This is a genomic window from Actinomycetospora succinea, from assembly GCF_004363095.1.
Classification (GTDB): domain Bacteria; phylum Actinomycetota; class Actinomycetes; order Mycobacteriales; family Pseudonocardiaceae; genus Actinomycetospora; species Actinomycetospora succinea.
The window spans coordinates 112,223-225,520 of record NZ_SNYO01000001.1 but is presented as its reverse complement, the minus strand read 5'-3'; the positions used below and the strand labels follow the sequence as shown (position 1 = coordinate 225,520).

Genomic DNA, 113,298 nt, shown 5'->3' with positions numbered 1-113,298 from the left:
GTTCCTCCACACACGATGGCGTTGCGGGCCCAGGATACTCGGACGTCCTACCGTCGGGGGACCTCGCGATCCCCCGACGGCGTGTGGTCCCCGCTACCCACGGTCGGCGGTGACCGGTTCGGGTGCGCGGCGCGCGAAGGCGGGCGCCCGCTCGGGGCGCAGGCCGACGCCGATGAGGTAGGCCGGGATGATCGTCGCCGGCGGGAACGCGGCCATGAGGCGCCGGATCGGCGCGGGCGGGCCCCCGCGGCGCCCCTTCCCCCGGGTCGAGCTCCGCTTCGCTGCGTCTCCGGCGAGGACGGGCCGCACGATCCCGCGGTGCATGACGCGCTGCAGCGCCTGCACGGCGACCGTCGGCCAGAGCCGGCGGCGGCGCACGCGGTCCAGGTCGGCCGCGGTGAGCGTGCCGTCACGCAACGGCTCCGCGAGCAGCGTCGCGGCCGCCACCGCGTCCTGCACGGCGAGGTTGATGCCCACCCCGCCGATCGGCGACATCGCGTGCGCGGCGTCGCCGAGGCAGAGCAGGCCGGGGACGTGCCAGCGGCGCAGGCGGTCGAGGCGGACGGACAGGAAGCGGACGTCGTCCATGCTCTCCAGGGCGTCGACCCGGTCGGCGAGGTCGGGCGCGATCGCGGCGACGTCGGCCCGGAAGGCCTCGATCCCGCGCGCCCGCAGCGCGGCCTCCTCGCCCTTGCGCGTCATGTACGCGACCTGGAAGTAGCCCTCGCGCGGGATGACGACGGCCATGCGGCCCTCGCCGATGCGCGGGGTCAGCGCGGGGGCGTCCTCGTCGGCCCGGCGCGGCAGCCGGAACCACCACGCGTCCATCGGGCACGGGAAGTCGACGACCTCGAGGCCCGCCTCGGCCCGCGCGGTGGAGCCCCGCCCGTCGCAGGCCACCACGAGGTCCGCGGCGAGCTCACCGGCGGCGCCGTCGGCGGTGCGCCAGGTGACGCCGGTGACGGCACCGTCGGCGTCGCGCCGCAGCCCCGTCACCTCGGTGCTCATCCGGAGCGTGAACGTCGGCTCGGCCGCGCCGGCGTCGGCGAGCAGGTCGAGGAGGTCCCACTGCGGGACCATCGCGATGTACGGGTGCCCGACGCGGCCCTCGAGACGGCGCAGGTCGCCGACCACGAGGGTCTCGCCGTGCTCGCCGACCGGGAACCCGATCCGGTCCAGGCGACTCTGCGGCAGCGCCGCGAAGCGCTCGCCGAGGCCCAGCTCGTCGAGCAGGTCGAGCGTCGTCGGGTGCACGGTGTCGCCGCGGAAGTCGCGCAGGAAGTCGGCGTGCTTCTCCAGCACGGTGACCTCGACACCGGCCCGGGCGAGCAGCAGCCCGAGCACCATCCCCGCCGGCCCGCCCCCGGCCACACACACCGTCGTGCGCTCCACGGTCCCCACCTCCACTGATCTCAACGTGTGTTGAATCCGAGTGTGGACCCGTCGGACACGGAAATCAACCAACGTTGAATAACGCTAGGATGCGGCGGTGCCCCGGACCGAGAGCCCCCGCCGCGGTCGCCGTCCCGGCGACTCCGGCACGCGGGAGGCGATCCTCGACGCGGCGCGGGCCCGCTTCAGTTCCGCGGGCTTCCGCGCCGCGACGGTCCGCGCGATCGCGGGCGACGCCGGGGTCGACCCGGCGCTGGTCATGCACTACTTCGGGTCGAAGCAGGGCCTGTTCGTCGCGGCGATGGAGTTCCCGCTCGACCCGGCCGAGGTCGTGCCCCGGCTCGTCGCCCCGGGCGTCGACGGGCTGGGCGAGCGGCTGGTCCGGTTCCTGCTGTCGGTCATCGACGAGCTCGGGGACGCCAACCCGATGCTGGGGCTGGTGCGCTCGGCGGTCGGGCACCCCGACGCGGCGCGGATGATGCGCGAGTTCCTCGGCGAGGCGATCCTCGACCGGGTCGCCGCCGCCGTCAGCGACATCGTGGGGGCCGACCGCCCGCGCCTGCGCGCCGACCTGTGCGCGTCACAGATCGTCGGGATCCTCGTGGCGCGCCAGATCCTCGAGCTGCCGGAGCTGGCGGCCGCCGACCGGGAGACGCTGATCGGGGTCTACGGCCGCACGATCCAGGGCTACCTGACGGGGCCGCTCGACTCGTCATGAGCCCGCGCCGCGAGCGCCTCGTCCTTCGCGGCGACGGTCTCGGCGAGCCCCGTCTGGAAGCGCTCCATCGCCCGGGCCAGCGACGGGTCCGACGCGCCCAGCATCCGCACGGCCAGCAGGCCGGCGTTGCGCGCCCCGCCGATCGACACCGTGGCGACCGGCACGCCCGCGGGCATCTGCACGATCGAGAGCAGCGAGTCCATGCCGTCGAGGTGCTGGAGGGGCACAGGGACGCCGATCACCGGCAGCACCGTCGCCGACGCGACCATGCCCGGCAGGTGGGCCGCGCCGCCCGCGCCCGCGATCACGGCGCGCAGCCCGCGCCCGGCGGCCGCGGCGGCCCAGTCCAGCATCACGCGCGGCGTGCGGTGGGCCGAGAGCACCCGGGCCTCCCACGGCACGTCGAACTCGTCGAGGGCCTCGGCGGCCGCGCGCATCGTCGGCCAGTCGGAGTCGCTGCCCATGACGATGCCGACGACGGGGGCCTTGGACTCGGTCACTGGTGGGGGTCCCATCCGTCGCTCCACACGCCGGTGGAGAGGTGGTCGGCGGCCAGCCGGGCGCGGGTCCGCACGTCGTCGAGCTCGTCGCCGCGCACGGTGACGTGGCCGACCTTGCGCCCGGGCCGCTCGGCTTTGCCGTAGAGGTGCACGCGCGCCTCGGGGAAGCGGGCGAGGGTGTGGTGCAGGCGCTCGTCGACGCCGGTGGCGGGGACCGGGTCACCGCCGAGGACGTTCGCCATCACCGTGACGGGCGCGGTGGTCGCCGTGGCGCCGAGGGGGTAGTCGAGCACGGCGCGCAGGTGCTGCTCGAACTGCGAGGTCACCGAGCCCTCGATCGTCCAGTGCGCCGAGTTGTGGGGCCGCATGGCGAGCTCGTTGACGACGAGGCCGTCCGCGGTCTCGAAGAGCTCCACCGCGAGCAGCCCGACGACGCCGAGCGCCGCGGCGACGCGCAGCGCGAGCTCCTCGGCCTCCTCGGCGCGCTCGGGATCGAGGCCGGGCGCGGGGGCGAGGACCTCGGTGCAGATGCCCTGCTCCTGGACGGTCTCGACCACCGGCCACACCGCCGCCTGCCCGAACGGGGAGCGCGCGAGGACCGCGGCGAGCTCGCGGCGCAGCGCCACCCGCTGCTCGACCATGAGCGGCGTGCCGGCGGCGAGGAGCTCGGTGACCGTGGTCTTCGCGGCGTCGGCGTCGTCGAGCACCCACACCCCGCGCCCGTCGTAACCCCCGCGGACGGCCTTGAGCACCACCGGCCAGGAGTGCTCGGCGGCGAACGCGGTGACGTCCTCGACGGAGCTCACCGGGGCGAACGGGGGCACCGGCTCGCCGAGGTCGCGCAGCCGGGTGCGCATCACGAGCTTGTCCTGGGCGTGGAGCAGGGCGTCCGGGCCCGGGTGGACGGCGACGCCCTCGGCGACGAGGGCGCGCAGGTGCTCGCCGGGCACGTGCTCGTGGTCGAAGGTCAGGGCCTCGGCGCCGGCGGCCGCGCGGCGCAGGGCGTCGAGGTCGGTGTGCTCGCCCAGCACGACGTCGGGCGCCACCAGCGCCGCGGGCTCGCCCGGGCCCGTCGCGAGGACCCGCAGCGACTGGCCCAGCGCGATCGCGGCCTGGTGGGTCATACGCGCGAGCTGGCCGCCGCCGATCATCGTCACCACGGGCAGGCCGGTGCGCTCGTCCACGGTCGGAGGACGATACGGGCTGGTCAGGTGTGATCCGGGTCCGGCTCCTGCCCCCGCAGCCGCTCGAGGAGCGCGCACGCCCCCTCGTGGGTGGCGGGCAGGCGCGCGATCCGCACCGACGGCGAGCCGACCATCCCCTCCGCGGCCGCGAGCCGCCGGGTCAGCAGGCGGCGGAGCACCGCCGCGCGCTCGGCCAGGCCCTCGCGCGGGGCCAGCACGACGACGGTGCCGCGCCCGACGACCGCGAGCGACTCGCCGGCGTCGAACACCACGCCGGCGGCCTCGCCGGCGATCGAGAGCGGGGCGACGCGGCGCCAGTCGCGGACGTCGAGCGCGAGGACCACCAGCGCGAGCTCGTCGCCGGCGGAGCGGCCGTGGGCCCGCGCGGCGCGGTAGACCTCGGCGAGGCGCGTGCGCAGGTAGCGGACGCTCGCGAGCCCCGAGAGCGGGTCGACGGCCGCGGTCTCGGCGATGTCGCCGCACGCCACGTCGGTCCAGGCCAGCGAGACGGCGCGCAGGAGGCGCACGCCGTCCGGACCGCGTCCCTCCGTCCGGCCCTCCGACCGGGCGTCCACGACCGCCGCACCGTCGACGTCCCCCGCCCCCGAGACGGCGGTGCTCAGGGCGGCGAGGTCGGTGAGCGTCTCGGCGAGGCCGACGCCGGCACCCGCGCGGGCACCGGCCCAGCGGGCGAGCGCGCGCTCGACGGCGTGGTCGCGGGCGGCGCGGCTGTCGTGGCGGGCGGTCGCGACCGCGCAGACCGCGTCCACCGCGGCGTCCGGCCACTCCGCCGCGGCCGCCCACCCGAGGGCGCTGCTGCACGCGAACCAGCGTTCCCGCAGCGCAGCGGCCCGCTCGGGACGCGGGACCGCGCTGTCGACCGCGCCGGTGTCGATCTCGTCGCGCGCCTGCGTCGCCCCGTCGATGCTGCTGACGTCCATCCCCCGGCCGGCCTCCTGTCGTGGGTTCCCGGCAGGAGAGACGCGCGGGGCCGTCGCCCATGACGGTGACGGTCACCGATTCGGCCGTAGGGAGCACGCAACACTCGACCGGACGGGTGAGGGGGTGAGGACTCGTGTCCGTGGACGATGCCGACGACGGGCGCGGTGCCGACGGGGATCCCCGCAGCGACGCCGAGCTCATCGCCCGCCTGCGCGGCCGCGGCGCGGACCAGGACTCGACCGCCGCCTTCGCGACGCTCTACGCGCGCCACCAGCACGCGGCCCGGTGGCTGGCGCGCCAGCTCGCGCGCTCCTCCGCCGACGCCGACGACCTCGTCGCGGGCGCCTTCACCCGCCTGCTCGAGGTCCTGCGTGCCGGCCGGGGCCCGACCGAGGCGTTCCGCGCCTACCTGCTGACCTCGGTGCGCCACCTCGCCTACGACCGCAGCCGCGCGGAACGGCGCCTCGACCTCACCGACGACATCACCGACGTCCACGGCATCGACCCCGACGGCACCGTCGTCCCCTTCACCGACCCCGCCCTCGCGGGCCTCGAGCGCACGATGGCGGCGCGGGCGTTCGCGACGCTGCCCGAGCGCTGGCAGGCCGTGCTCTGGCACCTCGAGGTCGAGGGCGACAGCCCCGCCGACATCGCGCCGCTCTTCGGGCTCACCGCGAACGCCGTCTCCGCGCTCGGCTACCGCGCCCGCGAGGGGCTGCGCCAGGCGTACCTGCAGGAGCACCTCGAGTCCGGCACCGGGCGCTGGGACCGGCGCCACCGCGAGACCGGTCAGAAGCTCGGCGCCTACACCCGCGGCGGGCTGGCGCGCCGGGAGGCCGAGCGCGTCGAGTCCCACCTCGCCGAGTGCGCCGAGTGCCGCGCGCTCGCCGACGAGCTGCGCGACGTCAACGCCGGCATGGTCCGCTCGGTGGTGGCGCCGCTCGTGCTCGGCGCGGGCCTCGTCGGCTACCTGGCCTCGCGCGGCACGACCGGCCCGTGGACGTTCCAGGCGTCGACGGGCGAGCTCGCCGTCGCGGGCGGCGGCGCGCTGGGCGTGCTCGGCGCCCTGTCCGGCCTGACCGGGATCACCCCGCGCCCCGCCGTCCCGACGCCGATGCGCACGGCCGGCGTCGTGACCCTCGCCGGCGCGGTGGGCGTGGCGGCGTTCGTGCTCGGTGACGCCGTCGCGCCGCCGGCGCCGCCACCGGTGCAGGCCGGGCCCCTGCTCCGGCCGCCCGCGGCACTGCCCGCGGTCCCCCCGATCCTGCCGCCGGGGACGCTCCCACCGGCCGCGCCGCCCGCCGGCGCGTCGGCTGCTCCCCGGTCCCCGGCGGCTCCCGCGCCCGGACGCACCGCGGACTCCGAGCGGGCGTCCCCGGACGCGGCGCTGGCGCTGCCGGGGCTGTTCGAGGACGAGCCCTCCTCGCGGTCGCGCACGGCCCGTCCCCGGACGTCCCGTCCGACGGCGGCTCCCGCACCCACGGCGACACGGACGCCCGCCCCGGACCGCGGCGACCTCGCCCTGCTCGCCCGGCGCGCGGACGTGGCCCGGTCCGGCGGCGACTGCCTCGTCACCGCACGGCTGCCCGTGCTCGACACGGAGGGCGTGATCTGCCGGACCGGCACCGCGTCGCGGGAGGCGTCACTAGACTCGCCGCGATGACCGAGGTCCGCTACCTGCCGGGATGGGCCGCGCGGCTCGTCGGTCGGCACGGCGAGCTGGTCAAGTTCGCGACGGTCGGGGCGATCACCTTCGTGGTCGACACCGCCGTGTTCGTCACCGCCAAGTCCACGGTGCTCGAGCCCAAGCCCGTCACCGCGAAGATCGTGGCGGTGCTCGTCGCGACGATCGTCGGCTACGTGCTCAACCGCGAGTGGTCGTTCCGCCTGCGCGGGGGCCGCGGACGCCCCCGCGAGGCGCTGCTCTACTTCGCCGTGTCGGGCGTCGCGCTGGCGATCAACGCCGCGCCGCTGGGCGTCTCCCGCTACGTCCTCGACCTCGCCCAGCCCGCCGTGTCGTCGCTGACCGAGCACGTCGCGGACCTCGTGAGCGCCCAGATCATCGGGACCCTCCTCGCGATGGTCTTCCGCTGGTGGGCGTTCCGCCGCTGGGTGTTCCCGGACGAGGTCGGTCCCCTGCGCTGAGGGTCCCGGCCCCGCGGGCGAGCACCACGACCGCGCCGCACGCCGCCACGGCCGCCACCACGACCGGCGGCCCGGTCCCGGCGAGCGCCTCGCCGAGCACCACCACCCCCAGCACCGCGGCGACCACCGGCTCGCCCGCCGCCACCACGGGCAGCGAGGCCGGGAGCGGCCCGGCGCGGTAGGCAAGCTGCTGCGCGGCGGTGCCCGCGAGCAGCACCACCGCGGCCGTCGCCGTCTCCCACGCCCCGAGCACCGCCGCCCAGCCCAGCGGGACGAGCGCCACGACCGTCGTCGTCAGCGCCGCCCCGAGCCCGTAGGCGAGCGCGGCGGGGACGCCGAACAGCACCGCGCGGACGGGCCCAGGCCGCGCGCGGCGGGCGGCGACGAGCGCGGCGGCCCCGAGCCCCACCAGGACCAGCGCCGGCGCCCACGTCGTGAGCGGGACCCGGTCGGCCCCGCGCACCGGCCGGCCGAGCGCGACGAGCACCGCCAGCGCCACGGTGAGCACCACCCCGGCCACCACCTCCCCGTGCCGCGGCCGGCGCCCCGCCGCCCGGGCACCGCCGAGGAGCGCGACGAGCACCGACACCGCCATCAGCGGCTGGACGAGGAGCAGGGGACCGAACGCCCGGGCGGCGAGGAGCACGAGGAACCCGCCCGTGTCCGCCGCCGCCCCCGCGAGCCACCGGCGCCGCTGCACCAGGGCCGCGAAGAATCCGGCGCCGCGGTCCGGCGTCGTCGCGGCCGCGGTCTGCTGCAGCACCGCCGACGCCCCGACCAGCAGCGCCGCGACCAGCGCCAGCGCGGTGGCGAGGAGGGTCACGCCGCCATGATCCGCAGCTCGGCGTACGCCGGGACGAGGACCCGCCGGGCCGCGCGGCGAGACGTGACCCGCCACGGCCGTCCGGACGCCAGCAGCGCGTGCAGGAGGGCGGCGAGCTCGGCCTTCGCGAGCGCCGACCCGAGGCACTGGTGGCGCCCGGCGCCGAACCAGAGCTGCCGGGTGGCGGGGTCGTAGGGGCGGTCGAGGTCGAAGCCGCCCGCGGCGTTGTCGACGGTGTGGGTCAGGACGAGCAGGCGGTCGCCGGCGCATAGACGAGCGGACCCGAGGGAGGTGTCGCCCGTGACGTGCCGGCCGACGACCGGCGCGGGCGTGCTGACGCGCAGGCCCTCGCGCACCGCGTCGGGCACGAGGCCGGGCTCGGCGAGCAGGCGCGGCGCGGTGCCGGTGTCCGCGACGAGGGCGACGGTGCGCGCCATGGCGCTCGCGGCCGTGCCGGTGCCCGCGACGGCCATGAGGACCGCCAGCCCCTCGGTCTCGCGCAGGCCCAGGCCGACGGCGCGGCAGCGGCCGAGCAGCCGGTCCTCGCCGGCGTGCGCCCACCCGTCGGCCACCCCGGCGGTGAGCTTGCCGACCAGCGCGCGGGCCGTCGCGAGGGTCGCGGGGTCGAGGTGGGTGGAGGCGCCGGTGCCCAGCGCCAGCGCGGCGAGGCGCTCGGCGGTGGCGAAGCGCTCCCGGGCGGTGTCGTCGGTCGGGTCGTCCGTGGTGTCGGGCAGGCCCAGGAGGTCGGCGACGAGGCAGCCGGTGAGCACGCGGGCGAGGTCGGCGACGTCGAGCTCCGCGCCCGCGGCGAGGGTCGCGGTGGCCTCGGCGAGGCGCGGCGCGAGGACCCGGTCGACGTGCGCGCGGCCCGACGTCTCGGTGAACACGTCGCGCACCCGGGCCCGCAGCGCCGCGTGGCCGGGGCCGTCGAAGAGCTCGGTGACCCAGTCGCCGAGGACCTGCGCCCACAGGTGCCCGACCCCGCCCTCGCCGAGCTCGCTGGTGTGCGCGTGGTCGTTCAGCGCCCGCCGCGCGAGCACCGGGTCGGCGACCAGCCACCCCACCCGCGGCACGCGACGGACCGGCCCGGTCCACCGCCCGGCCCGCAGCAGGGCCCACAGCGCCGGGCGTGATCGGAACAGCAGCCATGATTCGTGACGCTGTGCGGTGGTCATGTCAGTATTTCTCCCCTGCCGGGGAGGGCCCGGGGAAGGGTGAGATCACTCGGTATGACCGCCCTTCCCCCCGGTGCCGCATGATCGCGCTCTCGCCGCCGTGAGCCTGTGGGTGATCGTCCCCGCGTACGACGAGGCCCGCGGGATCACGGCCACGCTCGACGCCCTGGCCGCCCAGCACGACCGGGCCTTCACCGTCCTCGTCGTCGACAACGGCAGCCGCGACGGGACCGCCGCCGTCGTGCGGGCCCACGACCGCGGGCTCGACCTGCGGGTGATCGAGGAGCCGGTGAAGGGCACCGGCGCCGCCGCCGACACCGGGATGCGGCACGCGATCGACGCCGGCGCGACGCTGCTCGCCCGCACCGACGCCGACTGCCTGCCCGCGCCCGGCTGGACCGCGGCGCTGCGGGCCGGGTTCGCCGACGGCCTCCAGATGGTCGGCGGGCGCCTGGTGCCGCGCACCGACGAGGTGCGGCTGCGGTTCTGGGAGCGCCGGGGGCTGCCGGCCGTCGTGGCCGTCGCCGCGGCGTTCGGGCGGCTGCGGCCGTCGAACCGCGGTCCGGGGCTGCAGGGTCCCTACGTCATGTGCGCGGGCTGCAACCTCGCGATCACCGCCGATCTCTACCTCCGCAGCGGCGGCTTCCCGCGCACCGCGATCGAGGACGTCCACGAGGACCGGGCGCTGGTCAACGCCGTGCGCCGGGTCGGCGGGCGGATCGGGCGGCGGCGCGACGCCGTCGTCGCCGGGTCGGTGCGCCGGGTGCGCGCGTACGGGCTGGTGGGGACGCTCGGCTGGTACGCCGACCACCGGCACCGGCCCGACGTGGTGGACGTCCGATGAGCGGGCCGGGAGACGAAGCGCAGCGGAGCTCGACCCTGGAGAGAGCCGACCGGCGGTTGATCGACGCCGCGCACCCCGTCGCGGCTCCCCTGGCCCGGCTGGCCGCGCGGCGCCCCGTGGTGCGGGTGCCCGGGGTCGGCGCGGTGGTCAGCGACGCCGCGCTGGCCCGGGAGGTGCTCACCGACACCGAGCGCTTCCGCAAGGACGGCCCCGGCGGGCCCGGCGCGCTCTGGACGCCGGTGCTGGGCGAGGCGGTCCTGCTCGGGATGGAGGGCGAGCGGCACCGGGCGATGCGCCGGGCGCTGGGCGACCTGTTCACGGCGCGGGCGTCGGTGGGGCTGCTCTCCCGTGCCGTGGACCCGCGCCTGGCGTCGCTGACCGACCGGCTGCGCGACGGGCTCGCCGTCGACCTCGTCGACGAGATGCGGGTGGTCGCGGGCGCGGTGATCGCCGCGCTCGTGGGTCTCGACGGCGGACCCGCCGAGCACCGCGCGATGAGCCTGCGGGCCTCGCGGGTCGCGGCGAGCGTGCGCCCGACCACCCGCACCCTCTCGCCCCGGCGCGCGGCGCGGGCGCGCGCCGAGCTGGCGCCCGTGGTCGACGCGGCCTCGGCGTCGTGGCACGCCCGGCGCGCCGGCACCGTGATGGCCCGGCTGCGGGAGGCGGGCGTCGACCACGACGCGGCGTGCGGGGCGGCGGCGGCCCTGTTCCTCACGGGCACCGAGACCGTCGTCGCGCTGCTGCCCCGCCTGGTCGCGCTGCTGATCGACACCGACCAGCAGGACGACGACCTCGACGACGCCGTCGACGAGGCCCTGCGCTTCACCGCGCCCTCGCCGGCGATGCTGCGCCGGGTGGCGGCCCCCGCGGTGGTCGGCGGGTGCGCGCTGCGCGCGGGCGACCGCGTCCTCGTGCTCACCCACGCCGCCGTCGGGGCGGGCGACGACTTCCGGGTCGGCGCGCCCGTCGACCCGGCGGCGCGCTCGCTGTGGTTCGGCGCCGGCCCGCACCACTGCCTGGGCGCGGCGCTGGCGCGCGTCGAGGTGCGCGCGACGGCCGCGGCCGCGCTGGCGGCCGGCCGCCTGCGGGTGGTGCGCCGGCGCCCGTCGCGGCGCGTGCTGGTCCCGGCGTGGCGCGAACTGGTGGTGGCGCGTGCCCTCTGACCTGGCCCGGACCGTCCTCGAGGCCTGCGAGGAGCACCGCGAGCGCGTCGCCCTGCTGGACGCGCTCGCTCGCCCCGTGCGCTTCTCCGCGCTGCGCTCGCGGGTGCTGGCCGTGGCCGCGGGTCTGCGCGCCCGGGGTCTCGAGCCCGGCGACCGGGTGCTGTTCGCGGTCTCGCCCTCGCCGACGTCGCTGACCCTCGCGCTCGGCGTCGTGACCGCCGGCGGCACGCTCGCCTTCGCCGACCCGCGCGCCGGCGAGGCCGTGCTCCGCGCCCGGGCGGCGGCGCTGGCGCCGCGCTGGGCGATCGCCGCCTCGCCGGTCCACACGCTGGCGGGCCGCCCCTGGCGCGCCCTGCCCGGCGTCACCCACGTCCACGTCGGCCCCCGGCTCCCCGGCGTCCCCCGCGGCAGCGTGTCCTGGAGGCGCCTGTGTCAGCGTGGCGGCCACGCTGACGTCAGGTGTCAGGAAAGCCCCCACGATCACCGGCCCGTCGGCGACCCCGCGGCACCGGCGCTGGTGATCCCGACGTCCGGGACGACCGCCGAGCCCCGGCTCGTCGTGCACTCCCGCGCCGGGCTCGGGACGGGGCTGGCGGCGTTCGCGGCGCGTGTGCCGTTCGCCCCCGGCGACGTCGTGCACACCGACCAGCTCATGATCGGCCTGCCCGCGCTCGCCGCCGGCGCGACGTGGTCGCTGCCCGGCCTCGGGGCGCGCGCCACGCGGCTCGGGCGGGTGCTGCGGCGCCGGGGCGCGACGCACACGTTCTGCGTGCCCGCCGACGTCGAGGACGTCGTGCGCGGCGGGCTGCCGCCGGGGCTGCGCGGGGTGCTGCTCGGCGCGGCGCCGGTGCTCCCGGGGCCGCTGCGGCGGCTGCGCGCGGCGGCCCCGGACGCCGAGCTGCTCGCGATCTACGGGATGACCGAGCTCGCGCCCGCCGCGATCGCCACCGCCGAGGAGAAGATCGAGCACACCGAGAGCGGCGCGCCGGGCGACCTCCTCGGCACGCCGCTGCGGGGCGTCGAGGTGCGCGTGGTCGACGACGAGCTGCGCCTCACCGCCCCGCACCAGGCCCTGGGCTACCTGGGCGCCGACGTCCAGGAGATCCCCACCGGGGACCTCGGCCACGTGCTCGACGACGGCCGGGTCGTGCTCACCGGCCGCCGCAAGGACATGATCATCCGGGGTGACCGCAACATCTACCCCGGGCTCTACGAGGCCGCGGTCGCCGACCTGCCCGGCGTCCGCGAGGCCCTGCTCGTCGGCGTGCCGACGCCGGCGGGCGACGAGCACGTCGTCCTCGCCGTCGCGGGGACCGCGCCGGGTCCCGCCACCGTGAGGCGGCTCTTCGGCGTCGACGCGCCCGACGAGGTCGTCGTCCTCGACGAGCTGCCGCGCGGCGGGCGGTCCCGCAAGCCCGACCGCGCCGCCCTGCGCGCGCAGCTGGCGGCGCGGTGAAGATCGCCGTCACGGGCGCGTCCGGGTTCGTCGGCGGGGCGGTGTGCCGCGGGGCGGTCGCCGCCGGGCACGACGTCCTCGCCCTCGGCCGGCGCGCCCACCTCGACCCGGAGCACGTCGCCGGCGCCCCCTACCGCGCGCACGACCTGACCGACGCGCCCGCCCTGCACCACGACCTCGCCGGCATCGACGTCGTCGTGCACGCCGCCGGCCCGGCCTCCGACACGCTCCCGGCGCAGTCGCACTGGGACGCCCACGTCGGCGGCACGCGCACCGTGCTCGCCGCGCTGGCCCGCGACACCCGGCTCGTGCACCTGTCGACCGCGAGCGTCTACGACCCGCGCCGCCCCACCGTCCGCGCCCGCGAGGACGCCGCCCCGGTCCCCGCGCACCCCGACGCGTACGGCGCCGCGAAGGCCGCCGCCGAACGTCTGGTGCGCGGCAGCCGACCGGACGCGGTGATCCTCCGGCCGCACGCCGTCTACGGCCCGGGCGAGACCACCCTGCTCCCCCGGCTCCTCGCCGCCGTGCGTGCAGGACGCGTCCCGGTGCCCGGTCGCGGGCCCCGCGCGGTGAGCCTCACGCGCATCGACACCCTGGTCGCAGCGGTCCTCGCCGTCCTCGACGGGCCCGCCGGGGTATACAACGTGGCCGACGCCGAACCCGTCGAGCTGCTCGCCATGATCGAGTCCGTGCTGGCCGCGCGGGGTGTCCGGGCGCGCCCGCTGGGCCTGCCGGTGCCGCTGGCGCGCGCAACGGCGCTGGTCGCGGGGGTGTGCGCCCGCGTCCGGGGCACCGCGCCCGTCCTCACCCGGTACGCGGTGCGCCACCTCGCCGCCGAGCGAACGCTCGACGTGACCGCCCTGCGGGCCCGATCGGGGTATGCCCCTCCACCGACGGATGTCCTCGACGCCGCCGACTGGTGATCAGGACGACCGCCGGTCTACGACGACGAGCCGGTCGTCGCCCGAACGCGCTGAGTGTTCCAAGGTTCTTGATACCTTCGGTACCGCCCGTCCGCCGGGGCCTGCGCGGACCGGGCCCGAAGGACGCGGAGGAGGACCAGCTGTGCCGAAGCTGCCGTGCCCGCACCGGACCATCGGCCGGGACGTCCCCGCCGACCCGCTGCTCGAGCCCGACGAGCTCGAACAGTGCGACGGGCTGATGGTCCTCGTCCTCGACCCCGTCACCGGCGCCGCCGACACCTACGGCCCCTACCCGGCCGGGCGCGCCCGCGAGGAGGCCCACGGCCGCCGGCAGGAGCTCGACGCCGAGGACCTGACCGAGGTCACCGTGGCGCTGGTGCGCCACCACCGTCCGCGCTGAGACCCACCAGGAACGTCCTCGCTCTGACGGAAACGCTTCGGAAACCGAAGCATCCTCACCGAAGAGCCGCCGCCCCGAGCCGTCGGGCCCGACCTAGCGGGGCCCCGTCGTCGGCAGCGGGCGGGGCGCGGCGACCGCCCGGTCGGTGCGGGGCACGGGCAGGAACACCGAGAACGTCGCGGGCCGGGTGCGGGCGAGCTCGAGGCGCCCGCCGTCGGCCTCGATCAGCGCGCGGGCCAGCGCCAGCCCGACGCCGGTGGACGCCGCGCCGGACACCCCGCGGTCGAAGACGTGCGGGGCGAGCTCGGGCGGCACGCCGTCACCGTGGTCGCCGACCTCGATGACGATCGTGTCGTTGTCCGAGAGCCGGGCGGTGAGGGTGACGGTGCCCTTGCCGTGGCGCATCGCGTTGTCGACGAGCACGCCGAGCGCCTCGCGCAGGCGGCCCGAGGTGGCGCGGGCGACGAGCCCCTCGGGGGTCCGGACCCGGACCGTGCGCCCCTCGGAGCGCAGCGGGTCGCGCCACTCGTCGGCAACGGCGTCGAGCTCGCCCGCCACCTCGATCGGCGCCGCCCCGGCCGCCCGGGCCTCGCGGGCCGAGGCCAGGAGCTCGTCGAGGACCTCGGCGAGGCGCTCCGCCTGCTCGAGCGCCGCCGAGCCCTCCGCGGAGACGTGCTCGTCGGGGTGGGCGGAGAGCTCGTCGAGGCGCAGCTGCAGGGCGGTGAGGCGGCTGCGCAGCTGGTGGGACACGTCGCCGACCAGCTCGCGCTCGCGCTGGACCAGCTCGGCGAGCGCGGTGGCCGAGGAGTCGAGCACGTCGGAGACGCGGTCGAGCTCGGGGATGCCGTGGCGGTGCGGGGCGGGCCGGAAGTCGCCGGCGCCGAGCCGGGCGGCGCGCCCGGCGACCTGTTGCAGCGGGTCGGCCAGCCGCCGGGCGGTCAAGGTCGCCACCACCGCCCCGACGGCCACCGACAGGAGCACCGCGGCGAGCACCAGGGCGGTCGCCTGCAGCTGGCGGGCGCGCATCTCGGTGATCGGCTCCGAGAGCACCGCGGAGCCGCTGAGCCCGAACGGCAGGGTCTCGCTGACCGTCGGCCCCGGGTCGAGCTGGCCCAGGGTGCTGACCCCCCGCGGCGTGCGGACCACCAGCGACCCGCCCGGCGGCACCGCGATGCCGACCGCGCTGAGGTCGACGGGGCGGTCGGCCGAGCCCTGCGCGTCGAGCGTGGCGACGACCTGGCGCAGTCGGGAGTTGATGTCCGCGCGCGTGAAGTCCTCCACCAGGCGCCACGTGGTGAGCGCCAGCGGCCCGCCCAGCACCGCCACGGTGATCGTGACGACGATGAGCGTGGAGACGAGGATCCGGCGTCGCACCTGCCCCGACCTAGGTGTTGAAGCGGAACCCGACCCCGCGCACCGTGCTGATGCGCCGGCCGCCGCTCGCGCCGCCCGCGTCGTCGGCGAGCTTGCGGCGCAGCCAGGACATGTGCATGTCGAGGGTCTTGGAGGTCTTCATCTCGGGGTCGTTCCAGACCTCGCGGAGGATCTCCTCGCGGGACACGACCTGGCCGGCGTGGGCCATGAGCACCCGGAGCAGCTCGAACTCCTTGTTCGCCAGCCCGACCTCGACCCCGTCCACCGTCACCCGCCGCGCCGACGGCTCCAGGCGCACCCCGCCGGCGTCGAGCACCTCGGGCGCGCGGCGGCGCAGCAGCGCCCGCACCCGCGCCAGGAGCTCGGCGAGCCGGAACGGCTTGCCCACGTAGTCGTCCGCGCCGGCGTCCAGCCCGACCACGAAGTCGACCTCGTCGGTGCGGGCGGTGAGCATGAGCACGGGCAGGTCCGGCTGGTCGGCGCGCACGCGCCGGCAGACCTCGAGCCCGTCCATCCCGGGCAGTCCGAGGTCCAGCACCATGAGGTCCGGCCCGGCGGCGCCCGCGTGGTGGAGCGCGGCCTGACCGTCGCCGACGACGTCGACCTCGTAGCCCTCGCGCTGGAGCGCGCGGGAGAGGGGTCCGGCGATCGCCGCGTCGTCCTCGACGAGCAGCACGGTGGTCACCTCGCCACACTAGCCCCGCTGCGGAACCGAACTGGCACCATCGCCCGCCATGTGCTCCGCCGGTCCGACCAGCGCATCCGCCGACCTCGACCTCGCCCTCTCCCTCGCCGACGCCGCCGACGCGGTGACCCTCCCCCGCTTCCGCGCCGTGGATCTGCGCATCGAGCGCAAACCCGACCGCACCCCGGTGACCGACGCCGACACGGCCTGCGAGGACCGCCTGCGCGCCGAGCTCGCCACCCACCGCCCCGGCGACGCCGTGCTCGGCGAGGAGCGCGGCGGCAGCCTCGGCGAGGAGCGGGTCTGGGTGATCGACCCGATCGACGGCACCAAGAACTTCTCCCGCGGCGTGCCGGTGTGGGCCACGCTCGTCGCCCTGGTCGAGCGCGGGCGCCCCGTCGTCGGCATGGTCAGCGCCCCCGCGCTGGGCCGGCGCTGGTGGGCCGCGGCGGGCGAGGGCGCCCACACCCGCGACCCCGCCCGCGGGATCGAGGCGGGGCGCATCCAGGTCTCGGGGATCGGCGCGCTCGAGGACGCCTACGGATCCACCACCGACCTCGACCACTGGCGCACCCTGGGCCGCCAGGACCACTGGCTCGCCCTGGCCCACGCCTGCTGGGAGACCCGCGCGTTCGGCGACTTCTGGCACCACTGCCTCGTCGCCGAGGGCGTGCTCGACGTCGCCGTGGAGCCCGAGGCCAACACCTGGGACCTCGCCGCCGCGCAGATCCTCGTCGAGGAGGCCGGGGGCCGGCTCACCGACCTCACCGGCGCCGCGCGCCCCGACGGCGGCGACTCCCTGACCACCAACGGCCACCTGCACGACGCGGCCCTGGAGATCGTCCGCCGCTAGACGGTCCGCCGGTGGCCGGGCGACCCCGCCAGCCACGCCCACACCAGCCGCCCGAACAGCGAGAAGCAGGCGGCCGACTCGTCGTCGAACCGCGTCCACTCGAAGCGCCCACCACGCTCGCACCAGAACACCTCCCACCCCTCGTCCTCGCCCGGCACGGGCCGCACGCACCACGCCCGTTCGACCTCGTCGGCGACGCTGACGGCCGCGCCGGTCACCCCGGCGGCGGCCAGCCAGCCCGCCAGCTCACCGGCTCGCACATCGGGTTCGACGCAGCCGTGCATCGTCTGGTTCCACCGACCAGTGGCACGATCACCGCCGTGACCGCCCCCGAGGTCTGGTTCGAGGATCTGCCCGCCGGCCGGCGCATCGCGCTCGGCACCGTGGTCGTCGACCGCGACGAGATGCTCGCGTTCAACCGCCGCTTCGACCCGCAGCCCTTCCACGTCGACGACGAGGCGGCGCGCGCGTCGCTCTTCGGCGGCCTGTGCGCGTCGGGGTGGTTCACCGCGTCGCTCTGGATGCGCTGCTACGTCGACAGCGTCCTGTCACGCTCGGCGTCGATGGGCTCCCCCGGCGGCGACGAGATCGCCTGGCCGGCGCCGGTGTTCCCGGGCGACCGGCTCGAGGCGGGCATGGAGGTCGTCGCCGCGCGGGTCTCGGCCAGCCGCCCCCAGCTCGGGCTGATCACGCTCACGGGCTCGCTGACCCGCGACGGCGCGACCGAGGTGTTCCGGGCCCGCTTCACCGGGATGTTCGGGCGGCGCGAGCACGCGCCCGACGCCGCCACCGGCTGACCGCAGGCGGCTCCGGGGCCTCGTCGGGCTCCTCGTCGTCGAGATCGTCCGGCTCGTCCGGCTCCGGGTCCTCGTCCGACTCCTCCGACCACGCCCCCCACCCCGCGGCGAGCTCCAGCCCGCCGCGGTCGTCGGCCACGCCCTCGACCTGCGAGGCCAGGCGCTCGACGTCACCCAGCCCGGAGAACTCCCACGGCTCCTCGGTGCCCGCCGTCGACACGACGAGCGTGCCGGCCCCGAGCAGGCGGTCGACGCCGCTGCTGCGCGTGCGCACGCCGGTGATCGTCGCTCCGGCGACGTCGATGCTCTCGCGGGTCAGGACGCCCTCGCGCACGAGCAGGCGGCGGTCGGTGACGACGAGGTGGGTGAAGCGCCAGCGCACGAGCGGCAGGACCGCGAACCAGACGACCGCGAGCACCGCCAGCAGCACGACGGCGAGCCGCACGGCCGTGCGCGTCGAGCCCTCGCCGATGCCGCCCGCCAGCCCCGCGACCAGCGCGGCGAGGAACACGGCGACCGGCGGCACGAGCGCCGGGACCACGAGCATGCGCCAGTGCGGGCGCCGGTGGGCGAGGACGTGCTCGCCGCGGCGCAGGACGCCGTCGGGGTAGGCCACGCGCACCCCCTCCCCGGATCGACCCCGAGGTTAGCGAGCCGCGGGCCGCACGTGGACGACGTCGCCCGCCGACACGACGGTCGTGTCCCCGTCCGGGGCACGCACGGCGAGGCGGCCGTCCCGGTCGACGTCCACCGCGCGGCCCTCCAGTCGGCGGTCGCCGGGCAGCGTCACCGCCACCTCGCGCCCGAGCGTGGCGCAGCGCGCGCGGTAGTCGTCGACGATCCCGGCGGCCACGACGTCGCCGTGCGCGTCGCGCCAGCGCCGGTCGAGGTCGGCCAGCGCCCGCAGGACGGCGACGAGCACGACGTCGCGCCCGGGGTCGACCCCCTCGGCGACGAGCGACGTGGCGCCCGCGGGCAGGTCGGCGGCCGGCGTCGCGACGTTGACACCCATGCCGATCACGAGCGCGCGGTCGCCGCCGTCGCCGCCCCCCACCTCGGCGAGGATCCCCGCGCCCTTGGCCGCGGGCTCGGCGCCCAGGAGCAGGTCGTTGGGCCACTTCAGGGCGGCCGGCACGCTGCTGACCTCGCCGACGGCCCCGACGAGGGCCAGCCCCGCGAGCAGCGGCGCCCACCCCCAGCGCTCGGGCGCGATCTCGCGCGGTCGCAGCAGCACCGAGAACGTGAGGCCCTCGCCGGCGCGGTCCTCCCACACGCGGTCGCGGCGCCCGCGCCCGGCGTCCTGGTGCTCGGCGACGAGCACCGTGCGGTCCGGGGCCGCGTCGGGGCCGGTCGCCCGGGCCAGCAGGTCGGCGTTGGTCGAGCCGGTGCTCGTGACGACGTCGATCGACGCCCACGGGCCCGACGGCGGTCCGAGGGTGCGTCGCAGCGCGTCGGCGTCCAGGGGTGCGGCCACGAGCGCGCACGGTAGTGCCGCTGGTCACCCTCCCGGCGCAGACCCGGGCCGTGTCGGGGTCGATCGCTACAGTGCCGGGCCATGACCGCCGCGACGGAGCCGTTGCCGGAGCCCGGGGACGCCTCGGACGAGCCCGACGTCCACACCTCGGCGGGCAAGCTCGCCGACTGGCACCGCCGCCAGGAGGACGTGGTGCACGCCGGCAGCGAGCGGGCCGTCGAGCGCCAGCACGCCAAGGGCCGCAAGACCGCCCGCGAGCGCATCGACCTGCTGCTCGACGAGGGCAGCTTCCTCGAGTTCGACGCCATGGCGCGCCACCGCTCCACCAACTTCGGCCTCGAGGCCAACCGCCCGTACGGCGACGGCGTCGTCACCGGGCAGGGCACGGTCGACGGCCGCCCCGTCTGCGTGTTCTCCCAGGACGCGACGGTGTTCGGCGGGGCGCTCGGCGAGGTCTACGGCGAGAAGATCGTCAAGGTCATGGACGTGGCCATGAAGATCGGCTGCCCCGTCGTCGGCATCAACGACGGCGGCGGCGCCCGCATCCAGGAGGGCGTCGTCGCCCTCGGGCTCTACGGCGAGATCTTCAAGCGCAACGTGCACGCCTCCGGCGTCGTCCCGCAGATCTCGCTGGTCATGGGGCCGGCCGCCGGCGGCGCCGTGTACTCACCCGCGCTCACCGACTTCACGGTCATGGTCGACGAGACGTCGTTCATGTTCATCACGGGCCCGGACGTGATCAAGACCGTGACCGGCGAGGACGTCGGGTTCGAGGAGCTGGGCGGCGCGCGCACCCACAACGCGACCTCCGGCAACGCCCACTACCTGGCCTCCGACGAGGACGACGCGATCTCCTACGTGCAGGAGCTGCTGGGCTACCTGCCGTCGAACAACCTCACCGACCCGCCGCGCATCCCGGGCGAGGAGGAGACCGGCTCGGTCCCCGACGGCATCGGGGAGGTCGACCTCGAGCTCGACACCCTCGTGCCCGACTCGCCGAACCAGCCCTACGACATCCGCGAGGCGATCACGCGGGTCGTCGACGACGGCGACTTCCTCGAGGTCCAGGCGCTGTACGCAGCCAACATCGTCACCGGCTACGGGCGTGTCGAGGGCCGGCCGGTCGGCATCGTGGCCAACCAGCCGACCCAGCTCGCCGGCTGCCTCGACATCGGGGCCAGCGAGAAGGCCGCGCGGTTCGTGCGCACGTGCGACACCTTCAACATCCCGGTGCTGACCTTCGTCGACGTGCCGGGATTCCTGCCCGGCACCGACCAGGAGTACAACGGCATCATCCGGCGCGGCGCGAAGCTGATCTACGCGTACGCGGAGGCCACGGTCCCGCTGGTCACGGTCATCTGCCGCAAGGCCTACGGCGGCGCCTACGACGTCATGGGCTCCAAGCACCTCGGCGCCGACGTCAACATCGCCTGGCCCACCGCCCAGATCGCCGTCACCGGCGCCTCGGGTGCCGTGAGCATCCTGTACCGCAAGGAGCTGGCGAAGGTCGAGGAGTCCGGCGGCGACGTCGAGGCCCGACGCGCGGAGCTGCAGCAGGAGTACGAGGACACCCTCGCCAACCCCTACATCGCCGCCGAGCGCGGCTACGTCGACGCCGTCGTCCCGCCGTCGCACACCCGCGGCTACGTCGCCCGGGCGCTGCGGATGCTGGAGACGAAGCGGGAGACGCTGCCGCCGCGCAAGCACGGGAACGTGCCGCTGTGAGCGAGGAGGGGCCCGAGGCGCCCGCCCGACCGACCCTGCGCATCGTGCGCGGCGAGCCCGACGCCGCGGAGATCGCGGCGCTGACGGCCGTGCTGGCCACGGCGGGCGGCGGGGGCAGTGCTGACGGGGATGCTCCCGACGCGACGCCGCGGTCGGGCTGGGCGCGTCACGTCGACCTCGTGCGGGCCCCGGTGCAGCCGGGCCCCGGTGGCTGGCGGGCCTCCGCCCGACCCCGCTGACCCACCCCCGATCCCCCTGGTGACCTCCTGATGGCCCTGCTGCGCCGACGCCGTCGCACGCCGATCGGCGGCGAGACCTACCGCGACGCCGACCACGCCCTGATGCCGATCCCGCCCACCGGCGGGCTCGTCAGCGCGCAGCTGCGCAACGTCGAGGGGCGCCCGCTGCCCGGCGTCACGGTGGCCGTGATCGAGACCGGGGGCCTGCGCCGGGTGGTCACCGAGGCGGTCACCGACCCGTTCGGCTTCTACACCGCGGCCGTGCCCAGCGGGACGTACACGCTGCGTGCGGCCCTCGGCGGCTACAGCACGCTGACCCGCGACATCATCGTCGGGCGCGGGGACCACGCGGCGCTCGGCGCGCTGACGATGGCCGCCGACCAGGGCAGCACCCGCCCGTCCCCGGGCGAGTGGGTGATCGACGACGCCCACAGCAGGCTGGGGTTCGTGGCGCGCCACATCGCCCTGTCCCGCGTCTACGGCCAGTTCACCCGGTTCCGCGGCTCGATCCAGATCGCCGAGGACATCGAGGACTCGAGCATCGACGTCGTCATCGACGCCGCGAGCATCGAGACCCACAACGCCCAGCGCGACGCCCACCTGCGCTCCCAGGACTTCCTGGCCGTCGACGACCACCCGCAGCTGCAGTTCTCCAGCACGCGCTTCGCGGTGCGCTCGGGCAACTCGTGGACGATCGACGGCGAGCTCTCGATCCGCGGGCGCACCAACGACGTCCGCCTCGACACCACCTACCTGGGCACGCAGTCGTGGAACGGCACGCGCATCGGCGCCACCGCGACGACGTCGCTGCACCGCGAGCACTTCACGCTCAACTGGCAGCAGATGGTCGCCCGCGGCATCCCCGTCGTCGGCTCGACGATCCAGATCCACCTCGACGTGCAGGCGGTCCTGCAGCTCTGACGGTCATGACCTGGCGTGGCCGGGCCGGCGCGGCGCGGGGACGGAGCCGTCATGGGCCGGAGGGCCGCCGGCAGCCATCGGTGCGGGCTCCTCGGGGGTGACGCGACGCCACTCGAGGGCCAGCACCAGGAGAATCACGATCCCGACGGTGTTGATCACGGTCACGGACACGTTCGCCATCGGCTGGGTGTAGGCGAAGACGGTCACGACGATGGCGCCGGTGATGCTGCGCTGCGCCGTCGTGATCACGGACGCGTGCCGCGCCGCCCGGTCCCGGAGGGTGATGAAGGCGCCGAACGCGATCCCCAGGACCGGGACCGCGATCGCCGCGGCGTAGGCCTGCCACCACACGGCCACGAAGAGGTCCGAGAACGCGAAGATGAAGAGGTTCACGTACAGGACCAGGGAGGCGAGCTGCACGATCAGCAGTGGACGGGCCCACCCGGCCACGGCCTCGTCGTAGCGCAGGCGCAGGAGGCACCCGAGGAGCAGGGGCACGACCACGAACGTGAGCAGGGGCCAGGCGAGCCCCCAGACCCCGGGGTGCGCCGCGCCGGGCACCAGGGCGGCGGCGACGACCGGCAGCACGAGCGGCACCACGACGACCGTCACCGCCACCATCACCAGGAACAGCGCCGTGGACAGTCCGGCGTCGCCCCGGGCCAGCCGGGTGAGCGCCGGCGCGAACGGCGCCCCCGCGGCGAGGGCGACGATGCAGTAGCCGATCTTGATGTCGGCGTTCATCGGCGCGAGGGCCGCGAAGCCGATGACGAGCACCGGCAGGACCACGAAGTTGACCACGAGCACCCGGACGGCCAGCTGCCACTGCCGGAAGAACTGCGCCAGCTCGCGCCCGACCCTCAGCCGCAGACCGAGCGTGAACGAGTTCAGGATCGCGAACAGCAGGCCGAACGCGTTGACCACGGTCAGGAGCACGTCGCGTGGCATCGAGGTTCCTCCCTGCACTCGTCAGGACAGCGACCGTCCCGGGGAGCGCGGGGTCGAGGCATCACCCGCCCGGGGTGAGGGCGCGCCGAGCGCCGGCCCACACCGACTCGGCGCGCCGCCTGCGACGCTGAGGCGCGTGAGCAGTGACGGGGGCGAGGTCGTGGCCCGGCTACGGTGGCGCCGTGTGCGGGGGCCTACGGTGACCGAGGGGTTCGACAGCGACGTGCCGTCGCCGGCCCGGATGTACGACTACTACCTCGGCGGGCAGGACAACTTCGCCGCCGACCGCGAGGCCGCCGAGGCGGTGATCGCGAGCCACCCCGACCAGCGCCAGCTCGCGCGCAACAACCGCGCGTTCCTCGTCCGCGCCGTCGAGCACCTCGCCGCCGCCGGGATCACGCAGTTCGTCGACATCGGCACCGGGATCCCGACCGCGCCGACCGTGCACGAGGTGGCGCGCCGGACCCACCCCGACGCCCGCGTGGTCTACGTCGACGACGACCCCGTGGTGCTCGCCCACGCCCGGGCGCTGCTCGCCGAGGACCGCGCGGTCGCCGTGGTCGAGGCGGACATGCACGATCCCGAGGCGATCACCGCGCACCCCGACGTCGAGCGGCTGATCGACTTCAGCCGGCCGGTCGGCGTGCTGCTCGTCGCCGTCCTGCACTTCTCCCCCGACGACGAGCCGCAGCGCATCCTCGGGCACTTCCGGCGCCGGATGGTCCCGGGCTCGTTCCTCGTGCTCTCGGCGGGCAGCTCCGAGGGCCTCTCCGAGACCGAGCTCGCCGGCATCCACGAGGCGTACGCCGCGACCCCGCGGGGCGGGCACCTGCGATCCCGCGAGGAGATCACGGCGCTCTTCGACGGGTTCGAGCTCGCCGAGCCGGGTGTCGTCGACGTCAGCCGGTGGCGGGGCTTCGAGCGGCCGACGCACATCTCGATCCTCGCGGGGGTCGCCCGTCGGGTCGGATCGGAGCCGCCGACGTAGGGTGCCGCCCCGTGCGTCTGGTGCTCGCGTCCGCGTCCCCCGCCCGGCTGGCCATCCTGCGCGGCGCCGGGGTCGAACCCCTCGTCGAGGTCTCCGACGTCGACGAGGACGCCCTCCTCGCCGAGCTCGGCGACGAGGCCTCCCCGACCGACCGGGTGCAGGCCCTGGCGCTGGCCAAGGCCCGGACGGTCGCCGCCCGGGTCGCCGGGGCCGTGCCGGACTGCGTCGTCGTCGGCGCCGACTCGATGCTGCACCTCGAGGGCGAGATGGTCGGCAAGCCCGGCACCACCGACGCCGCGCGCGGGCGCTGGGACCAGATGGCCGGGCGCACGGCGGAGCTGTTCACGGGGCACGCGCTGGTGCAGGTCACCGGCGGTGTCCCGGGGCGCGAGGTCGCCGGGCACGCCACGACGGCGGTCGCGTTCGGCAACCCCACGACCGCGGAGCTCGAGGCCTACCTCGCGAGCGGTGAGCCGCTGGCCGTCGCCGGCGCGTTCACCCTCGACGGCCGCGGCGGCTGGTTCGTCGAAGGCATCGAGGGCGACCCCTCGAACGTCGTCGGCCTCAGCCTCCCGCTGACCCGCCGCCTGCTCGCCGAGATCGGCGTCGGCGTCGACGCGCTCTGGGCCGGCTGAGGTTCTCGGGGGGTGAGTCAGCGTGGCGGCCACGCTGACGTTGAACGCCAGGATCGCCACATCCTCGATGTCGCGACATGCCGCGCGGCGGGGCCGCCAGGGTCATGATCGCCGTCTCGGTGACGAACGCCGTCAGATTCGACCGGGATCGTCACCGGGACGGCGATCACGGCGCTCAGGCCGGGTCGACGCGCAGCGAGCGCACCACCGCGTCGGCGGCGTCGCCGTCCTCGCCGACCGTCGGCGACGGGCGGGCCACGGCGAGCACCGCGAGCGTCCGGCCGGGCGCGGCGATCGTGCTGACGCGCACCAGCGCCCCGTCCAGCGGGCCGCCCTCGACCCGGCGCACCGAGGTGCGGGTGGGCAGCGCGGCGACGGGCTCGGCGTTGTCGGTGAGGGCGGCGGTGTCCGCGCCGGGGGCGAGCTGCTCGACGTAGGCGTCGACCAGGCGCCGGGCCTCCGCGTCGAGCGCCGCGTCCTGGCGCGGGTCGACCCGGCCGGCCCGGGGCGGCACGCGGGCGGGGTCCGCGACCCCGACCAGGACAACCGTGTTCGCGCCGCGCCGCAGGATCGTCGCGTCCTCGAAGCGGCCCGCCGGCACCTCGATGACGTCCTGGTCCGGCGCGACCCGCCAGCCCGGCAGCACGGCCAGGGTCGTGGCGGTGACCGCGTCGGGCACCCGCTGGCCCCGCTCCGGCGCGGGACGCGGGCGCTCCGGGGCCGGCGCGGGGGACGACTCCCGCGGCGGAGGGGCGGGTGCCGCCGCCGGGACCTCCTCACCGGCCAGGCGCACGGCCGTCGCCCGGTCGGCCCCGACCGCGCCCGCGATCACCGCGACGAGGCCGGAGAGCACCAGCACGCACGCGCACGCGGCCACCGACCGCCACCACCAAGGCTGCATCGGTCGCCGACGGTAGCCGCGCCCGGAGTGTGATCCGCAGCCGGGCGAGCGGTCACGGTGCGTGGGACCCTCGGACCCGTATGTGGTCATGACCACGCCCACGCCCGCGACGTTCCGGCGTCGAGTACGAGAGAGTGACCCGACCGGGCACCCGTCCGGCCGCCCCTACACTGCCCCGACCGACCCCGGCTCAGCGTCGTCCCCAGGAGGTCAACCGATGGCCGCGTCCGCCCCCACGGGGTTCGACCCGCTGCACACCGTCCTGGTGGCGAACCGCGGCGAGATCGCGGTCCGCGTGGTGCGCGCGTGCGCCGACGCCGGGCTCGCGAGCGTCGCCGTCTACGCCGACCCCGACCGCGACGCCCCGCACGTGCGCCTCGCCGACCAGGCCTTCGCGCTGGGCGGCGAGACCGCCGCCGAGTCGTACCTGGACATCGAGAAGCTGCTCCAGGCCGCGCGGGACTCCGGCGCCAACGCCGTGCACCCCGGCTACGGCTTCCTCTCGGAGAACGCCGACTTCGCCCAGGCCGTCATCGACGCCGGGCTGATCTGGATCGGCCCGTCACCGCAGGCCATCAACGACCTCGGCGACAAGGTCACCGCCCGCAAGATCGCGGAGCGCTCCGGGGCGCCGCTGGTGCCCGGCACGAAGGACCCGGTCGCCGACGCCGACGAGGTCATCGCCTTCGCCGACGAGCACGGGCTGCCCGTCGCCATCAAGGCGGCGTTCGGCGGCGGCGGTCGCGGCATGCGCGTCGCCCGCGAGCGCGACGAGATCGCCGAGATGTTCGACGCCGCGGTGCGCGAGGCCGTCTCGGCGTTCGGGCGCGGCGAGTCGTTCGTCGAGCGCTACCTGGACCGTCCCCGCCACGTCGAGGCCCAGGTCCTGGCCGACCAGCACGGCAACTGCATCGTCGTCGGCACCCGCGACTGCTCGCTGCAGCGCCGCCACCAGAAGCTGGTCGAGGAGGCGCCCGCGCCGTTCCTCACCGACGAGCAGCGCAAGCGCATCCACACCTCCGCCCGCGACATCTGCGTCGAGGCCGGCTACTCCGGCGCCGGCACGGTGGAGTTCCTCGTCGGCGAGGACGGCACGATCTCGTTCCTCGAGGTCAACACCCGCCTGCAGGTCGAGCACCCCGTCTCCGAGGAGACCAGCGGGATCGACCTCGTGCTCGAGCAGTTCCGCATCGCCGCGGGCCAGCACCTGCGCTTCACCGCCGACCCCGAGCCGCGCGGCCACGCGATCGAGTACCGGATCAACGGCGAGGACGCGGGCCGCGGTTTCCTGCCCGCGCCCGGCACCGTCACCCGCTTCGTCGCCCCCGACGGCCCGGGCGTGCGCGTCGATTCCGGCGTCGAGACCGGGACGGTCATCGGCGGGCAGTTCGACTCGATGGTCGGCAAGCTGATCGTCACCGGCGAGGACCGCGAGCAGGCCATCGCGCGCTCGAAGCGCGCACTGGAGGAGCTGGTCGTCGAGGGCCTGCCCACCGTCATCCCGTTCCACAAGGCCGTGCTGCGCGACCCCGCGTTCGTCGCCCCCGACGGGGCCGAGTCGTTCCTCGTGCACACCCGCTGGATCGAGACCGAGTTCGACAACCAGATCCCGCCGTTCGAGGCCACGCCTGCCGAGGACGACGAGGAGGCGGCCCCGCGCCAGACCGTCGTCGTCGAGGTCGGCGGCAAGCGCCTCGAGGTCTCGCTGCCCGGCGACCTCGCCCTCGGTGGCGGGGGCGGCGGGGCCCGGGCGGCGACGCCGAAGAAGAAGCGGTCGCGCTCCGGCGGCGGCGCTAAGGTCTCCGGCGACGCGATCACCGCGCCCATGCAGGGCACCGTGGTCAAGGTCGCGGTCTCCGAGGGCGACACCGTGTCGGCGGGCGACCTCGTCGTGGTCGTCGAGGCCATGAAGATGGAGAACCCGGTCACCGCCCACAAGGACGGCGTCGTCACCGGCCTCACCCTCGAGGCCGGCGCGAGCGTCAACCAGGGCGCCGTGATCTGCGAGATCCCCGACGCGAGCTGACCCGCCGGGTCCGGCTCCGCTCCGCTGCGCGTCCCGCACGCGCATACTTGGCCCCATGGACGTCGGGGCGCACGAGCGGGAGCTCGCCATGGAGGCGCTCGACGCGCACCGCCGCGCCGGGCGCCTCGAGCGCGGCGAGCACGCCAGCCGCTGCTCCGCCGCGTCGCGGGCGACGTCGCGCGCCCAGCTCGAGGCGCTGTTCGCCGACCTCCCCGATCCGCACCCCGCCTATCCGACGACCTCGCAGGCCCCGCAGGCCCCTCCGACGGAGCGCCGGGGCGCCGGCCCGGTGCCCGAGCTCCCGGAGCTGCCCGAGCTCGTCGCGCCCGCCGGCGCGACGATCGCGCGGCACGCCGGGCTGATCTCCCTGCTGACGCCGGCGGTGGCGGCGCTGCTGTTCGCGGTCAGCGGGGGCCGCTTCCCGTGGATCTTCATCCTCGTGCCGATCGTGATCGCCGGGGTGGCCGTCATCTCCCACCGCCACGAGCGCTGAGGATTTCGCGCTCGGCGCAATCCGTCACGATCGGGAACACGGGTCCGCGACCAGGCGTTGCGCACCTCGTCGGCCGGTCGCTCGCTGTCGTGGGGTCGGTCGCCCCCGGGCGAAACCCGTTCGCCTGTCAGGGGGGCGTGTGATGCTCTGGAGACCGGCCCGTGACCGCCACGGCCGCCGCCGCGAGGGGGAACGATGACCGGCCCGTCCGGAACCCGCCAGGAGACGCCGACGCGTCCCATGGTGATCATCATGACGCTGGTCGTCTCGGCCTTCGTCATGATCCTCAACGAGACCATCCTCAGCGTGGCCCTGCCGCACCTCACGGGCGACCTGGGGGTCTCGGCCACCACGGTGCAGTGGCTGACCAGCGGGTTCCTGCTGACCATGGGCGTGGTCATCCCGACCACGGGCTACATCCTCAACCGGTTCACGCCGCGCCAGGTGTTCCTGGCCGCGATGACGCTGTTCAGCCTCGGCACGCTGATCTGCGCGCTCTCGCCGGGCTTCCCGCTGCTGTTCGCCGGCCGCATCGTGCAGGCGTCGGGCACCGCGGTGATGATCCCGCTGCTCATGACGTCGGTGATGCGGCTCATCCCGGCCGACCGGCGCGGCGCCACCATGGGCACGATCTCGATCGTCATCGCCGTGGCCCCGGCCATCGGTCCCACGATCGGCGGGCTGATCCTCGCCTCGCTCGACTGGCGCTGGATGTTCTGGAGCGTCCTGCCGCTGTCGGTGGCCGCGTTGGCCGTCGGCTTCGTGCTCTTCCGCCTCTCCAGCGAGACGCGCCGCACGCCGCTCGACCTGCTGTCGGTGGTCCTGTCGTTCTTCGCCTTCGGCGGCATCGTCTACGGGCTCTCGACGCTGGGCCACGGTGGCGGCAACGGCCTGGTCCCGCCGTGGGCCGCGCTGGTCGTCGGCGCCGTCGCGCTGACGACGTTCGTGCTGCGCCAGAGGCAGCTCCAGCGCACCGAGTCCGCGCTGCTCGACCTGCGCCCGTTCGGCCACAAGCCGTTCGTGGTCGCGATCGTGCTCTCGGCGCTGCTGTTCATGTCGCTGCTCGGCGCCGGGGCGATCCTGCTGCCGATCTACCTGCAGACCGTGCTGGGCGTGAGCGCGGCGGTGACAGGTCTCGCGGTGCTGCCCGGCGGCCTCGTGCTCGGGTTCATGGGGCGCCCGGTGGGCCGGTTGTTCGACCGCGTCGGCGCCCGCCCGCTCGTCATCCCGGGCGCCATCGGGCTCGCGACGTCGATGTGGCTGCTCGCCGCGCTCGGCGCCGGGGCGGCCCTGTGGATGGTCATCGGCGTGCACATCCTGCTGATGGTGTCGCTCGGCCTCATGATGACGCCGCTGCTCACCGAGGGCCTCGCGGTGCTGCCCAAGAACCTCTACTCGCACGGCAGCGCGATCCTGACCACCCTGCAGCAGGTCGCGGGCGCCGCCGGTACGGCGGGCTTCGTGACGATCGCGGCGCTCGGGTCGGCCACCGGCGCGCCCGACGCGTCCGGTCTGCGGCTCGCCTTCATGGCGGCCGGGGTCATCGGACTGATCGCCGTCGGGGTGTCGTTCATGGTGCGGCCGAAGTCCGCCCACGCCCCGGCGGGCGGGCCGTCCGACGACGTCGACACCAGCACCCCGTCGACGCCGGTCGCCGGCGGCTGACCCGTCACAGCAGCGGCGCGGCCAGGAGAGCGACGGCCCCCAAGGTGGTCGCCGCGGTGCGCACCCCGTGCGCCCGCCCCCACGGCCGCTCGAACGCCTCGCGGGCCCGGGCGACGTCACCGACGTCGTCCGGGTCGGCGCGGTCGAGGGCGTTGTTCAGCGGGATGTTGACCGCGCCCGTGATGGCCACGGATGCGACCTGCAGGAGCGTTCCGACCAGGACGTCGAGCACCGGCGCGCCCGCCACCAGGGCCAGCACGAGCGCCACCACGGCGACCAGCGGGGCGCCGGCGAACACCACCGCGAACGCCGGGCGCACGATCACGCGGTTGATCGTCTGCATCACCGACACCAGCGTGGCGTCGGGCAGCCGGGCCAGCGCCGGCATGATCGACAGCGAGAACGCGAGGTAGAGCCCCGCGAGCAGGGCAGAGAGCACGCCGGCGAGGAGCGTCACCGCCGGGACCAGGGTCGTCGTCATGCGACCACTCCAGCGCCCGGCACCGGACGCGACCAGTGCCGCGCGTCCGGCGTCCCTGCTCGCCCGTCCGCGCGCCCCGACGAGGAGCGAGGGACTCCCTCGCTGCGTCCCACGCAGCCGGGGAGTCCCTCGCTCCTCGCGGGAGGGTTCGGCGGGAGGAGCGGTCAGCCGGTGCCGAGCGCCGCGAGGCGCGGGGCCCGCGGGTCGGGCGCCGCGACGCGCAGCTTGTCGGCCTCGATGTCGGTGTCGACCGACTGCGAGTCGCGCTCGGCCTGGACCCGCTCGATGTACGAGCGGACCTCGAGGTCGCGCTGCTCGTCGGTCCACCCCAGCAGCGGCGCCATCTGCGCGCCGACCGCCTCGGCCGAGTCGACGCCGCGGTGGGCGTACTCGATCGAGATGCGGGTGCGCCGGGTGAGGACGTCGTCGAGGTGGATCGCGCCCTCGTAGGCGACCGCGTAGGCGATCTCCACGCGCAGGTAGTCCGGCGAGGCCGGCACCGGCTCGAGCAGCGACGGGTCGTCGTCGGCCATGGCGAGCAGGCCGTGCAGCTGCGAGCCGTAGCGGTCGAGCAGGTGGCGCACGCGGTGCGGGTGCAGCCCGTGGCGCACGCCCAGCTGCTCGGCCTGGTTGACCAGCGCGAAGTAGCCGTCGGCCCCGACGAGCGGCACCCGGTCGGTGACCGACGGGGCGACGCGGGTCGGGATGTCCTCGGACGCGGCGTCGATCGCGTCGGCGGCCATCACGCGGTAGGTCGTGTACTTGCCGCCCGCGATCGCCACGAGGCCCGGCATGACCCGCGACACGGCGTGCTCGCGGGAGAGCTTCGAGGTCTCCTCGCTCTCGCCGGCGAGCAGCGGGCGCAGGCCCGCGTACACGCCCTCGATGTCGTCGTGGGTCAGCGGCGTGACCAGCACCGAGTTGACGTGCTCGAGCAGGTAGTCGAGGTCCTTGCGCGTGGCCGCGGGGTGGGCCAGGTCGAGGTTCCAGTCGGTGTCGGTGGTGCCGACGATCCAGTGGTTGCGCCACGGGATGACGAACAGGACCGACTTCTCGGTGCGCAGGATCATGCCGGTGTCCGACGGGATCTTGTCGCGCGCCACGAGGAAGTGGACGCCCTTCGAGGCCTTGACCCGGAAGCGCCCGCGGGTGCCCGCGGCGTGCTGCATCTGGTCGGTCCACACGCCCGTGCAGTTGACGACGACCGACGCGCGGACCTCGGTCTCGCGCCCGGTCTCGACGTCGCGGACGCGCACGCCGGCGACCCGGTCGACCTCGTGGAGGAAGTCGACGACCTGGGTCGAGGTGCGCACCACGGCGCCGTACTGGGCCGCGGTGCGCCCGACCGTCATGGTGTGGCGGGCGTCGTCGGCCTGGGCGTCGTAGTAGCGGATGGCCCCGACCAGGGCGCTGCGCTTGAGCGCCGGCGCCATGCGCAGCGCGCCCGAGCGGGTGAGCTGCTTCTGGTGGGGCAGCGAGCTCTTGCCGCCCATCGTGTCGTAGAGCGTCACGCCGGCGGTGACGTACGGACGCTCCCAGTGCTTGGTCAGCGGGTAGAGGAAGCTGACCGGCTTGATCAGGTGCGGGGCGAGGCGCGTCAGGTTGAGCTCGCGCTCCCGCAGCGCCTCGCGGACCAGCCCGAAGTCGAGCTGCTCGAGGTAGCGCAGCCCGCCGTGGAAGAGCTTCGACGACCGGCTCGACGTCCCCGAGCCCAGGTCGCGCGCCTCGACGAGGGCGACCTTCAGGCCCCGGGTCGCCGCGTCCAGCGCCGCGCCCGTGCCGACCACGCCGCCGCCGACCACGACGACGTCGAACTTCTCCGACGCGAGCCGATCCCACGCGCGCTCCCGCGACGCCGGTCCCAGACGGGCGGGCTCCGCCGCCGCGTCGAGCGCCTCGGCCTGCGCCTCCCCCGCCGTGCCGGCCCCGGTCGTTCCCCCGTCTTGCGCGCCCACGTCCGACCCCTCTCGTTCGTTGTCGTCACCACAGCGTGCCGGTCGTGCCGTCATCGGCGACCCGAGGGCGCTCCCACTCACGCTAACGCGGTAACGCGGCCCTCGGCACCGAGCACGCGGGGCAGCCGTCTGCTCCGTCCTGGTGGTCGGATGCCCGCCGAATCACCTCGTCACCCCCGAGATCCGCGCGGAACATGGACACACGGTGAACCGCGCCACTAGCGTTCGCGATCAACGCGCGCCCAGGACCCGCGGGGGGAGCACCGGACGAGCGTGTCGCAGAGGCCGGGTCGCCGTCGACAGGGAGTCCTCGTGGGTGCCGGAAGCATCATTCTCTCGGAGTTCCTCGGCACCATGGTGCTGCTCCTCTTCGGCTGTGGGGTCGTGGCCAACGTGCTGCTGACCCGCACGAACGCCGACGGGGACACGGCATCGTGGGTGCTGATCACCTTTGGCTGGGGCTTCGGCGTGTTCGCCGGCGCGAGCATCGCGGACGCCTCGGGCGGCGCGATCAACCCCGCCGTCACCCTGGCCAGCGCCATCAACGGCGGGACGCCCTGGGGCCAGGTGCCGTTCTACCTGATCGGCCAGTTCCTGGGTGCCTTCGTCGGTGCCGTCCTCGCCTGGCTGGTCTACAAGCTGCAGTTCGACGCCAACGAGGACAACTCGGGGACGCTGAACATCTTCTCGACCAACCCGCCGATCAAGAAGCCGGCGTGGAACTTCGTCACCGAGATGATCGCGACGTTCGCCCTGGTGCTGTTCCTGCTGGTCAACCCCTACGGCAGCAGCCCGGCGATCTACGGTGCCGCGGCCGCGGTCGTCATGGGCATCGGCCAGGCCCTCGGTGGGTCGACCGGCTACGCGATCAACCCGGCCCGTGACCTCGGGCCGCGCATCGCCTACGCGGTGCTGCCGATCCGCGGCAAGGGCAAGCCCGACTGGGGCTACTCGTGGGTGCCGGTCGTCGCGCCGCTCGTCGGCGCGGTGCTCGCGGCGCTCGTCGCGCTGATCGCGCCCGTCAAGACGGGCTGACCGGACCGTCGCCGACGGGCGACGGCCCTCCCTCCACGACATCGATCCTCCCGACATCGCCAGGAGACCAGGCATGACGCAGTACGTCGCCGCGATCGACCAGGGCACGACGTCGACCCGGTGCATGATCTTCGATCACTCCGGCCACGTGGTCGCGGTCGACCAGCTCGAGCACCAGCAGATCTTCCCGAAGGCAGGGTGGGTCGAGCACGACGCCGCGGAGATCTGGGGCAACACGCGCCAGGTCTGCGGCGGTGCGCTGGCCCGCGCCGACATCAACGCCGACCAGATCGCCGCCGTCGGCATCACCAACCAGCGCGAGACCACGGTCATCTGGGACAAGGCGACCGGCGAGCCGATCCACAACGCGATCGTCTGGCAGGACACCCGCACCCAGGCGATCTGCGACGAGCTCGGCGCGCTCGGCGGCGGCGCCGAGCGCTACCGCGCGAAGACCGGCCTGCCCCTGGCCACGTACTTCGCCGGCCCCAAGGCCCGCTGGATCCTCGACAACGTCGACGGCGCCCGCGAGCGGGCCGAGCGCGGCGAGCTCGCGTTCGGGACGATGGACACCTGGGTGCTCTGGAACGCCACCGGCGGCAACGAGGGCGGCCTGCACGTCACCGACCCGACCAACGCGTCGCGCACGCTGCTGATGAACATCGACACCCTCGAGTGGGACCCGCAGCTCTGCGAGGAGATCGGTGTCCCGATGGCGATGCTGCCGGAGATCCGGTCGTCGTCCGAGACCTACGGCCCCATCCGCGCCCGCGGCACGTTCGCCGACGTGCCGGTGGCCGGCATCCTCGGCGACCAGCAGGCGGCCACCTTCGGCCAGGCCTGCCTGAGCCCCGGCGAGGCCAAGAACACCTACGGCACCGGCAACTTCGTGCTGCTCAACACGGGCACGGAGAAGGTCGAGTCGAAGAACGGCCTGCTCACCACCGTCTGCTACAAGATCGGTGACGCGCCGCAGGTGTACGCGCTCGAGGGCTCGATCGCGGTCACCGGCTCGCTGGTGCAGTGGCTGCGCGACAACCTCGGCATGATCTCGTCGGCCCCGGAGATCGAGGAGCTCGCCAAGTCGGTCGACGACAACGGCGGCGCCTACGTGGTGCCGGCGTTCTCCGGCCTGTTCGCGCCGTACTGGCGCGCCGACGCCCGCGGCGTGATCGTCGGGCTGACCCGCTACGTCAACAAGGGCCACATCGCCCGCGCGGTCCTGGAGGCCACGGCCTTCCAGACCCGCGAGGTCATCGACGCCATGAACGCCGACTCCGGCGTGCCGCTGACCGCGCTCAAGGTCGACGGCGGCATGGTCGGCAACGAGGTCCTCATGCAGTTCCAGGCCGACCTGCTCGGCGTCGACGTCATCCGGCCCGTGGTCGCCGAGACCACGGCCCTCGGTGCCGCCTACGCCGCGGGCCTCGCGGTGGGCTTCTGGGGCTCCGAGCAGGACATCCGCGACAACTGGGCCCAGGACAAGGTCTGGTCGCCGAGCATGGACGACAAGCTGCGCGACGAGCTCTACGCCGAGTGGAAGAAGGCGGTCACCCGCACGTTCGACTGGGCGTAGGAATCAGGGAGTAGAGCTGCCCTCGTTCCTCGAGGTGGTGCAGCTGCTTCAGCGAGCGTCGGAGAACGGCCTCGTCGGGATGGCGGAGATACACCGTCCCGGCGGGGCCGTTCCCGTGCACGGGGTCGCCGACCTCGAGCAGGTCCTCGGCGCGGTGGAAACCCGGGAGCGCACGGAGCGCGGTGAGCCCGGGCCGGGCCGCGACGACGCCGGTGGCCGGCACGAACAGCGGCACGGTCGCGACCGAGGCGTCGGGCCGGTAGGGGTCGGTGAACCGCAGCGCGAACGCGGCCGGGTCGGCGAAGCGCTCGGCGGCGAGGTCGGCGTGGCTGTAGCCGAGCGCCGGGCGGTGCAGTGACGGGTCCTGCGACGCCGGCGTGAGCGTCGGCGCGAAGCCCACCAGGCGCGGCCCGTCCGCGGTCATCCGGACGGCGGTGTGCGCGGGACCCTCCCGCACGCCGAGCGCGTCCAGGCAGTGGCTGACGTGGGCGACGACGGCGACGTGCACCTCGCTCGCCCGGCGGATCAGCACCGTGTGCCGCTCGACCGGCCCGCCGGCGACGCGGTCCACGCGCACCGCCTGCAGGTCGCCGAGCACGTGGCGCCCGCCCGCGCTGACCGTGTTGACGACGAACAGCGGGCCCCGGGTCCGGCCCTCGGCGACCGGGAGGCCGGCGGCGCGCAGCGCCTCGGTCCGCGCCTGCCCGTCGAGGCGCGCGGCGGCGGTCGCGGCGTCGTGGTGGGGCAGGCCGAGCGCGTGGGACAGCCCGTCGGCCGCGTCGACCGCTCCGTGGCTGCCCGCGACGATCGCGGTGACCCCGCGGGCCGCGAGGTCGCCCAGCGCCTCGCGCGGGTCGTCGACGAGCAGAGTGTGCGGGTGGGTGTCGGCCTCGAAGGCCGGCGCGCAGCGGCGCTGGTAGAGGTGCAGCGGCAGGACCCCGCGCTCGACGAACGACGCGGAGAGCTCACGGCCGGTCGAGACCGGGTCAACGATGGTGATCATGGGCACTCCCGGGTCCGCGGGGGTGTCGCCCGGACGACGGCTACGCGGCACCGAGGGGGCGCGCCGCGCCGGGTGGCGACGGACGTCGGGGGGAGTCCGTCACCGCCTGCTCCCCCGCCGTCCGGGCGACGAGATCCAGCGTCGGCGCGGGGACGCCCGCGTGCCCCAGGCAGATCCCCTAGTTCTCGGGGCCATGACAGGCGACGATCGCCGGGTGGGGGGAACGCGTGCTGCCGTGGGGCGGGTCGGGGAGCTCGCGCGCCTCGACGCGCTGGCCGAGCAGGTGCGCGGCGGCATCGCGGCGGTCGTGCTGCTCGACGGCGCCCCGGGGGTCGGCAAGTCCGACCTCGTCGACCGCCTCGCCGCCGGCCTCGCCGACTTCACCCTCGTCCGCACCCGGGCCCCGAGCAGCGGCGCGGCGCCGCCCGGCGCGGTGCTGGCGCGCTGCGTGGGGGCCGCCGGCGGGACGGGCACCGCGGACGTCCCGCTCCTCCTCGGCACCGCGCTGCTCGCCGCGCTGGAGGACCTGGACCGTCGCGGGCCGGTGCTGTTCGTCGTCGACGACCTCGACCGCGCCGACCCGGAGTCGCTCGGCGTGCTGCGGCTGCTCCTGCGCCGGCTGACCCCGCTGCGCGTGCTCGCCGTGCTGACCGGCCGCGACCGCCCCGACGGCTGGCTCGACCTCACCGGGGCCGGCGGCGGGTGGGGTGACGACGCCGTCCGTCTGCACCTCGACGGCCTCACCGTCGCCGACGTCGACGACCTCACCCGGGCCGCCGGGCGCCACGGGACGGCGTGGTCGGTGCAGCGCCTGCACGAGGAGACCGCGGGCAACCCGCTGCACGTCGGGGCGGTGCTCGCGGAGTCGGACCTGCCCGACCGCTACCGGCTCGGACGCCCCCGCCCGCCCGGCACCATGACCGCCGCGCTGCGCGCCCGGCTCGACGCCCTCCCCGACGGCCCCCGCCGGGTGCTCGAGGCGATGGCGGCGTTCGGCGACCCGGCCCCGCTCACCGCGCTGACCGAGCTGGCCGGCCCCGAGGCCCCAACGTGCGCCGCCCAGCTCGTCGACGCGGGGCTCGCGGTGCGCCAGGCCGACGAGACCGGCGAGCACCTGACGTTCCCGTCACCGCTGCTGCGGGACACGGTCTACGCCGGCACGCCCGCGGACCGCCGGCGCGCCCTGCACCGCGCGGCTGCCGACCTCACCGGCGGGAGCGTGCGCTGGCGCCACCTCGTCGGCGCCACCGACGGCCCGGACCCCGACCTCGCCGACGCCCTCGACGCGGCGGCGACCGAGGCGATCGATCGGGGCGACCTGGTGCCCGCCGCCGAGTACCTGGAGTGGGCCTGCGAGTGCAGCGACGACGACGGCCTCGCCGGGCGGCGGCTGATCGACGCGGTCCGCCTGCTCGTCTACGCCGCGCGGGAGGGCGACGCGCTCCAGCACACCGAGGCGGTCGAGCGCCTGCCCGACTCGGCGGCGCGCTCGGAGATCCGCGGGCTGCTCGCGTTCTGCCGCGACGAGGTGGCCGGGGCGCGCGACCTGCTGCTCGTGGCGCGCGACGAGGCGCCGGCGGGCTCGGAGCTGCGGGCCCGCATCGACGTCGAGCTCGCCTACGTGCACTCCCACCTCGGCAACGGCGAGGCCGCGACGGCCGCCGCCGAGCAGGCGCTGCGCGACCAGCCCGGCCTGCCGCGGCTGTGCGCGGTCGCGCGCGCCTTCGTGGCCGCCGGGACGGCGCTCACCGCGGGGGCGCCCGCCGGTCTGGACACGCTCGGCTTCCTCCCCGAGCGCCCCGTCGACGCGGCGCCGCCCCAGCTCCCGGCGCTCACCCAGCGCGGCATCCTCTCGGGGCTGGTCGGCCGCCTCGACCCCGCCGTCGCCGACCTCACCGTCGCCGCGCGCCGCCGCACCCCGTTCACCCGGTTCCTCGGGATGGCCGCCGACCTGCACCTCGTGTGGTGCCACTACCTGCTCGGCGAGTGGGACGCGGCGCGCCGCGCGCTGGAGATCGCGATGGCGGGCGCCGACCAGCACGGCCGCAGCTTCGACCACGCCGCCCTGCGCTCCCTGTCGGCGATCCTGCACGCCGGGCGCGGCGAGGAGGCCGCCGCGCGGGCGGACCTCGCGGTGGCCACCGAGCGCGCCGAGGCCGCCGACTTCCTCGGCCCGCGCGTCCACCTCGCCCTCGCCCACGGCGCCATCGCCCAGGCCGCGGGCCGCCCCGGGGAGGTCCTCGACGCGCTGACCGCGCTGACCCCCGGCGCGATCGAGGCCGACCGGGTCCGCCTGCTGTCGGGCTGGTGGCTCCCGGCGATCGCCGACAGCCAGATCGACCTCGGCTGGTGGGAGGAGGCGGAGCGCTCGATCGACGAGCTCGCGCGCGTGCCGGTGCGGGGCAGCTGCCTGCCCGTGGCGCGCGCCTGGGTGGGCGGGCGGCTCGCCGCGGCGCGCGGGGACATCGCGCTGGCGTGCCGGCTCTTCGAGGACGGGCTGGCGATCCCGTCCGAGGGCGGCGAGCCCGCGTGGTACCGCGCGCGGCTGCGCCACGCCTACGGCGTCCTGTTGCTGCGCGTCGGCGAGCCCGCCGTCGGGCGCGTGGTGCTCGCCCAGGCCTGCCGGACCTTCGCCCGCCTCGGCGCCCGGCCGTTCCTGGACCGCGCCCGCGCCGACGGCGACGTCGCCGCCGACGGGGCCGCCGACCCCGCCGACGAGCCCGGCCGCTGGACCGACGGGCTGTCGGACCGCGAGCGTGAGATCGCCGGCCTCGTCGGGCGCGGGTGGACCAACCCCGAGATCGCCGCCGAGCTGTTCGTGTCGGCGAAGACCGTCGAGTACCACCTGCGCAACGTCTACGGGAAGCTGCGGATCACCGGCCGCCGCGCGCTGCGGGACCGGGTACAGCAGGTCTAGTCGAGATCGTCGTGCTGCATCAGCCGCCGCCCGGCCTCGGTCACCGACCCCGACAGCGAGGGGTAGATCGAGAACGTGTGGGCGAGGTCGCCGACGGTGAGGTTGTTCTGAACCGCCATGGCCAGCGGGAGGATCAGCTCGCTGGCCACCGGCGCCACGACCACGCCGCCGATGACGACACCCGTCGCCGGCCGGCAGAAGATCTTGACGAAGCCCTCGCGGAGCCCCGACATCTTGGCGCGCGGGTTGGTGCCCAGCGGCATGATCACCTCGCGGGCCGAGAACTCGCCGCTCTCGACCTGGGCGTGGCTGATGCCGACCGTCGCCACCTCGGGGCGCGTGAACACCGCCGACGCGACCGTCTTGAGACGCAGCGGCGCGACGCCCTCGCCCAGCGCGTGCCACATGGCGATGCGGCCCTGCATCGCCGCGACCGACGCCAGCGGGAGCAGCCCCGTGCAGTCGCCGGCCGCGTACACGCCGGGCACGTCGGTGCGCGAGACCCGGTCGACCGTGATGTGACCGCTGTCGGTGAGGGACAGCCCGATGTTGGCGGCGCCGATGTCGTCGGTGTTGGGCACCGAGCCGACGGTCATCAGGGCGTGCGAGCCCTCGACCTCGCGGCCGTCGGTGAGCGTGACGCGCACCCCCTCGGCCGTGGCGACGACCTTCTCGGCCCGCGAGCGCGGCTCGATCCGCACGCCGCGCTCGGTGAAGACCTCCTCGAGCGTGCCCGCGGCGTCGGGGTCCTCGTGCGGCAGCACCCGGTCGCGGCTGGAGATCAGCGTCACGGCCACGCCCATCTCGGCGTACGCCGACACGAACTCGGCGCCGGTGACGCCGGACCCGACGACCACGAGGTGCTCGGGCAGCGTGTCGAGGTCGTAGATCTGGCGCCACGTGAGGATGCGCCTGCCGTCCGGCGCGGCGTCGGGCAGCACCCGCGGCGAGGCGCCGGTGGCGATGAGGGCGACGTCGGCGGTGATCGTCTCGGTGGTGCCGTCGGGGTGGGCGATGCAGACGTCGTGGGTGGCGCTGGTGCGGTCGCTCTCCTCGAACCACGCGCGGGCCTTGACCACGCGCACGCCGGCGGCCTGCAGCGTCGAGTGGACGTCCGCCGACTGGGCGAGGGCCAGGCCGTGGACCCGGCTGTTGACGCGCGGCAGGTCGACCCGCGGGTCGTCGACGTCGACACCCATCTCGGCGGTGTGCCGGAAGCCGGCGCGCACGCCGGCGGAGGCGATGAAGGTCTTGGACGGGACGCAGTCGTACGCGACGCAGTTGCCGCCGAGGCTGTCCTGCTCGACGACCGTGACGTCGGCCTCGTGCTGGGCGGCGACCAGCGCCGCCTCGTATCCCGCCGGTCCCCCGCCGAGGATGACGATGCGGGTCATGGTGGTGGTTCCCTCCTGTTCCGTCACGCTCCATCGTCCACGACGGGGATGACGCACGCGCACCGATCGTGTTCCCGGCACCGTCGCGGGGCCGGGCCCGGGCCCGGGCGCGCCCCTCCTGGCTACCCTGTCCGCCGTGCCGCTCTACGCCGCGTACGGATCCAACATGGACCCCGAGCAGATGATGCAACGGGCGCCCCACTCGCCCATGTCGGGCACGGGGTGGCTCGAGGGGTGGCGCCTGACCTTCGGCGGCGAGGACTACGGGCTCGAGGGTGCCCTCTCCACCGTCGTCGAGGACCCGTCGTCGCGGGTGTTCGTCGTGCTCTACGACGTCAGCCCGCTCGACGTCGACCAGCTCGACCGCTGGGAGGGCGGCGAGCTGGGCATGCACAAGAAGCTCCGCCTGCGCATCCAGACGATGGACGGGCCGCAGCTGGCGTGGGTGTACGTGCTCGACGCCTACGAGGGCGGCCTGCCCTCCGCGCGCTACATCGGCGTGCTCTCCGACGCCGCCGAGGCGGCCGGCGCGCCCGACGACTACGTCCAGGCGCTGCGCGAGCGGCCCTGCCGCTCCGTCGGCCCCGGGCCGGGCTCGGAGCTCTGAACGCCCCGGCGACGACCCGTGTCCTCAGGACACGGGTCGCCATCCGGAGAGCTCAGCTCTTGTAGCCCGCGCGGCGCAGCGCCTCGGCCATGGCGTCGTTGGTGGGCGCGGGACGCCGGTCGCGGTTGCCCTGCGGGCGTCCGCCCTGGCCGCCGCCCTGGCCCCCGCGCTTGTCCTGGCCCCGCTTGTCCTGGCCACGGCCGCCGCCCTGGCGCTCGCCGCCGTCCTGGGGCCGTCCGCCACGACCGCCGCCGCGACCCTGGCCCTCGCCGCGCGGACCCTGGCCGCGCTGACCCTGGCCGCGCTGACCCCCGCGCTCGCCCTGACCGGAGCCCTGGCCCTCGCCGGGACGACCGCGACCGCGACCGCCGCGGCTCCCGCGACCCTGGCCGCCGCCCTGGCGCTCGCCGGTCTCGGCCGGCGCCTCGGTGCCTGTCTCCGTGGGGGCCTCGGCCGGCGCCTCCGTGGCCACCGCCGCCGGCGCCTGCTCCGCGGCACCCTGCGGCCTGGGGCCACGACCCCGGCCGCCGCGCCCGCGACCGCCGCGCCCGCCGCCCCGGCCACCCTCGGCCGGGCGCGCCCCGCCCTCGGGGCCCGCGGCCGTGTCCTCCTCGTCGAGCCGCAGCGTCAGCGAGATCCGCTTGCGCTCGACGTCCACGTCGAGGACGCGCACCCGCACGACGTCGCCCGGCCCGACGACCGCGCGGGGGTCGGAGACGAAGTCCTTGGACATCGCCGAGATGTGCACGAGGCCGTCCTGGTGCACGCCGACGTCGACGAACGCGCCGAACGCCGCGACGTTGGTGACCTGGCCCTCGAGCACCATGCCCGGCGTCAGGTCGGTGATCTGCTCGACGCCCTCGGCGAACTCGGCGGTGGTGAACTCGGGGCGCGGGTCGCGGCCCGGCTTGTCGAGCTCGGCGATGATGTCGATCACCGTCGGGCGCCCGAAGCGCTCGTCGGTGAAGTCGTCGGCGTTGAGCGACGCGAGCACCGCGCTGTTGCCCACGAGCGCGTCGACGTCGTCGCCCGTCGCCTCCACGATCCGGTGCACCACCGGGTAGGACTCGGGGTGCACCGCCGAGCGGTCGAGCGGGTCGGCGGCGCCGGGGATGCGCAGGAAGCCCGCGCTCTGCTCGAACGCCTTGGCGCCCAGGCGCGGCACCTCGCGCAGCGCCGTGCGCGACGCGAACGGTCCGTGCTCGTCGCGGTAGCCGACGATCGTGGTGGCCAGGCCCGCGCTGATGCCCGACACGCGGCGCAGCAGCGGCGCCGACGCGGTGTTGACGTCGACGCCGACCGCGTTCACGCAGTCCTCGACGACCGCGTCCAGCGAGCGCGACAGGGCCGTGCCGGCGATGTCGTGCTGGTACTGGCCGACGCCGATCGACTTGGGGTCGATCTTCACGAGCTCGGCCAGCGGGTCCTGCAGGCGGCGGGCGATCGACACCGCGCCGCGCAGGGACACGTCGAGCTCGGGCAGCTCGGCCGACGCCTGCTCGGACGCGGAGTACACCGACGCGCCCGCCTCCGAGACGACCGCCGCGGTGAGCCCGAGCTCGGGCTCGCGGGCGATGAGGTCGCGGACCAGGGCGTGGGTCTCGCGCGAGGCCGTGCCGTTGCCGATGGCGACGAGCTCGACGCCGTGCTCGCGCGCCAGCTCGCCGATCCGGGTGCGCGAGGCCTCCCACTGCCGGCGCGGCACGTGCGGGTGGATGGTGTCGGTGGCGACGACCTTGCCGGTGCCGTCGATCACCGCGACCTTCACGCCGGTGCGCAGGCCCGGGTCGAGCCCCATCGTCGGGCGCGCGCCCGCGGGGGCGGCGAGCAGGAGGTCGCGCAGGTTGCCGGCGAACACCAGCACCGCGCCCTCCTCGGCGACCTCGCGCAGGCGCACCCGCAGGTCGACGATCAGGCGGCTCAGGATGCGCGTGCGCCAGGCCCAGCGCACGGCCTCGCCCAGCCACCGGTCGGCGGGACGGCCGCGGTCGGCGACGCCCACCGCGTTCGCGATGCGCGCGAGGTAGACGTCGTTGATCGCGGTCTCGTCGTCGTCGGCGGCCAGCGGGTCGAGCGTCAGCGCGAGGACCTCCTCGGTCTCGCCGCGCAGGACGGCGAGGATCCGGTGGGAGGGCAGACGGGTGAACTTCTCGTCGAAGGCGCCGTAGTCGGAGAACTTCGCCGCCGCGGTGTCGCCCTCGCCGCCCCGGCCGTCGCGGTAGGTCGCGGTGAGCCGGCCGCGGCGCCACATCTGCTCGCGCAGCTCACCGACGAGGTCGGCGTCCTCGGCCCAGCGCTCGACGAGGATCGCGCGGGCGCCCTCGAGGGCGGCGTCGCGGTCGGGCACGCCCTTGTCCGGGTCGACGTACGAGCCGGCGGCGGTGCGCGGGATGTGGGTCGGGTCGGTGACCAGCATGTCGGCCAGCGGCTCGAGACCCGCCTCGCGGGCGATCGCGGCCTTGGTGCGCCGCTTGGGCTTGTAGGGAAGGTAGACGTCCTCGAGGCGGCTCTTGGTCTCCGCGCCGAGGATGCGCGCCTCGAGCTCGGCGTCGAGCTTGTCCTGCGCGCGCACCGACTCGAGCACCGCGGCGCGCCGCTCCTCGAGCTCACGCAGGTAGGTCAGGCGCTCCTCGAGCGTGCGCAGCTGGGCGTCGTCGAGCCCGCCCGTCGCCTCCTTGCGGTAGCGCGCGACGAACGGGACGGTCGCCCCGCCGTCGAGCAGCTCGACCGCCGCCGACACCCGGCCCTCCGCCACGGCCAGCTCGTCGGCGATGCGGCGCGTGACGGGTGGGAGGACCGGGGTGGACACAGCGGTCGACGCGGGAGATCCACCGCCCTCGCCCGCGGTCGGGAGTTCGGTGGCGGTCACCGTCGCATCGCTCACGGCGCCATCGTGCCCGACGGCCCCGACGGCGTGCGATCCGGTTCAGCCCCCGAGCGACGCCAGGGCGGCGTGCACGAGGGTCCGCACACCGACGGGCAGGGCACGCTCGTCGAGGTCGAACGTGGGCTGGTGGATGTCGGACATCTCGCCGACGCCCGACCAGACACCCAGCCGACCCATCGCGCCGGGCACGTGCTCGAGGTACCAGCCGAAGTCCTCGCCGCCGCTGGACTGCTCGGTGCCGACCGCCGCGGCCGGCCCGCCCGCGCGCTCAGCGGCGCAGGCCAGCAGGTCGGCCGAGACGGCGTCGTTGACCACCGGCGGCACGCCGCGGCGGTGCTCGAGCACGTAGCCGACGCCGGTGGGCGCGAGCAGCGCGGTGACCAGCGAGCGCACCAGCGGCTCGAGCTCGTTCCACGTCGCGTGCTCGGCGGTGCGCAGCGTGCCGGCGAGCATCCCCTGCTGGGGCACCGCGTTCGCCGCGTGACCGGCCTGCACCGTGCCCCAGACCAGGACGGTGCCCGAGCGCGGGTCGACGCGGCGCGAGAGCAGGTCGGGCAGGCCGGTGATCACGGTGCCGAGCGCGTGCACGAGGTCGGCGGTGAGGTGCGGGCGCGAGGTGTGCCCGCCGGGCGAGGTCAGGCGCAGCTCGAGCATGTCGCACGCCGAGGTGATCGCCCCGGTGCGCGTGCCGACCTTGCCGACCTCGAGGCGCGGGTCGCAGTGCAGCGCGAAGATGCGGTCGACGCCGTCGAGCCCGTCGGCGGCGATGACGTCGAGCGCGCCACCGGGCTGCACCTCCTCGGCGGGCTGGAACACCAGCCGCACCCGGCCGGGCAGCGACGGCGCGGACGCCAGCGCGAGGCCGGCCCCGAGGAGCATCGCCGTGTGGGCGTCGTGGCCGCACATGTGCGCGACGCCGGGCACGCGCGAGGAGTACGAGGCGTCGGTGTGCTCGGTCAGCGGCAGGGCGTCGAGGTCGGCGCGCAGCGCCACCGTGCGGGGGCCCTCGCCGATGTCGCAGATCAGCCCGGTGCCGGGCAGCAGCCGGGGCTTCAGGCCCGCGGCGGTGAGGGTCTCGGCGCAGAGCCGGGTGGTCTCGAACTCACGTCGCGCCAGCTCCGGCCGGGCGTGCAGCGCCCGGCGCCAGCCCACCACGTCGTCGGCGTGCGCGGCGAGCCACCGGTCGATCCACTCCGGGCCGTTGCCTGCGCCGAGGTCGACCACGGGGGCCGACGCAGGGCGGGGCTCCGCCAGAGTCATCGAACACACCTCCCGTGCCGGGCCCGTGGCAGGTCCGACTGTCCGGCCCAGCATGCCTGCGCCGGACGGCGGTTGTGGACGATCGAGGCCCCGCGGCGCCGAGGGGTCGCGATCGCGCTGTCGGCGGCGACCTGCATCACCACCCGAACCGACGAACGGGCGATTCGCGCAGGTCACCGGCGTGCCGGGCCGCTGCTCGGTGCTCGCTGGCCGCCTGGCGCACTTGATACGACACCGGGTACCCCGGGGGCGACCCGTCCAACGGTCGACGTTGCCATGATGGTCGGGTGAGCCCCGCACCCACCGACGCGCCCGGCCCCCGCCGGATCGTCGGTCGCTACCGCCTCGAGCACGAGCTCGGTCGCGGCGCCATGGGCACGGTGTGGTCGGCGTACGACGAGGTCCTGCACCGCCCGGTCGCGGTGAAGGAGGTGCGGCTCTCGTCGGTGCCGGTGAACGAGCGCGCCATCGTCCGTGAGCGCACGCTGCGCGAGGCGCGGGCGACGGCGATGCTCAGCCACCCCAACGTCGTCACCCTCTACGACGTCGTCGAGGTCGCCTCCGAGCCCTACGTCGTCATGGAGCTCCTGCCCTCGCGCAGCCTCGCGAGCTACATCGGCGAGCGCGGGCGACTGACCCAGCCCGAGGCCGCGGAGATCGGGTCCGCGGTCGCCTCGGCGCTGACCACGGCGCACCGCGCCGGCATCACCCACCGCGACGTCAAGCCCGGCAACGTCCTCATCGGCGAGAACGGGCAGATCAAGCTCACCGACTTCGGCATCGCCCGCAACGCCGCCGAGCAGTCGATGACGCAGACCGGCACGGTCCTCGGCTCGCCGCCCTACATCGCGCCCGAGGTGGCCATGGGGCGCGCCGTCGGGCCGGCCGCCGACCTGTGGGGCCTCGGCGCCACCCTCTTCGCCTGCCTCGAGGGCCGGCCGCCCTACGACGCGGGCGACCCGGTCGGCACGGTCACCGAGGTCGTGCACGGCGACGTGCCGGTGCCCGCGGGACGCGGCCCGGTCGTCGACGTCATCCGCGGGCTCATGGTCAAGGACCCGGCGCTGCGCATGCCCCTGGCCGCCGTGCGCCGCCGCCTGCGCCCGCTGCTCTCCGACCCCGAGGGCCCGGTCCTCGCGGTGTCCTCCGCGCCGCGCACCGCGGCGTTCCGCGTGCCCCGCCCCGGTCCGGCGAGCGATGCGGCGGGCCTGATCCCGTCGTCCTCCTCCCCCTCGTCCTCCCGGGGTCCGACGGGCACGCTCGCCGACGGCACGCCCGCGCCGGCCACCCCGCCGGCCACCCCGCCGCCGGCCGAGCAGCCGCCCCGCCCCCGTCCCTCGCCCGCGCCCCGGACGGGCCCGGAGGTGCCGGCCGCCGAGGCCCCGGCGGCCCCCGAGAAGGACGCGCCGCCGAAGGAGGCTCCGGAGGAGGCCGAGGAGCCGGCCGTCGAGGACGCCGGGGTCTCCGAGCAGGCAGCCCCGGAGAAGGCTGCCGCGGAGACGACGGCACCGGAGACCGACGAGGCGTCGTCGGGCGAGGTCGCGGGGGCCGCGGTCGCCGCGGCGGCCGCGGTGGGTGCCGCGGGTGCGGCAGGTGCCGCGGCGGCGACGGACGACGAGGCGGACGAGAAGCCCGCCACCGGCGAGTCCGCGACGTCGGATGACGAGACCGAGAAGCCCGGGGAGTCCGACGAAGCCGAGGCGCCGGCCGACTCCCCCACCGGGGAGGCCGCCGACGACGCCACTGACGACGAGGCCGACGACGAGGCCGATGCGAAGCCCGCGACCGGTGAATCCGCGGTGGCCGACGGCGAGGACGCCGTCGAGTCCGCATCCGAGGCGTCCGACGACGCGGCCGACGCGAAGCCCGCGACCGGCGCGTCCGCGGTGGCCGCCGCCGAGGAGCCTGCCGCCGAGGAGCCCGGCGAGGAGCCGGCTGCCGAGGACGAGGCGGACGAGAAGGCCGACGAGAAGGCCGAGGAGAAGGCCGACGACGAGGCCGAGGCGGACGCGCCCGCCGCCGACGAGCCGGACGAGGCGGCCTCCGACGAGAAGCCCGAGCCCGACGCCGCCGCGAACGGGACGAGCAACGGCACGGGCAACGGCCGGGGGCCCACGTCGCCGCCGAAGAACCCGCCCACGCCGCCGAAGCCCGTCCCGCCGCCGGCGGACGCGGAGACGACGATGGTCGGCCCGCGGGTGTCGACGTCCGAGGACGTGACGCGCACGGTCCGGCGCCCGCCGCTGCCACCGCGCGCGGCGCCGCCGGCGGCCGCGCGCTGGACCCCGCCCGGCGGCGCGCCCGCTCCCGGCTGGCGGCCCGCGCCCCCGCGTCCCGCGACGTCCGGCCTGGGCGCCGCGGGGACCCAGGGCCAGCTGGCGTCCGACCCCGGCCCCCTGCCCTTCACCCCGACGCCGCGGCCCCCGGCGCCGCGCCGGTCGCCGTGGGTCGTCGCCGCGGTGGTGGCCCTGCTCGTGCTGATGGCGGCGATCGGAGCGGTCGGCGCCTACGCGCTGACGCGCTCGCTGGCCGGCCAGGGCGCCACGTCGACGGTGCTCACGCCGTCCGGGCCGGAGGTCGCGGGCACCGTCCTCATCGCCCACGCCGACACCGACGAGCGCTACAGCGGCACCGGGCTCGGCTTCAGCGCGCTCGTACCGGCCGGCTGGCAGCAGTTCCGGCTCGAGCAGGCCGGCGGGGACATCACCGTGCGCTTCGTGTCGCCCGACGCCACCCGTGAGCTGCGGATCGACCGCGTCGCCGGCTTCTACCCGGCGCAGAAGGCCGCCGACTACCTCGCGCTCCTCTCCCGGCCGGCGAGCCTGGGCGTCGACGGCAGCTCGGTCGGGCCGGTCGAGAACGTCGGCTCCGCCGCGCCGGGCGCGGAGCCCTCGCAGCAGACCGTGTACCGCACGACGTCGGGCCCCGACGACCGCACGACGTGGGCGCGCCTGGTGCCGTCGGGCAACGACCTGTGGGTCGTGCGCCTGACCGCCCCGAGCGCCGACCCGGTCGGCGCCCCCGACCAGTTCCGCGCCGTCGCCGACAGCTTCGCCGTCCCGCCGCCCGAGGCGCCGCCGCGGTGACCGCCGTCGAACCCCCCGCACCGCTCCCGCCGTCGCCCGACGAGGCGGCCGCCGAGCTGGCCAAGCGCACCGGGGCGCTGACCCACGACGTCGCCGTCGTCCTGGGCTCGGGCTGGCGGCCCGCCGCCGACGCGTTCGGCCCGCCGGTCGCCGAGCTGCCGTTCACCGAGCTGCCCGGATTCGCCCCGCCCGGCGCCCCCGACCACGCGGGCGTGGCGCGCTCGGTGGACGTCGACGGGCACCGCGTGCTCGTGCTGCTCGGGCGCACCCACCTCTACGAGGGCCACGGCCCGGCGCAGGTCGTGCACCCGGTGCGCACCGCGTGCGCCGCCGGCGCCCGGACCGTCGTGCTGACCAACGCGGCCGGGGGCATCGACCCGTCCTACGCGGTCGGGCAGGCGGTGCTCGTCGCCGACCACCTCAACCTCACCGCGACGTCGCCGCTGGTCGGGCCGCAGTTCGTCGACCTCACCGACGCCTACGACCCGGGGCTGCGCGCCATGGCCCGCGCGATCGACCCGGACCTCGCCGAGGGCGTCTACGCCGGGCTGCGCGGCCCGCACTTCGAGACGCCCGCCGAGATCCGGATGCTGCGCACGCTGGGCGCGGACCTGGTCGGGATGTCGACCGTGCTCGAGACCATCGCCGCCCGGGCCGTGGGGGCGCGGGTGGCCGGGGTGGCGCTCGTCAGCAACCCGGCCGCGGGCACCACCGACGACGCGATCGACCACCTCTCGGTCATCGACGCCGTCCACGCGGCCGCGGCGCGCACCGGCGACCTGCTGCACCGGCTCGTCCGCGCCGTTCTGGAGGAGTCGCCCTCCCCGTGACCCGGCTGCTGGTGGTGCACCACACGCCGTCGCCGACGCTGCACGAGCTGCTCGGCGCCGTGCTCGAGGGCGCGGGCACCGACGAGATCGAGGGCGACGTCGAGGTGGTCAGCCGCCCGGCGCTCACCGCCGGCGCCGCCGACGCGCTGGCCTGCGACGCGATCGTGCTCGGGACCCCGGCGAACATCGGCACGATGTCCGGGGCGCTCAAGCACTTCTTCGACCAGGTCTACTACCCGTGCCTCGACCAGACCGCCGGGCGACCCTTCGGGCTCTACGTGCACGGCGGCTCCGACACCGCGGGCGCCGTCCGCGACGTCCTGAAGATCACCGGCGCGCTGGGCTGGGAGCAGGCGGCGGAGATCTGCGAGGTCACCGGCACCGTCGGATCCGCCGAGCGCGAGGCGGCGTGGGAGCTCGGCGCGACGGTGGCGCTGCGCGCGGTGGAGCGAACGGGGACTTCCGGCGCATAGAGGCAGCCAACCGCCCGTTCGCTGCGGAAGGGGACGGTGCCGGGGGCATGCGCGGCCGACCCGGGGCGTTGCGCGGGACATGACATCGCGAGCCGTGCAGTACCGCCGCTTCGGAGGGCCCGAGGTCCTCGAGGTCGTCGAGCGAGAGGACCCGGTCCCGGGCGAGGGCCAGGTGCGCCTCGCCGTCCGCGCCGCGGCGGTGAACCCCCTGGACTGGAAGCTGCGCACCGGCGCCATGGCGGGCACCGACGCCCCACCGGAGCCCAAGGTGCCGGGCTACGACGTCGCCGGCGTCGTCGACGCGGTCGGCGCGGGCGTCACCGAGCTGGCCGTGGGCGACGAGGTGCTCGGCAAGACGACGTCCGGGTCGTACGCCGAGAAGGCCGTCGCGAACACGAACGCGCTGGTCCGCAAGCCCGAGGCGATCAGCTGGGAGGTGGCGGCGTCGCTCTCGGTCGGTGTGACGACGGCCTACCGCGCGCTCGCCCAGCTCGGCCTCGGCGAGGGCGACCACACCGGCACCACGCTGATCGTCGACGGCGCGTCCGGCAGCGTCGGCGTGTACGCCGTGCAGCTGGCCGTCGCGCGCGGGGCGACCGTGATCGGCACCGCGAGCGCGACGCACCAGGACGACGTCCGCGCGCTCGGGGCCACGCCGGTCGTCTACGGCGAGGGGCTCGTCGAGCGGGTCCGCGAGGTGGCCCCGCAGGGCGTCGACCTGGCGTTCGAGACGGCGGGCAAAGGCGCGCTGCGCGACCTCGTCACGCTGGTGGGCTCGCCGGACAAGGCCATCACGATCGCCGACTACACCGGCGCGCAGGAGCTCGGCGTCGTGTTCACCTCGGGCGGCGACCCCGACGACGAGCGCCGCTGGCTCGCCGACGCCCTGCCCCGCATCGCCGACGGCCGCTTCCGCACCACCGCCGTCGTCACCTACCCGCTCGCCGAGGCCGGGAAGGCGCAGGACGACAACCAGCACGGGCGCGTGTCCGGGAAGCTCGTCCTACTTCCTTAGCTCGAGCGCCGCGTCGTAGAGCGCCTTCGTGGAGACGCCGTGGGCCTCGCCCACCTCGCGGGCGGCGTCGCGCGGCTTGCGTCCCTCCGCGATGAGCCCGAGGACCTCCTGCGCGAGGTCCTCGGGCTCCGGCGTCGCGACGACCGCCGGGCCCAGCACGACGGTGATCTCCCCGAGGGGATCGCGGCCCTGCGCCCAGGCGAGCAGCTCGGCGAGCGACCCGCGCACGACCTCCTCGTGCGTCTTGGTCAGCTCGCGGCAGATGGCTCCGCGGCGCTCGCCCCCGAGCTGGGGCACCGCGTCCTCGAGCAGGGACTTCAGCCGCCGCGGGGACTCGAAGAACACCGTGGTCCGCCGCTCGCTCGCGAGCTCGCGCAACCACGTCCGGCGCTCGCCGTCCTTGCGCGGCGCGAACCCCTCGAAGCAGAACCTGTCGGTGGGCAGCCCCGACACGGCCAGCGCCGTCAGCACCGCGGACGGGCCCGGCAGGCACCGGATCGTCAGCCCGGCGTCGAGGCACGCGGCGACCGCCCGGTAGCCGGGGTCGGACACGCTCGGCATCCCCCCGTCGGTGACCAGCAGGACGGTCGCGCCGCCCCGCACGTCCTCGACGAGCCCGGGCGTGCGCGCCACCTCGTTGTCCTCGCGGAACGTGACGACCCGGCCGCCGACCTTCACGCCCAGGTCGGACGCGAGCCGCTTCAGCCGGCGCGTGTCCTCGGTGGCCACGACGTCCGCGGTGGCCAGGGCCTCGCGCAGCCGCGACGAGGCGTCCGCGGGGTTGCCGAGCGGGACACCACCCAGCAGGAGCACCCCGTCCGACAGCTCTGGCACGACCGAGACCATACGATCGGTCCCCGTGACGGCCACCATCGCGCGCCCCGCGCCGGACGCGGCCGGTGTGCTGTCCGCGCCGCAGGACGCGCCGGCCGTCGCGCAGCTGCTCGGGCGCCCGATGCCCACCGACCGCCTCCGCGGCTGGGTGGTGGCCCTCGTCCTCACGGTCGTCGGCGGGGTCGTCCGGTTCTGGGACCTCGGCTGGCCCACCGACCAGGGCACGCCGATCTTCGACGAGAAGCACTACGTGCCCCAGGCGTGGCAGGTGCTGCGCAACGGCGGGTACGAGGACAACCCCGGCTACGAGCTCGTCGTCCACCCGCCGCTGTCCAAGCAGCTCATGGCCGTCGGGCAGTGGGTGTTCGGCTACGACCCGGTCGGCTGGCGCGCGGCGTCCGCGCTCGCCGGCACGCTCTGCATCCTCGCGATCATCCGCGTAGCGCGGCGCCTGACCCGGTCCACGCTGCTCGGTGGGCTGGCCGGCGTGCTGCTCATCGCCGACGGCGTCAGCCACGTGTCCGCCCGCGTCGGCATGATCGACATCTTCCCGGCGCTGTTCGTGCTGCTCGCGTTCGCGGCCCTGCTCGTCGACCGGGACGACGTGCGGTCGCGCCTCGCGGTCGTCGTCGCCGAGGGCCGGATCGCCGAGACCGTCTACGGGCCCCGGCTCGGCGTGCGCTGGTGGCGCCTCGCGGCCGGCGCGTGCCTGGGGCTGTCGCTGGCGGCGAAGTGGTCGGGGCTCTACTACATCGTCTTCTTCGGCCTGCTGCTCGTCGGCTTCGACGCCGCGGCGCGGCGCGCGGCCGGCGTCGCGCGCCCGTTCGTCGGGACGCTGGTGCGCGACGTGGCGCCCGCCGTGTGGGCGTTCCTGGCGGTCCCGATCCTGTGCTACGTGGCCAGCTGGCTGCCGTGGATCGCGAGCGAGACGGGCACCGATCGCCACGCCGTCGGCCAGCAGCTGCCGGTCGGCGGGCCCTTCGGCTTCCTGCCCGACTGGCTGCGCGGGCTCGCCTACTACAGCACCAAGGTCCTCGAGTTCCACGCCACGCTCGACACCCCCCGCGGGTCGCCGCACCCCTGGGAGTCGAAGCCCTGGACGTGGCCGATGGGCCTGCGCCCGATGCTCTACTACTACGAGTCGGGCACCGCCGAGCTGGGCTGCGGGTCGCCGTCGTGCGTGTCGGCGGTGATGCTCATCGGCACGCCGGCCCTGTGGTGGGTCTCGCTGCCGGTGCTCGGCTGGTCGATCTGGCGGGTCGTGACGACGTTCGACTGGCGCCACGTCGCGGTGCTCGTCGGCTACGGCGCCGGCTTCCTGCCGTGGTTCACGAACATCGACCGGCAGATGTACTTCTTCTACATGACGCCGGTGGCGCCGTTCCTGGTGCTGGCGGTGGTCCTCGCGCTCGGCGAGTTCCTGGGACGACGGGAACAGGGGCTCGAACGCCGGCGCACGGGCACGCTCGTCGTCGGCATGTACACCGGCCTCGTCGTGGCCAACTTCGCGTGGCTGTGGCCGATCCTCGTCGGCACGTGGATCACCGCCGACCGCTGGAATGCGGAGCTCTGGCTGCCGTCCTGGCGGTGACCAGCGCGACGGCGACCGCGATCAGCCACACGCACCAGACGACGTAGCCGGCGAAGTTCGTGAGGCGCGCGAGCTCCACCCCGAGCGGCACGAGCACGCCGGTGGCGACGAGCACGGCCGCGACGACGCCCGAGAGCGCGAGCCACCGCCCGAACCGCCGCGCCACGAGCAGCGTGAACACCGCGGTCAGCGCGTAGCCGAGCGTCTCGCCGATCATCTGACCGAGCCAGAAGTGCAGCGTCTCGAAGGTGCGCTGCGCATCCTCCGACCCGTCGCGGGCCAGGAAGGGCACCACCAGCACCCACCGCGACAGGCCGATCACCTGCACGACCGCGGCGGCGACGCCCACCACCGCGATCGCAGTGCTGCCGTAGAGACGCCCCAGCGCGACCGCGGCCGGCGCGAGCAGCGCCGCGCCGACGACGAGCACACCGAACCAGCCGCTCACCGCGACCGGCGCCGACCGGTAGAGCGCCAGGATGTGTCCCGTCGGCTCCTGCAGGATCGCCGGGTAGTCGAACCCCGACCCGAGGGCGGTGAAGCCGGCGGCAGCGAGGAGCGCGGCGAGGGTGAGGCAGGCCGCGGCGACCCGGTTCACGACATCTCCGCGCGACGGCCGAGCACCAGCGGCAGCACCAGTGTCAGCACGGCGACGAGCAGTGCCCCGCTCGACCCGAACACCGTGTACCCGCGCTCCACGTCCACCCCGACGAGCGTCGTCACCGTCCACCCGAGCGCCCACGCCACCGCGAGGACGGGCGGCCAGGCGGCGGCGAGGGCACCGAGGCGCCGCCACAGGATCGCCGCCTGGGCCAGCCCGACGACCGCGCCGCACACCGCGACCTGGATCGCCAGGGCGGGCAGGCCGACCCCGTACCCGACGGCCCCGGCGCCCAGCAGGAGGCCGACGGCGAGCCCGGCGCCCGTGGCGACGACCCAGGCGAGCACGGGGACGGGAGCGCGCCCCACCCGCAGCCCCAGCGCCTGGACCGCGCCGAGGACCGCGCCGGTCACCAGCCCGCCCAGCAGCGCCGGGACCGGGCCGTCGACGGGGCCCGCGAGCTCGGCCACGAGGCCGCCCAGCGGGAAGCCGAGGAAGGTGGCGAGCCAGGCCACGCCGCGGCGCAGGGCGCTCGTTCGTGGCGCAGCGTGCTCGGCCGTGTGCAGATCGGACATCGGGGGCTCCCAGGGCTCGGTGGATCGGCGCCGAGCGTCCGGGAAAGCGCTGACGGAGCACTGACGGAGCACCATCGGGGCAGGTCAGCGGCCTACGCTGCGAGACGTGCTCGCCGTCGCCCTGCTCGGACCCGTGGAGGTCCGCCGCGACGGCGAGCTGCTGGCGCTGCCCGCCGGGCGCACCACCGAGGTGCTGGTGCGCCTCGCCCTCGAGGCCGGGCGCACCGTGCGCGCGGAGAGGGTCCTCGCCGACCTGTGGCCCGGGGCCGCGTCACAGAACACCCTGCAGTCGAAGGTCTCCCAGCTGCGCCGCGCGCTCGGCGACGCCGACCTCGTCCCGTACGCCCACGGCGCCTACCGGCTCGCCGTCGACCCCGCCCGGATCGACGCCCTCGACGCCGAGGCGCGGGCCGAGCGCGTCGCCGCGGCCCGCCGGGCCGGCGACATCGACACCGTGCGCCGCGAGGCCGCCGCCGCGCTGGCCCTGTTCCGCGGCGAGGTCCTGCAGGACGCCGGCGACGGCGCCTGGCTCGACGCGCCCCGTCGTCGTTGGGAGGAGCTGCGCCTCGCCCTGCTCGAGGACCACCTGGCCGCGCGCGTGGCGCTCGGCGACGGGGACGTCGTCGGCGAGCTCGAGGACCTCGTCGCGCGGCACCCGCTGCGCGAGGGGCTGTGGTCGGCGCTGATCACCGCGCTCTACCGCGCCGGACGCCAGGCCGACGCCCTCGCGGCGTACGCGCGGGTCCGCACGCTGCTCGCCGACGAGCTCGGCCTCGACCCGGGGCCCGGGCTGCGGCGCCTCGAGGAAGGCATCCTGCGGCAGAGCCCGGCGCTGACGGGCGCGCAGCCCGGCAACCTGCCCGCCGTCCTCACCCGCCTCGTCGGGCGCGACGACGAGCTCGCCGCCCTGGACGCGCGGCTGCGGGAGCACCGGCTCGTGACGGTCACCGGGCCCGCGGGCGTCGGCAAGACGCGCACCGCCCTCGAGGTGGCCCGCGACCTCGAGGCGCCGGACGGGGTCTGGCTCGTGCGCCTCGACGGGGTCGCGACCCCGGAGTCGGTGCCGCGCGCCGTCGCGGAGGCCCTGCACGTCGCGGCCGGGGACCTCGCCGGGCGCTTCGCCGGGAGCGCCGCCGTGCTGCTGCTCGACAACGCCGAGCACGTCGTCGAGGCCGTCGCCGCGCTGGTCGAGACCCTGCTCGCGGCGGCTCCCCGGCTGCGGGTCCTCGTCACCAGCCAGGTGTCGCTCGGCGTCGACGGCGAGGTCGTCGTGCCGCTCGGGCCGCTGCCCGAGGACGCGGCGGTGGCCCTGTTCGCCGACCGCGCGGCACGCCTGTCGGTCACCGTCGACCCCGCGCAGCGGGACGCCGTCGCCGGCGTGTGCCGCCGCCTCGACGGGCTCCCGCTCGCCATCGAGCTGGCCGCCTCGCGGCTGACGACCCTGTCGGTGCCCGAGGTCGCGCGGCGTCTCGACGACCGGTTCCGCCTGCTCCGCGACCCGACCCGCCGCTCCCCCGCGCGCCGCCGCGAGCTGGCCGCGGCGATCGCCTGGAGCCACGACCTGCTGCCGCCCGGGGACCGGCGGGCGCTGTGGGCGCTCGCGGTGTTCGCGGAGGGCGCCCCCTTGGCGGCCGCCGAGCACGTCCTCACCGTGGTGGGCGTCCCCGAGGCGCTCGACGTCCTCACCCGGCTCGCCGACCGGTCGCTGATCGCGGTCGTCCCGGGCGACGAGGTCCGCTACCGGCTGCTCGACAGCATCCGCGCCTTCGCCCGCGAGCGCCTCGTCGAGGCCGGGCTCGAGGCGGTGGCGTGCGCGGCGCACGCGGCGTGGTTCGCGGGCGCCGCCGACCGGTGCGCCGCGATCGTGCGCGGGCCCGCCCAGCCGGAGTGCGTCGCGCTCGTCCGCACCGAGCGCGCGGACATCGACGCCGCGCTCGCGTGGACCGCCGCCCACGCCCCGCTGCTCGGGGTCCGGATCGCGCGCGGGTTCGGGTGGACGTGGGTGGTGCTCGGCGACGGGGTCGCCGGCGCCGGACGCCTGCGCGCCGCGCTCGCGGCGGCCCCGGACGTCGACCCGCACACCGCGGCCGAGGTGCTGCTGCTGACCGGGTGGCTCGAGGCGTCCGCCGGCGACGTGTCCCGCGCGGCCGCCGAGCTGGTCCGGGCGCTCGCGCTGGCCGACGCCGACCTGCGCACCGACGCCCACCGCCACCTCGCCTTCCTGCGCATCCAGCAGGGGCGCCCGCAGGACGTCCTCGTCGAGGCCCGGCTCGCCCTGGCCACCGACCGCCCGTGGCCGCGGGCCGCCGCGCTGCTGCTGGCCGCCTACGGATCGATCATGCTCGGCGACACGGCGACGGCGACGCGGTCGGCCACCGAGGCGCTGGAGCTGCTCGAGCCCCTCGGCGACCCGTGGGGCCTCGTGCACGCGCGCGGGATGCTCGGCACGATCGCGCAGGCGCAGGGCCGCCACGACGACGCGGTGGTGGCGCTCGAGGCCGCCGCCGCGGACGCGGAACGCCAGGGCTTCCTCGGGCAGGCGGCCCTGCACCTCACGCGCCTCGGCCGCGTCGAGCAGCAGCGCGGGCGCCACGACGCCGCGATCGCCGTGCTCGACCGGGCGTTGGGCGCCGCCCGCCGCAGCGGCGACCCGCGGGTGGCCGCGACGGCCCGGACCACGCTGGCCCGCGTCCTGCACGTCACCGGCGACGACCTCGTCGCGCTGGCCCTGCTCGAGCAGAACGACCGCTGGTACCGCGCGGCGGGCGGGGGTGACGGCGAGCTGCTCAGCCGCTGCCTGCTCGCCGCCCTGCGCCCGGAGCCGCCGGCCGCGCTCGCCGTGCTGCGCGCCGAGGCGCAGGAGGCCGGCGACGCCGAGGCCGAGCTCGTGGTCGCCGACGCCCTGACCCGGGCGGGCCGCACGACCGGCGCGCCCGGGGTCACCTCCGACGCGCCGTGACCAGCCACGCCGCCGACCCGAACGTCACGCCGTCCGGACCTTCGTGCGCCGCCATGGCGGCGCGCAGGGCCTCGACGCGGCGGTCGCGCTCGGCGGGCGGGAGGTCCGCCACCATCCACCCGAGCAGGCCGAGCACGAACGCGTGCGCGTCCTCGGCGTCGCGCCCGTAGACCTCCGGCTCGGCGAGCCCGTCGAGCGCGACGTCGGCGAACCCGGCCGCCGTCAGCAGGTCCCGGACGTGGTCGGGGTCGCTCAGCGAGAACGGCCCGGGCTGCCCCGGCGCGGACGGCGGCATCTCCCGCCCCGCGAGCGTCCGGGCGAACACCTGGATCCACTCGTTGCGGTCGGCGGGCTGCCAGGTCAGCAGCGTGAGCCGCCCGCCGGGGCGCACGGCGCGGGCGAGGTTCGCGAACGCGGCGTCGGGCCGGCCGAAGAACATCGCGCCGGTGCGGCTGATCACCCCGTCGAACTCGGCGGTGACGAAGGGGTGCACCTGGGCGTCGGCCCGGCCGAAGCGGGCGTTCGGGACGCCGAGGGCCTCGGTCGTGGACCGTGCGACGTCGATCATGCGCGCGGAGAGATCGACGCCGACCGCCTCCCCGTCCGGCGCCGCCCGCGCCGCCGCGCGGGTGGTCAGCCCGGTGCCGCACCCGACGTCGAGCACGCGGTCCCCGGGTCCGACGTCGCACGCCGCATGGAAGGCGGGTTGGTAGCGGGCCAGCGCGGTGTCGAAGCGGTCCGGGTGCGCCGCCCAGTAGTCGCCCTCGGTGCCGTCCCAGGCCTGCGCCTGGGCCCGGTTGGTCGGGTCGATGTCGGTGGTCGTGGTCATCGCGGTTCTCCGATACTCTCTTGGGGAGTATTAAGGTCGTCCCCAGGGGAGTACATGTCAAGCCCTCGTCTGACGAGCACGTCGTACGCCGTCCTCGGGCTGCTCGGGGTGCAGCCGTGGAGCACCTACGAGCTCACCCGGCAGATGGACCGCAGCCTCGGCCGGATGTGGCCGCGCGCGGCGAGCAAGCTCTTCGAGGAGCCGAAGAAGCTGGTGGCGCACGGGCTCGCGTCCGCCGAGACCGAGACGGTCGGCCGCCGCCCGCGGACCGTCTACGCGATCACCGACGAGGGCCGGGCCGCTCTCGCGCGCTGGCTGGCGGAGCCCGGCGACGGGCCGGTGCTGGAGTTCGAGGCGCTGGTGAAGCTCGGGTTCGCGGAGCACGGCACGCGGGAGGACGCGCGGCGCACCGTCGCCGCGGCCCGTGCCTGGGCCGCGGAGCGCAACGTCGTCAACCGGGAGGCGGCCCGGGACTACGCGGCCGACGAGGGGCCGTACCAGCACCGCGCGGCCCAGGGAATGATCGCCGGGGCGTTCTTCACCGACTTCTACGCGATGGTCGCCCGCTGGGCCGACTGGGCCGAGCAGCAGATCGAGGCGTGGCCCGAGGACCCGGGCGACGCCGTGGCCGACCGGCGGGAACTGGAGGAGATCGCCCGGCGGGCGGAGTGGTGAGCCCCGGCCGGGAGGAAGAGCAAGGGTGGAGCTGAGGGGAATCGAACCCCTGACCTACTCGATGCGAACGAGTCGCGCTACCAACTGCGCCACAGCCCCTGGTGCGACGCCGACTCTAGCAACGTCGCGGATCAGCGTCGGACAGCGGGTCAGGCCCCCGCCGCGCGGCGGTAGCCGTAGGTCCGCTCGCCGTCGAGATCGTGGAACGCGGGGTCGTCGTCGGTGTCGTCGACGAGCTCCATGTCGTCCGGGACCGGCGGCGGGGGCGTGCGCGGCGCGGCCCAGCGGGGGGCGTCGTCGAGCTCCTCGTCGTCCTCGTCGTCGAGCACGTCCTCGTCGACCTGGGTGTCGTACTCGCCGTCGATCCACTCGGTGTCGCGGTAGGACTCCATGCGCGCCTCGTGCGCCGCCTGGCGCTCCCGGCGGGCCTCGAGCGCCCGGCGCTCCCCGGACAGGCGGGCGGCGCGGCGCGCGCGCACCTCCTCCTCGATGCGCGTCTGCCGGCGCAGGAAGACCAGGTAGCCGATGAGCAGGACGTCCGCGACGGCGTGCAGCCACCACATCGTGCTCGAGACCACGAGGGCCGCGAGGGCGGACAGGATCGCGACCGCGATCACCCCGAGGGCGATGCGCTGCCGGAACGCGTAGCGCGCGTGCGCCGCGGCCGCCGCGGCGTCGGGGTCGAACCCGCCGCGACCGGGACGGTAGGTCCGCAGCTCGCGCGAGGGCTCGGTCTCCGGCTCGTCCGGGTGGTCGAGGTCGTCGAGCTCGTCGTCGTACCGGTCGTCGAGCTGGTCCTCGAGGCGCTCGTCGTCGTCGAGGTCCTCGTCGTACTCGTCGTACCCGAGGTCCTCGGGCTCCTCGTGCGCGGGACGGCGCAGGACCCGCTCGCGCCCGGCAGCGCGATCAGCAGAGCGACCGTCGCGGTCGATCTCGCGGGTGGGCTCGTCGGCCGGGCCGTCGTCGTCGTCGTCGTCGAGATCGTCGTCACGCTGGGCGTCGAGCTCGAGCTCGGCGTCGAGCGCCTCCTGAGTCTCGTCGGCGCGCTCGGCGAGGGCCGTGCCGCCCTTGCTCCGCGTGGGCGCGGACGCCGCTGCCGCACGCTCGCCGCCGGCGCGTCCGTCCGTCTGCGCAGTCGCCACGGGGACCTCCTCGATCAGGGGTGCTCCGGCCGTCCTCGGCAGCACCCGCGCACTCAGATCGGCGTCGGCGGGCCGCGGGACCATCTGGCGGCGGCGGGCCACGACGGGGACGAGCACCACCAGCCACGCCAGGACCAGGGCCGCGAAGACCACCGAGCTCGGCACCGCAGACCTCCCACCCCGACCGACTGCGACGCCCGGATCCGGTCCGTCGCAGGCGCCACGCTAGTCACACGAGTCCCGCGCGCCCCGCAGCCGAGACGGCGTGTCGTGTGCGAGCGGTGACGAGATCCCTCCAGTAGGGGAACCTCGACCCTGAGGGTTTGCGGCCGATACCACTCGACCGGATGGCGCGCCAGTCTCGACCTCTGGGCCATGTGGGTGTGTCTGTCACGCGCGCTCGGCCCGGCCGGCCCGCAGGAGCCGCGCGACCAGCCCGTCCGGCAGCACGTCCTCCTCGGTGACCGCGAGGACGACGTGGTCGCGCCAGTCGCCGTCGACCTCGAGGTACCGGCGCAGCAGGCCCTCCTCGCGGAAACCGAGCTTGGCGAGCACCCGCAGGCTGCGGACGTTCTCGGGGCGCACGGTCGCCTCGATGCGGTGCAGGCCGACCCGCGCGAAGCAGTGGTCGACGGCGAGCGCGACGGCCGCGGTCGCCGCTCCCCCGCCGGCGACGTGCGCGCCGACCCAGTAGCCGACGTAGGCCGACAGCAGGGGCTCGCGGACGACGTTGCCGATCACGACCTGCCCGGCGAACTCCCCGTCGACGAGCATCGTGAACGGCAGCGCCTGCCCCGAGCGGCCCATCGAGCGCAGCGCGGTCCAGCGCGCCGGCCACTCGGCGAGCGCGTTGCGCTCCGACCAGGGCCCCGGCAGCGTCGGCTCCCACGGCGCGAGGTGCGCCTCGTCGCGCAACCGCGTCCGCGACCACGCGGCGCCGTCGCGCAGGCGGACCGGCCGCAGCTCCACGACGCCGGCGGGGACCCGCAGCGCGCGCGTGCGGGCGGGCCAGCCGGGGTGGCGTCCGGTCGGTCGGGCGCCGCCCCACGGGGGTCGGGCCACTACGCGCCCACTCAGCTGCGCGGCGCGAGGAACGACACGCGCACCGGGGCGTCCATGCCGATCTCGGTCGTCTCCTCGTCGACGACGATCAGCGAGTTCGCCTCGGCGAGCGAGGAGAGCAGGTGGGAGCCCGAGCTGCCCAGCGGCTGGGCGAGGTACTCCCCGGTGGCGCGGTCGCGCAGCAGGCGCCCCCGCACGTAGCTGCGGCGCCCGGGCGGCGAGGCGATCGGCGAGAGCAGCGCGGCGGTGACCTCGCGGCGGTGCAGGTCCTGCTTGCCGAGCGTCAGGCGGATGAGCGGGCGGACGAGCACCTCGAACGCCACGAGGGCCGAGACGGGGTTCGCCGGCAGCAGGAACGTCGGGATCTCCTCGCCACCGAGGCGCCCGAAGCCCTGCACCGAGCCGGGGTGCATGGCGACCCGCGAGATGTCGACGGGCCCGAGCTGGGCGAGGGTGTCCTGCACGTCCTCCCCCAGCCGCCCGCCGACGCCGCCGGCGATCACGACGATCTCCGAGCGCGCCAGCGCCGACGCGACCGCCTCGCGCAGCGCCGCGGGCTCGGTGGCCGCGATGCCCAGGCGCGTGACCTCGGCGCCCGCGTCGGAGGCCGCCGCGGCCAGGGCGTAGGAGTTGACGTCGACGACCTGGCCGGTGCCGGGCGTGCGGTCGAGGTCGACCAGCTCGTCGCCGACGGCCAGCACCGACACGCGCGGGCGCGGGTGCACGAGGACCTTGGTGCGCCCGACCGCGGCGAGCAGGCCGACCTGCGCGGCGCCGACCGGGGCGCCGCGGCGCACGACGACGTCGCCGGGCGCGACGTCCTCGCCGACGCGCCGCACCCACGCCGCCGAGGGCACCGGGGTCTTGACGGTCAGGCGCGCGCGGTGGCCGGTGGCGCGGCTCGCGGGGTCGTCGGCGGCGTCGGTGTGGTCGTGGGGGGCGACCGCGTCGGCGAGCGTGGGCAGGGGCGCGCCGGTGGCCACGCGGACCGCCTGGCCGGGCTGCAGGCGGTGCGCCTGGCGGGAGCCGACGGCGACCTCGCCGACCACGGGCAGCTCGACCGGCTCGTCGGCGGCCGCGAGCACGTCGACGCTGCGCACGGCGAACCCGTCGACGGCGGCCTGGTCGAAGCCGGGCAGGGCCCGGTCGGCCACGACCTCCTCGGCGCAGAGGAGCCCCTGGGAGGCGGAGATGTCGACCCGGATGGGCGCCGGGCGGACGGCGGCGTCGAGCACGCGCCGCAGCTGGGCCTCGACCGTCCTCATGGGGCCCATCGTCCTACGCCGCGCGCGCCGGGGTGGGTTCCGACGCGCCCGACACCGCGCGTTCGGGACCATGGCGGCATGTCCTACGTCGACGACGCCCTGGCCGCCCTGACCGCGCGGGACGCGCACCCAGCCGAGGTCGAGGCCTTCCGCCGCCGCCTCGAGCAGCTCGCGAAGCCGGAGAGCGCGGTGATCGCCGGGGAGGAGCTCGCGCCGGTGGATGCGCTGCCGACGATGGACTCGCTGCCCGAGCCGTCCGCCGACGAGGCGCGCCGCGCCCTGGACGAGCTCGCGGTGATCAAGCTCAACGGCGGGCTCGGGACGAGCATGGGGCTCGACGGGCCGAAGTCGCTGCTCGAGATCAAGCCGGGCACGAGCTTCCTCGACGCCGTCGCCGTGCAGACCCTCGCGCTGCGCGAGCGCCACGGCGCGCGGCTGCCGCTGCTGCTCATGAACTCGGAGGGCACCCGCGAGCCGTCGCTGGCCGCGCTGCGCCGGCACGCCGGGCTCGAGGACGACGACCTGCCGCTGGACTTCCTGCAGGGCTCGGAGCCCAAGCTGCGCGCCGACGACTGGCGCCCGGTGTCGTGGCCCGCCGACCCGCGCCTGGAGTGGTGCCCGCCGGGCCACGGCGACCTGTACACGGCGCTCGCGGCGTCCGGCGCGCTGGAGCAGCTGCTCGCGGCCGGGGTGCGCCGGGTGTTCGTGTCGAACTCCGACAACCTCGGCGCGATCCCCGACGTCCGGATCGCGGCGTGGATGGCCGCCGAGCGGATCCCGTTCGCGCTCGAGGTAGCCCGGCGCACCGCGATGGACCGCAAGGGCGGGCACCTGGCCTCCCTGGGTGGCTCGCTGGTGCTGCGCGAGACCGCCCAGGTCCCCGAGGGCGACGACTCGTTCACCGACATCGACCGGTTCTCGTACTTCAACACCAACAACCTGTGGTTCGACCTCGAGCACCTGCGCGCGCTGCAGGAGTCCGACCCGGCGGCGCCGTACCTGCCGCTGATCGTCAACAGGAAGACCGTCGACCCCACCGACACGTCCTCCACGGCGGTGCTGCAGCTCGAGACCGCGATGGGCGCGGCGATCGGGTCGGTCGAGGGGGCGCGGGCCCTCGAGGTGCCGCGGACCCGGTTCGCGCCGGTCAAGACCACCGACGACCTGCTCGTCGCCCGCTCCGACCTCTACGACCTCACCGACGACGGGCGCATGGAGCCCACCGGCGCCGCCCCCGTGGTCAAGCTCGATCAGGGGTTCAAGATGCTCGGCGACTTCGAGCGCCGCTTCGCCGGCGGCGCGCCGTCGCTCGCCGGCGCGACGTCGCTGACGGTCTCCGGCGACGTGACGTTCGGCGCGGGCGTGGTCGTCGAGGGCGACGTGACGGTCGAGGGGCCGCGCCACGTCGAGGACGGGGAGACGCTGCGGGGATGACCGCCTCGAAGGCCGAGCTGCGCCGGTCGCTGCTGGCCGCGCGGCGCGCGCGGTCCCCCGAGGCGCGCCGCGCCGACGCGGCCGCCCTGGCGGCGGGGCTGCCGGCGCTGCTCGACGGCGTCCCCGACCCCGTGTGCCTGTTCGTCGCCGTCGGCGGCGAGCCCGGCGCGACCCCGGAGGGCGCGCTGCCCGTGCTCGACGCCGCCCGCGCGATGGGTCGTGAGGTGCTGCTGCCCGTGACGGTCGGGGCGGCGCCGTTGGAGTGGGCTCCGTACAGCGGTCCCGACTCCCTCGGGCCCGGCCCGCACGGGCTGCTCGAGCCCACCGGGGCGCGCCGGGGCCCCGGGGTGCTCGCGGACGCCGGCCTCGTCGTCGTCCCGGCGCTCGCCGTCGACCACCGCGGCGTGCGCCTGGGCCGAGGCGGCGGGCACTACGACCGCTCGCTCCCCCTCGCCGGCCCGGCCACCCGTCTCGTGGCGCTCGTCGACGACGACGGCCTCGTCGCCGACGACCTCCCCGCCGAGCCCCACGACGTCGGAGTCCACGCCGTCTGGCGCCCGTCGTCCGGCGTCACGTGGCTGCCGGGGTGACGCGCACGCCGGGGTGTGCGAGCGATGCGGCATCGCTGGCGTCCGACACCAGGATCGCCACATGCTCGCCGGCGCGACACGCCGTCGCAGCGAGGTGCGGGGTGTTCCAGCGTGGCGGCCACGCTGACGTTGAACGTCAGGAAAGCCCCCATCTCGGCACGCGACGGGTGTCTCGGATCGGAACAGCGGTGACGCTGTCGGCGTTGGCACTCTCATAGCGCGAGTGCCATCTACACTCTGCGCGGACATCAACGTCCCCGGCGCGGGGGCGGACGACCTCAGGAGTGCACGTGCCGACCTATCCCTACGCCTGCACCGCCTGCGACCACCGCTTCGAGCAGGTCCAGGCGTTCTCCGACCCGTCGCTGACCGAGTGCCCGGTGTGCGGCGGGCGGCTGCGCAAGGTGTTCTCGTCGGTGGGGATCGTGTTCAAGGGCAGCGGCTTCTACCGCAACGACGCCCGCACCAGCTCCGGGTCCTCGGAGAAGGTGTCGTCGTCGGCGGAGTCGTCGTCGAGCTCGGCCGAGTCGAAGAGCTCCGAGACGAAGAGCAGCGGCAGCGAGTCGAAGAGCACCTCGGACTCGAGCTCGTCCAGCTCCTCGACCTCGTCGAGCACCGCGTCGACGTCGTCGGCGAAGTCGGCCTAGGAAGCAGTCCGGCCGGGCCCCCGACGACGACGTCGTGCGGGTGACCCGGCCGGGAGTAGCGGCGAGGGGTGGTCCGGGACGCCGACCCCGAGTCGGCGTCCCGGACCTACCTGACGCCCACCCGCTCCCCAGCGGTCGGCGTCGAGGGCCTCACGCCAGGTAAGACGCTCCGCGAGACGAAAAGGTTGCCGATTCCGCCACACATCACCCTTTCAGGTGACACGAGTGAGGTTTGGGTCTCCGGCAACCTGGGTCACAACGGCCGCCGGCGCTCCCCCTGGCTGTGCTTCGACGCGGCGGAGCCGTCCCTCGGACCGCCCTCCTGGGCCGCCAGCAGCGGCGACCGGGACAGCAGGAACACCCCGATCACCATCAGCACGGCGCCGATCAGTCCACCCAGGAGCGCGAAGCCGCCGTTGACCTCCTCGCCCAGCAGCCAGATGCCCCACGTCGACGCGAGCAGCGGGTTGCCGAGGATCAGCCCCGGCTGCGAGGCCAGCAGGCGCCCGGCGCGCAGGGAGTGCTGGAGCACCAGGAACGCCGCCGGCGCGACGGGGAGCAGCAGGTAGCTCTGCCAGGTCGTCAGGACGCCGACGAAGCCGTCGTGCTGGAGCGCCTCGAGCATCGCCTTGACGATCACGGCGACGAACCCGGACCCGATGCCCGCCGCGATCCCGTAGAACGCGGCCCGGGCGACCGTCCGTGAGCGCTTGGCGATCGAGCTGGTGAGGGCGAGCAGGCCGAGCGTCACGATCGTGCCGAGGACCCAGACGAGCGTGCCCGCGCCGAGCGCGTCCCCGCCGCTGGGCTGCAGCGTGACGAGCAGGACGACGAGGCCGACCGACATGATCGCGACGGCGATCCACTCGCGCCGCCGCAGCGCGCCGCCGAGCACCCACCAGCCGAGCAGCAGCGTGAACGGCAGCTCCATGACGAGCACCGGCTGCACGAGCGCGATCGACCCGAGGCTCAGGGCCGTGGCCTGCAGCGCGATCGCCACCGCGAAGATCGACGTGCCGATCAGCCAGGCCGGCCGCTGGACCATGTCGCGCAGGGTCCCGGCGCTGATCCCCCGGGCACGGGCGCTGTCCTGCGCGGCCTTGCGCTGCAGGACCAGGGCCGTCGCGTTCGCCATGGTGGCGAGCAGCACGAGCACCACGGCCATGCCTGCGCCCGCCCTCTTTCGATCGTCCGGCGACCTCTCGGCCGCAAACTACCGTCCGCCCCGGCCGGGTCGCCGTGTCGGGCCGGTGTGACGCCCGGATCGCGCTGCGCCGAACGCCGTCCCCATCCCCCGGATGCGTCCACGGCCATCCGAGCGACCTGCGGGCCCCGGACGCGGCCCCGCCCTAGCGTCGACGGCGTGCGAGAACGGGACGGACCCTCCGGCGGCCGGCGACGGCGGCGCTCCTGGCGCCTGCCACCGGCCGGGTGGCGACGGGTGGTGGCGCTGCGCCGGGCCGCGGCGGGGCTGCTGGTGGTGCTGGCGGTCGCGTTCCTCGCCGCGCCCGGTGTCGCGCCGGCCGGGACGCCGGTGCTGGTCGCCGCGCGCGACCTCGCGCCGGGCGTGGCGCTCGGGCCGGCCGACGTGGCGGTGCGGAGCCTGCCGCCCGACCTGGTCCCCGCGGGCGCGCTGGGCGAGCCGGCGGTGGTCGCCGGGCGCCAGGTGGTGGGCGGGGTGCGCGCCGGCGAAGCGCTCACCGACGTGCGGCTGCTCGGGCCCGTCGCGGCGGTCGCCGCCGCGGGTGTCCCGGACGCCGCGGGGGTGCCGGTGCGCCTGGCCGACGCGGGCGTCGCCGCGCTGCTGACGCCGGGCACGCGGGTCGACCTGGTGGCGGCGGGCGTCACCCCGGGCGCGTCGCCGACCGACGCGGAGGCGGACGTCGCACCGGCCGTGCTCGCCCCGGGCGCGGTGGTGCTGGCGGTGCTGCCGCCGGCGCAGCGCACGGCGGGCGCGGCGCCGGTCGTGGTGGTCGCGCTGCCCGCCGCGCTCGCGGCGCGGGTCGCGACGGTCTCCTTGCGGGAGGAGGTGACGGTCACGCTGCGCTGACGCGCCTGCTCGGGCGCTCAGGGACGGTCGTGGTGCGGCGGACGCTCGTCGTCGTAGCGGCGCCGGTCGGCCTCGTCGCGGTCCGGGCCGCGCTCGGCGCCGTGCCCGGGGTCGCGCTCGTCGGACGACGCCGCCGAGTCGTCACCGAAGATCGCCGCCCGCAGCGCCGCCCGGCGCCGGGCCTCGGCGCGCGGGTCGGGCTGCGGTTCCTGCTGGGGGTCGTGCTCGGGTTGCTGCTGGGGGTCGTGCTCGGGATCGTCCCGGGTGCCGGAGCTCAGTGCTCCTCCATCCCGGACAGCTCGGCGATCACGTGGGAGATCATCGGGGTCAGGGTGGCCATCCCGTCACGGACGGCGGCGCGCGAGGACGCGAGGTTCACGACGAGGGTGCTGCCCGAGACGCCGACCAGGCCGCGCGAGAGCCCGGCGTCGACGGCGCCGGCGGCGAGCCCCGAGGCCCGGATCGCCTCGGCGATGCCGGGGATCGGGCGGTCGAGGACGCCCGCGGTGGCGTCCGCGGTCACGGCGCGGGGCGACACCCCGGTGCCCCCGACGGTGACGACGAGGTCGACCCCGCCGATCACCGCGGTGTTCAGGGCGTTGCGGATGGCCACCGACTCGCCCGGCACCACGATCGTGCCGTCGACCACCAGGTTCGCCTCACCGAGGAGCTCGGTGACCAGCGGCCCGATCGAGTCCGCGCTCTCGCCCCGGCTGACGCGGTCGTCGACCACGACGACGAGGGCGCGTCCGAGCATCTCCTCCGTGCCGCCGTGCAGCGGCGAGTTCTCCATGGTCGCCAAGGTAGTCGTGACCCCGCGAGCGGCACGAAGCGGACGCGCGGCGACGGGCGCGTCACGCCGCGTACCCCCGGGCGGGCTAGCGTGCCCCGGTGCGCGTTCTCCTCACGGGTGGGGCCGGCTTCATCGGCTCGCACATCGCCGACCTCCTCGCCGACCGCGGCCACACGCCCGTGCTGCTCGACGCCCTGCTGCCCCAGGCGCACGCCGCCGGGAAGGCGCCGGAGTGGCTCGACCGCTACGAGCTCGTGCACGGCGACGTCCGCGACGCCGACACCCTCGACCGCCTGCTGCCGCAGGTCGACGCCGTGTGCCACCAGGCGGCGATGGTCGGGCACGGCGTCGACCCCAACGACGCGCCCGCGTTCGCCGAGAACAACGACGTCGCCACCGCGGTGCTGCTCGCCGCGATGTACCGGTCCGGGCACCGCGAGCTGGTGATGGCGAGCTCGATGGTCGTCTACGGCGAGGGCCGCTACTCGTGCCCCGAGCACGGGGTCGTGCCGCCGCCCGCGCGCACGCAGGCCGACGTCGACGCCGGGCGCTACGACCTGCCCTGCCCCCAGTGCGGCCGCGACCTCGCCGGCGAGCTCATCCCCGAGGACGCCGCGCTCGAGCCCCGCAGCACCTACGCCGCGACGAAGCTCGCGCAGGAGCACCTCGCGGTGGCCTGGGCGCGCGCGACCGGCGGGCGGGTCTGGGCGATGCGCTACCACAACGTCTACGGCCCGCGGATGCCGCAGAACACGCCGTACGCGGGCGTCGCGTCGATCTTCCGGTCCTCGCTGGAGCGCGGGGAGGCCCCGCGCGTCATGGAGGACGGGCGCCAGCGCCGCGACTTCGTGCACGTCAGCGACGTCGCCGCCGCCAACGTCGCGGCCCTCGAGACACCGGCCGCCGAGGGCCGCTGCGTGCCGCTCAACGTGTGCTCGGGCGAGGTCCGCACGATCGCCGACCTCGCCACCACGCTCGCCGACGCCATGGACGGCCCCGCGCCCGAGGTCGTCGGCGGCGCCCGGCCCGGCGACGTCCGGCACGTCACCGCCGACCCCGCCCGCGCCGCGGACCTGCTCGGCTTCCGCGCCCGCACGACCTTCGCCGACGGCATCGCCGCCTTCGCCACCGATCCCCTGCGCGACGCCGTCGGCTGATCACCGGGGACTTCCGGCGCGTAGAAGCAGCGAACACCACGTTCGCTACGGCAACGCGAGCTACCAGACCGTCGCCAACAGGTGGTTGATCGCCAGCGCCAGCACGGCCTGGGCGAGCAGCCACCAGCGCGCCGAGGCCCGCGGCAGCAGCGCCGCCAGGGGCACGATCCACACCGCGAACGGCAGCCAGATCCGCTCGACCTCGGACTTCGAGAGCCCCGAGAGGTCGGCGACGAGCACGGCGGTCAGCCCCGCCGCCGCGAGCGCCACGAGGACGAGCGGGGCCGCACGCGGACGCCAGGCGGCGCGGCGCAGGCCCGCGATCACCGCCGGGCCGAGCACGAGCACGAGCGCGGCGAGGTTGCCCCACACCCAGTACTCGTAGGGACGCAGGAGGCCGTACTCGCCCGGCTGGTAGTAGCGGACCTTGACCTGCTCGTACCCCTCGTACCACCAGAACCCGGCGACGGTGAACGCGGCGACGACGGCCGCGGCGCCGAGCCCGCCGGTGAGCAGCGGCGCGACGCGCCTGCTCAGCAGCGCCACGGCGATCGGCAGCAGCCCGGCGAGCACGAGCCCGTACGAGAAGTACAGCGACAGCCCGAGCACCGCCCCGCCGGCCACGCAGACGACGTGCCCGAGCACCCCGCGCCGGACCGCGCCGAGCGCGAGCAGGGCCACGCCCCACGCCAGGATCGCGGCGAACATGCCGTCCGCGGACACGCCGACCCAGACCGCGCCCGGGAAGAGCACGCCGAACGGCAGGTAGGCGCGGGCGAGGTCGCGGTCGCCCAGCGCGGCGACGGTCAGCCCGACCGCGACGACGGCCGACGCCCCGAGCGCGGCGGTCACGGCGCCGGCGTACTCGCCGCCCGGGAACCCGGCGCGGTCGAGCAGGACGTAGAAGATCGTCGCGGCGGGCGGGTGCCCCGAGGCGTGGGTGACGAGGGTGTCGGGGGTCAGGCCGGCGATGCGGTCGGCGAAGGTCGCCAGGAAGACCGACAGGTCCCCCGTGCGCGGAATCTCCGCGAGGTACTCGGTCGGCGTGGCCAGCCGCTCGGCGACACCGACGATCCACCCGTCGATCGTCGCGAGGGCGAACGTCCACGCCAGCGCGGCGGCGTAGGCCACCGCCAGCAGCGGACCCCAGCGCAGGCGCCGGGCCACGGCGGGACCACCGAGAGCGACGAGCAGGGCCACGAGGACCGCCGGGATCGTGCCCGGGCCGACGTGCGGGACCCACGCCGCCAGGAGCGGCGGCCACCCCACGAGCACCGGGACACCGGCGTCGATCAGCTGCCATCCGACCACGGACGACGCCGTGACCAGCAGCGCAGCCACCAGGACGGCCAGCAGGTCGCCGCGCAGGCGCAGCGGGGGGCGGGTCTCCGACGGCGGTTCGCCGGCGGACCCGGAACGGTCCCGCACCACGGTGGTCATCGCCGCCGGACAGTACGGAGACGCGGTGATCTCGGGGTGAGGAGGTCCGTGAAGCCGCCGTGAGTCGCCCGGACGGGGCAGATCAGACACGCCTCGACGGCCCACGAGACACCCGACACGGGCACCACCCCCACGCGGCGAGCACACCCCCGACCTCATAGCGTGACCGAGGTGGAAGGCCGCGTGGACGTCGTGCTCCCGTGTCTCGACGAGGCCGAGGCGCTGCCCGGGGTGCTCGCGGCGCTGCCGGACGGCTTCGACGCCGTGGTGTGCGACAACGGCTCCACCGACGGCACCCCCGGGATCGCCGCCGAGCTCGGCGCGCTCGTCGTGCACGAGGCGAGGCCCGGCTACGGCGCGGCGGTGCACGCCGGGCTCGAGGCGACGCGCACCGACGTCGTCGCGGTGATCGACGCGGACGGCTCGCTCGACCCGGCCGAGCTGCCGGCGATGGTGCGCCTGCTGCTCGACACCGGCGCCGACCTCGTCGTCGGCCGACGGGTCCCCGCCGCCCGCGGGGTCTGGCCGTGGCACGCGCGGGTCAGCAACCTCGTGCTCTCCGGGCTGATGCGCACCCGCGGGGTGGCGGTGCGCGACATCGCCCCGATCCGGGTGGCACGCCGCCGGGCGCTGCTCGACCTCGGGATCACCGACCGCGCCTTCGGCTACCCCCTCGAGCTGCTCATCCGCGCCGGCGCCGCCGGGTGGCGCGTCCGCGAGGTCGACGTCGCCTACCGCCCGCGGGCCGGCGGCCGGTCGAAGGTCTCCGGCTCGGTCAAGGGGACGGTGCGCGCCGTCCGCGACATGTCGAAGGCCATCGCGAGGACGCGACCGGCCCCCCGTTCCGCACCGTCCACCGCACTCGACGACCGCGGCACCACCCGATGACGAAAGGGGTCGAACCGATCACGAGGCCCCGAACGAACGCGCGGACCATGCGGACCAGTGCGCCGGTCACGAGGGTCGTCCTCGTGCTCGCGAAGGCTCCCGTCGCGGGACGGGTCAAGACCCGGCTGACGACGGCCACGACGCCGGCCGGGGCGGCGGGCATCGCCGCGGCGGCCCTGCTCGACACCCTCGACGCCGCGCGGGCGGTGCGCGACGCGCAGGTCGTCGTCGCGCTCGCGGGCGACCCGGCCGAGGCCGAGCGGCGCGACGAGATCGCCACGGCGCTCGCCGGCACCGTCGTCGTGCCGCAGCGCGGCGACACCCTCGGCGAGCGGATCACCGCCGCCCACGACGACGTCGCCGACGCGTTCCCCGGCGCGGTGAGTGTGCAGATCGGGATGGACACCCCGCAGGTGGACCCGGTGCTGCTCACCGACGCCCTCGACCTCGTCACCACCGACGCCGACGCCGCGCTCGGGCCCGCGCTCGACGGGGGCTGGTGGGCGCTCGCGCTGGCCGACCCGCGCCGCGCCGGCCTCATCGCCGACGTGCCGACCTCCCGCGACGACACCGGCGCCCGGACGCTCGCCGAGCTGCGCGCCGGCCACGCGGGCCTGACGCCGAGCCGGGTGCTCGAGCTGCCGGCCCTGTCCGACGTCGACACCCCCGACGACGCCGTCGCCGTCGCCGACCTCGCCCCCACCGGCCGGTTCGCCCGCGCCGTCGCGGACGTCCTCCCCGCCCGTCGTCCCGCCCGCGCCGTTGCGGACGCACTCCCCGCTACTGGGTCGAGCTCCGCTCCGCTTCGTCTCCCTGCCACCGGAGGCCTCCCACGATGACCCGCACGACGTCGGGACCACCGGCCGCCGAGATGATCGTCGGGGCGGTCGACACCGGGACCACCGTCTTCGACGCCGCGCTCGCCGGGCGCAGCCAGCGCCTGGTCCGCCACGACGGGGTCGTGCTGCCCCTGGCCGTGCAGCGCTGGCACGACGACGCCGACACCGACGACGACTGGCTGCTCGGCCGCTGCTCCGGGCCCACCCTCGACCTCGGCTGCGGGCCCGGCCGGCTCGTCGTCGCGCTCGCCGACCGCGGGGTGGCCGCCCTCGGCGTGGACGTGTCCGTGCAGGCCGTCCAGCGCTGCCTCGAGCGCGGCGCCGCGGTGCTGCACCGCGACGCCTTCGAGCGCCTGCCCGGCGAGGGCCGTTGGCAGCACGTCGTGCTCGCCGACGGCAACATCGGCATCGGCGGCGACCCCGTGACCCTGCTGCGCCGCTGCCGCGCCCTGCTCGCCGACGGCGGGACGATCCTGCTCGAGCTCGAGCCCGACGCGGGCCTGTGGTGCGGCGCCGCCTACCTCGAGTGCCTCGACGAGCCCGCCCTCGACACGCTGAGCTTCGACACGCTGTCCGACGCTCCCTGGTTCCCCTGGGCCGTGCTCGGCCCGCACGCCGTCGACGACGTGGCCGCCGAGGCCGGGCTCGCCGTCGTCGCCCACGAGGACGGCGCCCGGGTGTTCGTCGAGCTCGCCCCGGTCTGACGCTCAGCGTCCCCCGATGACCCGGCTCCCCAGGGTCACGGTCACCTGCCGCGTCCCGCCCGGCGCCTGCAGGGTCAGCGTCACGGTCTGACCCGGCGCCCGCGACTGGATCGCCGCGACGAACGCGTTGGCGTCCTCGATGACCCGGTTGTCGACGCCCACGACGACGTCGCCCGCCGCGACCCCGGCGGCGGCCGCCGGCGAGCCGGGCGCCACGTCCGCCATCGCCGCGCCGCGCGGGGCCGCGTTGGCGACGCCGACGCCGATCACGGCCTGGGTGGCCTGGCCGGTGTCGACGAGCTCGGTCGCGAGGCGGCGGGCCTGGTTGATCGGGATCGCGAAGCCGAGGCCGATCGAGCCGCCCTCCTGACCGGAGCCGCCGGTGACGCTCGCGATCGCGGTGTTCACGCCGATCACGCGGCCCTGGAAGTCGACGAGGGGCCCGCCGGAGTTGCCGGGGTTGATGGCGGCGTCGGTCTGGATGGCGTCGAGCACGCTGCTCTGCCCGGCGCCGGACCCGCCGGCCTCGACGGGCCGCTGCAGGGCGCTGACGATGCCGGTGGTGACCGTGCCGGACAGCCCCAGCGGCGACCCGACCGCCATGACGGGCTGGCCCTGGACGAGCTCGTCGGAGTTGCCGAGGGAGGCCGCGCGCAGGTTGGTCACCCCGCTCGCGCGGACCACCGCGATGTCGGCCGCCGGCGCGGTGCCGACGACCTGCACCGGCGCGGCCCGGCCGTCGGAGAAGATCGCCTCGAGCCCGCCGCCCTGGCCGGCCTGCAGGACGTGGTTGTTGGTCATGATCAGGCCGTCGGCCGACAGCACGATCCCCGAGCCCTCGCCGGCCTGACCGCGGATCTGCACGGCGCTGGGCAGCACGTTCGCCGCGATCGCCTCGACCGACCCGGGCGCGGGCGCCGGCCCCTCGCTCTCCGGCACCGGCTCCTCGAGCGCCGTGCCCTGCGACGAGCTCGACGACCCGCCGAAGCCGCCCACGACCGCCGCGCCGATGACGCCGCCGATCAGGCCCGCGACGAGCGCGAGCGCGACGAGCCCGAGGGTGCCGCGGCGCCGCGGGGCGCCGGGACCACCCGGCCCGCCACCGCCCGGACCGGGCCCGCCCCACCCCGCGCCGGGGTCGCGCGGCCAGCCGCCGGGCGGGGTCGCCGGCCCGGGCGACGCGGCGCCCCAGCCGGTGCCCGGGGCGCCCGGCGACGTCGGGGGCGCGAACCCGCCGGGCGGCATCTCGCGGGTCTGCGGGGCGGTCGCCGGGTAGGCCGGGACGGCGCCGAACGCCGCCGTCGCGCCCGCCGAGGACGGGGGCTGACCGAGACCGGGCGGGGGCTGCTGGGCCGGCTGCGTGGGCGCCTGCGTGGGTGGCTGGGTGGGCGCCTGCGTGGGTGGTTGGGTCGGCGCCTGGCTCGGCGCGCTGTACGGCGTCGCGCCGTCGGTCGTGCCGACGCGGGCGGTCTCGTACTCCCGGCCCGTGCCCTCGGCCCAGCGCACACCGCCGGGGCCCGACGACGACCCCTCCTCGGGGGCGGGCGAGGCGGACGTCGAGCCGCCGGGCGCGTCGGTCCCCGCGGGGCCGGGGCCGTCCGCGGCGGAGGGCGCGGCGTCGTTCTCGCTCATGCCCCAACCCTCTCGCATCGACCGTCCGGGCGCGTCGACCGGCGTCCCGCTCCCCACCGGTCGGCGGACGGGGGAAGCTGGTGAGGTGGAACGTCCCGCGCCCGGCCCGTCGACCGATGCTCCCCCGGCCGACGACGAGCGTCCCGCCACGTTCCCGGACGGTCCCACCGGCAGCCCGCTCGGCACCCCGACCGGTCCCCCGCTGGACGGCCGCACCCCCGCCGAGCGCCCGGCCGCGGACGACGAGGACCCGCCACCGGGGCTGATCCGGCACCTCCTGCAGGGGATCCCGCTGCGCCGGCGGGTCGGCATCCTCGTCTCGGTCGGCGGCGGGCTGCTCGTCGCGCTGATCGCGATCGCGGTGTTCTTCACCGCCCAGCGCGCCCTCTACGACCAGCTCGACGAGAGCCTCGTGCAGCGCGCGACGGTGGCCGCGTCCGGCGACCTCGCCGACCCCGCGATCCTGCTGCGCGTCTCCTCCGACGCCCTCGCGGCCGGCGAGGTCCGTGTCGCGATCGTCACGGCGGACGGCGAGTTCGTCACCCTGCGGGGCAACAGCCCCCCGCTCGGCGCGGCCGAGGTCTCCGCGGCGCGCCAGGACCCGCCGACGTCCGTGCGCACGGGCGTCGCGGACGGCGAGGTCTACCGCGTCGTCGCCGTCTACGCGGGCGAGGGCCGCGCGCTCGTGCTCGCCCAGGAGCTCGACCCGACGCGGCGGACGCTCTCCAAGCTCGCGGTGGTGCTGCTCGTCGCCGGCGCGTCCGGGGTGCTGCTCGCCGCGCTCACCGGCGTCGCGATCGCCCGCGCCGGGCTGCGGCCCGTCGAGCGGCTGATCTCGGCGACCGAGCGCGTCGCGCGCACCGGTGACCTGCGCCCGATCCCCGTCACCGGCGGCGACGAGCTCGCGCGCCTGACCAGCAGCTTCAACGCCATGCTCGCCGCGCTGGCGTCGTCGATCGAGCGACAACGCCGGCTCGTGGCCGACGCCGGGCACGAGCTGCGCACGCCTCTGACCTCGCTGCGCACCAACCTCGAGCTCCTCATGGCCTCCGACCGCGCCTCCGGCCAGCCGGGCGCGCCCACGCTCTCGGCGCAGGACCGCGAGGAGCTGCAGGCCGACCTGCGCGCCCAGGTCGACGAGCTGGCGAACCTCATCGGCGACGTCGTCGAGCTCGCCCGCGACGACCCGCCCGAGGTCGCCGCCGAGCCGCTCGACCTCGCCGACGTCGTCGAGCGCGCCCTCGACCGGGCCCGGCGCCGCGCCGCCGCCGAGAACGTCACCTTCGACGTCGACCTCGCGTCGTGCGAGGTCACCGGCGACGCCAACGCCCTCGAGCGGGCCGCGCTGAACCTGCTCGACAACGCCGCGAAGTGGAGCCCGCCGGGCGGCACCGTGCGCGTGACGCTGCGCGAGGGCGTGGCGCCGGAGCGGCCGGGCACCGCGGTGCTCGAGGTCGCCGACCAGGGGCCGGGCATCGCCGACGAGGAGCTCGACCTGGTCTTCGAGCGCTTCTACCGCTCGCTGGACGCGCGGACGATGAGCGGGTCGGGGCTCGGGCTGTCGATCGTCGCCCAGGTGGCCGACCGCCACCACGGCGGCGTCTCGGCCCAGCGCGCGCCCGAGGGCGGGGCGCTGCTGCGGTTCTGGATGCCCCGGAGATGACGCCGCGCTGATAGACACCGACGTTCCACAAATCGCTCACGGAGCGTCATGCGGTCTGTACGTGTCCCTGTGACCCGGCTTACGGTCGGGGTGCGGACGACTCGACGAGGAGAGACCCCCTGTGAGCAGACTGCGCTTCGGCACGTTCCTGGCCCCGTTCCACCGCGCCGGTGAGAACCCGACCCTCGCCCTGCAGCGCGATCTCGAGCTGATCGAGCACCTCGACGCGCTGGGCATCGACGAGGCCTGGATCGGGGAGCACCACTCGGCGGGCAGCGAGATCATCGCCTCCCCGGAGATCTTCATCGCGGCCGCCGCCGAGCGGACCAGGCGGATCAAGCTCGGCACCGGCGTGACCTCGGCGAGCTACCACAACCCGCTGTGGGTGGCCGATCGCATGGTGCTGCTCGACCACCTCACGCGCGGGCGCACGATGCTCGGCGTCGGCCCCGGCTCTCTGCCCAGCGACTCGGCGATGATCGGGCTGAACCCCACCGACACGCGCGAGCTGCTCGACGTCAACCTCGACATCATCATGCGGCTGCTGCGCGGCGAGGTCGTCACCGAGCAGACCAAGACCCACAACCTCATCGAGGCCCAGCTGCAGCTGCGGCCCTACACCGAGCCGTGCTTCGACATCGCCGTCGCGGCCGTCGCCTCGCCGACCGGGCCGCGCATGGCCGGGCGTCACGGCGCCGGCCTGCTCTCGATCGGCGCGACGCTCTCGCAGGACGGCTTCGACGCGCTCGCCCACCACTGGAACGTCGTCGAGGAGCGCGCCCAGCACTACGGGCAGCCCGCGCCGGACCGCGAGAAGTGGCGCCTGGTCGGTCTCATGCACATCGCCGAGACCAAGGAGCAGGCCTACCGCGACGTCGAGTACGGGATCGAGAACTGGTTCCGCTACTTCCAGAAGACCGCGGCGTTCCCGCAGATGGGCGTCGAGGGCGGCGACGTCAAGGAGATGATCGACTTCATCAACGAGGCCGGCATCGGGGCGATCGGGACGCCGGACGACGCGAAGGCGCAGGTCCAGCGCCTCGCCGACCAGTCCGGCGGCTTCGGCGCGATGCTGCTGCTCGGGCACGAGTGGGCGAACCCGCAGGCCACGAAGCGCTCGTGGGAGCTCATCGCCCAGAACGTCGTCCCGCACTTCCAGGGCACGACGTGGGGCGGGCGCAGCCACGCCGAGTCGACCCAGGCCGCCAAGGAGCGCGCGGGGCTCAAGCGCGACGAGTACGCGGCCACCCAGCTCGAGGCCGTCGACCACATGACCAAGAAGTACGAGGCCGAGGTCGCCTCGAAGTAGTCCGACCGGAGTATGTGAGCGAACTTTGGGGCTATAGCCCCAAAGTTCGCTCACATAGGGATCAGGGTGGTGTCTCGCGCAGCACGTAACCCACGCCGCGGACGGTGTGGATGAGGCGGACCTCGCCCTCCGCCTCGGTCTTGCGGCGCAGGTAGCCGACGTAGACCTCGAGCGCGTTGCCCGTGGTCGGGAAGTCGTAGCCCCAGACGTCCTCGAGGATGCGGCTGCGCGTGAGCACGCGGCGCGGGTTGGCCATGAACAGCTCGAGCAGCGAGAACTCGGTGCGCGTGAGGCTGATCGGGCGCTCGCCGCGGGTGACCTCGCGCGTCACGGGGTCGAGCGAGAGGTCGGCGAAGCGCAGCGGCTCCGGGTCGGGCGAGCCCGCCTGCTCCTCGGGCGTCGTGCGGCGCAGCAGCGCCCGCAGGCGGGCGAGCAGCTCCTCGAGCGCGAAGGGCTTGGCGAGGTAGTCGTCGGCGCCCGCGTCGAGGCCGGCCACGCGGTCCGACACCGCCTCGCGCGCGGTGAGGACGAGCACCGGGATGTCGTCGCCGGCGTTGCGCAGCCGGCGGCACACCTCGAGCCCGTCGACGCGCGGCATCATCACGTCGAGGACCAGCGCGTCGGGCCGCGGGCCGGCGTCGTTCGCCAGGGCGTCGAGCGCCTGCTGGCCGTCCGCCGCGAGCTCGACCTGGTAGCCGTTGAACGCCAGCGAGCGGCGCAGCGAGTCGCGCACCGCCCGGTCGTCGTCCGCGACGAGGATCCGCATGGCGGACAGTGTGGCCGCACGTCCTGAGACGGTGCTGAGACGCGCCGAGCGTCCGGTCACCCGTCCGGCGCAACCGTCCGGGGACGGACCGTGGTCGTCGAACCGCCCGAGATGTCCGTTGCGAAGTCGACATCGACGACACGCAACCGCGAACCGTGCCGGTGCGTCTCGCATGGTTGAGGATGGACAGTCGGGATGTCCCGGATCGGGACGAGGGGGACGGTGTGTCGAGGACGGAGCGCAGCCGCGTGAGGACTTCTCGCAGGCTCGATCGGGCGATGACGGGCCCGGTGATCGCGCTGCTCGCCCTGGTGGCCCTGCTGGGTGGGTGTGCCGCGGTGGGCGGTCCGCCGCCGCCACCGCCCGTGCCGCCGGTGGCGCTCGCCGCCTCCGTCGCCCCGGGCGCGACCGACGTCGCCCCGGCCGAGCCGCTCACCGTGTCCGCCGCCGGCGGCCGGCTGACCACCGTCACGGTGACCCCCACCGGCGGCGCCGCGCTGGCCGGCACGCCCGACCCGTCGGGCACGCGCTGGACGAGCCCCCAGCTCGCCTACGGCACCGAGTACCGCGTCCAGGCGGCCGGCGTCGACGAGCAGGGTCGCCCCGGCGCTCCGCTCGACCAGACCTTCACCACCGTCGCGCCCGAGAAGACCCTCGAGATCGCGAGCATCCGCCCCACCGACGGCCAGACCGTCGGCGTCGCCATGCCGATCTCGATCAACTTCGACTCCCCCGTCACCGACCGCGCCGCCGTGGAGCGCCGCGTGTCGGTGCAGACCTCGACGCCCACCGAGGGCTCGTTCCGCTGGATGTCGGACGAGCAGCTCAACTGGCGCCCGAAGGACTACTGGCGACCCGGCACCCAGGTGTCGGTGAGCGCCCGCCTCTTCGGCGTCGACAGCGGCGAGGGCGTCTACGGCGAGGAGGACCGCTCCTTCTCGTTCACCGTCGGCCGCGACCAGCGCGCCCGCGGCGACGTCAACGCCCACACGCTCGTGCTCTACCAGGACGGCCAGGAGTTCAAGAGCATGCCGGCCTCCTACGGCCGGGCGCAGTACCCGACGCAGTACGGCGTGCACGTCGCGTTCGAGAAGCACGAGGTCAAGCGCATGCGCTCCGACACGTGGGGCGGGCCGGCCGAGGGCACGCCGGGCTTCTACGACGAGGACCTGCCGCTGGCCGTGCGCATCTCCAACAACGGCGAGTTCGTGCACGTCAACGCGGCCACCACCCGCCAGCAGGGGCGCAGCAACGTCTCGCACGGCTGTGTGAACCTCTCGCCCACCAACGGCCAGTTCTTCTTCAACTGGGTGCAGATGGGCGACCCGGTGGAGATCGTCGGCTCCGAGCGCCCGCTGACGACGCGCGACGGCGACATCGCCGACTGGACGATCCCGTGGGAGGAGTACCGGCAGGGCTCGGCGCTCGCGTCAACCTGACCCGAGCAGTCCCTCGCCGGTCATCCGCACCCGCTCGATCCGCCCGTCCGCGTCGTACGACAGGCGGTCGGCGCACACCGAGCGGCGGTGGTTCCCGCCGCCCGGCAGCACGCCGTTGTGGTAGAAGAAGATCCACTCGCCGTGGAACGCCACGATGCACGGCCGGTTGGTCGCGCAGTTGCCGGGCACCTCGTTGACGATCCCCTCGACCGTCCACGGCCCCTCGGGGCCGCGGCTGCGGGCGTACGCGACGCGCTGCGGGTGGCCGACCCCGTAGGACAGGTAGCACCACCCATCGCGCGCGTGGACGTGCGCGCCCTCGGCGAACCCCGGCAGCTCGATCTCGGTGACCGGGCCGGCGAGCGCGGTCATCGTGTCGTCCAGGCGAGCGGTGAAGCAGCGGTGCTTGCCCCAGTACAGGTACGCCTGCCCCTCGTGGACGAGCACCCACGGGTCGATCGTGTGGTCGCGCCCGTCGTCGTCCGGGACGTCGTTCGTGATCAGCGCGCGGCCCAGGGCGTCGCGGAACGGGCCGGTGGGATGGTCGGCGACCGCCACGGCGATCGCCCCGCCGGGCACCGTCGCGTGGTTCACCGCGAGGTACCACCAGAACCGGCCGTGCCGCTCCACCACGCACGACGCCTTCGCCCCGTCGCGGGCCCACGCGAAGTCGTCGACGCGCAGCAGCGGACCGTGCGGGGTCCACGACCGCAGGTCGCTCGACGACCAGCACAGCCAGTCGCGCATGACGAAGCGGTCCGCGTCGGGCGGGGCCTCGTCGTGGCCGGTGTAGAGGTAGGCGGTGCCGTCGTGGACGAGCAGGGCCGGGTCCGACGTGTAGACGTCGGTGATGATCGGGTTGCCGTCCGTCACGGAACCGGACGCTAGGGGACGACCCCGACAGCGCTCCCGGAGATCAGAACTCCACGCGCACGAGGCCCAGCACCTCGGCGCGCCAGTCGGCGTAGGCCTTGCCGATGGCCTCGCGGTCGCCGGTCTGCGCCGACGGGGCCTCCGACGGCGCGCCGCCCTCGAGGCTCGCGGCGATGTCCGCGCCGCTCCACTCGGGCCCGGCGGTGCGCACCTTCAGGTGCGCGGGCGCCCGCTCGGCGCGCAGGGCGTGCGCGAGCACCCGCATGAGCGCCGTGCGCGCCTGCTGGTCGTCCGGGGCGTCGACGTCGATGTTCGTCTGGCCGCCGACGAGCACCACCGTGGAGGCGTCGTGCAGCGCGGGCAGCACGGTCTCGGCGGCGCGGAAGCGGCTGAGCAGGCCCTCGGAGAGGAACTGCTCGACCCGCGAGACCAGGCTGCCGCTGCGCGGGGTCATGGCCACCGGGAGCTGCACGTACGCGTCGAACGACTGTCCCGCCACCGCCTCGCCGAGGCGGTCGAGCGAGTCGACCACCGTGGTCTCCGCCCCGGTGGCCTTGATGGCCTCCGCCACCTCGCTCAGTCGCTCGCCGCCACCGGTCACCAGCACGCTCGTCATGGCGCGTGACCCTAATCGGGAGGGGCGTCCCCCGGCATCGTGTAGAGCGCCACCACGCGCGCCGCGGCGTCGGCCATCTCCGCGCGCAGTTCCGCGGGCTCCACGACCTCGACCGCCTCGCCGTAGCCCAGCAGCCCGGCCCGCGCGGCGACGAGCGAGCGGAACGGGGCGCTCATCACCTCGCGGCCGTCCGCCTCGACGCCGTCGGTACGCCACGGCCCGGCCTGCACGGCCATCGCGACCCGGCGCAGCGTCGGCGCCCACGCCGGGTCGACGCGCACCCGCACGTCCACCTCGTCGCTGGGCGCCTGCAGCCGGTCGCGCAGCTCGGCCCACACCTCGGCGAGGCCGCGCTCGTCGGGGCGGCGGGCGGGCGTCCCGGTGGCGGCGACCTCCCGGACCCGGCTGACCCGGTACATCTTCGGCTGCCCGCGGTGGGCGGCCACGAGGTACCAGGTGCCGGCCTTGCTGACCAGGCCGTACGGGTCGACGGTGCGCCACGTGGCCTCGACGGCGTCGCCGGTGGCGTAGTGGATTCGGACCCGCTCGTCGGCGACCAGCGCGGCGTCGAGGGCGGGCAGGGCGGGCAGGTCCTCGGGCGCGCGCCGCCAGCCCTGGTGCTCGACGAGCAGGCGCCGGCGCGCCCGGTCGACGCCCTCGCGCCGGGCGTCGGGGATGGCCGCGAGCAGCTTGCGCGACGCCGACGCCAGCGCCGTCCCCAGCGCGCCGCCGTCCGCGGACGCCCCCAGCGCCACGAGCGCGCGCAGCTCGTCGTCGGTCATGCCCGTGACGTCGGTGCGGTAGCCCTCGAGGAGCGCGACGCCGCCGCGCCGCCCGCGCTCGCAGTACACCGGCACCCCGGCCGACGACAGCGCCTCGACGTCGCGCTGCACGGTGCGCGTGGACACCTCGAGGCGCCGGGCGATCTCGGGCGCGCTCAGGCGGCCGTGGGTCTGCAGGAGCAGCAGCGTCGCGAGCAGGCGGTCCGAGCGCACCCGTCGAGAATGCCTCAGAAACACGACAGCAGGTGTCGTGTATGGGGTCGCATCCTCTGCTCATGACCGCCCCACCCACCACCCGCGTCCTCGAGCCCCTCGGTCCGTTCGACCTCGAGCGCACCCGGGCGTTCGTCGGCCGCTGGGGCCCGATCACCCGGCACACGCCGTCTCCCGACGAGCCCCTGCGCCTCACCGCCCCGCTCGACGGCGACCAGCGCCCTGCGGCCTTCGCGCTGCGCCAGGCCGAGCCCGACGGGCCGGTGGAGGTCGAGATCGCCGGGGCCGAGGGCGCCGAGGACTTGGCCCTCGCCCAGGTCGCCCGCGTGCTCTCGCTCGACCACGACGCCCGGGACTACCCCGACGTGGGCCGCCGCGACCCGGTGATCGGCCGCCTGATGGCCGAGCACCCCGGCCTGCGCCCGACGCTCTTCGGCACGCCCTACGAGGCCGCCGCCTGGGGTGTCGTCTCGGCGCGGATCAGCGAGCGCCAGGCCGGGCTGCTCTTCCGCCGCCTCGCGGTCGCCCACGGCGAGACGCTGACCGTCGCGGGCGCCGAGGTCGCGGCGTTCCCGCGCCCCGAGGCCCTGCGCGAACTGGGCGAGCTCCCCGGGCTCGGCGCGGAGAAGGTGCGCCGCCTGCACGGCGTCGCCGAGGCCGCACTGGCCGGGGAGCTCGAGGTCGAGCGCCTGCGCGCGCTCGGATCCGACGGCGCCCGCGCCGCGCTGCAGCGCCTCCGCGGGATCGGCGCGTTCTACGCCTCGCTGATCTGGCTGCGCTCCTGCGGCGTGGTCGACGAGTGGCCCGACGGCGAGCCCCGCTGCCGCGCCGCGCTCGCCCGCCGCCACGGCCGCCACCCCGACGACCCGCTCGACGACCTCGTCGACGGGCTCCGCCCCTACCGCACCTGGGTCGCGCTGCTGCTGCGCGTCGCCGGCTGACACCCACCCCGAGAAGGAGACACACCATGACCGCGCCCGACCCCCGCCCCCTGCTCACCCGCGCGCTCGACCAGGTCGCCGAGCTCGTCGCGACCACCCCGCCCGACGCCGTCGAGCGCCCGACGCCCTGCGACGGCTGGGACGTCCGCACGTTGCTCGACCACCTCGTCGGCGTGCACCGCCGCATCGCGCACGTCGGCGCCGGTGGCCACTTCGCGGACGTCCCGTCCGACCCGGAGGTCGCGCCGGGCACCCACGTCGCCGAGCTCGCCGCGGCCCGCGCGGACATCGACCGGGTATGGATCCAGGACGAGGCGGTCCTCGACCGCGTGCTCACCGTGCCCTGGGGCACCATGCCGGGCCGGTTCGTCGGCTTCGGCTACGTCCAGGAGCTCACCGTGCACGCCTGGGACCTCGGCGCGGCCACCGGCCGCCTCGAGGGTCTCGACGACGAGCTCGCCCTGGGCGTCGAGGACAACGCCCGCCGCGTGCTGCCGGCCGAGCCCCGGGGCGGGCCGATCCCTTTCGGTCCGCCGGTCGAGGTCGCCGCCGACGCGCCGCCCTACGCGCGCCTGGTGGGCTGGCTGGGCCGCGATCCCCGAGGAGCATTTGTCTGATAGCCGGACAATCCGGATTCTCGCCCGGCGTGAGGTCCCCGTGAGCCCGACCATCGCTCGATGGCGGTCTCGACAGGGGCAACGGAGCCGACGAGCCCGGCCGGCGCGATCCTCGAGCGGCTGCCCCTCGCGGGGTGGCACCGCCGCCTGGTCGTGCTGGTCGGGATCGGCTCGTTCTTCGATCTGTACGAGGTGTTCCTCGGCGGGGTGCTGGCCCCGATCCTCGCCAAGGAGTTCTCGCTGGGGTCCGCGGGCAAGGCCGCGGTCGTCGCCAGCGGGTTCCTCGGGATGTTCGTCGGCGCGAACGTGCTGTCGGTGCTCGCCGACCGCATCGGGCGCCGGCGGGTGTTCCTGCTCAACCTGCTGACGTACTCGCTGTTCTCGCTGGCCGCGGCGTTCTCGCCCGACATCGGGTGGTTCCTCGTCCTGCGCTTCCTCGCCGGGATCGGGCTGGGCGCGGAGCTGGTGCTCGTCGACACCTACCTCGCCGAGTTCCTGCCCGCCCACGCCCGCGGGCGGTACACGGCGTGGGCGTACACGGTCGGCTTCCTCGGCGTCCCGGTGGCCGCGCTGCTCGGCGGCAAGCTCGTCGCCTCGGCGCAGATCCTCGGGATCGACGGGTGGCGCTGGCTGCTCATCGCCGGCGGGCTCGGCGCGGTGTTCGTGCTGGTTCTGCGCCGGGTGCTCCCGGAGTCGCCGCGCTGGCTGGAGTCGCAGGGACGCGACGACGAGGCGGTGGAGGTCGCCCGGACGATCGCCGCGAAGGTCGGGCGGCCGGTCTCCCCCGAGGAGGTCCCGCGCGCCGGACCGGCCGAGCCCGAGAAGCGCTCGACCGTCGACGTCCTGCGCACGGCGCTGACCGGCACCTACCGCCAGCGGATGATCATGCTGCTGATCTTCCAGGTGCTCCAGACCATCGCCTACTACGGCTTCGGCACGCTCGCCCCGCTCGTGCTGGTCAGCAAGGGCTTCGAGGTCACCGAGTCGCTGGGCTACGCCGCGCTGACCTTCTTCGGCTACCCGATCGGCTCGCTGATCTCGGTGCCGCTGGTGGAGCGCTTCGAGCGCAAGTGGCTGATCGTCGGCTCGGCGATCGCCATCGCCGTGCTCGGCATCGTCTTCGCCGCGGCGTCGGCGGTGTGGCTGATCGTGCTGGCCGGCTTCCTGCTGACCTCGGCGAGCAACATCTTCTCGAACGCGTTCCACATCTACCAGGCGGAGATCTTCCCGACCTCGATCCGCTCGACGGCGAGCGGCGTGGCCTACTCGCTCTCGCGGGCGACGTCGGTGGTCATGCCGTTCGTCGCCGTGCCCCTGCTGGCCACGGCGGGCCCGGTCGCCGTGTTCGGCGGCGCGGCGTTCATGATCCTGCTGCTCTGCCTCGACGTCGGCATCCTCGGCCCGCGCAGCACCGGGCTCACGCTCGAGGCCGTGGACTGACCCTTCACGTCACCCCCCGATTCGTTCCGAGCACGTATTATCCGAGGAGCGGGGAGTGACCCGAGGGTCACCGGGGGCGCGACGGACGGGGTGGACGCGGTGACGAGAGCGGCAGACACGAGAGCGGTGGCGAGCAAGGACACCAGCCGGCGCCGCGTGCGCCTCGACCCCCCGGCCGACCTGGTCGCCGCGCCCGGCTACGGCGCCCGGCGGCTCTACCAGGCCTACCTCGCCGCGTGGAGCCGGCACGTCGACTCGGTGCTCACCGGCCCGCAGTTCGCGGTGCTCTCCGCCGTGCGCGCCTACCCGGACGCCGACCAGACGTCGCTGGCCAGCGCGGTCGCCCTGGACACCTCGACGATGGCCGACGTCTGCCGGCGCATGGAGCGGCGCGGGCTGATCGCGCGCCACGAGGCCCCGCACGACGCGCGGGCGAAGGTCCTGACCCTCACCGACGAGGGCGCCGAGGCGCTCGCGGAGACCAACCGGCGCGCCCGCGCGCTCGACGAGGCCCTGCTCGCCGGCTGCCCGCCCGAGCAGCGCCCGCACCTGGCGTCGCTGTTCAACGACCTCGGGCAGCAGTGGGAGCAGGTCGCCGAGCGCGCCGAGCTCTGATCGCACAGGGAGCAACGACCGTCGGCTGCGGGCCCTCCTCCGTAGCCTGAACGGAGCATGCGCCCGCCTGCGATCTGTTACGGCCGTGTCTCGGGACACGTCAACCTATTGCGTCCTCGGATAGTACGTGCTCGGATTGAACGCAGCCGAACGCGAGCACCACACCGGGAGGGCGGCCAGATGGCGAGCCAGTCGTTCGAGGTCACCATCGTCGGAGGAGGGCTGGGCGGTCTCTGCGCCGCGCTGTCGCTCCGCCAGCGCGGCACGCGCGTCACCGTCGTCGAGGCCGCGCCCGAGCTCGGCGAGATCGGCGCCGGCATCCAGACCGCGCCGAACGCCAGCCGCATCCTCATCGGGCTCGGGCTGCGCGCCCAGCTCGAGGCGATCCGCACGCAGCCCGAGGACCAGGTCCGGCGCCGCTGGGCCGACGGCAGCATCATCGCCCAGCTCCCCCTCGGGCAGCGGGTGATCGACCAGTACGGCGCCCCGTACTGGCACTACCACCGCGCCGACCTGCACCGCGTCCTGCTCGACGCGTGCGCCGACCCCGAGGGCCCCGGCCCGGTCGTCGCCCTGCACACCGGCGCCAAGGTCGTCGAGCTCGACCGCACCGACCCGACGCGTCCCGTCGCGGTCGCCGAGGACGGCCGCCGCTTCGCCGGCGACGTGCTGATCGGCGCCGACGGCATCCGCTCCGCGGTCCGCGACCTCGCGGGCTTCGAGGACTCCCTGGTCTTCTCGGGCGAGATGGCCTACCGCGCGCTCATCCCCGGCGAGCTCGTCGCCGCGGACCCGGCGACCCGCTTCCTCATGGACCGCTACCACTCGACCATCTGGTACGGCCCGGACAAGCACCTCGTGCACTACGTCATCCGCGGCGGCCAGTACCTCAACGTCGTCGCGATCGTCCCGTGCTCGGACACCATCGAGCGCGACTGGAGCGGCCCCGCGACCCCCGACCAGCTCGCCGCGGACTTCGCCGACTGGGACGACCGCGTGCCGACCGTGCTCTCCAAGGCCAAGCCCGAGGACGTCTCGCTCTGGGCGATGTACCGCCGCCGCCGCGACCCGGTGTGGGTCGACGGCCGGGTCGCGCTGCTCGGCGACGCCTGCCACGCCATGCTCCCCTACCAGGCCCAGGGCGCCTCGCAGTCGATGGAGGACGCCGCGGTGCTCGCCGAGGAGCTGGGCCGGGTGACGCGCGACGACATCGACGGCGCCCTCGTGCGCTACGTCGACCGCCGGGCCAAGCACGCCGGCATGGTCCAGGACGCCTCGCTGCAGAACATGGCGTTCTACCACCTGCCCGACGGCCCCGAGCAGCGCGAGCGCGACGACAAGCTGCGCCGTTTCGACGGCGAGTCGGACGTCTCCTACGACTGGCTGTGGAACGGCAGCCCGCTGCACGACCACGACACCGAGTCCATCCACTACCAGTTCGCCCGCTGACGCGCGGACCGACGAGAACCCCCACCACCCGCGACGGGAGCGAACACATGCGCACCGGAGACCAGATCGTCCAGGACCTTCCCTGGCGCTGGGGCGTCCAAGGCAAGATTTTCCTCATCGGCGGCCTCGGCTACATGTTCGACGCCTGGGACGTCGCCCTCAACGGGTTCCTCACCCCGCTGATCGGCACCGAGTTCGGGCTCTCGCCGGCCCAGCGCGGCCTCGTCGCCACCGCCAACCTCATCGGCATGGCCGTCGGCGCCGTCGCCTGGGGCACGGTCGCCGACCGGATCGGGCGCAAGAAGGCCTTCAGCATCACCCTGCTGGTCTTCGCGCTGTTCTCGGTGTTCGGGGCGTTCTCGCCGAACATCGAGGTCTTCCTGCTGCTGCGCTTCCTCGCCGGCGTCGGCCTCGGCGGCTGTATCCCGGTCGACTACGCGATCGTCAGCGAGTTCTCGCCGAAGAAGCAGCGCGGCCGCGTGCTCGCCGCGATGGACGGCTGGTGGCCGATCGGCGCCACGCTCGCCGGCGTCTCGGCGACGCTGCTCGTGCCCGTCGAGGGCAACTGGCGCTGGATGCTCGTGCTGATGATCCTGCCGGCGCTCCTGCTGTTCTGGATCCGCCGCGGGGTGCCCGAGTCGCCGCTCTACCTCTCCCGCATGGGCCGCGAGACCGAGGCCCGCGCCGTCATCGACGACATGGTCACCCGCACCGGCGCCGCCCCGGAGCCCTACGTCATCCCCGAGCCGGTCGTCGAGGACAAGCGCGGCGGGGCGTGGGCCGCGGCCGTCGACCAGCTGCGCCGCGTCTGGGCCTTCAACCCGAAGATCACCGCCGTCGCCTGGTCGCTGTTCATCGCCGTGATGCTCGTGTACTACGCCGCCCTGAGCTGGATGCCCTCGATCCTCAAGGCCCAGGGCTTCGGCGAGATCGCGGCCTTCGCCTCGACCACGCTGATGAACGCGCTCGGCATCGTCGGTGTCGCCATCTCGGTGCTCGTCGTCGACCGCTACGGCCGCAAGCGCGTCATCGCGATCGCCGGTCCGGTCGCCGCGGCGACCCTGGTCCTGTTCTCGCTGCTGCTGGGCACGCCGACCCTCGCGATCGTCGCCATCGGGGCCTTCGGCCTCTTCGCGCTGATCGTCATCCCGGTCATGTACGCCTACGTCTCGGAGCTCTACCCGACCGAGCTGCGCGCCTCGGGCTTCGGCTGGGCGTCGTCGTCGAGCCGCGCGATCACCGGCTTCGCCCCGCTGCTGTTCGGCAGCGTGCTCTGGCCGGTGCTGGGCCTGCCCCTGACCTTCACCCTGCTCGGCGTGCTGGTCGTCGGCGCGGTGGTCTTCATGTGGGTCGGCGCGCCGGAGACCGCGGGCCGCGAGCTCGACCGGATCACCACCGACGTGCCGGACAGCCCGGCCGTCGAGTCCACCGGCACCGAGCGCACCACGGCCTGACCGCACCACCCGTTCCGAGCGAAGGGCACCTTCGGTCAGCCAGACCGGCCGCGGGTGCCCTTCGCCGGATCCTCGAGCCGCTCCCGAGAGGAGGCGCGGGGCCCATGAAGCCCGCCGCGTTCACCTACCACCGCGCGCACGACGTCGCCGACGCCGTCGCGCTGCTCACCGACCTCGCCGCGGCGGGCGAGGACCCCAAGGTCATCGCGGGCGGGCAGAGCCTCATGCCGATGATGAACTTCCGGCTCGCCCGGCCGACCGCGCTCGTCGACCTCGGCCCGCTGCGCCGGGTGCCGTCGATGACGGCGATCGACGTGTCCGACGGGGTGCTGACGCTCGGCGCCCTGGTCACCCACCACGCCGTGGAGACCGCGGCGCTCCCCCGCGAGTGGGCGGTGCTCTCGCGCGCCATGCGCTGGGTCGGGCACCTGCCGATCCGCAGCCGCGGCACGGTCGCCGGCAGCCTCGTGCACGGCGACGCGACCGCCGAGTGGTGCCTGCTCGCCCTGCTCCTCGACGCCGTCGTCGTTGCCGAGGGCCCGTCCGGGCGCCGCGAGATCCCCGCCGACGAGCTGTTCCACGGCTTCTACGCCACCGCCGTCGACCCGGACGAGGTCGTCGTCGAGGTCCGCTTCACCCGGCCCGCGCCGCACGCCGCGCTGTGCGAGTTCGCCCGCCGCCACGGGGACTTCGCGATCGTCGACGCGGCCGTCGCGCTCGACCTGTCCGACAGCGACTCCACCATCGTCACCGGCGGGCGCGTCGTCCTCGGCGGCGTCGCGCCGGCCCCGGTCCGGGTGCCCGAGGCCGAGGATGCACTGCACGGCGAGGCCGGGGACACGCTGTGGACCGCGGTCGCCGAGGCGGCCGCCGCGGCGATCGATCCCCCGGAGGACGAGGGCACCACCGCCGCCTACCGCCGGCGTCTGACGCGCACGCTCGTGGCGGACGCCTGTCGGGAGGCTGCGCGATGACGGCCACGGACCTGCCGACCGAGGTCACGGCCTCCGAGCCCCACTTCGAGAGCCGCAGGGGCCGCTGGGTCGGCGCCTCGATCCCCCGCCACGAGGACCCGCGCCTGCTCACCGGGCGCGGACGCTTCGTCGACGACATCGCCCTGCCCGGGATGCTGCACGCGGGCTTCGTGCGCGCGACCGTCGCGCACGCGCACGTCACCGCGATCGACCTGACCGCCACCCGCGCGGTCAGCGGGGTCATCGCCGCCTACGACGCGCGCGACCTGGCGCTCGGCGACATCGTCGCCCTGCTCGACCGGCCCGCCGAGGAGTTCACGCCGACGGCGATGCCGATCCTCGCCAAGGACAAGGTCCGGTTCGTCGGCGAGCCGCTGGCGATTGTCCTCGCGCGCGACCCGTACGCCGTCGAGGACGGCATCGAGGCCGCGGTGGTGGAGCACGAGTCGCTCGCCGTGGTGGTCGACGAGGAGAGCGGCTTCGCGGCCGACGCCCCGCTGGTCCACGACGAGGCGGCCGGCAACGTGCTGCTCGACGTGTCGATGTTCGACACGCCAGGTGTGGACGAGGCCTTCGAGGACGCGGACGTCACCGTCGAGGTCACCACCCGCAGCGGCCGGCAGAACGCGCTCCCGCTCGAGACCCGCGGCGTCGTCGCGTCGTGGGACGCCCGCGACGACCAGCTGCTCGTGCAGACGTGCACCCAGGTCCCCCACCAGGTCCGCACGCTCGTCGCCCGCTGCCTGGACGTCCCCGAGCGCACGATCCGCGTGACCGTCCCGGACATGGGCGGCGGCTTCGGGCAGAAGTGCGTGGTCGGGCGCGAGGAGGTCGCCGTGGCGGCCGTGGCGCACCGGCTGCACCGTCCCGTGAAGTGGATCGAGGACCGGCGCGAGGCCCTGACCGCCGGGTTCCTGGCCCGCGAGCAGACCTACCGCACGCGCGCGGCGTTCGACGCCGACGGCCACATCGCCGCGCTCGACGTCGACGTCGTCTGCGACATGGGCGCCTACTCCTGCTACCCCTTCACCGCGGGCATCGAGCCGCTGATGGCGTCCGCGGAGATGCCGAGCGTCTACCGCGTGCCCGCCTACCGGGTGCGCGGCCGGGCGCTGACCAGCAACAAGGCCCCGACCGCCCCGTACCGCGGGGTCAGCCGCCCGCAGTACGTGATGGCGATCGAGCGGGTCATGGAGCGCGCCGCCCGCGAGCTGGGCCTGGACCCGGTCGAGGTGCGCCGGCGCAACGTCATCACCGAGTTCCCGTACACCGGCGTCAATGCCGTCACCTACGACCCCGGCACCTACCGGGAGTCGCTCGACCTCGCCGAGAAGACCATCCGCGACGAGGGCTGGTACGAGCTGCGCGACGCGGGTGAGCGGCACATCGGCATCGGCTTCTGCTGCTTCTCCGAGCGCACCGGCTACGGGTCGGAGGCGTTCGCCAAGCGGAAGATGACCGTGGTCCCGGGCTTCGACCTCTCCGAGATCCGGATGGACACCACCGGCGCGGTGGTCGTCACCAGCGGCACGATGAACCACGGCCAGTCGCACGAGACGACGTTCGCGCAGATCGTCGCCGACCGGCTCGGCATCGACGTCGCCCGCGTCAAGCTGCGCCAGGGCGACACCGAGCGCATCGCCTACGGGTGGGGCACGTTCGCGTCGCGGTCGGTGACGATCGGTGGCTCGGCCGTCGCGCTCGCCTCCGAGCGGCTCGGCGAGCTGCTGTGCCGGATCGCCGCGCACCTGCTCGAGACGCGCCCGGAGAACGTCGCGATGGACGGCGACGGCGGGGTCGTGCAGCTCGACGACCCGTCGCGGCGGCTGTCGTACGAGGAGATCGCCGACGTCGCCTACCTGCGCAGCCACCTGCTGCCCAAGGACGTCGAGCCGGCGCTCACCGCCACCGCCAGCTTCGACGTCCCCGGCGACGGGACGTTCTCGAACGCCACGCACGCCGTCGTGGTCGAGGCCGACCCGGGCACGGGCGCGATCCGCATCCTGCGCTACGCGTGCGTCGAGGACTGCGGCGTCGTGATCCACCCGAAGGTCGTGGACGGGCAGTGCCGCGGCGGGATCGCGCAGGGCATCGCGGGCGCGCTGTTCGAGGAGGTCACGTACGACGCGCACGGCGAGCCGTCGGCGGCATCGTTCATCGACTACCTGGTGCCGACCGCGACCGAGATCCCCGACGTGTCGATCGCGCACCTCGAGACGCCGTGCGCGTTCACCGAGAACGGGGCCAAGGGCGCCGGCGAGGGCGGGACGATCGGGGCGCCCGCCGCGGTGCTCAACGCCGTCAACGACGCGCTGCGCCGCACCGGCGTCGAGCTCGACACCACGCCGATCCACCCCCGGGTGGTGGCCGACGCCCTGGAGGAGCTGTGAACGATCCGCACCTGCTGTCGCTGACCGTCAACGGCACCGAGGAGGAGGTCGTCGTCGAGCCGCGGCGCACGCTCGCCGACGTCCTGCGCCACGACCTGCGCCTCACGGGCACCCACGTGGGCTGCGAGCACGGGGTGTGCGGGGCGTGCACCGTGCTCGTCGACGACGCCCCGGTGCGCGCCTGCCTCGTGTTCGCCGTGCAGGCCGAGGGCGCCGACGTGCGCACGGTGGAGTCGCTCGACGCGGGCGGGCAGCTCTCCGACCTGCAGCAGGCGTTCTCCGACCACCACGGCCTGCAGTGCGGCTTCTGCACGCCCGGCTTCCTCATGCTGGCCGAGGGCGTGCTCGCGGAGTCCCCCGACGCCGATCGCGAGGAGATCCGCGAGGCCCTCTCGGCGAACCTCTGCCGCTGCACCGGCTACCAGACCATCGTCGACGCGGTGCACGCGACGGCGTGCACCCGGCGTTCTCAGGAGGTCCCGTCGTGATCCTGGACAACCACCTCGCGGTGCCGGCCGCGCCGGACGCGGTGTTCGCGCTGCTCAACGACGTCGAGCGCGTCGCCGGCTGCCTGCCGGGCGCGACGCTCGAGGGCCGTGAGGGCGAGGCGTACCGGGGACGCGTGAAGGTCAAGGTCGGCCCGATCAGCGCCGCCTACGCGGGCACGCTGCGCTTCACCGAGGTCGTGCCGGACCAGCGCACGCTGCGCCTGTCGGCGCGCGCCTCGGACGCCCACGGCGCCGGCGACGCGGAGGCCGACGTCGTGCTCTCGGTCGCCGAGGCCGACGGCGGCTCGACCCTCGACCTGCACACCGACCTGCTCATCCGCGGCAAGATCGCGCAGTTCGGCAAGGGCGCGATCACGACGGTCTCGAGCCGCCTGCTCGACCAGTTCGCCCGCAACCTCGCCGGCGAGCTCTCGTCCGGCTCGGGTGGGTCGGGCACCTCCGGTGCGAGCGATGCGGCATCGCTGGCGTCTTTGACGCCAGATCGAGGGGAGCACGCCGATAGGGCCACATCCTCGGATCGCGACACGCCGAGCGGGGATTCCCTCGACGGGCTCGCCATGCTCCTGCCCCCGAACGCCGGCCGCTGGGCCGCACTCGCCGGCGCCGCCCTGGTCGGCGTCGTCCAGGGCTACCTGTGGGGCCGCCTGCGCGGCCAGAAGATGCTGATCGAGGAGCTGCGACACCGTGACCGCTGACGAGACCCTGCACGGCGCCGAGACCGCCGCCGTCTACGACCGCGCCGGCTTCGGCGCCACGGTCCCCCGCGGGCCGCGCCCGGCGCTGGTCGTCGTCGACCTCACGCGCGGGTTCACCGAGCCCGACTTCCCGCTGGGCGCCGACCTGACCGCGGAGGTCGCCGCCGCGGCCCGGCTCGTCGAGGTCGCCCACGACCGCGACGTCCCGGTGATCGCCACCGCCGTCTCGTTCACCGCCGCGGAGGCCGACGGGGACGCCGTCGCCTGGCTGCGCAAGGCCCCGGGCGTGCGCGCGCTGCGGGAGGGCAGCGACGCCGTCGCCCTCGACGCGCGCCTCGGCCTGGCCCCCGACGACCACCTGATCCTCAAGAAGGGCGCCTCGGCGTTCCACGGGTCGTCGCTCGCCGCGCTCCTCACGGGCCTGCACGTCGACACCGCGGTGATCTGCGGCGCCACGACGTCCGGCTGCGTGCGCGCCACCGCCGTCGACGCGGTGCAGTGCGGCTTCGACACCCTCGTCGTCGCCGACGCCTGCGGCGACCGCGCCCGCGGCCCGCACGACGCCGCGCTCTACGACCTCCAGGCCAAGTACGCCGACGTCGTCGCCCTCGACGACGCCGTGAACTACCTCGACGACCCCTTCCGGAAGGCCGATCGGTGACCGAACCCGCCACACAGCGCGTCCTGACCCAGCCCGCGCTCGCCGACCTCGCCGAGACCGCGGCGGTGAGCCGCTGGGTGCGTTCCGGCGAGGTGCGCCTGCACGTCCTCGACCACGGCCCCGTCGACGGCGTGCCACTGCTGATCGTCCCGGGGATCACGAGCCCGGCGATCGCCATGGACTTCGTCGCCCGCGAGCTCACCGACCTCGTCCGCCCGCTGGTCCTCGACGTCCGCGGGCGCGGGTTCTCCGACAGCGGGGACGCCTGGGACCTCGACACCTACGCCGCCGACGTCGCCGCGGTGATCGACGGGCTCGGCCTCGAGCGCCCGCTCGTGCTCGGGCACTCGATGGGCGCGCGGATCACCGCCGTCGCCGCCACCCGCCTCGACCTGCGCGGCACCGTGCTCGTCGACCCGCCGATGAGCGGCCCCGGCCGCGGCCCCTACCCCACGACGCTCGACGCGTTCCTCGGGCAGCTCGACCAGGCGCGCCGGGGCACCGACGCCGACGAGGTCGCCGCGTCCTGGCCCCGCTGGCCCCGCCGCGAGCAGGAGCTCCGCGCCCACTGGATGAGCTCGATCTCGCGCGACGCGGTCATCGCGACCCACGCGGGCTTCGAGTCCGAGGACTTCTTCGCGACCTGGCCCTCGGTCCCCGCCCCGACCGTGCTCGTCCACGGCGGCGACAGCCCCGTCGTCACCGCCGCCGGCGCGGAGGAGGCGGCGAAGGCCAACCCGGAGGCGACGGTCATCGAGGTCCCGGGCACCGGCCACATGGTCTTCTGGGACGACCCCGCGGCCGCGCTCGCCGCGACCCGCGAGACCCTGCGCGCGCTGCTCTGAGCCTACGAAGCACTCGGCGATGGCATGGCGTTGTTGATCCGACGCGTGAGACGGACGCCAACCCGAAGGGATCGAGCCACCCTGCCGCAAGCGACGGGTCCTCCGCCAGCAGACTTAGGCTGGCGGGCCGAGGTACTTGGTGGGGGTGTCCGAGGTATGCAAGCCGTACCGATCGTGATCAGCATCGTCGCTGTCGTCGTGAGCGCATTCTCCGCGTGGAACAGCGTGCGTCAGACCAGGCTCACCCAGAGGACCCGCTTCGGGCAGCTCATCGAGGAGATCTCGAAAGTTGATCGAGAGTTCGATCGACTGATGGACGAAAATGAAGAGATCATCAGTGAGTTCGATGAGATCAACTACCGGAACCGCAAGGAGGTCCTTTCCCGGCAGGCGCTGAGGCTTCGTCTGAACCATCGACAGTCCTGCAGCAGAGAGATGACGATACTGGCTGAGTGTCTCGACTACGTGCAAGATCACCCCCAAGCGGACCGCATGCATCGACGCTCGATCAAGGCTGCGAAGCGTGAAGGACCGGTTGCTGTATCCAGCGCCCGCTCGGCGTACGGCGTCTTCCTCTTTGCCGCAGGTAAGCGTGCGGAAGGCTCAACAGAGCTGCAGAGCGCCGTAGATGTCTTGCCGGAAGCGACATCGGACCAGCTGCGGCGACTGCGCGTCCGCACACTCGCACTACGCGCTCGCCAGCATTTCGACCACCGTCACGAACTGGACGTCGCCGACTCTGTGCTGAATGAGGTGGCGACGCTCGGCTCGGCCTACGTACTCGACTCGTACGCTCGGGAGTTCAACGCCGACATGGCCGATTACCGCGACCAGGCGCGGACGGCACGCAGGTCGCCCGACCCGCCCAGTCCGAAGCCGTCCCGTCGCCGTATTCCTCCGGCCACGATCGCTCAGCGTCGTCCTCGTCCATAGCGGTCAGCGCTCCCCTCCGGGCGCGACCGAGGAAGCCCGCCCGGAGGGGAGCCAGATCAAGCCGCTCGGGTCACGTCACCCGGGTCGGCGACTGAGCCCGAGAGCAGCGCGCCGGCGTCCGGCACACGGGTCTCGAGGCCCAGCGAGGACAGGATGCGGAACGTCGTCGCCGTCGCCGCGGAGAGCACCGGGAGGCCGACCTCGTCCTGCACGGCCTCGATCGACGGCAGCGACGGCATCTGCACGCACGCCGAGAGCACCAGGGCGTCGGCGTTCGACACGTCCAGCTTCTTGTAGTGCTCCCGCAGGTCGGCGGGGTCGAGCCGGGCGACCGCGAGGTTGTCGGGGACCTCGAGTGACAGGGAGTCGACGACCTCGACACCGGCGTCGACGATGTAGTCGACGACGGCCTGGGTCAGCGGCTTCATGTACGGGGTCACGATGGCGACCCGCTTCGCCCCCAGCGCCGCGATCCCCGAGAGCAGCGCGCCCGCCGACGAGACCACCGGCGCCGGCGAGCCCTCGGCCCGCAGCGCGCCGGTGATGTCGTCCTCGGCGGTGCAGTGGAAGCCGGGCCCCTGCGCCATGATCGCCACCAGGCAGGCGGTGGCGACGACGTCGGGGCGGGCGTCGGCGAGCTCGGTCGCCGCGCGGGTGGCCTGGGCGTTCATGGCCTTGAGCTGCTCGGGCGTCACGTGCTGCATGCGCGCCCGGGCGGCGTGGAACACGAACCGGTCGTCGGGGATCGCCTGCTCGCGCGCGGCGAGCATCCGCGGCAGCTCGGTCTCCATCGTGAGGTTGGAGCTCGGGACGATCATCCCGATGTGGTGATCGGTCATCGCTTCTCGACAGGCTTCATCTCGGGGATGGTCAGCTCACCCTTGTCCACGACGAGCTCGTCGTCCAGGAACAGGCTGTTGCCGCGCATCGGGATGTCGAAGTGGCACGGGGTGTCGTTCGGGCCGCCGAGCTCGTTGTTCGGGCCGATCGAGAACATGACGTTGCCGTAGAAGCTGCGCAGCTCCATGCCCATGCCGCCCGGGAACTGGGTCAGGCCGTGCCAGTGGGCGCGCTCGTCGAGACCCCAGCCGACGTGGGACATGCCGTAGCCGCGGGGGTCGTCGAAGCTCTTGATGTAGCTCGAGAGCAGCTCGGCGTCCAGGCTGAATCCACCGTTCTGGCTGCGGATGTCTTGGATGAAGCCCTGCTCGATGGTCAGCGTGACCGGCGTCTGCACGTAGGTGTTGAACGGCAGCAGCACGTCGCCCGGGGAGAGCACGATCTGCCCGTCGACGCCGTCGTCGGCGCCGCCGGTGAACACGAACGCGGCCGGCCAGTGGTCCCAGCGCCCGGGGGTGTCGGTGTAGCCGTACTCCGAGAGCGTCGGGTACACCCCGAGCCGGTAGGTGACGTCGGTGCCCGCGGGGCTGGTGATGCGCATCGACTGCGCCTTGGCCAGCAGGTCGGCGCCGTACTCGACGCGCTCGCGCAGCTCGGTGGTCGGCATCAGCCGGGCCAGCAGCTCGGGCGGCTCGACCGCGGTCAGGATGCGGGTGCCGGCGTCCTGGATCGCGAACTGCTCGGGGGAGAACAGCAGGAACGTGCAGTCGACGAGCATGTCGACCGACTTGAGCGCCTCCACGGCCAGCGGGATGTTCCCCAGCCCCGAGTCGCCCACCGCCCACGCGCCCGACGCGGACGCCGGCGGCGGCAGACGCAGGTGGAAGGTCGCCGCACCGAGCTGCTGGGCGGCCCACAGGAACGCGTCGGCGTACTCCCCGCGGTCCGCGCCCCGGGTCAGCACGGCGACGGTCTCGCCCTCGTGCACCCCGGAGAGCTTCAGCTGCTGCAAGCAGATGTCGTTGAACAGGTTCTGGTCCATCGGTCGACCACCTCCAGGCTAAATCCGAGCACGTACTATCCGAGCACGCAAGGTCTGCAACGCAATCGTCATCGCTGGTCGGCCGGACGGCGCAGCCGCCGGGGCCTCCTCGGGCAGGGCCTACAGTGCCCGGGTGGCTCCGGAGGACGAACGCATCGCCCTGTTCCTCGACTACGAGAACCTCGCGATCGGGGCCCGCGACGGGCTCGGCGTCAGCCCGTTCGACTTCGGGCCGGTCGCCGACGCGCTGGCCGAGCGGGGCCGGGTGGTGACGCGGCGGGCCTACGGCGACTGGTCGGCGTTCGACGAGGACCGCCGCCTGCTGGCCCGCGCGCAGGTCGAGCTGATCGAGATTCCGCAGCGGATCGGCGGGTCCCGCAAGAACGCCGCCGACATCAAGATGGCCGTCGACGCCATCGAGCTGGCCTACGAGCGCGGGTTCGTGACGACGTTCGCCATCGGCACCGGCGACTCCGACTTCACCCCGCTGATGCACAAGCTGCGCGAGATGGACAAGCGCGTCATCGGCATCGGCGTGCAGTCGTCGACCTCGGCGCTCCTGCCCGCGGCGTGCGACGAGTTCCTCTTCTACGACCGCCTCCCCGGCGTCGAGGGACGGCCCGTCCCCGCCCGGCCGGCGCGGCACCGATCGGCGGCGCCCGTCGTCCAGCCCGCCCCGGAGCCCGAACCGGAAACCCACGACTCCCCGGACACCTCCGACCCCTCCGACCCCGACCTCGCCGCCGTCGTCACGAGCACGCTCGCCGGCCTCGCACGCGCCACCGACGGCCCCGTGCGCGCCTCCACCCTCAAGCGCGCGATCCTGCGCAAGGACCCGACCTTCGACGAGGGCGACCAGGGGTTCCGCGGGTTCGGCGAGCTCCTGCGCCACCTCGAGAACCGGGGTGTCCTCGCCCTCGCGCCTGGCACGGCGGCGGGCGACCCGGAGGTCGCGTTCCCCGAGGGCGCGTCGGCCGAGGACGAGGCGTTCGCCCTGCTGGCGGGCACCGTGCGGGAGCTGGGCACACCCCAGCTCTCGGGGCTGAAGGACCAGATCCGCAAGCGCGAGCCCGGGTTCTCGGAGAAGCGCTACGGGTTCTCGAACTTCCTGTCCTTCGCCCGCGCCGCCCGCGCCCGCGACCTCGTGACGATGGAGTGGGACGAGCGCCTCGGCGACTACCAGCTGCGCGCGACGTGAGCCTGCGTGCGCGGGATCCCGCGCTGCGCCCGGGACCGGCGCTGGTCGTCCTGCTCGTCCTCGCGGTGCTCGTCGTCGCGCTCGCGGGCCCGCAGATCCTCGCGGTGGCGGGCGGCGGCGAGGAGGGCAGGCTCGGCACGTTCTCGACGGTGTTCCTGTCGGTCGTGCTGCAGGCGCTGCCGTTCCTGGCGCTCGGGGTCGCGCTCGCGGGGGCCGTGACGGCGTTCGTCCCCGACCGGGTGCTGCACCGCGCGCTGCCGCGCCGCGCGCTGTTCGGGGTGCCGGTGGCGACGGCGTCGGGCGCGTTGGTGCCCGGCTGCGAGTGCGGGTCGGTGCCGTTCGCCGGGCGGTTGATGGGGCGCGGGGTGGCGCCGTCGTCGGCGCTCGCGTTCATGCTGGCCTCGCCCGCGATCAACCCGGTGGTCGTCGTGGCCACGGCCGTGGCGTTCCCGGGCCGCCCGATGATGGTGGTGGCGCGGGTCGTGGCGTCGTCGGCGCTGGCGATCGTCGTGGGGTGGGTGTGGTCGCGGGTGGGGGTGCCGGCCGCCGCGTCGGCCGACCAGCACGTGGAGCACCCGGGCCGTCGCGCCGCCGTCCTCGCCGAGGTCGTCACCGCCGACCTGCTCGCGAGCGCGGGCTTCCTCGTGCTCGGGGCGGCGTGCGTCGCGCTGCTGCAGGTCACGGTGCCGCCGACGTGGTCGGCCGCGGTGGCGGGCGTGCCGGTGCTGTCGGTGGTCGTGCTCGGGCTGCTCGCGGTGCTGGTGGCGGTGTGCTCGGAGGCCGACGCGTTCGTCGCGGCCGGGCTCGCCGGGTTCAGCGCGACCGCGCAGCTCGCGTTCATGGTCGTCGGACCCGCGCTGGACGTGAAGCTCGCCGCCCTGCACGTCGGCATCTTCGGCGCGCGCTTCGCCGCCCGGCTGGCGGCGCTCGTGCTCGCGGTGGCGCTCGCGGTCAGCCTGCTCGTCGGGGCGGTGCTGCTGTGAGCTCGCGGGCGCTCGGCGGCGTGCTGCTCGTGCTGCTCGGCGGGGTGGTCCTGCGGGTCACGGTGACCGGGGAGTTCCTGGACTACGTGCGCGCGGGCCTGCGGGTGCCGCTGCTCGCGGTCGGGGTGGTGCTGGTCGTCGTCGGGGTCGTGGCGGTCGGGCGCGGGTGGGGGCGGCCCAGCGAGGAGGCACCGGTCGCCTCGGCGCGGATGCACACGCACGGCCCGGCGGCGGTGAGCCGCGCGGAGATCGCCGAGGCCCGCCGCGGCGAGGGCCACGACCACTCCCGCACCCCGGGGGTGGCGTGGCTGCTGCTCGCGCCGGTGCTGCTCGTGCTGCTCGCGCCGCCGCCGGCGCTCGGGGCCTTCGCGGCGGCGCGCGGCGACGGCGCGATCCCGGAGCCGCCGAGCGAGACACGCTTCGCGCCGCTGGCCGGCGGCCCGGCCGTGCCGCTCGCCGTCCACGACTACGCGTGGCGGGCCGCCTGGGACGACGGGCGGACGCTGGCGGGCCGCGACGTGGTCCTCACGGGTTTCGTGACCCCGGCGCCGGACGGCGGCTGGTCGGTGACGCGCACCGTCATGACCTGCTGCGCGGCCGACGCCCGCAGCTACCCGGTACAGGTCGTCGGCGACCCCCGCCCGCGCGTGCCGAACACATGGGTGCAGGTGACCGGCCACTTCGTCCCCGCGTCGGCGGAGCACCACGCCGCCGTCGTCGCGACCGCCGTCGCCCCGGTCGCCGCGCCGGCGCAGCCGTACGAGTAGCGAGGGGCCTGCGGCCCACGTGAGGGATATGGGTCGCCCTGGCGACCCATATCCCTCACGTGGCCGAAGGCCCTCCGCGGTGCTGGCGGCGGCTCCCGCCGTGCCAGTCCTCGGTGATGCCGACCTGGTCGGTCGAGACGCCGAACGACGGCAGCTGGGGCTGCTCGCGCAGGCTGCGCTTGAGCTCGGCGAACCCCGGGAACCGGGCGAGGCCGACGGCGTGGTCCCACAGCTCGCCGGCCTGCTCCTCGGTGGGCATCCGGCTGATCACCGGGCCGAAGAACGCGAGGCCGTCGGGCGGGTCGACCTGGATGATCGGGGTGCCGACGTCCTTGCCGGTCAGCGCGAGGGCCTCGTCGGTCTCGCGCTGGATCACCTCGTCCCAGGCCGTGTCGTCGGCCGCTGCGGCGAGCGACGTCGGCAGGTCCGCCGAGGTGAGCACGCTCCCCAGGAACGCGTCGGTGCCCAGGGCCTCGCGTGCCGACGGTGTGTCGGGCATCGGCGCCTGCTCGAAGACGGCGAGCCCGAACGCCTCGTGCAGGCGGTCGAGCGCCTCCGGGCCGTGCTCCTGACGCGTCCGCGCCGCGACGCGCAGGCCCCGCAGCCCGGACGTGTGCCCCGCCTCGTACTCGGGCGGGAACTGCGCGTCGTAGTCGACGTGCGCGTTGACGAGCCGCAGCGAGATGAACCGCCACTCGATCGCGAGGTCCCGCTGCCGCGCGACCACCCGCAACCACTTGCCCGTCATCCAGCAGAACGGGCAGATCGGATCGAACCAGAGTCGGACGTCCACACCCGCGAGCCTAGGCTCCTCAAGTGCGTGATCTTCTGAGCGATCGCTCAGAAGATCACGCACATGGGATCGGTCAGCGCTTCGCCCAGGAGCAGGTCCCACTGAAGCGGATGTACTTGTCGCTCGACTTGACACTCACCGAGCTCGGACCGTCGGCGTTGCCGTTGGCCAGGATCGAGTCGAACTCGCCGTCGTTGGACCGAAGCCGCTCCCAATAGCACCAGTCGGACCCGCTGGTCCGGTACGTGCCCGGCTGGATCTCCGTGCCGACCTCGTACGTCCCCGAGCTGAACGAGGACCCGGCGGACGGCGTGGACGCGCTCGGCGCGCTCGAGGCGGGAGGTGCGGCCTGCACCGTCACGGTCGGACCCGGGACGGTGACCGTCGGACCCGGGACCGTGACGGTCGGACCCGGCACCGTCACCGTGCGGGTGGTGACCACCGGAGCCGGCTGCGCAACCGGTTGGGCCTGCACTGTCGAGTTGGAGTGACCCATGCCGAAGCCGAGGAAGTAGGCGAGGAAGAGCCCGGCGACGACGGCGAGGACGCGCCCCGCCCTTCGCGGCTTCTTCGGTTCCGGGGCGGGCTGGGCGAGCGGCGAGGACTGGTCGAGACGTGAGGTCACATCGACTCCGTCGGTCAGGGTTGCCCTCAGGGCAACCGCGCTTGCGTGGTTCGCAACCGACGGATCGACTGGATCACACTTCGTGTTAGGAGATCCGGTTCGTCTTCACTCCGACGAGTGAAGGAAGGTGAGGGCGGCCCGGCGACGACGGAGTGCGAACCACGCGGCGCCGGGCCACCGACGACATCGTTGCAGGCCACGGCGGCGCGTCGACGTGGAGTATCGGTATCACGGCGAGTAGCCGACGCGATCAACCCTTCGCGACGCGCGCGGCCAGCGTGTCCCGACCCGGCCCCTCGAGGTCCTCGAGCGCCTCGGCGCGCCCCGCCGCGGCCATGAGCAGGGACTCGCCGGGACCGGTGACCTCGGCGCCCGACCCGTGGCTCCAGTCGAGGTCGGTGGCCTGCAGGCGCAGGCCGCGCACGCGCGGGCCCGCGTGGATCGGCGGGGCGACGACCGCGAAGTCGAGGATCACCTTCAGCCGCTCGGGCGGGATCGTGCGCGGCATGCCCAGCGGGCGGCGGATGTCCTGCTGGTGGATCGCGCCGTCGGTGAGCGCGATCCGGTAGCCGAACCGCGCGGTGAACCCCTCCGGGGTCCGGTAGCGGCGCACGAGGTCGACGAGCCCCCACGGGTCGAGCTCGTGCAGGGCGTCGACGGCCTTCTGGTTGGCGCGGTCCGGCGACATGCCCGAGAGCAGGAGGGTGCGCACGAACCCGGTCATGCCCTGGACGTCGTAGCTGATGACGTGGGCGACGAGGTCGCGCACGTTCCACTTCGTGCACAGCGTCGGGGCGTCCCACTGCGCCGGGGTGAGGGTCGCGAGGAAGTCGGCGAGCTCGGCGCGCTCCTCGCGCGCCAGCGCCAGGGCGTCGGCCATGCCGCATCGTCACCCGTGGCCGCCGGGCGCGGAACCACCGACACGGTGTCCCGGGCCCGCTAGCGTCATCACCGTGCGCCACGACAGCACCGCCGACATCCCCGCACCCGTCGACGAGGTCTGGGCGGTGCTGATCGACGTCGAGCGCTGGCCCGACTGGACGCCGACGATGCGCCGGGTCGAGATCCTCGACGGCCGCGAGCTCGCGCCCGGCACCCGCGTGCGCATCTCCCAGCCCCGCCTGCCGACGCTGGTGTGGACCGTCGACGAGGTCCGGCCCGGCGAGGCGTTCTCCTGGGTCAGCGGGCCCTCGGCGGGGCGCACGCGGGCCACCCACGAGCTCACGGTGCTGCCCGACGGCGGCACGCGGATCGCGCTGGGGCTCGACCAGCGCGGCCTGTCCGCGGTGTTCGGCGCGCTGACCACCGGGCTGACGAAGAGCTACCTGCGCACCGAGGCCGAGTCGCTGCGCCGGTACTGCTCAGGCTCGTGAATCAGCCCAGCGAGTCCTGCAGCCGCCGCATCCCGGCCAGCCAGCGCTCGTAGTCCTCGCCCTTGCGGCGGAAGAACGTGAGCACCTCGGGGTGCGGCAGGATGAGGAACTCCTCGCGCCCGATGCCCTCGAGGACGGCCGCGGCGACGACCTCGGGGGTGAGCACCTCGCCGGCGGCGCGCACCGTGTCCGTGGCGAGCGAGCTCATCGCACCCTCGAGCATCGGCGTCGCGACGCCCATCGGGCACAGCGTGCTGACCCGGACGCCGCGCGCGCCGTAGGTCACCGACAGCCACTCGGCGAACGCGACCGCCGCGTGCTTGCTCACCGCGTACGGCGCCGACCCGATCTGCGTGAGCAGGCCGGCCGCCGACGCCGTCGCGACGAAGTAGCCCTCGCCGTGCTCCAGCCAGCCGGGCAGCAGGAGCTTCGCGGCGGTGATGTGGGCGCGCAGGTTGACGTCGAGGACGGTGTCCCAGAGGTCGTCCGGCGTCTCCATCGGGTCGGTGCCCGCGGCGATGCCGGCGTTGGCGAACCACAGGTCGACCGGCCCCACCTCGGCGAGCAGGGCGGCGGTCGCCTCGGGGTCGGTGACGTCGAGGGGGCGGACGACGTCGGCGTCGACGCCGTCGAGCGCTCCCTCGCGGTCGGTGGCCACCACGCGCGCCCCGGCGTCGGTCAGCGCCGTCACCAGCGCGCGCCCGATGCCGCCGCCGGCGCCGGTGACGACGGCGACGCGGTCCTGGAGCTCCACTCGTCAGACCCGCTCGATGATCGTCGCGTTGGACTGGCCGCCGCCCTCGCACATGGTCTGCAGGCCGCGGGTGCCGCCGGTGCGCCGGAGCTCGTGGACGAGCTTGGTCGCGAGGATCGCGCCGGTGGCCCCGAGTGGGTGGCCGGTGGCGATGGCGCCGCCGTTGACGTTGGTGCGCTCCAGCGACGCGCCGGTCTCCTGCGCCCACGCGAGCACGACGGGGGCGAAGGCCTCGTTGCACTCGAAGAGGTCGATGTCGTCGATCGTCAGCTTCGCGCGCCGCAGGACGTCCTTCGTGGCGGGGATCGGGCCGGTGAGCATGTACACCGGGTCCTCCCCCACCACCGACAGGGTCGTGACCTTCGCGATCGGGGTCAGGCCGTGGGTGCGCAGGGCGTCCTCGGAGACGACGAGCAGCGCGGCGGCGCCGACCGAGACCTGGCTGGACACGGCCGCGGTGAGCTCGTAGCCCTCGCGCAGCGGCGGGAGCGTCGACATCTTCTCGACGTTCGCGTCGGGACGGACGCCCTCGTCGTGGTCGAGGCCGTTGAGCGGGGCGATCTGGCCGGTGAAGCGGCCCTCGTCGGTGGCCCGCGCCGCGCGGCGGTGGCTCTCGACGGCGAACTCCTCGAGCTGCGGGCGGCGCAGGCCCCACTTCTCGGCGATGAGCTGGGCGCCGCGGAACTGGCTGATCTCCTGCTCGCCGTAGCGCTCGATCCAGCCCGGGCCCTCACGGCGTGTGCCCATGCGCTCGAGCACGGCGGCGTTGGCGTCGATGGGGACGATCGCCATGTTCTCGACGCCGGCGGCGATGACCATGTCCTGGGTGCCCGAGAGGACCGCCTGCGCGGCGAAGTGCAGGGCCTGCTGCGACGACCCGCACGCGCGGTTGATCGTCACGCCGGGCACGTGCTCGGGGAAGCCGGCCGAGAGCCACGCCGTGCGCCCGATGACCCCCGCCTGCGGGCCGAGCTGCGAGACACAGCCCATGAGCACGTCCTCGACGGCGCCGGGGTCGATGCCGGTGCGCTCGACGAGGGCGGACAGCGCGTGCGCCCCGAGGTCGGCGGGGTGCACGTCGGCCAGCACGCCCTTGCGCGTGCCGACGGGCGCGCGGACGGCGTCGACGATGTAGGCCTCGGTCACGGCCACAGGTGCCTCCTCGCTCCGGTGATCGTGGGGGATCCCCTGACGGTGAATGTCAGCATGGCCGCCAGGCTGACACCAGAGGGGGCACGTCACCCCGCGGGATCACGAGGCGCGGGCCTCCCGGACGAGGCGGCGGGCGCGGGCGATGTCGGGCGGGGCGGGGAGGTCGGGCAGCAGCGTCGACGCCGTGTACAGCGCCCGCAGGGCGACGGTGACGCCGAGGTCGGTGGTGGGCAGGCCGGGCAGCCCGTACATCCGCCGCGCCCAGCGGGGCAGCGTCGAGAACGAGATCGCGGCGATGGACGAGAGCGTCAGCGCGATCCCGGTCGGCGCGCTCGGCTGCGGGGTGAGCAGGCCGCCGACGCCGCGGCGGGCCTCGTCGGTGAGGCGCAGCTGCGGGCGCACGCGGTCGAAGTAGGCGGCGAGCTCGGCCCGCGACGCCGGCACGATCGCGGGGTCGAGCCCCACCACCTCGGCGGCGCGCACGCTCTCGGCCACGTAGGCGTCGGCCTCGGCGTCGTCGACGACGCGGGCGCGGCGGGCCACGGAGACGTACGAGTCGATCTCGGCGTTGTGCACCCAGAGCAGGTTCTGCGGGTCGTCGAGGGCGATCTCGGTGCCGTCGGCGTCGGTGCCCCGCAGGGTGGCGTGCAGGCGGCGCACCCGGCTCGCGGCCGTCTCGACGTCGGCGCGGGAGCCGAACGTGCGGGTGCCGACGAAGCCGACCGTGCGCTGGAAGCGCGGCCACGCCTTCTTCGGGTCGAACAGGGCCGAGTTCTGGTACGTCGCCCGCATCACCTGCGGGTGCAGCGACTGCAGCAGCAGCGCGCGCATGCCCGCGACCCACAGCACGGGCTCCAGCTGGACCCGCCACGTCACCGACGACGGCCCGAACAGACCGTCGTCGACTCCCTCCTCGACCGCGTCCTCGACCGCGTCCTCGACCGCGTCCTCGACCGCACCGCCGATGTCCGTCGCCACCCCGACGGGGTCTCCCATCCGCACGCCGCCAACCGCCGCGGCTGACAATGCCACGTCTCGTCCACTATCGTGGTCGCTCGTCGACGATAGAGGGCACTCCGGGGGCACCGTGGACGACTGGGAGGCCTACCGTCTCGCCACGGCCTACGTCCTCGCCGCCGCCCGCGACGACCGCGGGGCGATGGACGACACCTTCGCGCAGGTGGTCCGGGATCCCCACGTCCTCGTCCCCTTCGTCGGCGGTCTGACGCGCCTCGCCCACCTCCTCGTCGTCGAGCGCACCGGCTCCGAGGACGCCGCCCGCTGCTGGTTGGAGGACCGGGTGCGCTGGCTGGGGGATCTCGAACCGCCGAGCGTCGGATGAGGACGACTCCGCACGTGTGACCGCGACCACCCGCACGGCCGTACCATGTCGGCGATGACAGCGAGCGGTCTGCGGATCCGGCTCGTCGGCCGGTTCGCCCTCGAGGGGTTCGACGGTCACGCCCCCGTGACCGTCCCGAACGGCCGTGCCCAGCGCCTGCTCGCCGTCCTCGCCGCGCACCAGGGACGCTTCGTCCCCACCGACACGATCATCGCCGCGCTGTGGCCCGACGGCCCCGCCGAGCCTGCCGGGCGACCGGGACGCAACCTCGCCGCGCTGGTGAGCCGGCTGCGCCGCGGGATCGGCAAGGACCGCGTCGAGGGCGACCCGTCGGGCTACCGCCTGGTCCGCGACGCGACCACCACGGTCGACGTCCACGAGGGGCTCGCGCTGACCGAGGAGGCCGAGCACGACCTCGACCGCGGCCTCATGCTGCGCGCCCTCTCCGGCGCCCAGAGCGCGGAGGACCTCCTCGGGCGCGGCAGCGCCCTGGTCGGCGAGCCGGACGCCCCGTGGGCCGAGGAGATCCGCCGCCTGGTCGCCACGACGCTCTCCCGCGCCCGGTCGTGCCACTGGACCGCGGCGCTCGCGCTCGGCGAGGACCGCACCGCGATCGACCTCGCGTCCCGCGCCCTGGCCGCCGACGCCCTCGACGAGCCCGCCGCCCGCGCCCTCATGCGCGCCTACGTCCGCCAGGGTGCCGACGGGGCCGCGCTCGCCGCCTACGAGCAGCTGCGCCGGGCGCTCTCCGAGGAGCTGGGCACCGACCCGTCGCCGGCCACCCAGGAGATCTACCGCTCGCTGCTGCTCCAGGACGACCGGACGTCGGACGCGGCGCCGGTCGCGGTCCGGGGGCGCGATCGTGAGCTCGCCCAGCTCCGTCGCGCCTGGTCGGCGGCGACCCGTGGCCACGGCGGCCTCGTGCTCGTCACCGGCGTGGCCGGCATCGGCAAGAGCGCGCTGGCCCGGGTGCTGGCCGGCGAGGCCCGCGACGCCGGCGCGACCGTCCTCGAGGTCCGCTGCCAGGAGGCCGAGCGCTCGCTCTACCTCCAGCCGCTGGCGGAGGCGGTGCGCACGCTGGTGGCCCGCCAGGCCGACGTCCCGCTGCTGCACCGGGCCGAACGGGACGCGCTGGCCGACCTCGCGCCGGAGCTCGGCGTCTCGCCGTCGCCCCGCGCGGCGACCGACGAGCTGGGCCACCGCCGCACCCTGCTCGCGCTCGCCGAGCTCTTCGGGCGCACCGCCGAGGTGCACCCGATCCTGCTGGTCGTCGAGGACCTGCACCACGCCGGCCAGACCACCGTCGAGGCCCTGCACGTGCTCGCGACGCGCCTCGCGGCCCGGCGGGTCCTCGTGCTCGCGACCGAGCGCCCCGCCGAGGAGCGCACCGGCACCGAGAGCCTGCTCGACGTCGCCACGCACCTGCGCGTGCCGCCGCTCGCGCGGTCCGTGGTGACCGCCCTGCTCGCCGCGTCCGGCGCCCGGTTCGACCCCGACACGTTCTTCGCCTGGACCGGCGGCTCGCCGCTGCTGGTCGGCGAGCTGCTGCGCCACCCCGGGCCGGCCGCGGGCGACGGCACCGAACCGGTCATCCCCGAGGACCTCTACGACCTGCTGCGCCGCCGCCTCGACGCCGCCGCCGAGGACGTCGCGCTGCTGCTCGGCCAGGCCGCCGTGCTCGGGTCGTCGTTCCCGCTCGACGACGCCGCCGCGCTCGCCGGGATCGGCCCCGAGGAGTGCGCGCGGCGGGCCGAGCGCGCGGTGCGCGCCGGCCTGCTGGTGCCGGACGGCGAGCGCTACCGCTTCGCCAACGACATCGTGCGCGCCGTCGCCTACACCCGCGCCGAGCTCCCGGTGCGGATCAGCCGCCACCGCCGCGCCGCCGAGCTCGTCGCCGACCGGCCCGAGGCCGCCGCCGGGCACCACTCGGCCGCCGGCGACCACGCGGCCGCCGCCCGGGCGTGGATGGCCGCCGCGGACGCCGCCCACCTCGTGTTCGCCCACCGCGACGCCGAGCGCCTGCTCACCTCCGCGCTCGAGAGCGCCGAGCGCACCGGGGACGCGGTCCTGCGCACCACCGTCCTGCTGCGGCGCGGGCAGGCGCGCTGCGACCTCGCGCGCTTCGACGACGCGCACGCCGACCACGACGCCGCGCTCGCGCTGGCCCGCCTGCTCGGCGACGAGGAGCTCGAGGCCCGCGCACTCGAGGCCCTGGGCTGGACGGCGCTCTGGGCGCGCGATGCGTTCGCCGCCGTCGAGCTCGCCGAGCAGGCCGGGCACCTCGCCGAGTCCGCCGCGGCCGCCCCGGGCGCCCGGCGCAGCTCGCTGCTGCTGCTCGGGCGGGTCCGGCACTGGGACGGCGACTACACCGGTGCGACCCACGCCTACCAGCAGGTGCTGGCCGTCGGCGCCGAGGACGCCCTGGGCGCGGTGGCGATGGCCTACCGCGGCGCCCTGCTCCAGCACATGGACCGCTTCGCCGAGGCCCGCGCGGTCCTCGAGCGCGCCGTCGAACTGTGCCGCCAGACCGGCGAGTTCCGCACCCTGCTGCAGAGCCTGTTCTTCTGCGGGCTCGCGCGCGGCGACGCCGGCGACTTCGCCGGCGCCCTGCGCGCGCTCGACCGGGCCCGGCGCCTCATCGACGACGCCGGCGTCGGCTACTACCGCGCCGGCATCGAGACCACGACGTCGTGGCTGTGGCAGGAGCTCGGCGACCTCGACCGCGCCCGGGAGCACGCCGAGACCGCGGTCGACCTCGCGCACCGGGGTGGCGGTGCGCTGGAGCTCGAGCAGGAGCTGCACGCGCTGCTGGCGCGCGCCGACTGCCTGCTGCTCGCCGGCAAGGACGACGACGCCGGCGCCACGGTCGAGGAGGCCGCGCCGCTGCTCGAGCGCTCGCTGCCCTTCCGGCCGCGCGCGGCGATGCGGCTGCTCGAGATGCAGGCGCGCTGGGAGCCCGAGCGCGCCGAGGAGCTGCTCGCGAGCGCGCGGACCTACCGGTCGGCGAAGTACGAGGCCCTCGCGCTGACCCACCTCGGCCGGCCCCACGAGGCGGCGTCCGCGGCGCTGCGCACCCGCTCGGACCTGGTCGTCGCGCAGGTCGGCGCGCCGTCGGCCCGGGGCCCGGCGCGCGACCGCATCGCCGCGGCGCTCCCCGCCGAGCTACGTCCCCGGTTCGTCGAGCACGGGCGCCTGGTGGTCCCGCGCTAGCGCGATCGTCATGAACACGTGGGGGCGCCCGGCGTAGTCCTCGGTCTCCCTGGCGGTCCAGCCGAGGTGCTCGAAGAAGCGCCGGTTGGCGGGCTGGACGTGCGCGACCATGCGCCGACCGCCGCGGACGGCCGCCGTCGCGACGGCGAAGCGGACCAGCGGCGCCCCGGCCCCGGCGGTGCGCGCGGCCGCGAGGACGGCGAGGCGGTCGCCCTGCCAGGTGCCGGCGGGATCGGCGGGGTCCAGCGGGAAGAGCCGCACCGTGCCGACGACGTCCTCGCCGACGCGGGCGACCACGTGCAGGACGTCGTCGCGGGCGTCGTGGGAATCGAGGTCGTCGCCCGCGAAGATGCCCTGCTCGTCGACGAACACCGCGCGGCGCACCCGGTGGTGCGCGGCGCGCTCCGCCTCGTCCGCCGCGACCGCGCAGACCACGGTCCGCGCGACCGACCGCGTCACGAGGCGGCCCCCGGACGCCGGCCGATCTGCAGCAGCGGCTGCACCGCGTTGAGCGCCGAGCAGGCCTGGCAGCGCGCGCAGCCGGCGACGGCGTCGGCGGACGACATCTTCCGCTCGGTCATGTAGGCCGCGACCTTCTGGTAGACGCGGTCGGTGTAGGCCGCGTCGGGCGGCGTCGCGTCGGCGAGCAGGCTGCCCGCGACGGGCCGCAGTGGCACGACGAACGGGTAGACGCCGATGTCGACGGCGCGCCGGCAGCCCTCGATCGTGAGGTCGGGGTCCTCGCCCATGCCGAGGATGACGTAGGTCGAGACCCGGCCCCGGCCCCAGAGCGCGACCGCGCGCTCCCAGGTCCGGTAGTAGGTGTCGAGGCCCGTGCGCGCCTTGCCGGGCGCGACGCGGGCGAGCACGTCGGGGTCGAACGTCTCGACGTGGATGCCGACCGCGTCGGCGCCGCCCGTCCCGTGCACCTCGTCGAGGATCGCGAGGTCGCGCGGCGGCTCGAACTGAATCTCGACGGGGAGCCCGGCGGCGTCCTTGACCGCGCGCCCGCAGCGCGCGACGTAGCGCGCGCCGCGGTCCGGGGCGACCGAGCTGCCCGTGGTCAGCGTGGCGTCGACGGCGCCGTCGAGCTCCTTCGCGGCGACCGCGACCTCGGCGAGCTGCTCGGGGGTCTTGCGCGCCACGGTGGACCCGGAGTCGAGCGACACCCCGATCCCGCAGAAGGCGCACTGGTCGGCGGTGTTCCAGTAGTTGCAGGCCTGCACGACGGTGCTCGCCAGCGAGTCGAGGTGCAGCAGCGCGATCTTCCAGTAGGGCGTGCCGTCGGCGGTGGTGCGGTCGTAGAACCGGGGCCGGCGCGCGCCGGTGACCGCGGCGAGCCGCACGCCGTCGCGGTAGAGACCCTGGGCGCCGTTGTCCTCGGAGCGCAGGACGTAGGGCGACGCGGCGGTGGTCGGCACGGTGACCGGGAAGCCCTCGATCCAGAGCATGCCCGCGTCGGTCGGCCCGGCCCCGCCGGTGCGGGTCTCCACCGGGGTCTCGAGGCGGATCCCGGCGCTCTGGACGGCCACGATCACCGAGGCGATCGCCGCGGGATCGGGGTGCTCTCCCGCCGTGACCGTCTCCTCGCCCATCAGGCCCGTCATGCGCCACCCGCCTCGCGTCTACTTTGAGCTACGGTCATCACTTATCGGAAAGCATCGTGTCCCCGCCGTCAAGGCGTGAGTCGATCTCCCGGCGACGGCGGGCCCGGGCGTCGCGCCACGCCACGGCGTCCGCGAACGACGTCTCGGTCCCGTCCGTGATCGTCACTCCCGTCTCGGTGTCCAGCACGGCCTCGCCGAGCACGTAGGGCTCTCCGCCCGCGTACGGATCGGCGGTCGCGACCAGGGCCAGCCCCGTCGCCAGGTGCATCTCGACGGTCCGGTGGGTCGACCCCGCCGACGCGTCGAGGACCACCCAGCGCTCCCCCGACGCACGCGCGGCCGCGATCGCCGCCCGGCGCTCGTCGCGTGCCCGCGCGGCCACCAGCTCGTCGGCGCGCACCGCGAGCGCGGCGTCGAGGACCGCGCGCGTCCCGGCCCGCCCGAGCACCGGGCCCGGGTCGGCGTCGAGCGCGAGCAGGTCCCCGACGGCCGGCGCCGCGGCCCGGACCTCGTCGAGGACGGCGCCGACACGTTCGGCCAGCCGCCGGTACTCCTCGCCGTCGACCACCGCGATCGCCCACACCCGGTCGCCCGCGGCCCGCCACCGGGCGCGCGCCCGGTCGAGAGCCCCCTCTTCCCCGGACCGGTCCACAGCGTTCATGATGTCCACTATAGTAGACGGACGCCGCTCATCATGGATCAGGAGTGACGGGGACACCGATGCCCAGAACCGCAGTGGTCGCTCTCGGCGGGAACGCCATCACCCGGGGCGGCCAGGCCGGGACCTACGCCGAGCAGTCCGAGAACGCCCACGCGATGGCCCGCGCCGTGTGCGCGCTGCGCGACGCCGGGTGGAACGTCGTGCTCGTCCACGGCAACGGGCCGCAGGTCGGCAACCTGGCGATCCAGCAGGACGAGGCGGCCTCGATCGTGCCCGCGCTGCCCCTGTTCTGCGTCAACTCGATGACCCAGGGCCAGCTCGGCAGCCTGCTCGGCCTCGCGCTGCTCGCCGAGGGCCGCGGGCGCCTGCCCGGCGTCGTCTCGGTGGTCACCCACGTCATGGTCGACCCCGCCGACCCGGCCTTCCAGCGCCCGACCAAGCCGGTCGGGCCCTACTTCACCCGCGACCAGGCGGCCGACCTCGTCCGCGAGCGCGGCTGGGACATGGTGCGCGACGGCGACCGCGGGCACCGCCGCGTCGTCCCGTCGCCGAAGCCCGTCGGGATCGTCGAGGTCGACGCCGTCCGCGCCCTCATCGAGCAGCACATGATCGTCGTCGCGGGCGGGGGCGGCGGCATCCCGGTCATCGCGGGCGACCACGGCCTCGAGGGCATCGACGCCGTCATCGACAAGGACTTCACGGCCCAGCGGCTCGCGGCCTCGGTCAACGCCGACGCGCTCGTGCTCGTCACCGACACCCCCAAGGTCTACGTCGACTTCGACACCCCGGACCGGCGCGCGATCGACGAGATGTCGGTCGACGAGGCCGCGAAGCACCTCGAGGACGGGCAGTTCCCCGACGGCAGCATGGGCCCGAAGGTCCGCGCGGCCGTGCGCTTCCTGCGCGAGGGCGGCCGCACCGCGGTGATCACGACCGCGGACCGGGCCGGGCCCTCGCTCGACGCGGGCGACGCCTACGGCGCCGAGCTCACCGGCACGCGCATCATCGGGAACGCGCGATGAGCGCGGGCGTCGTCCTCTACAAGGACACCTACCTCGACTCGGTCGTGCAGCTCTCGGGCACGCGCGCGATGCGCGAGGTGCCGGGGGTCGACTGGGCGGCCGTCGCGATGGCCACCGAGGCGAACCTCGCCACGCTGGAGAAGGAGGGCTTCGACCCCGCCGAGTGGGCGGGCGCCGGGCCGGGCGACCTGTTCCTCGCCGTCCGGGCCGACTCCGACGAGGCGCGCACGGCCGCACAGGACGCCGGCCGCGACGCCGCGTTCAGCCCGCGCTCGGCGTCGACGGCTGCCGGCGCGGCCGAGCCCGACCCCCGCTCGCTCGCCGAGGCCGTCGCCCGGCAGGCGGCCAGCAACGTCGCGGTGATCTCCGTGCCCGGCGACTACGCCGCGCTCGAGACCCACCAGGCTCTCGGTGCGGGACTCGACGTCCTGCTGTTCAGCGACAACGTCTCGCTCGACGACGAGATCGCGCTCAAGACGCGCGCCACGGAGCTCGGCCGGTTGGTCATGGGGCCCGGCGCGGGGACCGCGATGCTCGGCCGGACGTGCCTGGGGTTCGCCAACGTGGTGGCCCCGCTCGCCGACCGCGTCGGCGCGGTCGGGGTCGTCGCCGCGGCGGGCACCGGCGCGCAGGAGGTGGCCGCGCTGCTCGACCGCTTCGGCGTCGGCGTGACCCACGTCGTCGGCCTCGGCGGGCGCGACCTCGGCGCCGCCGTCGGCGGGCCGATGGGCCGGCTCGCGGTGCGCACGATGGCCGCCGACCCGGCGACCGACGCGATCCTGCTCGTGTCCAAGCCACCGGACCCCGACGTCGCGCGCACCGTCGTCGCCGAGGCCGGCGACACCCCGCTCGTCGCCGCGCTGATCGGGATGGACGAGCCGCTCGACGGAGCGTCGGTGGTCCAGGTGCCGACGCTCGAGGCCGGCGCGCTGGCGGTGCTCGGCGTCCTCGGGCGGGAGGCGCCCGACCCGGCGGCCGGGCTGCGCGCGCAGGTGGACGCGGCGATCACGGGCCTCGACCCGGGTCGCACGCTGGTCCGCGGCCTCTACTCCGGCGGCACGCTCTGCTACGAGTCGCTGGTCGTGCTCTCGCGGGTGCTCGGCCCGGTGTGGTCGAACACGCCGCTC

General features: G+C 75.4%; 106 protein-coding genes and 1 tRNA gene (1 of these 107 running past the window's edge). 61 read left to right on the top strand and 46 right to left on the bottom strand.

Features of this window, described 5'->3' with window-relative positions; genetic code table 11:
* Positions 1–93: 93 nt before the first annotated feature.
* Entirely contained in the window at positions 94–1,401 is a 1,308-nt protein-coding gene (locus EV188_RS01105) for an FAD-dependent oxidoreductase (protein ID WP_133825319.1), read from the bottom strand.
* Between the two features lie 88 nt (positions 1,402–1,489).
* Here EV188_RS01105 and EV188_RS01100 point away from each other — a divergent pair, with 88 nt between their 5' ends.
* Positions 1,490–2,110: a TetR/AcrR family transcriptional regulator gene (locus EV188_RS01100; protein WP_133824407.1), complete on the top strand. Its 621-nt coding sequence runs from the start codon at positions 1,490–1,492 to the stop codon at positions 2,108–2,110.
* On the opposite strand, the gene purE is transcribed toward EV188_RS01100, so the two are convergent.
* The 3 genes from purE to EV188_RS01085 are packed head-to-tail and all read right to left on the bottom strand — an operon-like array spanning position 2,080 to position 4,735.
* Positions 2,080–2,625, bottom strand: a complete 546-nt coding sequence (gene purE / locus EV188_RS01095; RefSeq protein ID WP_208113930.1) for a 5-(carboxyamino)imidazole ribonucleotide mutase — start codon at positions 2,623–2,625, stop codon at positions 2,080–2,082. The two genes, EV188_RS01100 and purE, sit on opposite strands and share 31 nt — an antisense overlap.
* Positions 2,607–3,794: a 5-(carboxyamino)imidazole ribonucleotide synthase gene (locus tag EV188_RS01090; RefSeq protein ID WP_133824406.1), complete on the bottom strand. Its 1,188-nt coding sequence runs from the start codon at positions 3,792–3,794 to the stop codon at positions 2,607–2,609. Before EV188_RS01090 ends, purE begins: the two co-directional genes overlap by 19 nt.
* A gap of 23 nt (positions 3,795–3,817) precedes the next feature.
* Positions 3,818–4,735 carry a GGDEF domain-containing protein gene (locus EV188_RS01085; protein WP_133824405.1) on the bottom strand — a complete coding sequence of 306 codons (918 nt, stop codon included), beginning with the start codon at positions 4,733–4,735 and terminating at the stop codon, positions 3,818–3,820.
* Positions 4,736–4,875: 140 nt separating this feature from the next.
* Between EV188_RS01085 and EV188_RS32105 the strand changes: the two genes are divergently transcribed.
* Together EV188_RS32105 and EV188_RS01075 are read left to right on the top strand one after the other, a co-directional pair.
* Entirely contained in the window at positions 4,876–6,399 is a 1,524-nt protein-coding gene (locus tag EV188_RS32105; RefSeq protein WP_208113929.1) for a sigma-70 family RNA polymerase sigma factor, read from the top strand.
* On the top strand, positions 6,396–6,881 hold the full coding sequence (locus tag EV188_RS01075) for a GtrA family protein (RefSeq protein WP_133824404.1): 486 nt from the start codon (positions 6,396–6,398) through the stop codon (positions 6,879–6,881). Before EV188_RS32105 ends, EV188_RS01075 begins: the two co-directional genes overlap by 4 nt.
* Here the strand turns inward: EV188_RS01075 and EV188_RS01070 are convergent.
* Positions 6,796–7,704, bottom strand: a complete 909-nt coding sequence (locus EV188_RS01070) for a DMT family transporter (RefSeq protein ID WP_133824403.1) — start codon at positions 7,702–7,704, stop codon at positions 6,796–6,798. The two genes, EV188_RS01075 and EV188_RS01070, sit on opposite strands and share 86 nt — an antisense overlap.
* Positions 7,701–8,879 carry a cytochrome P450 gene (locus EV188_RS01065; RefSeq protein ID WP_133824402.1) on the bottom strand — a complete coding sequence of 393 codons (1,179 nt, stop codon included), beginning with the start codon at positions 8,877–8,879 and terminating at the stop codon, positions 7,701–7,703. Before EV188_RS01065 ends, EV188_RS01070 begins: the two co-directional genes overlap by 4 nt.
* Before the next feature lie 100 nt (positions 8,880–8,979).
* Between EV188_RS01065 and EV188_RS01060 the strand changes: the two genes are divergently transcribed.
* The 5 genes from EV188_RS01060 (at position 8,980) to EV188_RS01040 (ending at position 13,668) form a co-directional block, all read left to right on the top strand.
* A complete protein-coding gene (locus EV188_RS01060; protein WP_133824401.1) occupies positions 8,980–9,723 on the top strand; it encodes a glycosyltransferase family 2 protein in 744 nt (247 codons plus the stop codon).
* The gene (locus EV188_RS01055; RefSeq protein WP_133824400.1) at positions 9,720–10,886 is read left to right on the top strand and encodes a cytochrome P450; all 1,167 of its coding nucleotides are present in this window, start codon (positions 9,720–9,722) and stop codon (positions 10,884–10,886) included. The genes EV188_RS01060 and EV188_RS01055 overlap by 4 nt, the downstream gene beginning before the upstream one ends.
* Positions 10,876–12,342 (top strand): class I adenylate-forming enzyme family protein, encoded by a 1,467-nt coding sequence (locus EV188_RS01050; RefSeq protein WP_133824399.1) that lies wholly within the window; start codon positions 10,876–10,878, stop codon positions 12,340–12,342. The genes EV188_RS01055 and EV188_RS01050 overlap by 11 nt, the downstream gene beginning before the upstream one ends.
* On the top strand, positions 12,339–13,268 hold the full coding sequence (locus EV188_RS01045; RefSeq protein ID WP_133824398.1) for an NAD-dependent epimerase/dehydratase family protein: 930 nt from the start codon (positions 12,339–12,341) through the stop codon (positions 13,266–13,268). Before EV188_RS01050 ends, EV188_RS01045 begins: the two co-directional genes overlap by 4 nt.
* Positions 13,269–13,410: 142 nt before the next feature.
* The gene (locus EV188_RS01040; RefSeq protein ID WP_133824397.1) at positions 13,411–13,668 is read left to right on the top strand and encodes a hypothetical protein; all 258 of its coding nucleotides are present in this window, start codon (positions 13,411–13,413) and stop codon (positions 13,666–13,668) included.
* Between the two features lie 93 nt (positions 13,669–13,761).
* Here EV188_RS01040 and EV188_RS01035 read toward each other — a convergent pair whose 3' ends face one another.
* Complete coding sequence (locus tag EV188_RS01035; protein WP_133824396.1) at positions 13,762–15,042, bottom strand: ATP-binding protein; 1,281 nt, start codon at positions 15,040–15,042, stop codon at positions 13,762–13,764.
* Positions 15,043–15,052: 10 nt separating this feature from the next.
* Positions 15,053–15,727, bottom strand: coding sequence for a response regulator transcription factor (locus EV188_RS01030; protein WP_133824395.1), 675 nt, complete (start codon positions 15,725–15,727; stop codon positions 15,053–15,055).
* Between the two features lie 49 nt (positions 15,728–15,776).
* Between EV188_RS01030 and hisN the strand changes: the two genes are divergently transcribed.
* Positions 15,777–16,580, top strand: coding sequence for a histidinol-phosphatase (gene hisN / locus EV188_RS01025; protein WP_133824394.1), 804 nt, complete (start codon positions 15,777–15,779; stop codon positions 16,578–16,580).
* On the opposite strand, the gene EV188_RS01020 is transcribed toward hisN, so the two are convergent.
* A complete protein-coding gene (locus EV188_RS01020) occupies positions 16,577–16,840 on the bottom strand; it encodes a hypothetical protein (RefSeq protein ID WP_133824393.1) in 264 nt (87 codons plus the stop codon). The two genes, hisN and EV188_RS01020, sit on opposite strands and share 4 nt — an antisense overlap.
* A 60-nt stretch (positions 16,841–16,900) precedes the next feature.
* Between EV188_RS01020 and EV188_RS01015 the strand changes: the two genes are divergently transcribed.
* On the top strand, positions 16,901–17,377 hold the full coding sequence (locus EV188_RS01015; protein ID WP_243741394.1) for a MaoC family dehydratase: 477 nt from the start codon (positions 16,901–16,903) through the stop codon (positions 17,375–17,377).
* On the opposite strand, the gene EV188_RS01010 is transcribed toward EV188_RS01015, so the two are convergent.
* The gene (locus EV188_RS01010; RefSeq protein ID WP_133824392.1) at positions 17,325–17,993 is read right to left on the bottom strand and encodes a PH domain-containing protein; all 669 of its coding nucleotides are present in this window, start codon (positions 17,991–17,993) and stop codon (positions 17,325–17,327) included. The two genes, EV188_RS01015 and EV188_RS01010, sit on opposite strands and share 53 nt — an antisense overlap.
* A 30-nt stretch (positions 17,994–18,023) precedes the next feature.
* Positions 18,024–18,851: a biotin--[acetyl-CoA-carboxylase] ligase gene (locus EV188_RS01005; RefSeq protein ID WP_133824391.1), complete on the bottom strand. Its 828-nt coding sequence runs from the start codon at positions 18,849–18,851 to the stop codon at positions 18,024–18,026.
* An 81-nt stretch (positions 18,852–18,932) separates the two neighbouring features.
* Here EV188_RS01005 and EV188_RS01000 point away from each other — a divergent pair, with 81 nt between their 5' ends.
* The 3 genes from EV188_RS01000 to EV188_RS00990 are packed head-to-tail and all read left to right on the top strand — an operon-like array spanning position 18,933 to position 21,736.
* Positions 18,933–20,576: an acyl-CoA carboxylase subunit beta gene (locus tag EV188_RS01000; protein WP_133824390.1), complete on the top strand. Its 1,644-nt coding sequence runs from the start codon at positions 18,933–18,935 to the stop codon at positions 20,574–20,576.
* Positions 20,573–20,815, top strand: coding sequence for an acyl-CoA carboxylase epsilon subunit (locus EV188_RS00995; RefSeq protein ID WP_133824389.1), 243 nt, complete (start codon positions 20,573–20,575; stop codon positions 20,813–20,815). The genes EV188_RS01000 and EV188_RS00995 overlap by 4 nt, the downstream gene beginning before the upstream one ends.
* Positions 20,816–20,845: 30 nt before the next feature.
* The gene (locus EV188_RS00990; protein WP_243741393.1) at positions 20,846–21,736 is read left to right on the top strand and encodes a YceI family protein; all 891 of its coding nucleotides are present in this window, start codon (positions 20,846–20,848) and stop codon (positions 21,734–21,736) included.
* Positions 21,737–21,739: 3 nt separating this feature from the next.
* Here EV188_RS00990 and EV188_RS00985 read toward each other — a convergent pair whose 3' ends face one another.
* Positions 21,740–22,684 (bottom strand): bile acid:sodium symporter, encoded by a 945-nt coding sequence (locus EV188_RS00985; RefSeq protein ID WP_133824388.1) that lies wholly within the window; start codon positions 22,682–22,684, stop codon positions 21,740–21,742.
* 136 nt (positions 22,685–22,820) lie between these two features.
* Between EV188_RS00985 and EV188_RS00980 the strand changes: the two genes are divergently transcribed.
* Both EV188_RS00980 and EV188_RS00975 read left to right on the top strand, forming a co-directional pair.
* Entirely contained in the window at positions 22,821–23,672 is an 852-nt protein-coding gene (locus EV188_RS00980) for an SAM-dependent methyltransferase (protein WP_243741392.1), read from the top strand.
* A gap of 11 nt (positions 23,673–23,683) precedes the next feature.
* Positions 23,684–24,307: a Maf family protein gene (locus EV188_RS00975; RefSeq protein ID WP_133824387.1), complete on the top strand. Its 624-nt coding sequence runs from the start codon at positions 23,684–23,686 to the stop codon at positions 24,305–24,307.
* Between the two features lie 175 nt (positions 24,308–24,482).
* Here the strand turns inward: EV188_RS00975 and EV188_RS00970 are convergent, their stop codons facing one another.
* On the bottom strand, positions 24,483–25,208 hold the full coding sequence (locus tag EV188_RS00970; protein WP_133824386.1) for a hypothetical protein: 726 nt from the start codon (positions 25,206–25,208) through the stop codon (positions 24,483–24,485).
* A 217-nt stretch (positions 25,209–25,425) separates the two neighbouring features.
* On the opposite strand from EV188_RS00970, the gene EV188_RS00965 reads away from it, so the two are divergent.
* The 3 genes from EV188_RS00965 (at position 25,426) to EV188_RS00955 (ending at position 29,392) form a co-directional block, all read left to right on the top strand.
* Positions 25,426–27,234 carry an acetyl/propionyl/methylcrotonyl-CoA carboxylase subunit alpha gene (locus EV188_RS00965; RefSeq protein WP_133824385.1) on the top strand — a complete coding sequence of 603 codons (1,809 nt, stop codon included), beginning with the start codon at positions 25,426–25,428 and terminating at the stop codon, positions 27,232–27,234.
* A 55-nt stretch (positions 27,235–27,289) separates the two neighbouring features.
* On the top strand, positions 27,290–27,727 hold the full coding sequence (locus EV188_RS00960) for a DUF1707 SHOCT-like domain-containing protein (protein ID WP_133824384.1): 438 nt from the start codon (positions 27,290–27,292) through the stop codon (positions 27,725–27,727).
* A 195-nt stretch (positions 27,728–27,922) separates the two neighbouring features.
* The gene (locus tag EV188_RS00955; protein WP_133824383.1) at positions 27,923–29,392 is read left to right on the top strand and encodes an MDR family MFS transporter; all 1,470 of its coding nucleotides are present in this window, start codon (positions 27,923–27,925) and stop codon (positions 29,390–29,392) included.
* A 4-nt stretch (positions 29,393–29,396) separates the two neighbouring features.
* Here the strand turns inward: EV188_RS00955 and EV188_RS00950 are convergent, their stop codons facing one another.
* Both EV188_RS00950 and EV188_RS00945 read right to left on the bottom strand, forming a co-directional pair.
* Complete coding sequence (locus tag EV188_RS00950; RefSeq protein WP_133824382.1) at positions 29,397–29,873, bottom strand: anthrone oxygenase family protein; 477 nt, start codon at positions 29,871–29,873, stop codon at positions 29,397–29,399.
* Positions 29,874–30,037: 164 nt separating this feature from the next.
* Positions 30,038–31,882, bottom strand: a complete 1,845-nt coding sequence (locus tag EV188_RS00945) for a glycerol-3-phosphate dehydrogenase/oxidase (RefSeq protein ID WP_133824381.1) — start codon at positions 31,880–31,882, stop codon at positions 30,038–30,040.
* 258 nt (positions 31,883–32,140) lie between these two features.
* Here EV188_RS00945 and EV188_RS00940 point away from each other — a divergent pair, with 258 nt between their 5' ends.
* On the top strand, positions 32,141–32,863 hold the full coding sequence (locus EV188_RS00940) for an MIP/aquaporin family protein (protein WP_133824380.1): 723 nt from the start codon (positions 32,141–32,143) through the stop codon (positions 32,861–32,863).
* Between the two features lie 73 nt (positions 32,864–32,936).
* Entirely contained in the window at positions 32,937–34,439 is a 1,503-nt protein-coding gene (glpK, locus tag EV188_RS00935) for a glycerol kinase GlpK (RefSeq protein ID WP_133824379.1), read from the top strand.
* On the opposite strand, the gene EV188_RS00930 is transcribed toward glpK, so the two are convergent.
* On the bottom strand, positions 34,414–35,442 hold the full coding sequence (locus tag EV188_RS00930; RefSeq protein WP_133824378.1) for a hypothetical protein: 1,029 nt from the start codon (positions 35,440–35,442) through the stop codon (positions 34,414–34,416). The two genes, glpK and EV188_RS00930, sit on opposite strands and share 26 nt — an antisense overlap.
* A 235-nt stretch (positions 35,443–35,677) precedes the next feature.
* On the opposite strand from EV188_RS00930, the gene EV188_RS00925 reads away from it, so the two are divergent.
* Positions 35,678–38,359 carry a helix-turn-helix transcriptional regulator gene (locus EV188_RS00925; RefSeq protein WP_166659665.1) on the top strand — a complete coding sequence of 894 codons (2,682 nt, stop codon included), beginning with the start codon at positions 35,678–35,680 and terminating at the stop codon, positions 38,357–38,359.
* Here the strand turns inward: EV188_RS00925 and EV188_RS00920 are convergent.
* Positions 38,356–39,753: an NAD(P)H-quinone dehydrogenase gene (locus tag EV188_RS00920; RefSeq protein ID WP_133824376.1), complete on the bottom strand. Its 1,398-nt coding sequence runs from the start codon at positions 39,751–39,753 to the stop codon at positions 38,356–38,358. The two genes, EV188_RS00925 and EV188_RS00920, sit on opposite strands and share 4 nt — an antisense overlap.
* 136 nt (positions 39,754–39,889) lie before the next feature.
* On the opposite strand from EV188_RS00920, the gene EV188_RS00915 reads away from it, so the two are divergent.
* Positions 39,890–40,360, top strand: coding sequence for a gamma-glutamylcyclotransferase family protein (locus EV188_RS00915; RefSeq protein WP_133824375.1), 471 nt, complete (start codon positions 39,890–39,892; stop codon positions 40,358–40,360).
* A gap of 52 nt (positions 40,361–40,412) precedes the next feature.
* Here the strand turns inward: EV188_RS00915 and EV188_RS00910 are convergent, their stop codons facing one another.
* Together EV188_RS00910 and EV188_RS00905 are read right to left on the bottom strand one after the other, a co-directional pair.
* On the bottom strand, positions 40,413–43,244 hold the full coding sequence (locus EV188_RS00910) for a Tex family protein (protein ID WP_481726157.1): 2,832 nt from the start codon (positions 43,242–43,244) through the stop codon (positions 40,413–40,415).
* Between the two features lie 42 nt (positions 43,245–43,286).
* Entirely contained in the window at positions 43,287–44,507 is a 1,221-nt protein-coding gene (locus EV188_RS00905) for an amidohydrolase (protein ID WP_243741391.1), read from the bottom strand.
* A 287-nt stretch (positions 44,508–44,794) separates the two neighbouring features.
* Here EV188_RS00905 and EV188_RS33140 point away from each other — a divergent pair, with 287 nt between their 5' ends.
* The 4 genes from EV188_RS33140 (at position 44,795) to EV188_RS00885 (ending at position 49,911) form a co-directional block, all read left to right on the top strand.
* Complete coding sequence (locus EV188_RS33140; protein WP_424922899.1) at positions 44,795–47,593, top strand: serine/threonine-protein kinase; 2,799 nt, start codon at positions 44,795–44,797, stop codon at positions 47,591–47,593.
* A complete protein-coding gene (locus EV188_RS00895) occupies positions 47,590–48,423 on the top strand; it encodes a purine-nucleoside phosphorylase (RefSeq protein WP_133824373.1) in 834 nt (277 codons plus the stop codon). Before EV188_RS33140 ends, EV188_RS00895 begins: the two co-directional genes overlap by 4 nt.
* The gene (locus EV188_RS00890) at positions 48,420–48,896 is read left to right on the top strand and encodes a flavodoxin family protein (protein ID WP_133824372.1); all 477 of its coding nucleotides are present in this window, start codon (positions 48,420–48,422) and stop codon (positions 48,894–48,896) included. The genes EV188_RS00895 and EV188_RS00890 overlap by 4 nt, the downstream gene beginning before the upstream one ends.
* 79 nt (positions 48,897–48,975) lie before the next feature.
* Positions 48,976–49,911 carry an NADP-dependent oxidoreductase gene (locus EV188_RS00885; RefSeq protein WP_133824371.1) on the top strand — a complete coding sequence of 312 codons (936 nt, stop codon included), beginning with the start codon at positions 48,976–48,978 and terminating at the stop codon, positions 49,909–49,911.
* Here the strand turns inward: EV188_RS00885 and rsmI are convergent.
* The gene (gene rsmI, locus EV188_RS00880; protein ID WP_133824370.1) at positions 49,900–50,757 is read right to left on the bottom strand and encodes a 16S rRNA (cytidine(1402)-2'-O)-methyltransferase; all 858 of its coding nucleotides are present in this window, start codon (positions 50,755–50,757) and stop codon (positions 49,900–49,902) included. The two genes, EV188_RS00885 and rsmI, sit on opposite strands and share 12 nt — an antisense overlap.
* Before the next feature lie 13 nt (positions 50,758–50,770).
* Here rsmI and EV188_RS00875 point away from each other — a divergent pair, with 13 nt between their 5' ends.
* A complete protein-coding gene (locus EV188_RS00875; RefSeq protein ID WP_133824369.1) occupies positions 50,771–52,336 on the top strand; it encodes a dolichyl-phosphate-mannose--protein mannosyltransferase in 1,566 nt (521 codons plus the stop codon).
* Here the strand turns inward: EV188_RS00875 and EV188_RS00870 are convergent.
* A complete protein-coding gene (locus tag EV188_RS00870; RefSeq protein WP_166659664.1) occupies positions 52,287–52,934 on the bottom strand; it encodes a DUF4386 family protein in 648 nt (215 codons plus the stop codon). The two genes, EV188_RS00875 and EV188_RS00870, sit on opposite strands and share 50 nt — an antisense overlap.
* Positions 52,931–53,512, bottom strand: coding sequence for a hypothetical protein (locus tag EV188_RS31305; RefSeq protein ID WP_166659663.1), 582 nt, complete (start codon positions 53,510–53,512; stop codon positions 52,931–52,933). The genes EV188_RS00870 and EV188_RS31305 overlap by 4 nt, the downstream gene beginning before the upstream one ends.
* 106 nt (positions 53,513–53,618) lie before the next feature.
* Between EV188_RS31305 and EV188_RS00865 the strand changes: the two genes are divergently transcribed.
* The gene (locus tag EV188_RS00865; RefSeq protein ID WP_208113928.1) at positions 53,619–56,471 is read left to right on the top strand and encodes an ATP-binding protein; all 2,853 of its coding nucleotides are present in this window, start codon (positions 53,619–53,621) and stop codon (positions 56,469–56,471) included.
* On the opposite strand, the gene EV188_RS00860 is transcribed toward EV188_RS00865, so the two are convergent.
* Complete coding sequence (locus EV188_RS00860) at positions 56,452–57,300, bottom strand: class I SAM-dependent methyltransferase (protein WP_133824367.1); 849 nt, start codon at positions 57,298–57,300, stop codon at positions 56,452–56,454. The genes EV188_RS00865 and EV188_RS00860 overlap by 20 nt on opposite strands.
* 54 nt (positions 57,301–57,354) lie before the next feature.
* Here EV188_RS00860 and EV188_RS00855 point away from each other — a divergent pair, with 54 nt between their 5' ends.
* On the top strand, positions 57,355–57,975 hold the full coding sequence (locus tag EV188_RS00855) for a PadR family transcriptional regulator (RefSeq protein WP_133824366.1): 621 nt from the start codon (positions 57,355–57,357) through the stop codon (positions 57,973–57,975).
* A gap of 26 nt (positions 57,976–58,001) precedes the next feature.
* Here EV188_RS00855 and EV188_RS00850 read toward each other — a convergent pair.
* From EV188_RS00850 to glp, 4 genes are all read right to left on the bottom strand, one after another.
* Positions 58,002–58,074: transfer RNA gene (locus tag EV188_RS00850), tRNA-Ala, on the bottom strand.
* Between the two features lie 50 nt (positions 58,075–58,124).
* Positions 58,125–59,282 carry a divisome protein SepX/GlpR gene (gene sepX / locus EV188_RS00845; RefSeq protein ID WP_133824365.1) on the bottom strand — a complete coding sequence of 386 codons (1,158 nt, stop codon included), beginning with the start codon at positions 59,280–59,282 and terminating at the stop codon, positions 58,125–58,127.
* Between the two features lie 225 nt (positions 59,283–59,507).
* The gene (locus tag EV188_RS00840; RefSeq protein WP_133824364.1) at positions 59,508–60,179 is read right to left on the bottom strand and encodes a GNAT family N-acetyltransferase; all 672 of its coding nucleotides are present in this window, start codon (positions 60,177–60,179) and stop codon (positions 59,508–59,510) included.
* An 11-nt stretch (positions 60,180–60,190) separates the two neighbouring features.
* The gene (glp, locus tag EV188_RS00835) at positions 60,191–61,444 is read right to left on the bottom strand and encodes a molybdotransferase-like divisome protein Glp (RefSeq protein ID WP_133824363.1); all 1,254 of its coding nucleotides are present in this window, start codon (positions 61,442–61,444) and stop codon (positions 60,191–60,193) included.
* A 78-nt stretch (positions 61,445–61,522) separates the two neighbouring features.
* Between glp and EV188_RS00830 the strand changes: the two genes are divergently transcribed.
* From EV188_RS00830 to EV188_RS00820, 3 genes are all read left to right on the top strand, one after another.
* On the top strand, positions 61,523–62,878 hold the full coding sequence (locus EV188_RS00830; protein ID WP_133824362.1) for a UTP--glucose-1-phosphate uridylyltransferase: 1,356 nt from the start codon (positions 61,523–61,525) through the stop codon (positions 62,876–62,878).
* On the top strand, positions 62,875–63,468 hold the full coding sequence (locus EV188_RS00825) for a 5-formyltetrahydrofolate cyclo-ligase (protein WP_133824361.1): 594 nt from the start codon (positions 62,875–62,877) through the stop codon (positions 63,466–63,468). Before EV188_RS00830 ends, EV188_RS00825 begins: the two co-directional genes overlap by 4 nt.
* Positions 63,469–63,758: 290 nt before the next feature.
* Positions 63,759–64,115 (top strand): FmdB family zinc ribbon protein, encoded by a 357-nt coding sequence (locus tag EV188_RS00820; RefSeq protein ID WP_133824360.1) that lies wholly within the window; start codon positions 63,759–63,761, stop codon positions 64,113–64,115.
* A 253-nt stretch (positions 64,116–64,368) separates the two neighbouring features.
* Here EV188_RS00820 and EV188_RS00815 read toward each other — a convergent pair whose 3' ends face one another.
* Entirely contained in the window at positions 64,369–65,280 is a 912-nt protein-coding gene (locus tag EV188_RS00815) for a DMT family transporter (RefSeq protein ID WP_133824359.1), read from the bottom strand.
* 198 nt (positions 65,281–65,478) lie between these two features.
* On the opposite strand from EV188_RS00815, the gene EV188_RS00810 reads away from it, so the two are divergent.
* Positions 65,479–66,165: an SAF domain-containing protein gene (locus EV188_RS00810; protein WP_243741390.1), complete on the top strand. Its 687-nt coding sequence runs from the start codon at positions 65,479–65,481 to the stop codon at positions 66,163–66,165.
* Positions 66,166–66,439: 274 nt separating this feature from the next.
* Here EV188_RS00810 and EV188_RS00805 read toward each other — a convergent pair whose 3' ends face one another.
* Positions 66,440–66,958, bottom strand: a complete 519-nt coding sequence (locus tag EV188_RS00805) for a MogA/MoaB family molybdenum cofactor biosynthesis protein (RefSeq protein ID WP_133824358.1) — start codon at positions 66,956–66,958, stop codon at positions 66,440–66,442.
* Positions 66,959–67,056: 98 nt separating this feature from the next.
* Between EV188_RS00805 and EV188_RS00800 the strand changes: the two genes are divergently transcribed.
* Positions 67,057–68,115: an NAD-dependent epimerase/dehydratase family protein gene (locus EV188_RS00800; RefSeq protein WP_133824357.1), complete on the top strand. Its 1,059-nt coding sequence runs from the start codon at positions 67,057–67,059 to the stop codon at positions 68,113–68,115.
* Positions 68,116–68,175: 60 nt separating this feature from the next.
* Here EV188_RS00800 and EV188_RS00795 read toward each other — a convergent pair whose 3' ends face one another.
* Positions 68,176–69,555 carry a hypothetical protein gene (locus tag EV188_RS00795; protein ID WP_243741389.1) on the bottom strand — a complete coding sequence of 460 codons (1,380 nt, stop codon included), beginning with the start codon at positions 69,553–69,555 and terminating at the stop codon, positions 68,176–68,178.
* Positions 69,556–69,738: 183 nt separating this feature from the next.
* Here EV188_RS00795 and EV188_RS00790 point away from each other — a divergent pair, with 183 nt between their 5' ends.
* From EV188_RS00790 to EV188_RS00780, 3 genes are read left to right on the top strand one after another with little or no spacing between them, the layout of a single operon-like run.
* Positions 69,739–70,443 carry a glycosyltransferase family 2 protein gene (locus tag EV188_RS00790; protein WP_208113927.1) on the top strand — a complete coding sequence of 235 codons (705 nt, stop codon included), beginning with the start codon at positions 69,739–69,741 and terminating at the stop codon, positions 70,441–70,443.
* 47 nt (positions 70,444–70,490) lie between these two features.
* A complete protein-coding gene (locus tag EV188_RS00785) occupies positions 70,491–71,282 on the top strand; it encodes a TIGR04282 family arsenosugar biosynthesis glycosyltransferase (protein WP_133824355.1) in 792 nt (263 codons plus the stop codon).
* Positions 71,279–71,986, top strand: a complete 708-nt coding sequence (locus EV188_RS00780) for a class I SAM-dependent methyltransferase (RefSeq protein ID WP_133824354.1) — start codon at positions 71,279–71,281, stop codon at positions 71,984–71,986. The genes EV188_RS00785 and EV188_RS00780 overlap by 4 nt, the downstream gene beginning before the upstream one ends.
* A 3-nt stretch (positions 71,987–71,989) precedes the next feature.
* On the opposite strand, the gene EV188_RS00775 is transcribed toward EV188_RS00780, so the two are convergent.
* Positions 71,990–73,618: a S1C family serine protease gene (locus EV188_RS00775; protein WP_133824353.1), complete on the bottom strand. Its 1,629-nt coding sequence runs from the start codon at positions 73,616–73,618 to the stop codon at positions 71,990–71,992.
* A gap of 202 nt (positions 73,619–73,820) precedes the next feature.
* On the opposite strand from EV188_RS00775, the gene EV188_RS00770 reads away from it, so the two are divergent.
* Together EV188_RS00770 and EV188_RS00765 are read left to right on the top strand one after the other, a co-directional pair.
* Positions 73,821–75,281, top strand: coding sequence for a HAMP domain-containing sensor histidine kinase (locus tag EV188_RS00770; protein ID WP_425550171.1), 1,461 nt, complete (start codon positions 73,821–73,823; stop codon positions 75,279–75,281).
* A gap of 121 nt (positions 75,282–75,402) precedes the next feature.
* A complete protein-coding gene (locus tag EV188_RS00765) occupies positions 75,403–76,590 on the top strand; it encodes an LLM class flavin-dependent oxidoreductase (protein WP_133824351.1) in 1,188 nt (395 codons plus the stop codon).
* A 61-nt stretch (positions 76,591–76,651) separates the two neighbouring features.
* On the opposite strand, the gene EV188_RS00760 is transcribed toward EV188_RS00765, so the two are convergent.
* Complete coding sequence (locus EV188_RS00760; protein ID WP_133824350.1) at positions 76,652–77,356, bottom strand: response regulator transcription factor; 705 nt, start codon at positions 77,354–77,356, stop codon at positions 76,652–76,654.
* Between the two features lie 278 nt (positions 77,357–77,634).
* Between EV188_RS00760 and EV188_RS00755 the strand changes: the two genes are divergently transcribed.
* On the top strand, positions 77,635–78,795 hold the full coding sequence (locus tag EV188_RS00755; RefSeq protein ID WP_133824349.1) for a L,D-transpeptidase: 1,161 nt from the start codon (positions 77,635–77,637) through the stop codon (positions 78,793–78,795).
* On the opposite strand, the gene EV188_RS00750 is transcribed toward EV188_RS00755, so the two are convergent.
* From EV188_RS00750 to EV188_RS00740, 3 genes are read right to left on the bottom strand one after another with little or no spacing between them, the layout of a single operon-like run.
* Entirely contained in the window at positions 78,787–79,668 is an 882-nt protein-coding gene (locus EV188_RS00750) for a family 43 glycosylhydrolase (RefSeq protein WP_133824348.1), read from the bottom strand. The two genes, EV188_RS00755 and EV188_RS00750, sit on opposite strands and share 9 nt — an antisense overlap.
* Before the next feature lie 43 nt (positions 79,669–79,711).
* Complete coding sequence (locus EV188_RS00745) at positions 79,712–80,284, bottom strand: hypothetical protein (protein WP_133824347.1); 573 nt, start codon at positions 80,282–80,284, stop codon at positions 79,712–79,714.
* 11 nt (positions 80,285–80,295) lie between these two features.
* Positions 80,296–81,279, bottom strand: coding sequence for a helix-turn-helix transcriptional regulator (locus EV188_RS00740; protein ID WP_133824346.1), 984 nt, complete (start codon positions 81,277–81,279; stop codon positions 80,296–80,298).
* A gap of 62 nt (positions 81,280–81,341) precedes the next feature.
* On the opposite strand from EV188_RS00740, the gene EV188_RS00735 reads away from it, so the two are divergent.
* The 13 genes from EV188_RS00735 (at position 81,342) to EV188_RS00675 (ending at position 94,802) form a co-directional block, all read left to right on the top strand.
* A complete protein-coding gene (locus tag EV188_RS00735; protein ID WP_133824345.1) occupies positions 81,342–82,220 on the top strand; it encodes a DNA-3-methyladenine glycosylase family protein in 879 nt (292 codons plus the stop codon).
* 26 nt (positions 82,221–82,246) lie between these two features.
* Positions 82,247–82,837 carry a TIGR03086 family metal-binding protein gene (locus EV188_RS00730; protein WP_133824344.1) on the top strand — a complete coding sequence of 197 codons (591 nt, stop codon included), beginning with the start codon at positions 82,247–82,249 and terminating at the stop codon, positions 82,835–82,837.
* A 60-nt stretch (positions 82,838–82,897) separates the two neighbouring features.
* On the top strand, positions 82,898–84,277 hold the full coding sequence (locus tag EV188_RS00725; RefSeq protein WP_133824343.1) for an MFS transporter: 1,380 nt from the start codon (positions 82,898–82,900) through the stop codon (positions 84,275–84,277).
* A gap of 126 nt (positions 84,278–84,403) precedes the next feature.
* Entirely contained in the window at positions 84,404–84,892 is a 489-nt protein-coding gene (locus EV188_RS00720) for a MarR family winged helix-turn-helix transcriptional regulator (RefSeq protein ID WP_166659662.1), read from the top strand.
* 180 nt (positions 84,893–85,072) lie between these two features.
* Positions 85,073–86,341: an FAD-dependent monooxygenase gene (locus EV188_RS00715; protein ID WP_133824342.1), complete on the top strand. Its 1,269-nt coding sequence runs from the start codon at positions 85,073–85,075 to the stop codon at positions 86,339–86,341.
* Positions 86,342–86,388: 47 nt separating this feature from the next.
* Positions 86,389–87,795 carry an MFS transporter gene (locus tag EV188_RS00710; protein WP_133824341.1) on the top strand — a complete coding sequence of 469 codons (1,407 nt, stop codon included), beginning with the start codon at positions 86,389–86,391 and terminating at the stop codon, positions 87,793–87,795.
* 104 nt (positions 87,796–87,899) lie between these two features.
* Positions 87,900–88,769, top strand: coding sequence for an FAD binding domain-containing protein (locus tag EV188_RS00705; protein WP_133824340.1), 870 nt, complete (start codon positions 87,900–87,902; stop codon positions 88,767–88,769).
* Positions 88,766–91,159, top strand: coding sequence for a xanthine dehydrogenase family protein molybdopterin-binding subunit (locus EV188_RS00700; protein WP_133824339.1), 2,394 nt, complete (start codon positions 88,766–88,768; stop codon positions 91,157–91,159). The genes EV188_RS00705 and EV188_RS00700 overlap by 4 nt, the downstream gene beginning before the upstream one ends.
* The gene (locus EV188_RS00695; RefSeq protein ID WP_133824338.1) at positions 91,156–91,647 is read left to right on the top strand and encodes a (2Fe-2S)-binding protein; all 492 of its coding nucleotides are present in this window, start codon (positions 91,156–91,158) and stop codon (positions 91,645–91,647) included. The genes EV188_RS00700 and EV188_RS00695 overlap by 4 nt, the downstream gene beginning before the upstream one ends.
* Positions 91,644–92,363: an SRPBCC family protein gene (locus EV188_RS00690; RefSeq protein ID WP_133824337.1), complete on the top strand. Its 720-nt coding sequence runs from the start codon at positions 91,644–91,646 to the stop codon at positions 92,361–92,363. The genes EV188_RS00695 and EV188_RS00690 overlap by 4 nt, the downstream gene beginning before the upstream one ends.
* Positions 92,353–93,024, top strand: a complete 672-nt coding sequence (locus EV188_RS00685; protein ID WP_243741387.1) for an isochorismatase family protein — start codon at positions 92,353–92,355, stop codon at positions 93,022–93,024. Before EV188_RS00690 ends, EV188_RS00685 begins: the two co-directional genes overlap by 11 nt.
* Positions 93,021–93,869: an alpha/beta fold hydrolase gene (locus EV188_RS00680; RefSeq protein WP_133824336.1), complete on the top strand. Its 849-nt coding sequence runs from the start codon at positions 93,021–93,023 to the stop codon at positions 93,867–93,869. The genes EV188_RS00685 and EV188_RS00680 overlap by 4 nt, the downstream gene beginning before the upstream one ends.
* A gap of 174 nt (positions 93,870–94,043) precedes the next feature.
* Complete coding sequence (locus EV188_RS00675; RefSeq protein ID WP_133824335.1) at positions 94,044–94,802, top strand: hypothetical protein; 759 nt, start codon at positions 94,044–94,046, stop codon at positions 94,800–94,802.
* Positions 94,803–94,858: 56 nt separating this feature from the next.
* Here EV188_RS00675 and EV188_RS00670 read toward each other — a convergent pair whose 3' ends face one another.
* On the bottom strand, positions 94,859–95,641 hold the full coding sequence (locus tag EV188_RS00670) for a maleate cis-trans isomerase family protein (protein ID WP_133824334.1): 783 nt from the start codon (positions 95,639–95,641) through the stop codon (positions 94,859–94,861).
* Positions 95,638–96,684: a 2,5-dihydroxypyridine 5,6-dioxygenase NicX family protein gene (locus tag EV188_RS00665; RefSeq protein WP_133824333.1), complete on the bottom strand. Its 1,047-nt coding sequence runs from the start codon at positions 96,682–96,684 to the stop codon at positions 95,638–95,640. Before EV188_RS00665 ends, EV188_RS00670 begins: the two co-directional genes overlap by 4 nt.
* A gap of 133 nt (positions 96,685–96,817) precedes the next feature.
* Between EV188_RS00665 and EV188_RS00660 the strand changes: the two genes are divergently transcribed.
* Genes EV188_RS00660 through EV188_RS00650 form a run of 3 tightly spaced genes read left to right on the top strand, consistent with a single transcriptional unit; the run spans position 96,818 to position 99,632 of the window.
* Entirely contained in the window at positions 96,818–97,882 is a 1,065-nt protein-coding gene (locus EV188_RS00660; protein WP_133824332.1) for a PIN domain-containing protein, read from the top strand.
* Entirely contained in the window at positions 97,879–98,865 is a 987-nt protein-coding gene (locus tag EV188_RS00655; RefSeq protein WP_208113926.1) for a permease, read from the top strand. Before EV188_RS00660 ends, EV188_RS00655 begins: the two co-directional genes overlap by 4 nt.
* On the top strand, positions 98,862–99,632 hold the full coding sequence (locus EV188_RS00650) for a TIGR03943 family putative permease subunit (protein ID WP_133824331.1): 771 nt from the start codon (positions 98,862–98,864) through the stop codon (positions 99,630–99,632). The genes EV188_RS00655 and EV188_RS00650 overlap by 4 nt, the downstream gene beginning before the upstream one ends.
* 55 nt (positions 99,633–99,687) lie before the next feature.
* Here EV188_RS00650 and EV188_RS00645 read toward each other — a convergent pair whose 3' ends face one another.
* The 3 genes from EV188_RS00645 to EV188_RS00635 all read right to left on the bottom strand — a co-directional run bounded on the left by EV188_RS00645 (position 99,688) and on the right by EV188_RS00635 (position 101,930).
* Complete coding sequence (locus EV188_RS00645; RefSeq protein ID WP_243741386.1) at positions 99,688–100,425, bottom strand: DsbA family protein; 738 nt, start codon at positions 100,423–100,425, stop codon at positions 99,688–99,690.
* 73 nt (positions 100,426–100,498) lie between these two features.
* Positions 100,499–101,050: an Rv1352/Rv1906c domain-containing protein gene (locus EV188_RS00640; protein WP_208113925.1), complete on the bottom strand. Its 552-nt coding sequence runs from the start codon at positions 101,048–101,050 to the stop codon at positions 100,499–100,501.
* Between the two features lie 250 nt (positions 101,051–101,300).
* Positions 101,301–101,930 (bottom strand): maleylpyruvate isomerase family mycothiol-dependent enzyme, encoded by a 630-nt coding sequence (locus tag EV188_RS00635; protein WP_133824330.1) that lies wholly within the window; start codon positions 101,928–101,930, stop codon positions 101,301–101,303.
* 73 nt (positions 101,931–102,003) lie between these two features.
* On the opposite strand from EV188_RS00635, the gene EV188_RS00630 reads away from it, so the two are divergent.
* Positions 102,004–102,423, top strand: a complete 420-nt coding sequence (locus tag EV188_RS00630; RefSeq protein WP_166659661.1) for an SRPBCC family protein — start codon at positions 102,004–102,006, stop codon at positions 102,421–102,423.
* 1 nt (position 102,424) lies between these two features.
* Here EV188_RS00630 and EV188_RS00625 read toward each other — a convergent pair whose 3' ends face one another.
* The 3 genes from EV188_RS00625 to EV188_RS00615 all read right to left on the bottom strand — a co-directional run bounded on the left by EV188_RS00625 (position 102,425) and on the right by EV188_RS00615 (position 105,307).
* Complete coding sequence (locus EV188_RS00625) at positions 102,425–103,177, bottom strand: SDR family oxidoreductase (protein ID WP_133824328.1); 753 nt, start codon at positions 103,175–103,177, stop codon at positions 102,425–102,427.
* 3 nt (positions 103,178–103,180) lie between these two features.
* On the bottom strand, positions 103,181–104,323 hold the full coding sequence (locus tag EV188_RS00620) for an acetyl-CoA C-acyltransferase (protein WP_133825305.1): 1,143 nt from the start codon (positions 104,321–104,323) through the stop codon (positions 103,181–103,183).
* A gap of 105 nt (positions 104,324–104,428) precedes the next feature.
* Positions 104,429–105,307 (bottom strand): oxygenase MpaB family protein, encoded by an 879-nt coding sequence (locus EV188_RS00615; RefSeq protein ID WP_243741385.1) that lies wholly within the window; start codon positions 105,305–105,307, stop codon positions 104,429–104,431.
* Between the two features lie 109 nt (positions 105,308–105,416).
* Here EV188_RS00615 and EV188_RS00610 point away from each other — a divergent pair, with 109 nt between their 5' ends.
* On the top strand, positions 105,417–105,671 hold the full coding sequence (locus EV188_RS00610) for a hypothetical protein (RefSeq protein ID WP_133824327.1): 255 nt from the start codon (positions 105,417–105,419) through the stop codon (positions 105,669–105,671).
* Between the two features lie 54 nt (positions 105,672–105,725).
* Entirely contained in the window at positions 105,726–108,881 is a 3,156-nt protein-coding gene (locus EV188_RS00605) for an ATP-binding protein (protein WP_133824326.1), read from the top strand.
* Here EV188_RS00605 and EV188_RS00600 read toward each other — a convergent pair.
* From EV188_RS00600 to EV188_RS00590, 3 genes are read right to left on the bottom strand one after another with little or no spacing between them, the layout of a single operon-like run.
* On the bottom strand, positions 108,834–109,340 hold the full coding sequence (locus EV188_RS00600) for an MSMEG_0567/Sll0786 family nitrogen starvation N-acetyltransferase (RefSeq protein ID WP_133824325.1): 507 nt from the start codon (positions 109,338–109,340) through the stop codon (positions 108,834–108,836). The two genes, EV188_RS00605 and EV188_RS00600, sit on opposite strands and share 48 nt — an antisense overlap.
* On the bottom strand, positions 109,337–110,488 hold the full coding sequence (locus EV188_RS00595) for an MSMEG_0568 family radical SAM protein (RefSeq protein WP_133824324.1): 1,152 nt from the start codon (positions 110,486–110,488) through the stop codon (positions 109,337–109,339). The genes EV188_RS00600 and EV188_RS00595 overlap by 4 nt, the downstream gene beginning before the upstream one ends.
* 37 nt (positions 110,489–110,525) lie before the next feature.
* On the bottom strand, positions 110,526–111,149 hold the full coding sequence (locus EV188_RS00590; protein ID WP_133824323.1) for a hypothetical protein: 624 nt from the start codon (positions 111,147–111,149) through the stop codon (positions 110,526–110,528).
* A gap of 59 nt (positions 111,150–111,208) precedes the next feature.
* Between EV188_RS00590 and EV188_RS00585 the strand changes: the two genes are divergently transcribed.
* On the top strand, positions 111,209–112,171 hold the full coding sequence (locus EV188_RS00585; RefSeq protein ID WP_133824322.1) for a carbamate kinase: 963 nt from the start codon (positions 111,209–111,211) through the stop codon (positions 112,169–112,171).
* On the top strand, positions 112,168–113,298 hold the 5' portion of the coding sequence (locus EV188_RS00580; RefSeq protein ID WP_133824321.1) for a protein FdrA. The gene runs 435 nt beyond the window's last position; the window shows 1,131 of its 1,566 coding nt (coding positions 1–1,131); the start codon lies at positions 112,168–112,170; the stop codon falls past the right edge of the window. Before EV188_RS00585 ends, EV188_RS00580 begins: the two co-directional genes overlap by 4 nt.

Excerpts from the sequence above, each read along its gene's own strand:
- purE (WP_208113930.1), bottom strand. The coding sequence starts at position 2,625 with ATGGGACCCCCACCAGTGACCGAGTCCAAGGCCCCCGTCGTCGGCATC.
- EV188_RS01085 (WP_133824405.1), bottom strand. The coding sequence starts at position 4,735 with ATGGACGTCAGCAGCATCGACGGGGCGACGCAGGCGCGCGACGAGATC.
- EV188_RS01075 (WP_133824404.1), top strand. The coding sequence starts at position 6,396 with ATGACCGAGGTCCGCTACCTGCCGGGATGGGCCGCGCGGCTCGTCGGT.
- EV188_RS01065 (WP_133824402.1), bottom strand. The coding sequence starts at position 8,879 with ATGACCACCGCACAGCGTCACGAATCATGGCTGCTGTTCCGATCACGC.
- EV188_RS01055 (WP_133824400.1), top strand. The coding sequence starts at position 9,720 with ATGAGCGGGCCGGGAGACGAAGCGCAGCGGAGCTCGACCCTGGAGAGA.
- hisN (WP_133824394.1), top strand. The coding sequence starts at position 15,777 with ATGTGCTCCGCCGGTCCGACCAGCGCATCCGCCGACCTCGACCTCGCC.
- EV188_RS01000 (WP_133824390.1), top strand. The coding sequence starts at position 18,933 with ATGACCGCCGCGACGGAGCCGTTGCCGGAGCCCGGGGACGCCTCGGAC.
- EV188_RS00990 (WP_243741393.1), top strand. The coding sequence starts at position 20,846 with ATGGCCCTGCTGCGCCGACGCCGTCGCACGCCGATCGGCGGCGAGACC.
- EV188_RS00985 (WP_133824388.1), bottom strand. The coding sequence starts at position 22,684 with ATGCCACGCGACGTGCTCCTGACCGTGGTCAACGCGTTCGGCCTGCTG.
- EV188_RS00970 (WP_133824386.1), bottom strand. The coding sequence starts at position 25,208 with ATGCAGCCTTGGTGGTGGCGGTCGGTGGCCGCGTGCGCGTGCGTGCTG.
- EV188_RS00965 (WP_133824385.1), top strand. The coding sequence starts at position 25,426 with ATGGCCGCGTCCGCCCCCACGGGGTTCGACCCGCTGCACACCGTCCTG.
- EV188_RS00960 (WP_133824384.1), top strand. The coding sequence starts at position 27,290 with ATGGACGTCGGGGCGCACGAGCGGGAGCTCGCCATGGAGGCGCTCGAC.
- EV188_RS00955 (WP_133824383.1), top strand. The coding sequence starts at position 27,923 with ATGACCGGCCCGTCCGGAACCCGCCAGGAGACGCCGACGCGTCCCATG.
- EV188_RS00950 (WP_133824382.1), bottom strand. The coding sequence starts at position 29,873 with ATGACGACGACCCTGGTCCCGGCGGTGACGCTCCTCGCCGGCGTGCTC.
- EV188_RS00945 (WP_133824381.1), bottom strand. The coding sequence starts at position 31,882 with ATGACGGCACGACCGGCACGCTGTGGTGACGACAACGAACGAGAGGGG.
- glpK (WP_133824379.1), top strand. The coding sequence starts at position 32,937 with ATGACGCAGTACGTCGCCGCGATCGACCAGGGCACGACGTCGACCCGG.
- EV188_RS00930 (WP_133824378.1), bottom strand. The coding sequence starts at position 35,442 with ATGATCACCATCGTTGACCCGGTCTCGACCGGCCGTGAGCTCTCCGCG.
- EV188_RS00920 (WP_133824376.1), bottom strand. The coding sequence starts at position 39,753 with ATGACCCGCATCGTCATCCTCGGCGGGGGACCGGCGGGATACGAGGCG.
- EV188_RS00905 (WP_243741391.1), bottom strand. The coding sequence starts at position 44,507 with ATGACTCTGGCGGAGCCCCGCCCTGCGTCGGCCCCCGTGGTCGACCTC.
- EV188_RS00885 (WP_133824371.1), top strand. The coding sequence starts at position 48,976 with ATGACATCGCGAGCCGTGCAGTACCGCCGCTTCGGAGGGCCCGAGGTC.
- rsmI (WP_133824370.1), bottom strand. The coding sequence starts at position 50,757 with ATGGTCTCGGTCGTGCCAGAGCTGTCGGACGGGGTGCTCCTGCTGGGT.
- EV188_RS31305 (WP_166659663.1), bottom strand. The coding sequence starts at position 53,512 with ATGTCCGATCTGCACACGGCCGAGCACGCTGCGCCACGAACGAGCGCC.
- EV188_RS00860 (WP_133824367.1), bottom strand. The coding sequence starts at position 57,300 with ATGACCACGACCACCGACATCGACCCGACCAACCGGGCCCAGGCGCAG.
- EV188_RS00855 (WP_133824366.1), top strand. The coding sequence starts at position 57,355 with ATGTCAAGCCCTCGTCTGACGAGCACGTCGTACGCCGTCCTCGGGCTG.
- glp (WP_133824363.1), bottom strand. The coding sequence starts at position 61,444 with ATGAGGACGGTCGAGGCCCAGCTGCGGCGCGTGCTCGACGCCGCCGTC.
- EV188_RS00830 (WP_133824362.1), top strand. The coding sequence starts at position 61,523 with ATGTCCTACGTCGACGACGCCCTGGCCGCCCTGACCGCGCGGGACGCG.
- EV188_RS00825 (WP_133824361.1), top strand. The coding sequence starts at position 62,875 with ATGACCGCCTCGAAGGCCGAGCTGCGCCGGTCGCTGCTGGCCGCGCGG.
- EV188_RS00815 (WP_133824359.1), bottom strand. The coding sequence starts at position 65,280 with ATGGCCGTGGTGCTCGTGCTGCTCGCCACCATGGCGAACGCGACGGCC.
- EV188_RS00805 (WP_133824358.1), bottom strand. The coding sequence starts at position 66,958 with ATGGAGAACTCGCCGCTGCACGGCGGCACGGAGGAGATGCTCGGACGC.
- EV188_RS00795 (WP_243741389.1), bottom strand. The coding sequence starts at position 69,555 with ATGACCACCGTGGTGCGGGACCGTTCCGGGTCCGCCGGCGAACCGCCG.
- EV188_RS00785 (WP_133824355.1), top strand. The coding sequence starts at position 70,491 with ATGCGGACCAGTGCGCCGGTCACGAGGGTCGTCCTCGTGCTCGCGAAG.
- EV188_RS00780 (WP_133824354.1), top strand. The coding sequence starts at position 71,279 with ATGACCCGCACGACGTCGGGACCACCGGCCGCCGAGATGATCGTCGGG.
- EV188_RS00775 (WP_133824353.1), bottom strand. The coding sequence starts at position 73,618 with ATGAGCGAGAACGACGCCGCGCCCTCCGCCGCGGACGGCCCCGGCCCC.
- EV188_RS00760 (WP_133824350.1), bottom strand. The coding sequence starts at position 77,356 with ATGCGGATCCTCGTCGCGGACGACGACCGGGCGGTGCGCGACTCGCTG.
- EV188_RS00755 (WP_133824349.1), top strand. The coding sequence starts at position 77,635 with ATGACGGGCCCGGTGATCGCGCTGCTCGCCCTGGTGGCCCTGCTGGGT.
- EV188_RS00745 (WP_133824347.1), bottom strand. The coding sequence starts at position 80,284 with ATGACGAGCGTGCTGGTGACCGGTGGCGGCGAGCGACTGAGCGAGGTG.
- EV188_RS00735 (WP_133824345.1), top strand. The coding sequence starts at position 81,342 with ATGACCGCCCCACCCACCACCCGCGTCCTCGAGCCCCTCGGTCCGTTC.
- EV188_RS00730 (WP_133824344.1), top strand. The coding sequence starts at position 82,247 with ATGACCGCGCCCGACCCCCGCCCCCTGCTCACCCGCGCGCTCGACCAG.
- EV188_RS00725 (WP_133824343.1), top strand. The coding sequence starts at position 82,898 with ATGGCGGTCTCGACAGGGGCAACGGAGCCGACGAGCCCGGCCGGCGCG.
- EV188_RS00715 (WP_133824342.1), top strand. The coding sequence starts at position 85,073 with ATGGCGAGCCAGTCGTTCGAGGTCACCATCGTCGGAGGAGGGCTGGGC.
- EV188_RS00710 (WP_133824341.1), top strand. The coding sequence starts at position 86,389 with ATGCGCACCGGAGACCAGATCGTCCAGGACCTTCCCTGGCGCTGGGGC.
- EV188_RS00705 (WP_133824340.1), top strand. The coding sequence starts at position 87,900 with ATGAAGCCCGCCGCGTTCACCTACCACCGCGCGCACGACGTCGCCGAC.
- EV188_RS00700 (WP_133824339.1), top strand. The coding sequence starts at position 88,766 with ATGACGGCCACGGACCTGCCGACCGAGGTCACGGCCTCCGAGCCCCAC.
- EV188_RS00670 (WP_133824334.1), bottom strand. The coding sequence starts at position 95,641 with ATGACCGATCACCACATCGGGATGATCGTCCCGAGCTCCAACCTCACG.
- EV188_RS00665 (WP_133824333.1), bottom strand. The coding sequence starts at position 96,684 with ATGGACCAGAACCTGTTCAACGACATCTGCTTGCAGCAGCTGAAGCTC.
- EV188_RS00635 (WP_133824330.1), bottom strand. The coding sequence starts at position 101,930 with ATGGCCGACGCCCTGGCGCTGGCGCGCGAGGAGCGCGCCGAGCTCGCC.
- EV188_RS00605 (WP_133824326.1), top strand. The coding sequence starts at position 105,726 with ATGACAGCGAGCGGTCTGCGGATCCGGCTCGTCGGCCGGTTCGCCCTC.
- EV188_RS00595 (WP_133824324.1), bottom strand. The coding sequence starts at position 110,488 with ATGACGGGCCTGATGGGCGAGGAGACGGTCACGGCGGGAGAGCACCCC.
- EV188_RS00590 (WP_133824323.1), bottom strand. The coding sequence starts at position 111,149 with ATGAACGCTGTGGACCGGTCCGGGGAAGAGGGGGCTCTCGACCGGGCG.
- EV188_RS00585 (WP_133824322.1), top strand. The coding sequence starts at position 111,209 with ATGCCCAGAACCGCAGTGGTCGCTCTCGGCGGGAACGCCATCACCCGG.